This is a genomic window from Sinomonas albida (assembly GCF_004919045.1).
Taxonomy (GTDB): domain Bacteria; phylum Actinomycetota; class Actinomycetes; order Actinomycetales; family Micrococcaceae; genus Sinomonas; species Sinomonas albida.
In genome coordinates this window covers 343,147-427,450 of the sequence record NZ_SWDW01000001.1, presented here as the reverse complement: position 1 = coordinate 427,450, position 84,304 = coordinate 343,147, and the positions used below count along the sequence as shown (strand labels likewise).

At 70.2% G+C, this 84,304-nt stretch carries 74 protein-coding genes and 1 tRNA gene (1 of these 75 cut by a window edge); 30 read left to right on the top strand and 45 right to left on the bottom strand.

Annotated features, from left to right (window positions below):
* Positions 1–311 precede the first annotated feature (311 nt).
* From E6A26_RS01885 to E6A26_RS01875, 3 genes are read left to right on the top strand one after another with little or no spacing between them, the layout of a single operon-like run.
* Positions 312–1,349, top strand: coding sequence for an AAA family ATPase (locus tag E6A26_RS01885; RefSeq protein ID WP_136609466.1), 1,038 nt, complete (start codon positions 312–314; stop codon positions 1,347–1,349).
* A gap of 5 nt (positions 1,350–1,354) precedes the next feature.
* Positions 1,355–2,710, top strand: a complete 1,356-nt coding sequence (locus E6A26_RS01880; RefSeq protein ID WP_136609465.1) for a DUF58 domain-containing protein — start codon at positions 1,355–1,357, stop codon at positions 2,708–2,710.
* The gene (locus E6A26_RS01875; protein ID WP_136609464.1) at positions 2,704–5,160 is read left to right on the top strand and encodes a DUF3488 and transglutaminase-like domain-containing protein; all 2,457 of its coding nucleotides are present in this window, start codon (positions 2,704–2,706) and stop codon (positions 5,158–5,160) included. Before E6A26_RS01880 ends, E6A26_RS01875 begins: the two co-directional genes overlap by 7 nt.
* A gap of 81 nt (positions 5,161–5,241) precedes the next feature.
* Here the strand turns inward: E6A26_RS01875 and E6A26_RS01870 are convergent, their stop codons facing one another.
* Together E6A26_RS01870 and rsmI are read right to left on the bottom strand one after the other, a co-directional pair.
* Positions 5,242–6,744 (bottom strand): NAD-dependent succinate-semialdehyde dehydrogenase, encoded by a 1,503-nt coding sequence (locus tag E6A26_RS01870; RefSeq protein WP_136609463.1) that lies wholly within the window; start codon positions 6,742–6,744, stop codon positions 5,242–5,244.
* A gap of 178 nt (positions 6,745–6,922) precedes the next feature.
* The gene (rsmI, locus tag E6A26_RS01865; RefSeq protein ID WP_234864885.1) at positions 6,923–7,774 is read right to left on the bottom strand and encodes a 16S rRNA (cytidine(1402)-2'-O)-methyltransferase; all 852 of its coding nucleotides are present in this window, start codon (positions 7,772–7,774) and stop codon (positions 6,923–6,925) included.
* A 32-nt stretch (positions 7,775–7,806) separates the two neighbouring features.
* Here rsmI and E6A26_RS01860 point away from each other — a divergent pair, with 32 nt between their 5' ends.
* Together E6A26_RS01860 and E6A26_RS01855 are read left to right on the top strand one after the other, a co-directional pair.
* Positions 7,807–9,462, top strand: a complete 1,656-nt coding sequence (locus E6A26_RS01860; RefSeq protein ID WP_136609462.1) for a dolichyl-phosphate-mannose--protein mannosyltransferase — start codon at positions 7,807–7,809, stop codon at positions 9,460–9,462.
* Between the two features lie 85 nt (positions 9,463–9,547).
* On the top strand, positions 9,548–11,368 hold the full coding sequence (locus tag E6A26_RS01855; protein WP_234864897.1) for an AMP-dependent synthetase/ligase: 1,821 nt from the start codon (positions 9,548–9,550) through the stop codon (positions 11,366–11,368).
* 37 nt (positions 11,369–11,405) lie between these two features.
* Here the strand turns inward: E6A26_RS01855 and E6A26_RS01850 are convergent, their stop codons facing one another.
* From E6A26_RS01850 to E6A26_RS01830, 5 genes are all read right to left on the bottom strand, one after another.
* Complete coding sequence (locus E6A26_RS01850) at positions 11,406–12,509, bottom strand: TIGR01906 family membrane protein (protein ID WP_407695349.1); 1,104 nt, start codon at positions 12,507–12,509, stop codon at positions 11,406–11,408.
* 153 nt (positions 12,510–12,662) lie between these two features.
* Positions 12,663–13,949, bottom strand: coding sequence for a L,D-transpeptidase (locus E6A26_RS01845; RefSeq protein ID WP_234864881.1), 1,287 nt, complete (start codon positions 13,947–13,949; stop codon positions 12,663–12,665).
* A 15-nt stretch (positions 13,950–13,964) separates the two neighbouring features.
* Positions 13,965–15,476, bottom strand: a complete 1,512-nt coding sequence (gene ahcY / locus E6A26_RS01840; RefSeq protein WP_136609459.1) for an adenosylhomocysteinase — start codon at positions 15,474–15,476, stop codon at positions 13,965–13,967.
* 9 nt (positions 15,477–15,485) lie between these two features.
* Positions 15,486–15,674 (bottom strand): Trm112 family protein, encoded by a 189-nt coding sequence (locus E6A26_RS01835; RefSeq protein ID WP_136609458.1) that lies wholly within the window; start codon positions 15,672–15,674, stop codon positions 15,486–15,488.
* 98 nt (positions 15,675–15,772) lie between these two features.
* On the bottom strand, positions 15,773–16,165 hold the full coding sequence (locus tag E6A26_RS01830) for a DUF3499 domain-containing protein (protein ID WP_136609457.1): 393 nt from the start codon (positions 16,163–16,165) through the stop codon (positions 15,773–15,775).
* 228 nt (positions 16,166–16,393) lie between these two features.
* Between E6A26_RS01830 and E6A26_RS01825 the strand changes: the two genes are divergently transcribed.
* Complete coding sequence (locus tag E6A26_RS01825; protein ID WP_234864879.1) at positions 16,394–16,762, top strand: metallopeptidase family protein; 369 nt, start codon at positions 16,394–16,396, stop codon at positions 16,760–16,762.
* Between the two features lie 7 nt (positions 16,763–16,769).
* Here E6A26_RS01825 and E6A26_RS01820 read toward each other — a convergent pair whose 3' ends face one another.
* Genes E6A26_RS01820 through E6A26_RS01810 form a run of 3 tightly spaced genes read right to left on the bottom strand, consistent with a single transcriptional unit; the run spans position 16,770 to position 22,370 of the window.
* On the bottom strand, positions 16,770–18,359 hold the full coding sequence (locus E6A26_RS01820) for a DUF5719 family protein (RefSeq protein ID WP_136609456.1): 1,590 nt from the start codon (positions 18,357–18,359) through the stop codon (positions 16,770–16,772).
* Entirely contained in the window at positions 18,343–21,807 is a 3,465-nt protein-coding gene (locus tag E6A26_RS01815) for a glycosyltransferase family 2 protein (RefSeq protein WP_234864877.1), read from the bottom strand. Before E6A26_RS01815 ends, E6A26_RS01820 begins: the two co-directional genes overlap by 17 nt.
* 11 nt (positions 21,808–21,818) lie before the next feature.
* Positions 21,819–22,370: a WhiB family transcriptional regulator gene (locus E6A26_RS01810; protein ID WP_136609454.1), complete on the bottom strand. Its 552-nt coding sequence runs from the start codon at positions 22,368–22,370 to the stop codon at positions 21,819–21,821.
* Positions 22,371–22,633: 263 nt separating this feature from the next.
* On the opposite strand from E6A26_RS01810, the gene E6A26_RS01805 reads away from it, so the two are divergent.
* On the top strand, positions 22,634–23,365 hold the full coding sequence (locus tag E6A26_RS01805; protein ID WP_136609453.1) for a TIGR03089 family protein: 732 nt from the start codon (positions 22,634–22,636) through the stop codon (positions 23,363–23,365).
* Positions 23,366–23,368: 3 nt separating this feature from the next.
* On the opposite strand, the gene E6A26_RS01800 is transcribed toward E6A26_RS01805, so the two are convergent.
* Positions 23,369–23,932 carry a GtrA family protein gene (locus E6A26_RS01800; RefSeq protein ID WP_136609452.1) on the bottom strand — a complete coding sequence of 188 codons (564 nt, stop codon included), beginning with the start codon at positions 23,930–23,932 and terminating at the stop codon, positions 23,369–23,371.
* Positions 23,933–24,120: 188 nt separating this feature from the next.
* Here E6A26_RS01800 and E6A26_RS01795 point away from each other — a divergent pair, with 188 nt between their 5' ends.
* Genes E6A26_RS01795 through manA form a run of 3 tightly spaced genes read left to right on the top strand, consistent with a single transcriptional unit; the run spans position 24,121 to position 27,145 of the window.
* Positions 24,121–25,311 carry a 5-(carboxyamino)imidazole ribonucleotide synthase gene (locus E6A26_RS01795; protein ID WP_136609451.1) on the top strand — a complete coding sequence of 397 codons (1,191 nt, stop codon included), beginning with the start codon at positions 24,121–24,123 and terminating at the stop codon, positions 25,309–25,311.
* Entirely contained in the window at positions 25,308–25,880 is a 573-nt protein-coding gene (gene purE, locus E6A26_RS01790; RefSeq protein WP_136609450.1) for a 5-(carboxyamino)imidazole ribonucleotide mutase, read from the top strand. The genes E6A26_RS01795 and purE overlap by 4 nt, the downstream gene beginning before the upstream one ends.
* Entirely contained in the window at positions 25,880–27,145 is a 1,266-nt protein-coding gene (manA, locus tag E6A26_RS01785; RefSeq protein WP_136609449.1) for a mannose-6-phosphate isomerase, class I, read from the top strand. The genes purE and manA overlap by 1 nt, the downstream gene beginning before the upstream one ends.
* A gap of 15 nt (positions 27,146–27,160) precedes the next feature.
* On the opposite strand, the gene E6A26_RS01780 is transcribed toward manA, so the two are convergent.
* Together E6A26_RS01780 and glpX are read right to left on the bottom strand one after the other, a co-directional pair.
* On the bottom strand, positions 27,161–28,249 hold the full coding sequence (locus E6A26_RS01780; protein ID WP_136609448.1) for a lipid II:glycine glycyltransferase FemX: 1,089 nt from the start codon (positions 28,247–28,249) through the stop codon (positions 27,161–27,163).
* Between the two features lie 84 nt (positions 28,250–28,333).
* Positions 28,334–29,371 carry a class II fructose-bisphosphatase gene (gene glpX / locus E6A26_RS01775; RefSeq protein ID WP_136609447.1) on the bottom strand — a complete coding sequence of 346 codons (1,038 nt, stop codon included), beginning with the start codon at positions 29,369–29,371 and terminating at the stop codon, positions 28,334–28,336.
* Between the two features lie 144 nt (positions 29,372–29,515).
* On the opposite strand from glpX, the gene E6A26_RS01770 reads away from it, so the two are divergent.
* The 4 genes from E6A26_RS01770 to E6A26_RS01755 all read left to right on the top strand — a co-directional run bounded on the left by E6A26_RS01770 (position 29,516) and on the right by E6A26_RS01755 (position 32,882).
* Complete coding sequence (locus E6A26_RS01770; protein ID WP_136609446.1) at positions 29,516–30,106, top strand: DUF4245 domain-containing protein; 591 nt, start codon at positions 29,516–29,518, stop codon at positions 30,104–30,106.
* Positions 30,107–30,196: 90 nt separating this feature from the next.
* On the top strand, positions 30,197–30,799 hold the full coding sequence (locus tag E6A26_RS01765) for a carbonic anhydrase (RefSeq protein ID WP_211128899.1): 603 nt from the start codon (positions 30,197–30,199) through the stop codon (positions 30,797–30,799).
* A gap of 63 nt (positions 30,800–30,862) precedes the next feature.
* Entirely contained in the window at positions 30,863–32,293 is a 1,431-nt protein-coding gene (locus E6A26_RS01760) for a class II fumarate hydratase (protein WP_136609444.1), read from the top strand.
* Between the two features lie 103 nt (positions 32,294–32,396).
* Complete coding sequence (locus E6A26_RS01755) at positions 32,397–32,882, top strand: NUDIX hydrolase (RefSeq protein WP_136609443.1); 486 nt, start codon at positions 32,397–32,399, stop codon at positions 32,880–32,882.
* 10 nt (positions 32,883–32,892) lie between these two features.
* Here E6A26_RS01755 and E6A26_RS01750 read toward each other — a convergent pair whose 3' ends face one another.
* Complete coding sequence (locus tag E6A26_RS01750; protein ID WP_136609442.1) at positions 32,893–33,405, bottom strand: prepilin peptidase; 513 nt, start codon at positions 33,403–33,405, stop codon at positions 32,893–32,895.
* Positions 33,406–33,672: 267 nt separating this feature from the next.
* Positions 33,673–35,010 (bottom strand): PhoH family protein, encoded by a 1,338-nt coding sequence (locus E6A26_RS01745; RefSeq protein ID WP_136609441.1) that lies wholly within the window; start codon positions 35,008–35,010, stop codon positions 33,673–33,675.
* 365 nt (positions 35,011–35,375) lie between these two features.
* On the opposite strand from E6A26_RS01745, the gene E6A26_RS01740 reads away from it, so the two are divergent.
* The 4 genes from E6A26_RS01740 (at position 35,376) to E6A26_RS01725 (ending at position 39,745) form a co-directional block, all read left to right on the top strand.
* Positions 35,376–36,254: a zinc ribbon domain-containing protein gene (locus tag E6A26_RS01740; protein ID WP_136609440.1), complete on the top strand. Its 879-nt coding sequence runs from the start codon at positions 35,376–35,378 to the stop codon at positions 36,252–36,254.
* A 63-nt stretch (positions 36,255–36,317) separates the two neighbouring features.
* Positions 36,318–37,622, top strand: a complete 1,305-nt coding sequence (locus tag E6A26_RS01735; RefSeq protein ID WP_168928648.1) for a type IV secretory system conjugative DNA transfer family protein — start codon at positions 36,318–36,320, stop codon at positions 37,620–37,622.
* 18 nt (positions 37,623–37,640) lie between these two features.
* Entirely contained in the window at positions 37,641–38,603 is a 963-nt protein-coding gene (locus E6A26_RS01730) for a hypothetical protein (RefSeq protein WP_136609438.1), read from the top strand.
* 26 nt (positions 38,604–38,629) lie between these two features.
* A complete protein-coding gene (locus tag E6A26_RS01725; RefSeq protein ID WP_136609437.1) occupies positions 38,630–39,745 on the top strand; it encodes an LppP/LprE family lipoprotein in 1,116 nt (371 codons plus the stop codon).
* 28 nt (positions 39,746–39,773) lie between these two features.
* Here the strand turns inward: E6A26_RS01725 and E6A26_RS01720 are convergent, their stop codons facing one another.
* The 3 genes from E6A26_RS01720 to E6A26_RS01710 are packed head-to-tail and all read right to left on the bottom strand — an operon-like array spanning position 39,774 to position 43,814.
* A complete protein-coding gene (locus E6A26_RS01720) occupies positions 39,774–40,535 on the bottom strand; it encodes an isoprenyl transferase (protein WP_136609504.1) in 762 nt (253 codons plus the stop codon).
* 28 nt (positions 40,536–40,563) lie between these two features.
* Positions 40,564–41,943 (bottom strand): putative bifunctional diguanylate cyclase/phosphodiesterase, encoded by a 1,380-nt coding sequence (locus tag E6A26_RS01715; RefSeq protein WP_136609436.1) that lies wholly within the window; start codon positions 41,941–41,943, stop codon positions 40,564–40,566.
* A 59-nt stretch (positions 41,944–42,002) separates the two neighbouring features.
* On the bottom strand, positions 42,003–43,814 hold the full coding sequence (locus E6A26_RS01710; RefSeq protein WP_136609435.1) for a putative bifunctional diguanylate cyclase/phosphodiesterase: 1,812 nt from the start codon (positions 43,812–43,814) through the stop codon (positions 42,003–42,005).
* A 327-nt stretch (positions 43,815–44,141) separates the two neighbouring features.
* Here E6A26_RS01710 and E6A26_RS01705 point away from each other — a divergent pair, with 327 nt between their 5' ends.
* Genes E6A26_RS01705 through trhA form a run of 3 tightly spaced genes read left to right on the top strand, consistent with a single transcriptional unit; the run spans position 44,142 to position 46,547 of the window.
* The gene (locus E6A26_RS01705; RefSeq protein WP_136609434.1) at positions 44,142–45,593 is read left to right on the top strand and encodes a glycosyltransferase family 2 protein; all 1,452 of its coding nucleotides are present in this window, start codon (positions 44,142–44,144) and stop codon (positions 45,591–45,593) included.
* Entirely contained in the window at positions 45,590–45,820 is a 231-nt protein-coding gene (locus E6A26_RS01700; protein ID WP_211128880.1) for a hypothetical protein, read from the top strand. Before E6A26_RS01705 ends, E6A26_RS01700 begins: the two co-directional genes overlap by 4 nt.
* Positions 45,821–45,869: 49 nt before the next feature.
* Entirely contained in the window at positions 45,870–46,547 is a 678-nt protein-coding gene (trhA, locus tag E6A26_RS01695) for a PAQR family membrane homeostasis protein TrhA (protein ID WP_136609433.1), read from the top strand.
* A gap of 8 nt (positions 46,548–46,555) precedes the next feature.
* Here trhA and E6A26_RS01690 read toward each other — a convergent pair whose 3' ends face one another.
* The 5 genes from E6A26_RS01690 to mca all read right to left on the bottom strand — a co-directional run bounded on the left by E6A26_RS01690 (position 46,556) and on the right by mca (position 50,532).
* A complete protein-coding gene (locus tag E6A26_RS01690) occupies positions 46,556–47,929 on the bottom strand; it encodes a thioredoxin domain-containing protein (protein WP_234864875.1) in 1,374 nt (457 codons plus the stop codon).
* Positions 47,872–48,600 carry a thioredoxin domain-containing protein gene (locus E6A26_RS17815; RefSeq protein ID WP_234864874.1) on the bottom strand — a complete coding sequence of 243 codons (729 nt, stop codon included), beginning with the start codon at positions 48,598–48,600 and terminating at the stop codon, positions 47,872–47,874. The genes E6A26_RS01690 and E6A26_RS17815 overlap by 58 nt, the downstream gene beginning before the upstream one ends.
* Positions 48,601–48,972: 372 nt before the next feature.
* The gene (locus E6A26_RS01685) at positions 48,973–49,173 is read right to left on the bottom strand and encodes a hypothetical protein (protein ID WP_234864872.1); all 201 of its coding nucleotides are present in this window, start codon (positions 49,171–49,173) and stop codon (positions 48,973–48,975) included.
* A gap of 83 nt (positions 49,174–49,256) precedes the next feature.
* The gene (locus tag E6A26_RS01680; protein WP_211128878.1) at positions 49,257–49,604 is read right to left on the bottom strand and encodes a hypothetical protein; all 348 of its coding nucleotides are present in this window, start codon (positions 49,602–49,604) and stop codon (positions 49,257–49,259) included.
* A 4-nt stretch (positions 49,605–49,608) separates the two neighbouring features.
* Complete coding sequence (gene mca / locus E6A26_RS01675; RefSeq protein WP_234864870.1) at positions 49,609–50,532, bottom strand: mycothiol conjugate amidase Mca; 924 nt, start codon at positions 50,530–50,532, stop codon at positions 49,609–49,611.
* An 18-nt stretch (positions 50,533–50,550) separates the two neighbouring features.
* Here mca and E6A26_RS01670 point away from each other — a divergent pair, with 18 nt between their 5' ends.
* Positions 50,551–50,979, top strand: coding sequence for a DUF4307 domain-containing protein (locus E6A26_RS01670; RefSeq protein ID WP_136609432.1), 429 nt, complete (start codon positions 50,551–50,553; stop codon positions 50,977–50,979).
* 219 nt (positions 50,980–51,198) lie between these two features.
* A complete protein-coding gene (gene greA / locus E6A26_RS01665) occupies positions 51,199–51,690 on the top strand; it encodes a transcription elongation factor GreA (RefSeq protein WP_136609431.1) in 492 nt (163 codons plus the stop codon).
* A 136-nt stretch (positions 51,691–51,826) separates the two neighbouring features.
* Here the strand turns inward: greA and ilvA are convergent, their stop codons facing one another.
* Together ilvA and E6A26_RS01655 are read right to left on the bottom strand one after the other, a co-directional pair.
* Entirely contained in the window at positions 51,827–53,080 is a 1,254-nt protein-coding gene (gene ilvA / locus E6A26_RS01660) for a threonine ammonia-lyase (RefSeq protein WP_136609430.1), read from the bottom strand.
* 151 nt (positions 53,081–53,231) lie between these two features.
* Positions 53,232–54,164, bottom strand: a complete 933-nt coding sequence (locus E6A26_RS01655) for an aldose 1-epimerase family protein (RefSeq protein WP_136609429.1) — start codon at positions 54,162–54,164, stop codon at positions 53,232–53,234.
* A gap of 178 nt (positions 54,165–54,342) precedes the next feature.
* Here E6A26_RS01655 and E6A26_RS01650 point away from each other — a divergent pair, with 178 nt between their 5' ends.
* Genes E6A26_RS01650 through galK form a run of 3 tightly spaced genes read left to right on the top strand, consistent with a single transcriptional unit; the run spans position 54,343 to position 57,406 of the window.
* Complete coding sequence (locus tag E6A26_RS01650; RefSeq protein WP_136609428.1) at positions 54,343–55,125, top strand: DeoR/GlpR family DNA-binding transcription regulator; 783 nt, start codon at positions 54,343–54,345, stop codon at positions 55,123–55,125.
* Positions 55,122–56,252: a galactose-1-phosphate uridylyltransferase gene (gene galT, locus E6A26_RS01645; protein ID WP_136609427.1), complete on the top strand. Its 1,131-nt coding sequence runs from the start codon at positions 55,122–55,124 to the stop codon at positions 56,250–56,252. Before E6A26_RS01650 ends, galT begins: the two co-directional genes overlap by 4 nt.
* Entirely contained in the window at positions 56,249–57,406 is a 1,158-nt protein-coding gene (gene galK, locus E6A26_RS01640; RefSeq protein ID WP_136609426.1) for a galactokinase, read from the top strand. Before galT ends, galK begins: the two co-directional genes overlap by 4 nt.
* A gap of 114 nt (positions 57,407–57,520) precedes the next feature.
* On the opposite strand, the gene E6A26_RS01635 is transcribed toward galK, so the two are convergent.
* Positions 57,521–58,384, bottom strand: coding sequence for a Bax inhibitor-1/YccA family protein (locus E6A26_RS01635; RefSeq protein WP_136609425.1), 864 nt, complete (start codon positions 58,382–58,384; stop codon positions 57,521–57,523).
* Between the two features lie 382 nt (positions 58,385–58,766).
* On the opposite strand from E6A26_RS01635, the gene E6A26_RS01630 reads away from it, so the two are divergent.
* The 4 genes from E6A26_RS01630 to E6A26_RS01615 are packed head-to-tail and all read left to right on the top strand — an operon-like array spanning position 58,767 to position 62,961.
* A complete protein-coding gene (locus E6A26_RS01630) occupies positions 58,767–60,044 on the top strand; it encodes a branched-chain amino acid ABC transporter permease (protein WP_407695347.1) in 1,278 nt (425 codons plus the stop codon).
* A gap of 9 nt (positions 60,045–60,053) precedes the next feature.
* On the top strand, positions 60,054–61,022 hold the full coding sequence (locus E6A26_RS01625; RefSeq protein ID WP_136609423.1) for a branched-chain amino acid ABC transporter permease: 969 nt from the start codon (positions 60,054–60,056) through the stop codon (positions 61,020–61,022).
* The gene (locus E6A26_RS01620) at positions 61,019–62,191 is read left to right on the top strand and encodes an ABC transporter ATP-binding protein (protein WP_234864866.1); all 1,173 of its coding nucleotides are present in this window, start codon (positions 61,019–61,021) and stop codon (positions 62,189–62,191) included. Before E6A26_RS01625 ends, E6A26_RS01620 begins: the two co-directional genes overlap by 4 nt.
* Positions 62,188–62,961: an ABC transporter ATP-binding protein gene (locus E6A26_RS01615; protein WP_136609422.1), complete on the top strand. Its 774-nt coding sequence runs from the start codon at positions 62,188–62,190 to the stop codon at positions 62,959–62,961. Before E6A26_RS01620 ends, E6A26_RS01615 begins: the two co-directional genes overlap by 4 nt.
* Positions 62,962–63,069: 108 nt before the next feature.
* Here E6A26_RS01615 and E6A26_RS01610 read toward each other — a convergent pair whose 3' ends face one another.
* The 19 genes from E6A26_RS01610 to E6A26_RS01520 form a co-directional block, all read right to left on the bottom strand.
* The gene (locus tag E6A26_RS01610) at positions 63,070–64,437 is read right to left on the bottom strand and encodes an ABC transporter substrate-binding protein (RefSeq protein WP_136609421.1); all 1,368 of its coding nucleotides are present in this window, start codon (positions 64,435–64,437) and stop codon (positions 63,070–63,072) included.
* A 219-nt stretch (positions 64,438–64,656) separates the two neighbouring features.
* Positions 64,657–64,730: transfer RNA gene (locus tag E6A26_RS01605), tRNA-Leu, on the bottom strand.
* Between the two features lie 353 nt (positions 64,731–65,083).
* Positions 65,084–66,502, bottom strand: coding sequence for an NAD(P)/FAD-dependent oxidoreductase (locus E6A26_RS01600; protein ID WP_136609420.1), 1,419 nt, complete (start codon positions 66,500–66,502; stop codon positions 65,084–65,086).
* A gap of 4 nt (positions 66,503–66,506) precedes the next feature.
* A complete protein-coding gene (locus E6A26_RS01595; RefSeq protein WP_136609419.1) occupies positions 66,507–67,850 on the bottom strand; it encodes a S8 family serine peptidase in 1,344 nt (447 codons plus the stop codon).
* A gap of 3 nt (positions 67,851–67,853) precedes the next feature.
* Positions 67,854–68,822, bottom strand: coding sequence for a Ppx/GppA phosphatase family protein (locus E6A26_RS01590; RefSeq protein WP_136609418.1), 969 nt, complete (start codon positions 68,820–68,822; stop codon positions 67,854–67,856).
* Positions 68,819–69,499 (bottom strand): DUF501 domain-containing protein, encoded by a 681-nt coding sequence (locus E6A26_RS01585; RefSeq protein ID WP_211128875.1) that lies wholly within the window; start codon positions 69,497–69,499, stop codon positions 68,819–68,821. Before E6A26_RS01585 ends, E6A26_RS01590 begins: the two co-directional genes overlap by 4 nt.
* 31 nt (positions 69,500–69,530) lie before the next feature.
* On the bottom strand, positions 69,531–70,151 hold the full coding sequence (locus E6A26_RS01580) for an FtsB family cell division protein (RefSeq protein WP_136609417.1): 621 nt from the start codon (positions 70,149–70,151) through the stop codon (positions 69,531–69,533).
* A 121-nt stretch (positions 70,152–70,272) separates the two neighbouring features.
* Positions 70,273–71,553: a phosphopyruvate hydratase gene (gene eno / locus E6A26_RS01575; protein ID WP_136609416.1), complete on the bottom strand. Its 1,281-nt coding sequence runs from the start codon at positions 71,551–71,553 to the stop codon at positions 70,273–70,275.
* A 149-nt stretch (positions 71,554–71,702) separates the two neighbouring features.
* Complete coding sequence (locus E6A26_RS01570; RefSeq protein ID WP_136609415.1) at positions 71,703–72,413, bottom strand: MazG nucleotide pyrophosphohydrolase domain-containing protein; 711 nt, start codon at positions 72,411–72,413, stop codon at positions 71,703–71,705.
* A gap of 26 nt (positions 72,414–72,439) precedes the next feature.
* Positions 72,440–73,582 carry an adenosine deaminase gene (locus tag E6A26_RS01565; RefSeq protein ID WP_136609414.1) on the bottom strand — a complete coding sequence of 381 codons (1,143 nt, stop codon included), beginning with the start codon at positions 73,580–73,582 and terminating at the stop codon, positions 72,440–72,442.
* On the bottom strand, positions 73,575–74,348 hold the full coding sequence (locus E6A26_RS01560) for a DedA family protein (protein WP_136609413.1): 774 nt from the start codon (positions 74,346–74,348) through the stop codon (positions 73,575–73,577). Before E6A26_RS01560 ends, E6A26_RS01565 begins: the two co-directional genes overlap by 8 nt.
* A 241-nt stretch (positions 74,349–74,589) precedes the next feature.
* Positions 74,590–75,912, bottom strand: a complete 1,323-nt coding sequence (locus E6A26_RS01555) for a thymidine phosphorylase (RefSeq protein ID WP_136609412.1) — start codon at positions 75,910–75,912, stop codon at positions 74,590–74,592.
* Positions 75,909–76,379 (bottom strand): cytidine deaminase, encoded by a 471-nt coding sequence (locus E6A26_RS01550; RefSeq protein ID WP_136609411.1) that lies wholly within the window; start codon positions 76,377–76,379, stop codon positions 75,909–75,911. Before E6A26_RS01550 ends, E6A26_RS01555 begins: the two co-directional genes overlap by 4 nt.
* Positions 76,366–77,832, bottom strand: a complete 1,467-nt coding sequence (locus E6A26_RS01545; protein WP_136609410.1) for an ABC transporter permease — start codon at positions 77,830–77,832, stop codon at positions 76,366–76,368. Before E6A26_RS01545 ends, E6A26_RS01550 begins: the two co-directional genes overlap by 14 nt.
* A 19-nt stretch (positions 77,833–77,851) precedes the next feature.
* Positions 77,852–79,111, bottom strand: coding sequence for an ABC transporter permease (locus tag E6A26_RS01540; protein ID WP_136609409.1), 1,260 nt, complete (start codon positions 79,109–79,111; stop codon positions 77,852–77,854).
* A complete protein-coding gene (locus tag E6A26_RS01535; RefSeq protein ID WP_136609408.1) occupies positions 79,104–80,771 on the bottom strand; it encodes an ABC transporter ATP-binding protein in 1,668 nt (555 codons plus the stop codon). The genes E6A26_RS01540 and E6A26_RS01535 overlap by 8 nt, the downstream gene beginning before the upstream one ends.
* Before the next feature lie 120 nt (positions 80,772–80,891).
* Positions 80,892–82,010, bottom strand: a complete 1,119-nt coding sequence (locus E6A26_RS01530) for a BMP family lipoprotein (protein WP_234864864.1) — start codon at positions 82,008–82,010, stop codon at positions 80,892–80,894.
* Positions 82,011–82,190: 180 nt separating this feature from the next.
* On the bottom strand, positions 82,191–83,390 hold the full coding sequence (locus tag E6A26_RS01525) for an amidohydrolase (RefSeq protein WP_136609406.1): 1,200 nt from the start codon (positions 83,388–83,390) through the stop codon (positions 82,191–82,193).
* A 62-nt stretch (positions 83,391–83,452) separates the two neighbouring features.
* Positions 83,453–84,304: the 3' portion of a mannose-1-phosphate guanylyltransferase gene (locus E6A26_RS01520; RefSeq protein WP_136609405.1), read on the bottom strand. 303 nt of this gene lie beyond the right edge of the window; only the last 852 of its 1,155 coding nucleotides appear in the window; the start codon falls outside the window, past its right edge — the gene reads right to left on this strand; it ends in the stop codon at positions 83,453–83,455.

Here is an 84,304-nt window from a genome sequence, read left to right as displayed (position 1 = left end):
CCCGCAGATCAGGTTCGTGAACACTCATGCACCCGATCAGACGGCCCGAAGCGTCTACAACGTCCTGAGACACACTGTCTACGAGGTCCCGAGACAGAAGTGTCTATTAGGTCCCGAGACTTCACACCCCACCCCAATCCCTCTCGGGTACAGACAGCACGGGCCGGTCACAGTTCGGTCACAGGATCGGGGGCGCATCAGGGTCCGGGTTGCGGGTAACGTAATGAGCAAAAGGTGTGACGAAGGTCTCCTCTCCGGATCTGACAGAGGCCTCCTCCGGGTCACTCCTCCACTGGCCCCGAGGGGGACGCATGGATGTGCACCGCATTGGCGCGACCGCTCTCACGCCGCTGAGACAGAGCCCGCCGCCCAAGCCCCTGCCGGCCACGTCGTTCCGCGCGACGTGCGAATCGATCCTCGCCGCGGTCGACCGCGTGATCGACGGCAAGGCCGAGGCGTCCCGCGTGGCACTCACGGTGCTCCTCGCCCAAGGCCACCTCCTCGTCGAGGACGTCCCCGGCGTCGGCAAGACCATGCTCGCCAAGACCCTCGCGCGAACCATCGACTGCTCCGTGAGCCGCATCCAGTTCACGCCGGACCTGCTCCCCAGCGACGTCACGGGCGTCTCGATCTACAACCAGGCCACGCGCCAGTTCGAGTTCCGCCCAGGCGCCGTCTTCGCGAACATCGTGATCGGCGACGAGATCAACCGCGCCTCGGCCAAGACGCAGTCGGCTCTCCTCGAATGCATGGAGGAGCACCAGGTCACGGTCGACGGCACCTCCTACGGCCTGAGCGAGCCGTTCATGGTGATCGCGACCCAGAACCCCATCGAGATGGAGGGCACCTACCCGCTCCCTGAGGCCCAGCGCGACCGCTTCATGGCGCGCATCTCGATGGGCTACCCGGACGAGGCCGCCGAGATCGAGATGCTCGAGAGCCATCAGTCGGAGTCACCGCTGCTCTCGGTCGAGCCGGTCGCCGAGGCATCGGACCTGCTCGCGATGATCGAAACGGTCAAGGACGTCTTCGTCTCCGACCCGGTCAAGGAGTTCACGGTCGCGCTGGGCCGGGCCACCCGGACCAGCGAGAAGATCCGCCTCGGCTCGAGCCCGCGCGCAGTGCTCCAACTGCTGCGGGCGGCAAAGGCGCGCGCGGCGCTCGACGGGCGCGACTTCGTGCTGCCCGACGACATTGCCGCGATGGCACCGGCCGTCCTCACCCATCGGCTCATCCTGGACCGGCGAGCCGCGAGCGCAGGGCTCACGGCCGCCGGGATCCTCGAGGCGATCGTCGCGTCCGTGCCGCTCCCGTCCGACGGCGCGGCCCGCCTCCGCAGACAGGGCTGAGTCCCATGGCGTCCCCCACTTCGCGCTGGCGCGGCGCGCCGTGGCAGGGCTCGCTCACGGCCGCGGGGTGGGGATTCGTGGGCACCGGCGCCGTGGTGCTCATCGCGGCGCAGCTCATGGGCCGCCGCGACCTCCTGCACCTGTCCGTCTTCCTCCTCCTCGTGCCGGGGGTCGCGTGGCTCGCGAACCGGCTCTTCCGGCCCGGCCTCTCCGTGGACCGCGCGAGCGATCCGCCGGTGGTCGAGGCGGGCCGCACCGCGGAGGTCCGCCTCGCGGTGGGCCACACGGGCGTGCTCGTGGGCCGGCTCTCGATGGCGGAGCACCTCCCCGCGTCACTCGGCGAGGGCCCGGACTTCGCCTATCCCGGGCACACCGTCGGGTCCGACGGCGTGAGCCGCTACCGCTACCAGCTTGCGTGCGCCCACCGCGGCCTATACGTGCTTGGGCCCGTCGAGGCGCGCTCGACCGACGTCTTCGGACTCGCTGAGCAGCGCACGAGGATTGACTACGGAACGCGGCTCACCGTCACGCCGGCCGCCGTGCCGCTCGCGGCGTCCGTCCTGTCGGGGCTGCGCGGGATCGACGGCGTGATCGCCACCCGCATGCAGGCGAACCCTTCCGAGGACGACGTCATGACCCGCGAGTACCGCCACGGCGATCCGATGCGCCGGGTGCACTGGGCCGCGACGGCCCGCCACGGGCAGCTCATGGTGCGGCAGGAGGAGTCGGCGACCTCACCCGAGGCCACGATCGTGCTCGACCTCCGACGCGACGCGTTCCCCGCGGCGACCGGCCGCCCCGCTCCCCCCGGCGAATGGGCGCCGGGCTCGCCCGAGTTCGAGTGGGCCGTCACGGCCACGATGTCCGTCGCGGCGCACCTCGCCGAGCTCGACTACACTCTCCGCCTCCTCGACGCGGACGGAGCCCTCGCGCTGTCCCACTCGCCGTCGTCGTCCGTCCCCGATGCGCCGGACTTCTCGGGTCGCGAGGGCCTCGCGCAGGTCGCCGAGGGACTCGCCGCCATCCTCCCGCGCGGCGGGGAGAACGGGACGGCGGCGCTCGCACCGCACCCGGACGAGGGCTTCGGGGACCTGCTGCTCGACCGCATCGAGGCGCACCGGCAGCGTGGCCCGCTCGTGGCGATCCTCGGGCGCACGACCGCCCAGGACGCGCGCATCCTCGCGCCCGCCGCGGCTTCTGCGGAGCGCGCGCTCGCGCTCGTGGTCACGGATCATCCGGGCGCCTGCCGCGGTGCCGTCCAGACGCTCCGCGCCGCGGGCTGGCTTGCGATCGAGGCGACGGCGCACACCCGCCTCGAGGCCGCGTGGCTCGCACTCACCGCCGGGACGCAGTCATGGTGACGCAAGCCCCCACCCGGCCGGGCCCGGCGACGCCGCCGCCGAGCGGACCGCGGCCGCGCTGGCCCGCCCGCCCGCTCCCGTGGCGGCGCGCCGCCTTCGGCCTCTGCCTCGGGGTCTCGGTCGCCGGGGCGTCGCTGTCGTACGACGGCGTGCTCCGCTCGTGGGCCTGGCTGTACCCCGTGCTCGTGGTCGTCTTGGCGACCTCGGCCGCCACTGCCGCCGCCCGGCTCGTGCGCGCCCCGGTCGTGGTCCCCTCGCTCGCGGGGCTCGTCGTATGGGCGCTCTCGATGACGTTCATCTTCCTGCGCGACACCGCGGTCCTGGGCTTCATCCCGACGGCGCAGACCATCGAGGCGGCCCGCGAGGCGTTCGACGAGGCGTGGAACACGATCTCCTTCGAGGCCGTCCCCGCCGCACCCAACGTAGGCGTCGTCGCGCTCCTGACCGGCGCGCTCGGGCTCACGGCCCTCATCGGCGAGGCGATTGGCGTCGCGTGCCGCATGCCTGCCATCGCCGGCGTCGCACCGCTTTCCGTCCTCGTGGTTCCAGCGCTGCTCAAGCCGTCGGGACCGGGCGCGTGGGGTTTCGCGATCTCGGCCGCAGCGTACCTCGCGGCGCTGGCCCTCGCGCGCGCCGAGGCCGCGTCCGGTGCCGGCGGCGCCGCGCGGAGTTCGGGCGCGGCCGTCTCCCCGTCCCGCGTCGTGGCCATCGTCGCCGCGATCGTCGTGGGCGCACTGGTGGTCCCGGCCCTGGTCCCCGGGTTCGATCGCGGAAGCTTCCCCGAAGGCTCGCGGCTCAAGTACTTCGGCCAGAACGTGGGCCTCAACCCGTTCATCAGCCTGGGAAGCGACCTCCGCAGCGCCCAGGGCCTCGGAATCATCCACTACGCGACCGACTCGACCCAGTCCGTCTACCTCCAGACCGTCACGGTCGATTCGTTCGACGGCAGCACCTGGGGCCCCGACAACCGCGACGACCAGCGCCACTACGCCCTCAACTCGATCACGCAGAACACCGCGCAGACGGCCCCGCTCGCCACGACCACGACCGTCATCCAGACCGGGAACTTCACGAGCCCCTACCTTCCCGTCCCGTACGCGCCCGCCTCGGTGACGGGAGTCCAGGGGCGTTTCGGCTGGGACCCGTTCAACCTGAGCATCAAGGGCGAACCCGGGGGCAGCCTCGAGCAGAGCTACCTGGTCCACTCAGTCATGCCGAACGTGACCGCGGCGCAGCTCGACGCCGCGCGCTCAGGGCCGCGCGGGATCGGGCGGGAGACCTCGAGCATCCCAGGCGACGTGCCGGCCCTGGTGCGGACGACGGCGGATAGCATCACCAAAGGCGCGGCGTCGCAGTACGCCAAGGCGCTCGCGATCCAGGCGTACCTCCGCACGTTCACGTACTCGGAGCAGGCGCCCGTCCAGGACGGCTACGACGGAACCGGCATGGACGTCCTCGAGAAATTCCTCGAGAAGAAGTCCGGCTACTGCATCCACTTCTCCGCCGCCATGGCGGTCATGGCGAGGCTCGTTGGCATCCCGAGCCGGATCGCCGTGGGCTTCGCTCCGGGCCACCCCACGGGCGGGACGATCGCGGTCGCGGGCGTCGGTTCCCTCCCCGAGTACGAGGTCGACGCGCGCGACGCCCACGCGTGGCCCGAGCTCTACTTCGAGGGACTCGGCTGGATCCCGTTCGAACCCACCCCGTCCCGCGGCGTGCTCCCCGCCTATGCCCAGACGGACGCGCCCACCGGGGCGAGCACGAACCTCGAGAACCCCAACGACGGGCTCAAGGCAAGCGCGGGGCCCGCCGCCCCCGTTCCCTCGGCGACCCCGCATCCCACCGCGAGCGCGGCTCCGAGCGACGCGGAATGGGAGCCGATCGGCGCTATCGCCGTGGGCGCGCTCGTGCTGGTCGTTCTGCTCATCCTCCCCGCCGCGGTCCGCGCCGGGCAGCGGAGGCGACGGCTCACGCGCGGGATCGACGGCGCGTGGGAGGAGCTCGAGGCGCTCGGCTTCGATCACGGCGTCCCCGCGCACCCCTCGGACACCCCGCGGGCGTACGCGCGTCGCCTCGAGACCTGGGAGGCGGACGACGGCGGGGCCGTCGCCCAGGCGCTCGCGACCCTCACGCGCGAGTACGAGCGGTACGAGTACGGGCGCCCCGGCTACGAGACCGACCCCGCCGCCGCGCGCGAGGCGGTGGACGCGGTCGCCCGCGCGGGAAAGGCGAGCAGCTCGGCGCTCACTCGCGCCCGCATCGCCGCGCTCCCGCCGTCGGCCTTTGCCCGCCCGACCCACGCGATGGGGCGCGCCGCACAGCGGTCCAAGGGCGCCGCATCCCGCGCGCTGCGCCGTGTGTTCGGGCGGCTCCTGACGCCGCTGGCCCCCGCCGCCAAGGCGGCAGGGGCCAGCATCACGCGCCTGATCCGAGAGGTACGGCGGCGCTGAACGCACCGGCGCTGATTAGCCTTGGTACGGATCCGCAATGCTGTCGCTGTCCCTCCGCCCGTGGCGGGTCACCGGCGCTGGTTAGCCAGCGTACGGATCCGCAATGCCGATGTACTGCGTCGTCGTGTACTCCCCGATCCCCTCGGCGCCGCCCTCGCGGCCCAGGCCGGACTGCTTGACGCCGCCGAACGGGGCGGCCGCGTTGGAGATGACGCCCGCGTTGAAGCCGACCATGCCGTACTCGATCTGCTCGGCGACGCGGAACATGCGCGCGTAGTCGCGGGTGTAGAGGTAGGAGGCGAGGCCGTACTCGGTCGCGTTCGCGAGCCGGATGGCGTCCTCCTCCGTCGCGAAGGTCGTGATCGGGGCGACGGGGCCGAAGATCTCGTTCTTGAGGATCTCGGCGTCGTTCGGCACGTTCGCGAGGACGGTCGGCGCGTAGAAGTAGCCGTCGCCATCGAGGGGCCCGCCGCCGGTGGCGACCGTCGCGCCAGCTCCGACCGCTTCGGTCACGAGCGCGTGGACGTCCTTGCGGGCGCCGCCGTCGATGAGTGGCCCGACCTTGGAGTCCGCCTCGGTGCCGCGCCCCAGCTTGAGCGCGCCCATCGCCGCGGCGAACTTGGCGGTGAACTCCTCAGCGACCGATTCCTGCACGAGGAAGCGGTTCGCGGCCGTGCACGCCTCGCCCATGTTGCGCATCTTGGCGGCCATGGCCCCCTCGACGGCCTTGTCCAGGTCCGCGTCCTCGAACACGATGAACGGGGCGTTGCCGCCGAGCTCCATCGACGTCCGGAGGATGTTCTGGGACGCGTCCGCGAGGAGGCGGCGACCCACGGGGGTCGAGCCCGTGAACGAAATCTTGCGGAGGCGGTGGTCCTTCATGAGCGGGCCGGAGATGCCCGAGGCCGAGGACGAGGAGACGACGTTCAGCACGCCGGCCGGCAGCCCGGCCTCCTGCATGACGGCGGCGAAGAGCTGAGTGGTGAGCGGCGTGAACTTGGCCGGCTTGACGATCATCGTGCAGCCCGCAGCCACGGCCGGGGCGATCTTGCGCGTGGCCATCGCGAGCGGGAAATTCCACGGGGTGATGAGCAGGCAGGGGCCAAGCGGCTTCCGCTGGACCAGAATCTTGTTCTTGCCCTCCGGGGTCGTGACGTAGCGGCCGTAGTCGCGAACGGCCTCCTCCGAGAACCAGCGCAGGAACTCGGCGCCGTACGTGACCTCGGCGCGCGACTCGGCGAGCGGCTTGCCCATCTCGAGGGTCATGAGGAGGGCGAAGTCGTCGGCCCGCGCGGTCACGAGCTCGAAGGCGCGGCGGAGGATCTCGCCCCGCTCGCGGGGAGCGGTCCGTGCCCACGCGGCCTGAGCGGCGTCGGCGGCGTCGAGCGCGGCCACAGCGTCCTCGCTCGTCGCGTCCGCGATCTCGAGGAGGGACCTCCCTGTGGCGGGATCCTCGATCGCGAACGTCTTCCCGCCGGTGGCGTCGCGCCACTCGCCGTTGATGAGAAGGCCCGTGGGAACGCGGGCCAGCAGCTCCGCCTCGCGCTCGGGGGTGACAGATCCTGTGGTGGCAACGTCAGACATCTCGGCTCCTTCCGCCGTGCGGGGACTCAGCATCGGGTCCCTGGTTCCTTCGTCAACGCTAGGCTCTCGGCGGCGGGGGTGTCTACGCACGCCTGCATCACTGATCCGAGCCATCCCTGTGCGATTGCACAGAGAAGAACCGCGGAATCCCGGGGTTCCCGCCCCAGACACCGGCTCGTCACCGCGCCGCGAGCACCGCCGCGTACAGCTCGCGCTTGCTCGCCCCGGCGTCGCCCGCGACGGCGGCGACCGCGTCCTTGAGGCGCGCCCCGCCGTTCACGAGGGCGTTGACCTCGGCCACGAGATCCTCGGCGCTCGTGGGCTCGGCCTCGGGCGCACCCTCGACCACGACCGCGATCTCTCCGCGCACTTCGTGACCCTCGGCCCACGCGGCGATCTCGCCGGCCGTGCCGCGCAGCACCTCCTCGTAGGTCTTGGTGAGCTCGCGGCACACGGCCACGCGCCGGCCGGGCCCGAAGCCGTCCGCGAGCGCGCGGAGCATCGCGGGCAGGCGGTGCGGGGCCTCGAAGAAGACCATCGTGCGGCGCTCCCCCGAGAGCTCGGAGAGCCGGCCAGCGCGCTCGCCTGCTTTGCGCGGGAGGAAGCCGTCGAAGCAGAAGCGGTCAGTGGGAAGGCCAGACAGGGCGAGCGCCGTGAGAACGGCCGACGGCCCAGGAACGGCCGTCACCGTGAGGCCCTCGGCCACTGCGGCCTCGACGAGGCGGTACCCCGGATCGGAGACGCTCGGCATGCCCGCGTCGGTCACCAGGAGAACGGTCCGACCCGCGCGCACCTCCTCGAGCAGCTCGGGAGTCTTCGCGGCCTCGTTGTGCTCGTGGTAGCTCAGGACGCGTCCGGCCGGCTGGACGCCGAGGCCCTGGACGAGGCGATGCAGCCGGCGCGTGTCCTCGGCCGCGATGACGTCCGCCTCCGCGAGCAGTTCGACGAGGCGACGGCTCGCGTCGCCGAGGTTGCCGATCGGGGTCGCCGCGAGCACCACGCGACCGGGTCCGGGCTCAGATTCACGCACCCGCCCAGCCTACGCCGGTAGCATGGGCCGGGATGAGCGCCGCCACCGACACCCGCGAGCCCCGGCTCGGCTGGAACACCCGCCGGCGGTGGGTCGTCGCTCCGCCGGCTCCGCCGCGCGTCGTCGACGAGCTGCGTGAGCGGCTCCTCGGGCCGCTCGACCGGTGGCGCGATTGGCCGGCCCTCCAACGGACCCTGTACTGGGCCATCCCGCTCGTCACCGCCGTCATCGCGGGCCTCCTGCGCTTCACGGACCTCTCCCGCCCGCACAGCCTCATTTTCGACGAGACCTATTACGTCAAGGACGCTTACTCGTATCTCCAGTTCGGGTACGAGCGGAACTGGGGCGAGGACGCCAACGCGAAGTTCATCGTCGGCGATTTCAGCAGCATCCAGTCGACCCCCGAGTACGTGGTCCACCCGCCCGTCGGAAAGTGGATGATCGCGTTCGGCATGTGGCTCTTCGGGCCGTCGAGCTCGTTCGGCTGGCGCTTCTCCGCGGCCCTCGTCGGCACCCTGTCCGTGGCGCTCACAGCGTGGGCGGCGTACAAGCTCTTCCGTTCGCCCGTCGTCGCGGCCGCAGCGGGCGTGCTCCTCGCGGTCGACGGACACCACATCACGATGTCCCGCATCGGCATCCTCGACGTCTTCCTCTCGTTCTGGCTTCTGGTCGCGTTCTGCCTGCTGCTCAAGGACCGCGACGACGGACGACGGCGGCTCGCGGCTCGGCTGGGCAGGCTCGCCAGGCCGGACGGGAGAATCCCCGCGACGGCGCTCACCACCGGGCCGTGGCTTGGCGTGCGCTGGTGGCGCATCGCCGCTGGCGTCTCCCTCGGCCTCGCGGTCGGCGTGAAGTGGTCCGCCCTCGCGTTCGTCGCGGGCTTCGGGCTTCTCACCGTGCTGTGGGATGCGAGCGCGCGGCGCAGGGCGGGCATCCGCGCCTGGCTGCCCGCCGCCGTCGTCCGCGATGCCCCGCTCGCGGTGGTGAGCATCATCGTGGTGGGCGGCGCGGTCTACCTCTCGACGTGGACCGGCTGGCTCCTCTCCTCGGACGGCTACTTCCGCCATTGGGCCGACACCCACCCCGACCCCGTGTGGCAGTGGGTTCCGGGCGCGCTCCGCTCGCTCGCGCACTACCATCTCGAGGCGTACTCGTTCCACACGACCCTCACGACGACGCATCCCTACGCCGCGAGCCCGTGGAGCTGGCTCGTGCAGGGCCGGCCCACGTCGTTCTACTATGCCGAGCCGAGCACGGGCTGCGCGGCCGACCGCTGCAGCTCGGCCGTGCTCGCGCTCGGCAATCCGCTCATCTGGTGGGCCGGGACGATCGCCCTGGCGATCGCCGTCCTCCTGTGGGCGGGACGCCGCGACTGGCGCCTCGGCGGCCCGCTCTGCGGCATCGCTGCGGGGTACCTCCCATGGTTCCTGTACCCCGAGCGGACCATGTTCGCGTTCTACGAGGTCTCCTTCGAGCCGTTCTTCATCCTCATCCTCGCGTACATGATCGGCCACGTCCTCGGCCGGCCCACGGACCCACCGTGGCGGCGGCAGGCGGGACTGCTCGGGGTGGGGCTCTACATCGTGCTCGTCCTCATCGTCTCGGCCTACTTCATGCCCATCTGGACGGCGCAGACCATCACGTACGTCGACTGGCGGCTCCACATGTGGATGCCGAGCTGGGTGTGAGATTGGCAGAATGGGACCTGTGAGCAGCGGCACTTCGGAGAACGTCCGCCCCGATGGGGAAGGCCAGGATTCGGCCGACGGTGCCCTGCGCGAGGCGCACACCGACCGGCTCGGGCCTCGCAGGCCCGAGGGCGCGAACGCGACAGATCTGCTGCTCGAACGGGCCTCCGCCACCCCGGAGCGGGCCGTCTACGCGCTCCGCGACGGCACGTCGTGGCGCGACGTCGCGGCGGCCGACTTCCTCGAGCAGGTCCAATGGCTCGCGCGCGGCCTCATCGCCGGCGGCCTGAGCGCGGGCGACCGCGTCGCGATCCTCTCCCCCAGCTGCTACGAGTGGTCCCTCGTGGACTTCGCGATCTGGTACGCGGGCGGGGTGAGCGTGCCCATCTACGAAACCGATTCGCCCGCGCAGATCGAGTGGATTCTCCGCGACTCCGGCGCGAGCCGCGTCTTCGTCGCGCCGGCTCTCGGCGCCACCGTCACGGGGGTCCTCGAGGCCTCCCCCGACCTCGCCGAGCGGTTCATCCGGGTCACGTCGCTCGAGTTCGACGGCGAGGGCCCGACGCTCAGCAGCCTCGCGGGGCCGGGCCACGGCGTGAGCGACGCGGAGCTCGAGCGGCACCGGGCCGCGGCGGGGCTGAGCTCGCCCGCGACGATCGTCTACACGTCCGGCACCACCGGGAGGCCCAAGGGCTGCGTGGTCACGCATGGGAACCTCGTGCTGCTCACCGACAACCTGATCCCCCATCTCCCGGATCCGCTCGGGGCACCCGATCCGCGCACCCTCATGTTCCTGCCGCTCGCGCACGTGCTCGCGCATGCCGTCCAGGTCGTGTGCCTCGCCGCCGGCGCGACCGTCGCGTACAGCAGCCCGAACGAGCTCCTCTCGGCCCTGCGCAGCTTCCGTCCCACGTTCCTCCTCGGCGTGCCGCGCATCTTCGAGAAGGTCTACGCCGCCGCGCTCGACCAGGCGGCGCGCGCCGGCCGCTCCGGCGTCTTCGCACGTGCCGCAGCCGTGGCGCGCGACTACTCCGCCGCCGTCGACAATGCGGCCGCCGGTCGCGGCGAGGGCCCGGGCCGTCGCCTGCGGCTCGCGCATGCTGTGTTCGATCGCCTCGTCTACGGGCGCCTGCGCGCCGTGTTCGGCGGCGCGTTCACCACGGCGGTCTGCGGCGGCGGTCCGCTGAGCCCACAGCTGACACACTTCTTCCGCGGCGTCGGCGTCCCGGTCCTCGAGGGCTACGGCCTCACGGAGACCACGGGCCCGTGCACAGTCAACACCGCAGGTCACGTCCGGGTGGGCAGCGTGGGGCGCCCGGTGCCCGGAACCTCGGTGCGCATCGCGGACGACGGCGAAATCCTAGTACGCGGCATCGGCGTCTTTGCGGGCTACCACGGAGCGACGGAGGCCACCGCCTTCGACGCGGACGGCTACTTCGCGACGGGCGACCTGGGCCGTCTCGACGCCGACGGGTTCCTGACGGTCACCGGGCGGAAGAAAGACCTCATCGTCACGGCGGGCGGAAAGAACGTGGCCCCCGAGCCACTCGAGGAGGTCCTTCGCGCGAGCCCGCTCGTGGAGCACGCGCTCGTGGTGGGCGAGGGCCGACCGTTCGTCTCCGCCCTCATCGTCCTGGACCGGGACGGCCTCGCCATGTGGTGCCGCGAGCACGGCCGCAAGCTCGACGTCCACGCCGCGGCGACGGACCCCGCGGTGCTCGGCGAGGTCCAAGCAGCCGTCGACGCCGCGAACGCGCTCGTCTCGCGGGCCGAGAGCATTCGCAAGTTCGCCGTCGTCGGCCTCGAGCCGAGCATCGAAGCGGGGCAGCTCACGCCGTCGCTCAAGCTGCGCCGCGCGGCGGTCGTCGCCGACTGCCGCGACGAGATCGAGGCGATCTACTCCTGAGTCCCGCAGCTCGCGGGACCGGCTGTTCCTGCGGGGACTATTCCCGGGTCCTGGCCAGTTCGGCGTCCGCGGCCTCGGACTTCTTCTTGGTGGGCCACGCGAAGATGATCGTGAGCGAGCTGACCACGAGGACGAGCACGCCGATCACGATCGCCGAGTCCATCCAGAACTGGGACGGGAAGAGCCGGATGAGCGTGTCGGAGAGCTGGAACGTCCACGTGCCGTTCGCGAAGAACAGGTGGTGGAAGTCGGTGAAGAACGTCTGCCAGCCCATGATCGCGAACACCGCGAGAGCCACCACGAGGACGAACGTCACGATCGCGCCCGCGAACAGGCCCCTCGCGAAGGCCCCGCGGCGCTTGCGCAGCACGAAGTACACGATCACGAAGAACGCGAGCAGTACGGCCCCGGCCGCGTAGGCGAGGAGGAAGACGAGCTTGACGTCGGCCATGTGGCTCACCTCGCCGTCCGTGAACAGCGGGCTGCCGGACGGGAGCTGAAGGTCGCCGAGGTAGCGACGGCCGGCGAAGTTGGCGAGATAGTCGAGAGCGTATGAGCCGTAGGTGAGGCGGTCGTCGACCGAGAATCCGTAGCCGTCCCCGGGGAAGCCCGGGCGGAAGTACTCGAGCCACAGGAACGCGGGCGTCGCCACGAGGCGCACGGCCCCGATGAGGAGGAGGAACGGCATGAAGATCGCCATGAGCACCTGGAGGACCCGAGGGGCAACCGGCTTGGCCTTCGCGGCCGCCTCGCGCTGGGCGGTCCTGCGGCGGACCTCGTCCTCCGGCGGACGCATCTGGAGCGCGGACGTGGGCGACGGCTCACGGAGGTCGGTGGTCGCGCTGTGGCGGGATTCGTAGGCAGTCCCGGCTCCCGCGCCCTCGGCTAGGTCGGCGTGCTCGGAACCTTCGCCCTCGGCCTCGGCGCCGTGCCGCCCTGTGTCTTCGCCCTCTGCGGAGGATTCAGTGCGGTCGTGGTCGGCTCCGGAGGCTCCGGCGCCGTCGGGTGCTCCGTTGGAACGGTTCCGGAGCGCCGCGGCGTTGGAGGTCCGCATCCATTCGAAGGCGGGCTGGTCTGTGTCCTGAGAGTCGTCCAAGTCCACCTCCGGCTTCAGCTCGTGCCTGTCTTCCGTCACGTCCATCATCCACTCACGCCTCTGGCGGGTGCGCACACGGCGAACCCATATTCGATCTGTCCCTCCTCCCCACGGTAACGGGTCACCCGCCCGCACGTGGGCACGAGGCCGCGCTGTGGCCGAAGCGTTATCGGCGTGCCAGACGCGGAGAGTCGGCAATCAGGCGTTCGCGTACTGGGCCCACGGGATGTTCCAATCCCCGAAGCCGTCGTCGAAGTTGGCGAAGTCACCCTGCGTGTTGAGGATCTGCACGACGTCGCCCGTGGTCATGTTGTTGAACACCCAGGAGGCGCCGTCGGGCCCGAGCCCGATGCAGCCGTGGGACACGTTCGCGTTCCCCAGATACGGGATAGCGGTGTCGGTGGCCTGGTGGATGAACTCGCCGCTCGGCGTGAGGCGCGTGGCATATTCGACGTCGAGCTCGCCGTAGTTCGCAGGGTCGCCGGGCTTGAGGCCGATCGATGCCGCGACGAAGTGCGCCTTGCGCTGCTTCTCCATGAGCACGAGGAAGCCCTTCGCCGACGGGAACCGCGTGTCGCCCAGCGTGGCGGGCCACGTCTGCACGGGCTTGTCGTTGATGTAGGCCGTGAAGGTGTGGGCCTGGGCGTCCGCCACAGCGGTGCGCTTGTCGCCGATATGGACGGTGTTCGTCTTCGAGAAGTTCCCGATCTGCCCGTTTCCGAGATCGACCCCGAACAGGTCCATCTTCACGGTAATGGTGCTGCGCGCGGCCCAGTACTGCTCCGGCCGGTAGCGCACCACGGTGTCGCTGTACCAGTGGAACGCCCCCGCCTGGCCGGAGCTCGACGTGATCGTGATGGCCTTCTCGACGGCCTTCTTGTTCTTCACGGGCTCGCTGAACGTGAGCTGGATCGGCTGCGCGACGCCCACATTCATGCCGTCCAGCGGGTACATCGCGGCGTCGGCCTCGTTGGCCGTGGAGACGGTGGCGAACGTCGACGTCGCGGTCGCGGTCCGCCCCGCCCCGTCGAGCGTCGTGTAGCTCAGCGTGTACCTCGCGTTGAAGGAGAGCGAACCGGAGGAAGTCCACACCGAGCGGGCGGTGTCGAGGGTGCCCTCGACGTCCTGACCGGTGGACGAGCGCAGGCTCACGTTGTCGAGGGTGCCCCCGGCCGCCGTGACCGTGACGGGAGCGGAGGGATTGACCTCCTTCGCACCAGTCACCGGGACCGTCTGGGCCGAGGCAGGCGCGACGACGGGGAAGGCCGTGCCCGGCTGGGTGCGGACCGCGGTCGCGGCCTCCGAACCGATAGGGGACGCCTGGAGAGGGCCGACGGCGGCAAACGCCCCGCCGAGCGCCGCGACGACGAGCACCGCGACGAGGCTGATGATCTTGCCGCTCCGAGTCCCGATCCAGCCGGATCCGAGCCAACGCTGGCTCGGCTTCAGACGCCCGCCCTCGCGACGGTCCCCCATGATTCGCATGGAGACAATGCTAAGTCAGTAGCGGTAATGCGCTGGCTTATACGGGCCCGCCACGTCGAGGTCGAGGTAGTCTGCCTGGTCCTTCGACAGCTCCGTGAGCTCGACGCCCAGCGCGTCGAGGTGGAGACGCGCGACCTTTTCGTCGAGGATCTTTGGGAGCACGTAGACCTGCTTTTCGTACTCGCGCGCGGCGTGCTGCCCTGCGCCAGACTGATCGCGCTTCGTCCAGAGCTCGATCTGCGCGATCGTCTGGTTCGCGAACGAGTTGCTCATGACGAACGACGGGTGCCCGGTCGCATTGCCGAGGTTGAGCAGACGCCCCTCGGACAGCACGATGATCGAGTGCTCGCCGCGCCCCGCCTCGCCGTCCTGCCCGGCCTGGGCGGGGAAGACCCATTCGTGGACCTGCGGCTTGATCTCGACCTTGCGGATTCCCGGCAGCTTGGAAAGCCCGGCCATGTCGATCTCATTGTCGAAGTGGCCGACATTGCCCACGATCGCCTTGTCCTTCATCGCGGCCATGTGCTCGGCGCGGATGATGTCCTTGCCGCCCGTGGTCGTGATGAAGAGGTCGCCCTGGCCCACGACGGTCTCGAGCCGGGCCACCTGGTAGCCGTCCATCGCGGCCTGGAGGGCGCAGATCGGGTCAATCTCGGTGACCACAACGCGCGCGCCCTGGCCGCGCAGCGCCTCGGCAGCGCCCTTGCCCACGTCGCCGTAGCCGCACACGACCGCGACCTTGCCGCCGATCAGGACGTCCGTCGCGCGATTGATCCCGTCGGGAAGCGAGTGGCGGATGCCGTACTTGTTGTCGAACTTGCTCTTCGTCACGGAGTCGTTGACGTTGATGGCCGGGAACAGGAGCTTGCCCTGGTCCGCGAGCTGGTAGAGCCGGTGGACGCCGGTCGTGGTCTCCTCGGTCACGCCGTGAATGCGCTCGGCGGTCCGGGTCCACTTCTGGGGGTCGGCGGCCTGGCCAGCGCGGAGCACGTCGAGGATGATCCGATACTCCTCCGAGTCCTCCTCCGTGGGCTGCGGGACTGCCCCGGCGGCCTCGAACTCGACACCCTTGTGGACCAGCAGCGTCGCGTCGCCGCCGTCGTCGAGGATCATGTTGGGGCCCAGCTCGGGGTTCTCCGCGGCGCCGGGCCACGTGAGGATCTGCTCGGCGGTCCACCAGTACTCCTCGAGGGATTCGCCCTTCCAGGCGAAGACCGGCACGCCCTGCGGGTCCTCGGGAGTCCCGGTCCCCACGACGATTGCGGCGGCTGCCTCGTCCTGCGTCGAGAAGATGTTGCAGGAGGCCCAGCGGACGTCGGCGCCGAGCGCGACGAGCGTCTCGATGAGCACGGCGGTCTGCACGGTCATGTGCAGAGAACCGGCGATGCGCGCACCCTTGAGCGGCTGGGACTCCCCGTACTCCTCGCGCAGGGCCATGAGCCCCGGCATCTCGTGCTCGGCGAGGCGGATCTGGTGGCGGCCGGCCTCGTGGAGGGAGATGTCGGCGACGCGGTAGTCGAAGCTCACTGAGGACTCCTAGTGCTGGACCGGCGGAAGCAGCACCGGGATGCCGTCCTCGATCGGGTAACGCGGAACTGTGCCGTCCGGCGCCTGGGCGCTCGCCACGAGCTCATCGCCCTTCTGGACCAGAGCGGAGCCAGTTACGGGGCACCGCAGCAGGGCGAGGATGTCGGAGCGCAGCACCGGAGAGCTGAAAGACGGCATGAATCCCAGACTACATGGCCCTTGGGCCTGAGCCGCCCGGGGCCCGACGCATCCACCGGGCGCCGCCGGAGAACGAGGGCCGGAGAACGAGGACTGGCCTAGAACGGCTCTCGGAGGGCCCTGAGGTGACGGCCGCTCGCGATGTCGACGCCCGGCGGCGGGGCCAGCGACGGCTGCGGCTCGCGGACGGCGCGATGCGCCGGCTCAGCGGGGGCGTCGTCGTCGTCCTCTGCTCCGCCTCGCACCGCATCGGCGAGCGCGAGGAGATCATCCGGGCTCGTCTGGCGGGCGGGCAGCGCGAGCCGCAGGACCTCCCAGCCCCGCGGGACCGTGAGCTTGTCGGCGTGCTTCGCGCACAGGTCGTAGGTATGCGGCTCCGCAAACGTCGCAAGGGGACCCAAGACCGCGGTCGAGTCCGCGTAGACATAGGTCAGCGTCGCCACCGCAGGCTCGCGGCAGGCCGATCGGGAGCAATGGCGGACTTCTCGCACAGCCAGTACCCTACTCTGCTCGCCGCACCCGGCGGGCGAGCGACTCGGTTAGCGCGCCGCCGGGGGCCGGACTACAGTCGATACATGCAGGACCGTTCCACCTCGGGTTCCGTTCCGGGGATCAGCATTCGTCCCCTCCCGCCAGCCGGAGAGCCAGGCGAAGGCCGCCGCCGCAGTTTCCGTGATCGCCGCCGGAATCGTCACGGGCGGGGGCTGCGCGGAGAAATCGTGCCGGCGATCCTGCCGGGGAGCCGCACGCGCGGAGAGCGCTTCGAGGACTGGGTCCTTGATTCGGCCGACCGCCTCCAGGAGATCCGCGGCAACGAGCTCGAGGGCGTCGAGTACGTCGTCGAGGAGATCCCGCCCGGCCTCGAGCAGATCCTGCGCGAGGGGGGCCGCCCGCCCCAGGGCAGCGTGACCCGCCCCACGCGGGAGGAACCTGCCCGCATCACCGTCTACCGGCGTGTCGTCGAGACGGAGGCGCCCTCAGCCTCGGAGGCGCAGGACCTCGTCCACGACGTCGTCGTCGAGTACACCGCCGCGCTCCTCAACGTGGCGCCCGAGACGCTCGATCCGTACTACCGCGGCTACCGCTGAGCGGCGCTCAGTAGCCGAGCGTCACCGAGACCGCCTGCCGGCCGCCCGCCGCCGGGAGGATCGAGGCCACAGCGATCCCGTTGCCCTGCGCGGCCTCGAGGAGCACCGCGCCGTACGCGGGGTCCCCGGAGGCGGAGACCGAGTAGGCGACCGGCTTCGCGCCGTCGACTTTGTCCGGCACGGCAAGGGTCGCGGTGGTCCCGCCCGCGACGTCGAGCGCCACCGGCGCGTGGAACGCGCCGTCGGCCGTGATCGGCACGGCGCTGATCTTGGCGTGGCCGTCGGGCACGCCGAAGACCAGGGTCGGCGACGCGCCGTCGCCCACCGGCACGACATGCCCGTCGCCGAGTCGCGGCTGCGCCCCCGAGACGGCGAAGTCGAGCGCCTCGGTGCTCTTGAGGCCCTTGACCGAGCGGACGCTCGCCGTGAGCGAGACGTCCGACGACGCTGATACCGTGTACTTCCCAGCCGGAAGGCCCGCGAGGGGGATCTCGGTGACCGATCCGGCCTTCGCCGTGAAGACCGCACCCACCGGAAGGGTCACCGGACCGTTCGGACCGAAGACCCGCACCTGGACGACCGCGTCCGTGGCACCCGGAACCGTCACTTGGAGGGCAGCGGTCGCATCGTCGAAGCCCGAACCGGTCGCGAGATTCCGCGCGGCCGCCGGATCCTGGAGCTCGATGCCGGAGACCACCTGACGCGTGCCGGGCGTCGCGACGGGGGTCAGGAAGTCCACCCCGCCGGGTGTCAGGCCACGCAGCGTGCTCTGCTGGACCACACCCGCCACGGGGCCGCCCGAACTGCGAACGTGGACGGACAGGTTTCTCTGCCCGGGCACGAAGCCGCCGAGCACGAAGGACTTCGTGGTGCCGGGCGGAATCTGTATGCCGCGGCTTCCCGCGGGCGCCTGCGGGACCGCCTGATCGCCGTAGAAGTCGAGGTTCACGGAGGACGGGGTGCTGCTCGCGTTCGTGAGGTAGAGGACCGAGGTCCGGCCCACGAGCGTGCTCGCTCCGGCAATCCAGAGATCGTTGGCCGGGGCGGCGCAGGAGCCCGCCGCGAGGCCGCGCAGGTCGCCGTCTGCCGCGCTGTACTGGAACATCGCCGCCGCGGAGGCGGGGCGGCCCTCGAGCGCGGACGCGGTCAGCAGAGACGGGGCGGCCGTGGAGCGGCTCGCGATCGCCGCTGGCCGTGACGCCGGCGGCGCAGCGGGGGCGTTCTGGCCTTCGGAGACCTTCTGGAGCACCGAGCCGTTCACCTCGGCGATCGAGCTCGCGGGCATGGCGCCCGAGGGCTCCCCGATGACCGCCGCCGTGAGCCGGTTCGAAGCCGTCTTGCTGGCGGGGCTGAACTGCGGGTCGCCCTGCACCGGGGTGCTCTGCAGAAGCTGCGCGGGACCGGGGCAGACTCCGGTGGTCTGCCCGACCGGCACGTCCACGGCAGGAGGCGAGCCAGGCGAGAGGGCCCCGACGGAGGGATTGGCCCCCGCCGAGACGGCCAGGATGGCTCCCGCTCCCAGGACGACGACGCCGCTCGCCGCACCGAGCGTGCGGCGGAGTCGCGTCGTGGGTCGCGGCTTAGACGCGCGCGTCATCGGTGCTCCTTGCGGTCTCGGTGGCGGCGGTCTTGCTGTCGATTCTCGTGAGCGCGGGCCCTTCCGCGCCGACCTTCGGCGCCCGAGCGGGCGGCTCGGGCACGCTGACCGGAACGGCCGGGCCGGACGCGGGTGGCCCGGACAGTGCCCTAGCGGACGCGCGGCGCGCCCGGGACCTGGAGTTCCCCCGGCTCCGGCGCGGCTCGAGGCGGGCCCGCGTCGGAATCGCCGTGAGCACCGCGAGGAGGAGCACGACGGCGGCGAGGAGCCCGAGCGGGAGCGCCGCAGGCTGGTCGTAGCGGATCTCGAGCTTGCCGCCGCCCGCTGGGAGCGTGAAGGCCTGGGACCAGCCCTGCGTCGTGGACGTGAGGCGTTGGCCGTTGATCCACGCCGTCCAGTGCGGATCGCTCCGCTCGGCGAGGACCAGTAGCCGCCCCTCGGGGCCAGCCGGAATCGACGCGTCGACGGTCTCCGCTCCGGATCCGACGTAGCCGAGCACGGCGCCCTTCGTATCGACGATGCTCGCGCGGTGCGCTATCTCGAGCGCCTTCGCGGCGTCCTGGCTGCGCGGCGTGACGCGCCAGAGCCAGCCGACATCGGTTTGGCCGACCGCCACAAGGCCCGGAACCGCATCCATCTGCGAGGCGATGACCGAGTCGCCACCGTCGCGCTGCTGGAGGACGACGAAACCCGCGCCGAGGGCGTCGAGGTCGGCCCGCGGGTCGACGCCCGAGGAGGTCGAGACTGCGGCGACGGCTCGCCGCATTGCCGATGATGCGGCGTCGTCCGCGGCGATGACCTCGGACCCGACGGGTCCGGTCACCCGGCTTGCCGAGGCTACCGCGGAAAGGGAGTCCAGCGTCGTGCCCGAGCCGCGCATGAGCGCGGCCGTGAAGCCGCCCTGCGGGGTGCTGCGCAGCACGAGCGTCTTGGTCTGCTGGCTGCCGAGGCCCAGGTCGCTCGCGGTCGCGGGAAGCGTGCGCGCCTTGCTGGGCTTCACGGCGATGGGGCTCCCCACGCTGCCCGCCGGCGCGCCCACGGGGACAAGCCCCGCGGCGGCCCAGCGGGCCAGTCCGACGGCCGGGCCGCCCACCGCGAGAACGAGGGCGACCGCGATCCCCGCCGTCCCCAGCATGAACATCCGGTCGCGCCGATCGGCCGGCCGCTGCGCGGCGGCCTCGCGACGGTCGAAGAGCTGGTCTGCGCCGAGCACCGCCGCGGCGACGAGGCCCAGGACGCCCGCCGCGACGCTCGGCCCGGCGAAGGGCGCCACGAGGCTGTCCCCCGTCACGGCGACCGGGATGCGGGTCAGCACCCAGGCGAACGCGAGGGCGACGACCGCGAACGCGCCCGCGAGCCGCGCCGCGAAACCGCGCCGCCCGGTCGTCAGCACCATGGATGCGCCGGCGGCCGCAAGAAGCGGGAGCCCGAGGAGGAGCGCGTAGAGGAGTGCCCACGGAACGCCCGCCGGGAGCCATCCGACGCCGCCCACGCCCGCGGAGGCATCGAACGCCACGGGCTGGCCCAGCATGATCTGCCAGGGCGAGGCAGCGGTGTACGCGGCGGGCACGCCGGGATCGGCAAGCCACGCGCGCGGGTTGTCCGGCGCGGACATCCACAGTGGGAGGAACAGCACCACGGACGGCGCCAGCGTGAACCACAGCGAGCGCGCACGGCCCCGCAGGGTGAGGCTCGCGACAAGGACGACGACGGCGGCGAGCCCGAGGAGGCTCGGCGAGCCGGCGGTGGCGACGGCCAGCGCGAGGCCGCCCGCGGCCGCGGCCGTCCAGGAGGGGACGCCGCCCGAGCCCGACCGGGGCCGGCGGTCGACGCCGACCGTGCCGCGGATGCGGGCACCGCCCACGGCGCGGAGCATGCCGAGCGCGGCCCAGGGAAGCGCGACCTGGGCCACGACGGCGCCGAGGCGGCCCTGCGCGGCCGCCTCCTGGAGCGCCGGGGCCGCGGCCCACGCGATGGCCGCGACGATCCGCGGCCAACGGTGCGCGGTAAGGGCGGAGGCGAAGGCCCACGCGCCCACGGCCGCGAGGGCCGGTGCGAGGATGAGGGCCCACGCGACGGCGGGATTCGGGTTGCCGACGCTCACGACGCCGAGCAGCCACAGCACGAAGTCGAAGGGGTCGCCGTGCCCGGGCTGCCCCGCGCCGAGCTCGACCCACCAGGACGTCGCGTGCTGCCAGATGCTTCCAAGGCTCGAGGCCACGGGGAGGAGGCCGCCGCCCGCAACCGCGTCGGCGCCCAGGAACGGCAGGAGAGCGAGGATCGAGCACACGAGGGCAAGGCCCGCGACGACGACCGCGCCCGTCCCGGACCAGCCGCGCACGGCGACCGCGAGGGAGGCGAAGTCGTAGTCGGAGTCGCCCGTCGGCTCGGCGGGGGCGTCGTCGCTTCCGGCGCCGTCCCCGATGACGCCGTCGCCGTCCGAGTACTCCGACTCGAGGTGGGCGCGGCGGTAGTTCCAGATGTCTTCGCGCGGCGCGCGGACGCCGCGTACGGTGCCTCGCGCAACGGTCCGGGTCCGGGCGGCCCTCCGTCTGCCCCTCGCGAGCGAGGGTAGCGCCGTGAGCCCCGCCAGCGCCCCACCGAAGCGCGCCGTCCCGGTCGCGGGCTCCTTGGTGATGAAACCGGCCGCGAGGCTCCACAGGCCACCGAACAATGCGGCGATCCACTGGAGCGGCAGTCCGAGCGGGGAGGCGTGCTTGAGGCGCAGGTACACCTCGGCGCGGCGCTCCGCGAACGGCGTCGGATCGTTCTCGGTTCGGTCGGCGGCCGTGAGCATGCGGGCCGCCGGGACCACGACGACCCGGTGTCCCGCGAGCCGCGCCCGCCAGCAGAAGTCGATGTCGCCGCCGGTCGTGGGCAGCGCGCCGTCGAAGCCGCGGAGGGCGTCCCACACGTCGCGGCGCACGAGCATGCCGGCCGCGCTCACGGCGAACATGTCGCTGCGGTCGTCGTACTGGCCCTGGTCCTGCTCGTCGTCGTCGATAAGCGCGAGCCGCTCGGCCCAGCGGCTCGAGAAGAGCCCTACGTCGACGAGCCTGCGCGGCTCGTCCCACGCGACCTGCTTGCAGCCCGCCACAGCAACGGCGGGAGCGCGCTCGACTGCGAGCAGCAGCTCCGCGAGGGCGTCGGGATCGGGGGCGGCGTCTGCCCGCAGGAGCCAGAGCCACTCCCCCGTACGTCCTGACGGCTCCCGGGATGCGGACACGAGCTCAAGGGCGGTTGCGACCGCAGCGCCGAACGCCTCAGGCGCCTCGGCCACGGCACCGGCGCCCAACGCCTCGCGCAGGATCTTGCCGGAGCCGTCCCGCGAGCGGGCATCTGCTCCGAGCACCACGTCGGGACGCCGCCGTTGGGCGGCGACCGCGGCGAGGGTACGCGGAAGGTGGGCTGCGCCGTCGTGGGTGACGACGACTGCGGTGACGTGCACGCTGTCCAGGATCAGACCGCCCGCTTGCGGAGCCGACGGCGCTCCCGCTCGGAGAGCCCGCCCCAGATGCCGAACCGCTCGTCGTTCTCGAGCGCGTAGTCGAGGCATTCAGACCGGACGTTGCACGAGCTGCACACCTTCTTGGCGTCCCGGGTTGAACCGCCCTTCTCGGGGAAGAACGCCTCCGGATCCGTCTGGGCGCACAGCGCGTCGACCTGCCAGGCGAGCTCGCCCTCGACCGGCGGCGCCGGGCGCAGGAGGGTCAGCCAGACCGGGTCTGCCGGGCGTGCCGACGGCTTCCGGTCAAGAAGGGAGACGACTTCGGCCTCGCGCTCCTCCTCGTCCGGCTCCTCGGCCTCATCGTCGTTGTCATACGCTGCATGCTCAGCCAGAAACGCGGTTGCAGCGTCCTCGAGCGCGGCCGCCGACATCTCGCGGTAGCGCTCACCCGCCTGCGGGTCCGCCGGGTCCACGTACCAGTCGGCGGGGATGTCCCGCGACTGGTGGCCCAGCGCCTGTGAGGTCGCTGCTGTATCGTTCTGGAAACGCTCCGCCTGTCCCACGGTGCTCCTCCTTGGTGGTCGTTCTGCACCGGCCTCCCAGTTGAGGCCACGTATTCCGGAAGGCTTCCGGAACCGGCCCCCAAATGCCGGTGCAGTTACTGTCCGGTTCTAATTACACGCGTGTAAGTCGATCGGCGTCAAGCGGGGGATGGGATTGTATACGTACAAATTTCGATGGGACGTGTACGCCACGCCCGAGCGCGGGTCCGGCCCGCGGCCCCGCGCCCGCTCCTGCACCACGTCGGCGCGGGCACAATGGACCCATGGAATCCACGGTGACCGCCCTCCTCCACAGCCTCCGCAGCGGCAACTCGTCCGCACCGAGGCTCACGTGGTACGGCCCTGACGGAGAACGCGTCGAGCTTTCGGGGCGGGTCCTCGACAACTGGGCCGCAAAGTCATCGAACCTCCTCGTCGAGGAGCTCGACGCCGAACCGGGCACGCGCTTCCGCCTGGACCTTCCGGCGCACTGGAAGAGCGCGGTGCTGGCCCTCGCGGGCTGGCAGGCTGGTGGGGTCCTCGTGGACGGGGACGCGGATATCGTCTTCACGACGGAACCGGGCCAGGAGTCGGCAGGCCAGGCCTCAGCGGGACAGGCCTCAGCGGGACAGGTTTCACCCGGCGCGACCCACGTCGCTGTGGCGCTCGGCGCGCTCGAACTTGCCTTCCCCGGCGCGCTGGAGCCCGGGCAGGTTGACTACGTAGCGCTCGTGCGGCAGTTTGCAGACTCGTTCGACCCGCTCGATCCGCCGTCAGCGGACGACGGCGCGGCGCGTCTCGGCGGGGAAGAATTCAGCCAGGCTGGGCTGCTCGAGCGCTTCGCGGCCCCCTACGAGCCGGGCGCGCGAGTTCTCGTGGACGCCTCCCGGCCGCTGCGCGAGGTGCTCGCGGCGCTTCTGGGAGCTTGGGCGGCAGGCGGCTCCGCCGTGCTGCGACACGGCTCGGTCGCCGACACCGCGCGGCTGCGCGAAGCCGAGAAGATCACTGCCGAGTGACCCCTAGGGGGTCTGGCGTTCGGACTCGTCCCGCTGGCTCGGGGCGGGGTCCGCCGCGACAGACACGTGCTCGTGGTGGGTCTCGATGAGCTCGTGGTCGCCCTCGTAGCCGGGCTCGGCGTCGAGCTCCTCGTTGAAGACCCAGAACCGGTACGCGAAGAACCGGAAGACGGTGCCGAGGATGAGGCCCACGATGCTGCCGGCAACGAAGATCGAGACCTTGTCGGTCATGAGCAGCACGTACTTGGTGAAGGCAACGCAGCCGGCCGCGATGAGCAGGCCCACGCCGTTCATGAGCGCGAACAGGACAGCCTCGCGGATCACGTTGGCCTGCTTGCGGTGACGGAACGTCCAGTAGCGGTTTGCGACCCAGGAGAAGATGCTCGCCACGATCGTCGCGATCGACTTCGCCCAGACCTCGCCGCTGTGCAGCGGACCGTTGAGGAGCCAGATGAAGATCGCGGAGTCCACTACGAAAGCAAGGCCGCCGACCGTGCCGAACTTCGCGACCTCCCGCCAGAACAGCGAGACGAGACCGCTCAAGCGATCCGAAATGGCGTTGATCATGTTCCTCCGGGGCCGTTCTGTCACCGCCGCCCGCGTGAAGTGAGCCCTCCCCCAAGGGCGTACCGGCCCCTAGCGAGGGCCCCGGCACCGGGGACGCTCAAAGTCCTATTCTACGCGGCTGTCCTGACGCCCTCAGGTTGTCCACAGCATTCACAGGTCGGGCTGCTCCCGTTCGGTAGGCTTGGCGGGTGAGTTTCCCTGTGATCGGAGTCGTCGGCGGCGGGCAGCTGGCCCGCATGATGGCCCCACCCGCCACTGCCCTCGGGCTTGAGCTGCGCGTCCTCGCCGAGGCCGAAGACGTCTCCGCCGTCCCCGCCGTGCCGAGCGCCCCCGTGGGCGACTACCGGAGCCTCGAGGCCCTCCGGGAGTTCGCGCGCGGCGTGGACGTCCTGACGTTCGACCACGAGCACGTGCCCACCGAGCACCTCCTCGCCCTCATGGCGGAAGGCGTCAACGTGCAGCCGGGTCCCGCCGCCCTCGTGCACGCCCAGGACAAGCTGCGCATGCGCGCCGCCGTCGACCGCCTCGGTCTCCCCAACCCGCGCTGGGCCGCGGTCCACCATGTCCAGGACCTCGTTTCGTTCGGCGACGAGATCGGCTGGCCGATCGTGCTCAAGACCCCACGCGGCGGCTACGACGGGAAGGGCGTCCGCGTGCTCGGGTCCGCGGCCGATGCCGCTGCCTCCATCGACTGGTTCGGCGCCATGTCGCCGCTGCTGGCCGAGGAGATGGTCCCGTTCTCGCGCGAGCTCTCCGCGCTCATCGCCCGGACCCCGAGCGGCGTCGCGCAAGCATGGCCCGTGGTCCACACCATCCAGGTCGACGGCGTGTGCGATGAGGTCATCACGCCCGCGCCCGGGCTCGACCCGGCGGTCGCCGAGGCCGCGCAGGCCGCCGCACTCGCCATCGCGAACGATCTGGGCGTGACCGGAGTCATGGCGGCCGAGCTGTTCGAGACGCCCGGCCGCGGCCCCGGCTTCCTCGTCAACGAGCTCGCGATGCGCCCGCACAACACAGGCCACTGGACCCAGGACGGGTGCGTCACGAGTCAGTTCGAACAGCATCTCCGCGCGGTCCTCGACCTGCCGCTCGGCGGCACGCGCGTCTTGGGCGAGTGGGCCGTCATGAAGAACATCCTGGGCGGACCGAACACCGACCTGTACTCGGCATACCCCGCCGCTCTCGCCGCGGACGCCGAAGCGAAGGTGCACACCTACGGCAAGTCCGTCCGGCAGGGGCGCAAGATCGGCCACGTCAACCTCGTCGGTGCGCCGGGCTCGGCACCCGAGGAGCTCCGGGCGCGCGCGAGCCGCGTCGCCGCCGTCGTCCGCGACGGGGCCGAATCGAAGCCGAACGATCCCGCGAAGGAGAGCGCATGACCAGCTCAGCCGCTGACCGCCCGACCCAGGCTGGCCAGCCCGGCCCGGGCGGCCACAGCCCCGTTGTCGGCCTCGTCATGGGTTCCGATTCCGATTGGAACGTCATGGAGGCCGCAGGCGAGGCACTCGCCGAGTTCGGGGTGCCGTTCGAGGCGGACGTCGTCTCGGCCCACCGCATGCCGCACGAGATGATCGCGTACGGCGCCTCGGCCCGAGAGCGTGGGCTCCGCGTCATCATCGCCGGCGCGGGCGGCGCTGCCCACCTTCCGGGCATGCTCGCGTCGGTCACGACGCTGCCCGTGATCGGCGTTCCCGTGCCGCTCAAGACCCTCGACGGCATGGACTCGCTCCTCTCGATCGTCCAGATGCCGGCAGGCGTCCCGGTCGCGACCGTCTCGATCGGCGGGGCGCGCAACGCCGGGCTGCTCGCGGTCCGCCTCCTGGCGTCCGGCACGGATGAGCTCGCGGAACGGCTCTCTGGCCAGCTCGCGCAGTTCGCGGACGAGCTCAAGGCGACCGCGACCCGCAAGGGCGAGGCGCTGCGGCGCAAGGTGTCGGAGGTGTTCTGATGCACCTCCTGCTGAACACGCTCCGCCCCTACGCGTGGGGCTCGCGCACCGCCATCGCTGAGCTCCTCGGTCGCGAGCCCAGCGGCGGTCCCGAGGCCGAGCTGTGGATCGGCGCGCACCCCGACTCGCCCTCGCGTGTCGCCGGGCAGCACGACGCGAGCTCGGAGCAGGCCGAGGCGGGCCTCGACGAGCTCATCGCCCGCGATCCGGAGGCCGCCCTCGGCTCCCAAAGCGTCGAAGCTTTCGGACCCCGGCTCCCGTTCCTGCTCAAGGTCCTTGCCGCCGCCCACCCCCTCTCGCTCCAGGTCCACCCGACCCTCGAGCAGGCTCGGGCGGGCTTCGCGGCAGAGGAGGCGGCCGGCGTCGACCGTTCAGCCGCGGACCGCAACTACAAGGACGACAACCACAAGCCGGAGATGATCTTCGCGCTCACGCCGTTCGAGGCGCTGTGCGGCTTCCGCTCCCCCGCGGACGCGGCCGCACGCTTCGAGGAGCTCACCGCGCTCCTCGCGGGCCACGAGGCGTCTGAGGTCACCGAGCAGGTCGCCGAGCTGCTGCGCGGGCCGGACGAGGAAGAGGCGCTCCGGAGCGCGTTCGCCCGGCTCATCGCCGGCGGCGAGCAGGTGCGCGGGGCCGTAGCGGCCGCCGCCGCTGCGGTCGCGGACTCCGAAACCGACGACGCCGGGCTCCGCACCGTCGCGGCGCTCGCCGCGGAATACCCCGACGATCCGGGCGTGCTCGTCTCGCTCCTGCTCAATCGCGTAAGCCTCGTGGCGGGCCAGGCCCTCGCGCTCGGCGCGGGCAACGTCCACGCGTATCTCTCGGGCCTCGGCATCGAGGTCATGGCTTCCTCGGACAACGTGCTGCGCGGCGGGCTCACCCCCAAGCATGTCGACGTGGCCGAGCTTCTCTCCACCGTCACGTTCGCCGCTCTGCCGCTCCCGCTTCTCACCGCGACCGAGTCCCCGCTCGGGCAGGAACTCTACGTTCCCCCGTTCGCAGAGTTCCAGATGCAGCGGATCGAGGTTCCCGCGAGCGAGGACGGGACGCATGCCGAGCCTGTGCCGGTCGCCCAGGCGGGGGCCGCCGTGGTCTTTGTCGTCTCGGGTTCGCTCACGCTCGACACCCCCAAGGGCGACCTCGCGCTGGGCCGCGGCGACGCCGCCTTCGTGCCCGAGGTCGAGGCTCCGGCACTCGCCCACGCGGGCGCGGGCGGGGTGCTGGCCTTCGCGGTCACGACGGGGCTCGGTTCCGGACTGGGCTAAGCCGCTCCGCGCGCGTCAGCGGCGCACGAGCTGCCGCGCCCGTCCCGCAGCGCCCTTCGCCTGCCGGAGGACAGTCTTCGCCGCCTTGCGGCCCTCTTGGAGCACCCGGCGCGCGAGCGGCATGCCTCTCGCATAGACGGGGTAGAGCGGCGAGAGTGGGCGCTCCCACGTGCCGGTCAGCAGGTCCTCGTGCTGGGCGAACTGCTTCTTGAAGTCGGAGATGCCGTCGTTGAGCAGGCCGTTGAGGTCGTACCGCGTGCAGCCGTCCGCCTTCATGGCGGTGAACGCCGCCCACTTGACGCCGTAGTTCGCGCGCGCCTTCTGGCCGGCGGCGTTGACGCCGCCGTAGAGCTCGAAGGCCGTCCCCGCGCTCCTGGCGATCCAGACGAACGCGACGACCTCGCCGCCGTCGAACGCCGCGACGATCGGCGAGTCCTCGCCCAGGTAGCGCCAGATGTCCCGGTAGTACCGATCCTCGTGGATCCCGAAGCCCGCTCGCTCCGCGGTCTCGCGGTAGATCGCAAGCACCTGCTCGAGCTCGGCCTCGCTGGCGACCTTGCGGAATTCGAGGTCGCCCTTGAGGTTCTTCCGGACGTTGGCGCGGGTGGTCCGGGACATGGCGGCCATCAGGTCGTCCTCGGACTGCGTGAGGTCGAGGATGAGGGTGCGCGGAATGAGGATCGTGCCGTCCGTATGCACGAATCCTGCGGCGGCGAGCCCCTGCTCCCCCGCCGACCCCGCGTCCCAGTCGGGCTCGGCGACGAGGGCCACGGAACCTCGCGTCCTGCTCACGTGGCGGGCGACGGCGTCGAGCACTACCGGGGCGTCTTGCTGCTCGCAGACGGGGCCGCGCGAGAGATAGGCGAGCGACTTGAGCGGCCACGGCAGCGCCCGGTACAGGATCTGGGCGCCGCCGAGCCGGCGATCGCCGTCCACGACGACCACGCGCTCGGTCTGCCAGTGGTGCGCCGCCTTGAGCTGCCCCCAACCCCACAGCTGGAGGGGGTGCCCGCCGTGGGCGTTGACGAGCCCGTCCCACTCGACGGGGTCGGTGCACGCTCGGACGGTGAGCTCGCGGGTAGGCAGGGGGCTTGCCGGGGTCATGATCCTCCTGGGGCGTGGGGCGTCGCTGAAGCCGCGCGCCAGTCTAACCGCGAACGGTGAAGCGCGCTCGGCGGCCCTGCTCGATCACGCCTGGCGGGCCCAGGGCTCCCACTTGCTCGCGTGGTGCTCGGCGTCGACGAAGCGGACCGTTCCGGACTTGGACCGCATGACGATCGACTGGGTCTTGACCCGGTCCTTCTCGTAGCGCACGCCGCGGAGCAGGTCGCCGTCGGTGATGCCCGTGGCCGCGAAGTAGCAGTTGTCGCTCTTCACGAGGTCGTCGGTGCCGAGGACGCGGTCGAGGTCGTGGCCGGCGTCGAGGGCCTTCTGCTTCTCCTCGTCGCTCGTGGGCCACAGGCGGCCCTGGATCACGCCGCCGAGCGACTTGATCGCGCACGCGGCCACGATGCCCTCCGGGGTGCCGCCGATGCCCATGAGTGCGTCGACCCCGGTGCCCGTGCGGGCCGCGGCGATCGCGCCGGCGACGTCGCCGTCCATGATGAACTTCGTGCGCGCCCCGGCCGCGCGGATCTCCTCGACGAGCGGCTTGTGCCGGTCCCGGTCCAGGATGCACACGTTGATCTGGTTGACCTTGACGCCCTTGGCCTTCGCGATGAGGTGCAGGTTCTGCTTGACGGGAAGGCGCAGGTCGACGAGGTCGGCGGCCTCGGGGCCGGTCACGAGCTTCTCCATGTAGAACACGGCCGAGGGGTCGAACATCGTGCCGCGCTCGGCGACTGCGAGGACCGCGAGCGCGTTGTTGATGCCGAGCGCCGTGAGGCGGGTGCCGTCGATCGGGTCCACCGCGACGTCAACCTCGGGACCCGTGCCGTCGCCCACGCGCTCGCCGTTGTAGAGCATCGGCGCCTCGTCCTTCTCGCCCTCGCCGATCACCACGACACCGTTGAAGTGGACCGTGTGGAGGAACGAGCGCATGGCGTCGACAGCGGCGCCGTCGGCACGGTTCTTGTCGCCGAAGCCGACCCAGTGGCCGCCCGCGATCGCGGCGGCCTCGGTGACGCGCACGAGCTCGAGCGCGAGGTTGCGGTCCGGCTCGTCGGCTCCGAGAGTGAGGGAGCTGGAAAGGGTCGAGTACTGGCTGTCAATCGGCGCAGGGGACACGGTGACCTCATCTTCGAGTCGGATTTGTTTTGATCATAGTCTGCGGGGTGGCCGGGCAGGCCTGCGATGACGGCGGTCACATGGGTCGTTGTGTGACTCTCCGGGGCGTCGCGAGCGGCCCCCGGTGTACGGGACAATGGAGCAGTGAGCAGCACCCACGAAGAGACCCACGAACAGCCCGTCAAGCCCGTCCTGACGCCGGCCGCCGCGAAGCGCGCGAACGCCTCCGTGATCGGCATGATCATGGCGCTCGCGGTCTCGCTCCTCGCCGTGATCCCCGTCCTGCTGCTCGCCGCCAACCCGCAGACTCCGGTCCAGCGCCCGGCCATCGACGTCGCGGCGATCGCCGCGCAGGCGAAGGGCACGGCCGGGTTCTCGCCGGCCGCGCCCCAGCTCCCGGCCGGATACTCGGCCAACTACGCGCGCTGGGAGACCGGAGCGTCCGACGGCATCTCGCATTGGGACGTGGGATGGGTCACGCCGAAGCAGCAGTTCGTCTCCATCGTGCAGACCGCAAGCGCCAACCCGACCTGGATCTCTCAGGAGGTCAAGCAGGCGCCCAAGACCGGCACGCGCATGGCGGGCGGCGTCGAGTGGACGCTCTACGACAAGCCGGGCGTGGAGAAGAGCTACGTCGGGACCGTGGCGGGCACCACCGTCGTGGTGAGCGGCTCCGCGGCCTTCGACGAATTCGACGTCGTGGCATCCGCCGTTGTCGCGGCCGAGGGCCACTGACGCCTTGCCTGCCCCGAATGTGACGCGTCCAAGCGCCCGGCTCGGTAGGGGTAGACCGATGGGTCTACAGTGGAGGGCGTGTCTGCATCCATGACCCCGGCCGAGGCTTGGCGCACTCTGCGCGAGGGCAACCAGCGATTCGTCGACGGCACGTCCGTCCACCCCAATCAGGACTCGTTGCGGCGCAACGAACTCGTGGGCGCGCAGAATCCGTTCTGCGTGATCTTCGGCTGTTCGGACTCCCGCCTGGCCGCGGAGATCATCTTCGATCTGGGCCTCGGCGACGCCTTCGTGGTCCGCTCCGCTGGGCAGGTCATCGACGCGGCGGTGCTCGGCTCCCTCGAGTACGCGATCGATCCGCTCGGCGTCCCGCTCATCGTGATCTTGGGCCATGACAGCTGCGGCGCGGTCACCGCCACCGTCGACGCCTACTCGACCGGCTCGATGCCCCAGGGCTTCGTCCGCGACCTCGTCGAGCGCATCATGCCCTCGGTCATCACGGCCCAGCGCAACGGCGTGACAGAGGTCAATGACACCGTGGTCGAGCACGTGAAGCAGACCGGAAATCGCCTCGTGGAGACGTCCCAGGTCATCGCGAAGGCCGTCGAAGAGGGCCGCACGGCGGTCCTCGGCGTGTGCTACCGCCTCGGCGAGGGCCGGGCCGAGCTCGTCTCGGGCCTCGGCAACGTGTAACGGCCCGGTTCGGGGCCTCTCAACGGTTCGGATGCGCCCCGCGCGGGGTCTAGTCTGGGTGCCATGACTGACTCTGCCGTGCAGGATTCTGCCGCATTCCGAATCGAACACGACACGATGGGCGAGGTGCGCGTGCCGGCCGCCGCCCTCTACCGCGCCCAGACCCAGCGGGCCGTCGAGAACTTCCCGATCTCGGGCAAGACCCTCGAGCGCAAGCACATCGAGGCCCTCGCGCGCGTCAAGAAGGCCGCCGCACGGGCCAACGAAGAGCTCGGCGTGATCGACGGGGATCTCGCCGACGCGATCGCGGACGCCGCCGAGCGCGTGGCAGCCGGCGAATTCGACGAGCACTTCCCCATCGACGTCTTCCAGACCGGTTCCGGCACGTCCTCGAACATGAACATGAACGAGGTCATCGCGGAACTCGCGAGCCGGGCGCTCGCCGAGAACGGCGTCGACAAGGTGGTCCACCCCAACGACCACGTCAACGCCTCGCAGTCCTCGAACGACGTCTTCCCGACGTCCGTCCATGTCGCCGCCACCAACGCGCTCCTCAACGACCTCGTCCCGGCGCTCACGCACCTGGCGGCCGCGTTCAGCCGCAAGGCGGACGAGTTCAAGGACGTCGTGAAGTCCGGCCGCACGCACCTCATGGACGCGACGCCCGTCACGCTCGGCCAGGAATTCTCCGGCTACGAGGCACAGATGCGCTACGGCATCGAGCGCATCGAGGCCTCGCTCCCCCGCGTCGCTGAGGTCCCGCTCGGCGGGACGGCCGTCGGGACGGGCATCAACACCCCGGCCGGCTTCCCGCAGCGCGTCATCGCGTTCCTCGCGGCGGACACGGCTCTCCCGATCACGGAGGCCCGCAACCACTTCGAGGCCCAGGCGAACCGCGACGGGCTCATCGAGGCCTCGGGCCAGCTGCGCAACATCGCGTACTCGCTCATGAAGGTCTGCAACGACCTCCGCTGGATGGGTTCGGGCCCGAACACGGGCCTCGGCGAGATCGCGATCCCCGACCTGCAGCCGGGCTCGTCGATCATGCCGGGCAAGGTCAACCCCGTGATCTGCGAGGCCGCGATCATGGTCGCGGCCCAGGTGATCGGCAACGACACGACCATCGCACTCTCCTCGACGAACGGCGCGTTCGAGCTCAACGTCGGCATTCCCGTCATGGCGGCCAACCTCCTCGAGTCGATCCGCCTCCTGTCCAACACGGCGCGCGTCGTCGCGGACAAGATGGTGGACGGCATCTCGGCCAACGTCGAGCGCGCGCGCTTCCTGGCCGAGGCGTCGCCGTCGATCGTCACGCCGCTCAACAAGTTCATCGGCTACGAGAACGCGGCCAAGATCGCGAAGAAGGCCGTCAAGGAGGGCCTCACGATCCGTGAGGCGACCCTCGCGCTTGGCTTCGTCGAGCGCGGCGAGCTCACACTCGAGCAGCTCGACGCAGCCCTCGACGTCACGACGATGACCGGCCCGAAGGCCTAGTCCTCGCCTGGCCAGGAACGACGGCGGGTGTCCCCGGCTGGGGGGGCGCCCGCCGTCGTCGTCCGTTGAGCGGTGACCCCGCAGGGCCGGTAGCCTTGAATCCGTGCCCACCCCAGACTTCATCGTGACCCTTCGCGACATGATCGGCGTCCACCCGCTGTGGCTCCCCGGCGTCAAGGCGGTGGTGACGGACGACGGCGGGCGGCTGCTTCTCGTCCGGCGCGCCGACAACGGCCGCTGGACGGTGCCTGCGGGCATCGTCGAGCCGGGCGAGGAGCCGGCCGAGACGGCCGTCCGCGAGGTGCTCGAGGAGACGGGCGTCCACGTCACGCCGACGCACGTCGCGGGCATCGGGACCACGGCGCCCGTCGTGTACCCGAACGGCGACCACGCGCAGTACCTCGACGTCGTCATGGCGTGCACGTACGTGAGCGGCGATGCGCGCGTCAACGATGACGAGAACCTCGAGGTCGCATGGTTCGATGGCGACTCGCTGCCGGACCTCCCGCCCCTGCATCGCCGCGCGATCGAGTGGGCCGGCGACCCGGAGCGCCGGGCGCACTTCGTGCCGCCGGCCCCCGGGGTCTGACGGGACGGGCTCAGGCGGGGAGCAAGAACGCGAGCGCCGCGCCCGCGAGCATAAAGGGCCCGAACGGGATCGCGGTCTTCCCGTTCCCGCGCCGGAGCACGATGAGCGCCAGCCCGAAAACCCCACCGAGCATGAACGCCGCGGCCGTCCCCCACAGGAGGTGCTCCCAGCTGAGGTAGCCGAGGTACAGGCCTAGGACCCCCGCGAGCTTGACGTCGCCGAAGCCCATCCCCGCCGGGTACACGACCCGCAGCACGAAGTAGACGCACCACAGGACCGCGCCGCCGCCGAGCACGCGGATCATGGCGGGGACGTCGAACGCCGCTCCGCCGAACACGGCCGCGACGCAGAGGGGAACGGCGGCCCAGTAGCTGGGCAGCACGATGCGGTTCGGGAGCAGGTGGCTCCGGATGTCGATCACCGCGAGCCGCGCGGCCATCCAGACGTAGTAGCCCAGGCATGCCACAACGAGCCAGAACGCGAGGGGGCTTTCCTGCCACAGCTCGGGAAGTCGGTGGGTCACAGCTTGGACACTAGCCCACGGGCCGCGACGCCGGCGGACGTGCGTTAGCGTGGCGGCATGATGACGCTCGAGGACGCCGCAAACGGCGAGACCCGGATCCCAGGCCCGGCCCGGCGTCGTCGAACGCGAGCTCCGGTTCCGCCTCGCGCGCGACGACTTCAAGCGGCCCGACTGGGAGCTCACGGTCGATGGCGCGGAAGCGGCCGCCGCCTTCCTCGGGCTGACCGGGGACGACGGCGGCCGCGCGCCTTCCGCTGAGACCGGCGCCTAGATCTCCGCTCGCTCGAGCAACTCGGTGACGAGCGCCGCGATGGGCGAGCGCTCCGACCGCGTGAGGGTCACGTGCCCGAAGAGCGGGTGGCCCTTGAGTGTCTCGACCACCGCGGCGATGCCGTCGTGGCGGCCGACGCGGAGGTTGTCGCGCTGGGCGACGTCGTGCGTGAGGACGATCTTCGAGTTCTGGCCCATGCGGCTCATGACGGTCAGCAGCACGTTCTTCTCGAGGGACTGCGCCTCGTCCACGATGACGAACGAATCGTGCAGCGAGCGCCCGCGGATGTGCGTGAGGGGCAGGACCTCGAGCATGCCTCGATCCATGACCTCGTCGATCACGTCCGTGCTCGTCACCGCGCCGAGCGTGTCGAAGACCGCCTGGCCCCACGGGTTCATCTTCTCCGCCTCGGTGCCCGGCAGGTAGCCGAGCTCCTGGCCGCCCACGGCGTAGAGGGGGCGGAACACGACGACCTTCTTGTGCTCGCGCCGCTCCATGACGGCCTCGAGGCCGGCGCACAGGGCGAGGGCGCTCTTGCCGGTGCCGGCCTTGCCGCCAAGCGAGACGATGCCCACGGTCGGGTCCATGAGGAGGTCGATCGCGAGGCGCTGCTCCGCCGACCGGCCGTGGAGGCCGAAGACCTCGCGGTCGCCGCGGACCAGCCGCACCTGCTTGTCCGCGCCCACGCGGCCCAGCGCGGAGCCGCGCGGCGAGATGATCACAAGGCCGGTGTTGACCGGAAGCTCGGCGGCCTCGGGCAAGAACACAGGCTCGTGACCGTACAGCGCGGACACCTCCTCCTCGCCCGTCTCGAGCTCCGCGACGCCGGTCCAGCCCGAGTCGACGATCTGCTCGTTGCGGTACTCGTCCGCGGCGAGCCCCATCGCCGAGGCCTTGACGCGCATCGGGAGGTCCTTCGAGACAACCGTGACGGAGCGCCCCTCGTTGGCGAGGTTCTTCGCGACGGCGAGGATCCGCGCGTCGTTGTCGCCGCTGCGGAAGCCGGCAGGCAGCACCTCCGCCGAAATGTGGTTGAGCTCGACGGCGAGCGTTCCGCCCGGCGTCTCGAGCGGAATCGGCGTTCCCAGGCTCCCATGCTGGATGCGCAGGTCATCGAGGAGTCGCAGCGCCTTGCGCGCAAAGTAGCCCAGCTCCGGATCGTGGCGTTTGGACTCGAGCTCCGTGATCACGACGACGGGGATCACGACCTCATGCTCGGCGAAACGCAGCACAGCCCGTGGATCGGAGAGGAGGACCGAGGTGTCCAGCACGTAGGTGCGGCGGCCCTCTTCCGCGGTGATGAGCTCTTCGGGCAGTACTCCAGTGGTCGTCACGTCGACTCCAGCCCCCGGGTGTCCCCGGCGTTCTCCAGTTCCGTCCGGTTCGGCCGCAAGGCCGGAACCGGCCTCCTGGAGCGGTGCAACGCAACGCCCATACTCGGCCTCCCCGAATCGGGTGGCGGGTGCCTCCCGATGGCGCCAATGTACGCCGCGCAAGGTTGCTGTTCGGTGAACTCGCAAGGCGAGTTGCGTGAATCACACCGCGGCTCACGCCGTGGATCCCGGCGCCGCGAACTGGGCCGGGGCGGGCCGTCGCGCGGATGTCCGCCGGCGGGCCATACGGCCCTACCGGGCCCTTGTGGCCGGACTTAGCCTGTGGCTCTGGGGGACCATGCCGTCGCGGACGGGAGGGGTCCAACATGAAGTGCGAAGTGTGCGGTACCGAAGCCGAGCCCGGCGCGGCGTTCTGCGACAACTGCGGCGCAGTTCTCACAGCGCGCAAGGCGGACGGCGCGCGCGACGCTGCGGATCCGCCCGAGGCTCTCGACGCCCCCGTGGCGCGCTTCGATCCACACCCGCCCGGGGGCGTCGCGCCGGCACCGCGGACGACGGCGCAGCTCGCCTCCCCAGCGCAGCTCGCCACGCTGCCGGGGACCCCGCTCGTGCTCGGCGACGGGGAGAAGATCTGGCGGACGTATCGCGTGGTTCGGCTCCGCCGCCCCGAGCTGGGCGAAGGGCTCCTCTTCGTGACCGACGCGCGAGTGGTCTTCTACGCGCGGGCTCGTGGCCGGGGGACTCAGCGTCCGAGCGCTCTCGTCCAACAGACCAGGCTGGACAGCGTGACGGGCGTGTCCGCGTATGTGACGCACCGCATCAGCCTGGGCTGGTTCGTGCTGGCGGTGATCACGGGCCTTTTCGTCGTGGGATCCATCCTCACGCTCGCGATCCCGTTGGTGATCTTCTGGGGGCTGCTGTTCGCCGGGACGGTGTGGATGCTCGTGCAGGGTGCAGCGAAGAAGGGCAGCGTGGGAGTCCAGATCCAAGGCTCGTCCTCTGACCAGTCGTCGCTCTCGTTCGGCCAGTTCGGCGAACAGCGCGGCTACTTCGGCACTATCGTGCACTCCCTGATCTCCCCCGTCCTGGGCCTCCTCGGGGTCTACACCGCGTTCGACGTCCTGCTCGGGTTCCCCGGCCAGGACGCCGAGAGGGTGGTGTCCGAGATCGGCGCGCTCGTCTTCGACATGCAGTCCCGCGGCAGCCTCGCAGCCGGGCGTTGGGGCGTTCCGACCGATGGATAGGCAGACACGATGACTGACGCGGTCGGGGCTCTCCTCGGGACGCCGAGCAGGTCCAGGGTCCGCGTGGACATCCTCGAGGGCGAATCCGTGCGCGAGACGCCCCCCGTGGCGGGCGCGGAGCCCGCCGCGGGCAAGGCCATGCGGGCAATCCTTCGGGGGACCCGCGGCGTGATGCGGTTCGACGATGAACTGCTCAGCAGGCACACGCTCTTTCTGGGCGGAATCGGCACGGGCAAGACGAATGCCATGATGCAGCTCCTGGCCGAGCTCCGGCGCAGAAGTGACGAAAACGACGTGTTCATCGTCTTCGACAGCAAGCGGGACTTTCTGGCCGAATTCTTCGAGCCGGGCGACGCGGTGATCTCCAACGATCCCGACGAACCGCGCCCCGCGGCCAGCTGGAATGCCTTCGCCGACGTCGCGGCGGGAGACCCGCGCGCGGTCGGAGATGACGTCTACGAAATCGCCTCGACGATCTTTGCGGACGAACTCGCCGCTTCCGGCGAGAACCTGTTCTTTGCCGCTGGCGCCCGGGACGTCTTCGCGGCGGCCTTCGAAGCAATCCTCCGGACGGCACAAGCCCCCTCGAATCACGACCTCCGGCGATCACTCGATGGGTCAACGCGCGAGCTCTGGGACCTCATCACCGCCCATTCGGACCTCGTCGGCGGCGCACGCTATCTGTCCGGCTCGGGAACCACGCCCGATTCCATCCGGGCGTTTCTCCAGCAGGGCGTGAACGCTGCCTTCTCGGGGAGCTTCCAGCACGCCGGCGACTATTCCATTCGCCGCTTCGTGCGGGCCAAGGGTGGCCATGCGCTCTTCATTGAGTACGACATCGCAACCGGAAGTCGCCTGACACCCGTCTATCGGGTCCTGATCGATCTGGCCATCAAGGAGGCCCTGACGCTGGGCAGGGCCCGGAAACCCGGAAGCGTCTATTTCGTCATGGACGAGTTCGCGCTGGTCCCCCATCTCCAGCACATGAGTGACGGCATCAATTTCGGCAGGAGCCTGGGGCTCAAGTTCCTCGTGGGGACGCAGAACGTCGAGCAGGTGCTTTTCGGCTACGGACCGGAATTGGGGCGCACCATCCTCTCGGGTTTCGGATCGCTATTCGGTTTCAGGCTGATGGACGACGTGAGCCGGACACTCATTCGAGACCGCTTCGGAGCAAACCGCAAGCAGCTCAGCATCGAATCGACCGTTCGCGCACAGGGAGTCAGGCAAGAGACAGTGCTCGGCAATGTCATCGAGGACTGGGATCTTTCGGCGCTTGGACTCGGGGAGTGCATCGCGCTGCTCCCCGGCGATTCTCCCTTCCGCTTCCAGTTCCAGCCCTACATGCGGCCCTCCGAGCGGACCTAGCGAGGAGGAGGGCGAGACATGGACAGAGGACGAAAAGTCGGAGCGGCACTTGCGATGACCGTCATAAGTGGGTGGACTCAGGCGACGGCTGACGGCATAAATCAGCGGATCGAATTCCAGAACGCCGAAATCCAAGGTCGCCAAGCACAGATCGTTTCCGGCCCCGCCATTTCGAAACCTGCAGATTCAGGTCCGGCGCAGTTCACCGTCGACGCGGACGGAAACACCGTCAGCACCGAAAAAGAGATCACCACGCAGGAGGATCCTCCACCGGGCTTAAAATGGGCGCCCGATCCCCCCGACAAGTCCGTGAACGAAGACATATACGCCAAAGAGGCGCTGGACAGACTCCGAGAACAGCTCGAGGGCGACGGGTTCGAGGACAACGCCTTCGACGAAAGGCTTCAGGGCTTCATCAATGGTCTCGACGAAAAGCCCGAGTTCGATGACACTGACAAGCTCCAGGCGGTCAAGGATTTCCTTGACGATGACCTCGCCAACGCAGTTGAGGAACAACGAGCCGAGCTCAAGGAGTCCCTCGACGCGGACCTCGCCGACGCCGTGGCGGAGCAACAGCTGGCCCGCGAGGATGAGGGCCAGGTTGAAGCCGGGTTGGAGATCGAAATTGACGAGATGGAGATCGTCGAGGAAGCCGAGTACGTGGAGATTACGGATGGTGGAGTCGACGAATCGAACATCAGCGAAACCGACGAACTGGAAGTCGGGCCCGTCGAAGAGATGGAATTCGGCGAAGCCGAAGAAATCGACTTAGAAGTCGAGGCCATCGAGGAGCCCGATGTCGAGGGCGCGGACGGCGGCAGCCACAGTGCTCCCCCGGACGAGCTGGCTGCACCGCCGGAGGGCGCAAAGCCACCTGAAGAGGCGGCCACGCCCGCCGGGCCCCCTCCCCCGGAAAGCTCCGCGGCCCCGCCCGCGGAGGCCCCGCCGTCGGACGTTCCGCCCGAGCCCCAGCCACACTAGGAGGCGATCATGCCGCGGAGGAGCACGTGACAACCTGCGCGTCGTGCGGGCAGGAACTGCGCGAAGGCGCGCGCTTCTGCCCCAACTGCGGCGCGCGCGTCCAGCAACCCGAGGCTCAAGACGCTCCACGGGCTTCGGAGCCGGAGGCTCCCCTAATCACGCTCCCTGACGAGCCAGAGGCGCAGCGCGAGCCCCGCGCGTCGGCGCGCCGCTGGATCTGGATCGCTGGTGCCGCGCTCGTGGCGATCGCAGCGGTCGCCGCCGGTCTGTACCTCGTGCCGAAGTACTTCTCGCCCGCGTCCAGCGCGTCCCAGCCGCTCGCCGGGCCGAGCTCGACGCTGCCCGCCTCCGCATCGCCTCCCGCATCGTCTCCCACGGCGACGTCGACGCCGTCGACCGTCTCATCACCGAGCACCAGCTCCCAGTCGACCGCCTCCACGCCCGCCCCACCGGTCGCGCAGCCCGCCACGCCCGCCGACGTCGTGGCCGCGTACTACGCCGCCGTCTCGACCCACGACTACGGCAAGGCCTGGGACCTGGGCGGCAAGAACTTCGGCTCGACGTTCGCCGACTTCAGCGCCGGCTACGCCTCGACCGCGCGCCAGATCCTGACGATCGGCCACGCTCCCCCGAGCGCAGGGCAGGTCGAGATCCGCCTGCTCGCGTTCACCACCCAAGGCGACGCGCAGCTCTTCACGGGCACCTACACGGTCGACGGCGGAACGATCGTGAGCGGTCGCCTCGCCGAATCGTTCGAGGAGCCCGCGGCGCAGTTCGCGGGAACGCCCGTGGTCCAGCAGCTCGCCGACCTCGGCTACACGGCGGGCAAGCCGATCCCGCCGCAGCCCAACGACGACCTCGACGCCGTGCCGGCCGTGTGCTCGGACAGCGGCGACGGCCACTGCCAGATCGTCTTCTTCTTCCACCGCGGGCAGATGGTCGGCGTCGACCGCCCGCAGGGCGAGACGTCCGTTTCCATCGCGTGGCAGAACGGGCAGGTCGCCGCGGCCGTCTATCCGCAGTACGGGGCGAATGATCCTATGTGCTGCGCGTCGGGAAACCCCATCACGGTGCAGTTCGGCTGGAACGGTTCGGATGCCGTTCCGCTCACGCCGCTGCCCGCACCGATCAACGGACGCTAGCCGCGACCGGCACGGCACGGTCCAAGAATCACGCCCCGAATCGGCGCTGGCGGCCCTCGTAGTCGCGGAGCGCCCGGAGGAAATCGACGCGGCGGAAGTCCGGCCACAGCGCCTCGCAGAAGTAGAACTCGCTGTACGCGCTCTGCCACATGAGGAAGCCCGAGAGACGCTGCTCCCCGGAGGTGCGGATCACGAGGTCGGGATCGGGCTGGCCCGCCGTGTAGAGGAAGCGCGAGATGTCGTCGACGTCGAGCCTGTCTGCCAGCGCGGCGATGTCTTCGCCGCGGGCCAGGGCGTCGCGCAGTAGCTCCCGGACGGCGTCGACAATCTCCCGCCGCCCGCCGTAGCCCACGGCGACGTTGACATGGAGCGGCTCCGAGGGGCTCGGCTTGTCCGTGAGGCGGGCGAGTCGCTCCGCAAGGTGGTCCGGGAGGAGCTCGGGGGCGCCCATTGCGTGGACCGACACGTTGGGATCCTCATCGAGCCGGTCGAGCGTCTCCGCGATGATCTCGGTGAGTTCGGCGAGCTCCTCGCTCGAGCGGTTCATGTTGTCGGTCGAGAGCATGTAGAGCGTCACCACCCGCACACCGAGCTCTCGGGACCAGCCGAGGAACTCGTGGATCTTGTCCGCGCCCGCTCGGTGGCCCTGGCTCGTCGGCGCGTTGAACTGGCGGGCCCAGCGGCGATTGCCGTCCACCATGACGCCGATGTGCCGCGGGATGCTCTCAGGCCTGAGCGCGCGCGCCAGGCGCCGCTCGTAGTACCCGTACAGGAATCCGGGCAACTCCATGGTTCTCTCCCGCTTCACGGAAGACAGCCTATCGTCGCGCGGAAGGCCCTCGCCCCTCGGCGAACGCGGAAGTCCCTGGCCCTCCGGCGAACGGGGCGAGCGGACGCTCAAGGGTCTCCTCGAGGAACGCAGTCATCTGCTCCGCCGGCATCGGGCGGCTGAAGTAGTAGCCCTGACCGTACGCTGCGCCGAGCTCCGCGACGGCGAGCGCCTGCTCCGCCGTCTCGATGCCTTCGATGACAACGGTGAGGCCGCACGCCTCCACGAGGCGCAGGATCGCTCCGAGGAACCGACGCTGGTCCGGGTCCGTCGCCACGTTTCCAAGGAGCGATCGGTCGATCTTCGCGCGGCTCACGGGAAGCCTCTGGAGGTAGCTGATCGAGGAGTACCCGGTCCCGAAGTCGTCGATGTCGAGGCCCACCCCGAGGCGGCGCAGGCCCTGGAGTGAATATGTGTCCACGTCGTCGCCTGCCACGAAGGAGGCCTCGGTGATCTCGAGGACGAGCGAGCTGGGGGCCACCCCGGCCTCTCCGAGCGCGTGCCGGACCCGGTCGATGTATTCGAGGTGCTGGAGCTGAGACGCCGTGATGTTCACGCTGACGCTGAAGTCCGGCGCGAGCGGAAGGTCGCTCGTCCACGCATTGGTCTGGGCCAGCGCCGTCGTGAGGATGTGGTGGTCGAGCTCGGCGGCGATCCCGAGTTCCTCGGCGAGCGGCAGGAATTCGTCAGGCCGGATGATTCCCAGAGCGGGGTGAGTCCAACGGGCCAGCGCTTCGACCCCTTGGACCCGACCGGTCTGCAGGGACACGATCGGCTGGTAGGCAACGGTCAGCGCACCATCCCTCACCGCGGCAGCGAGATCGCTGCTGAGGCGGTGACGGACCTCGATGGCGTCGAGCATGAAGGGCTCGAAGACCTTCATCTTCCCGCGGCCGCCGGCCTTGGCGGCCTCGAGTGCCACGCCCGCCGCAGCGAGGACATCCTCGGCGCCCTCGCCCGCGCTCGCCGTCCGCACGCCCACGCTCACGCTCAGGAGCGGCCGCGTGAGCCCACACTCGACGCGGCGCGCACGGGCCTGGATCGTCTGTGCCACACGCCGGGCCTCGTTTGCGTCGGCGCGGCGGAGCAGGACGGCGAACTCGTCCCGCGCGGACCGCACGACGAGCCCGTTCTCCCCGACGAAGTCCGTGAGCATGAGCTCCACCTCGTCCAGGACAAGGTTCGCCTGCGCCTGACCGAGGTTGAAGGTGATCCGGTTGTAGGCGTCCAGGCTCACGAGGAGCAGCGCGCGGCCTTCCGGACCGGCGTGGCCCGGGCCCGGACCCTGCCCCCGATCGGGCTGGAGGAGGCGCTCGACTTCGAGAGTCAGCCCCCGCCGGTGTTCAGGCCAAATGAGCGGAGTCGCCAAGATCCAGTACTTCCCATTCCTCGCGTCACTAGCCCGGACGGAGGTGCCCGGAAGTTCACTTAGGAAACGTTAGGGGCCGAGTCGCCCGCGAGGCAAACCTCCCCCACCGCGTCGGGTTCTGATGGGACTGGACTGAAGCGGCGGACGAGCTCGTCGGGGGCCATCGGGTCGCCGATCAAGGCCCCGCGGGCGGCGTCGCAGCCGAGCTCGCGCAGGACGCCGATCTGCGAGGGGCGCGTCACCCCGGACGCCAAGACCTCGAGTCCCAGCGCGTGGCCGGTATTGACGATGCCGGCGACGATCGCGGCGTCGGTCTGGCTCGAGTCGATCTGGTCAATGAGCGTCGAGGTGATCTTGAGCATGGTGAACGGCAGGGCCCTCAGTACGGCGATGGTGCCGTGCTCGTTCCCATAGGAATCGAGACCCACCTCCACTCCGGCTGCGCGCAACTCGGTCACCTGCGCCTTGGCGTTGGCAATGTCCGCGAGCGCGAAGCGACCGCCGACATCGATCCGGACGCCGTCCCCGCCCAGCCCGTGGGCGGCGAGCGCGGCCTTGACGTCCCGCGCGAGCTGGCCGCCGGTGAGCCATCCCGGAACGACCCTGAGCCCCACGCGCCACCCGTGCCCGGCCCGCCGCCACTCCGCGACCTGCGCACACACCTTGTCGAGCACGTGCGAGGCGATCTGCGCGAGCAGACCGCTGCGCTCGGCGGCTTGAAGGAATTCGTCCGGTTCGACGCCCCCGAGCTCCGGGTCGTCCCAGTGCAGCACGGCTTGGACGCTCGTGCACCGGCTGCTCGCGAGGTCGAGGATCGGCTCGTACCTCACGGTGAGGGTCCCGTCCTCCAAGGCGCCGAGGAGGCGGCGGCGGATCTGCGCGAGGCGCGCGAATGGATCGCCGGCACGGCCGTCGAGGCGCTGGACGCGGTGCTTCCCGAGTTGCTTGCCCGTAAGCATCGCTCCGTCCGCGTGGCGAAGTAGGGCGTCGAGGGGGCCGAGCTCTTCGTCCCACGCGATGTCCCGGGCCATCACGAGCCCGATGGTCGCAGAGAGCTGGAGGGCGTGCCCGCCATGGTTCATCGGCGCGAGCGCGGCAGCGAGAACCCGATCGGCGACGTTCTCGGCGTCGGCCTCATCGATGTCGGCGAGCAGCGCCACGAATTCGTCGCCGCCGAGTCTCACAGCGGCGTCCTCGACCCGGACGCACTCGCGCAGCCGTCGGGCGAACTCGACGAGCACGGCGTTGCCCACGTCGTGGCCATGCGTGTCGTTGACAGCCTTGAAGTGGTCGAGGTCGACATAGAGGATGGCGGTCCGGTCGGGGTTGGACCGGGCAAGCAGCGCAGGGCCCTGCTCGTCGAACCAGCGGCGGTTGGGAAGCCCCGTGAGGTCGTCGTGCCAGGCGGCGTGCCGGAACGAGCGCGCGAGCTCCTCGAAGATCTCCGAGACGGACACGACCTTGGGCCCCTCGTCGCCGAGCATGAGCAGATCGTCGTAGCGCACCTCCTCGGGACGTCCGAGCGCGAGGTCCGCGGCGTCGTCGAGGCTCATGCCTGGGCGGCACACCACCCGGTGCTCGGGCAGAAGCTGGCCGGCCGTGCGGCGGGCATTGAGAGCGCGCCCATACCCGAGCCGCCCGGAAAGGTGGATCTCGACGAGCCGCCGGGTCAGGAGGACGAGCTGGCGCGGCCCATCCTGGACCGCGACGGCGCGCAGCGCAGGATCCATCCGGAACATGCCGTCCACGGTGCCCACCGGAGTATCTGCAGGAACAGTCGGGATCTCCGTCCCGAGCCGGTCGACGGTCGCGGCCATGGTCGGGAAACGTCGCTGGGCGAGGCTGTCCCGCACTCGGCTACTTGCGTCCACCGGGGCCCCCTAAAAGGCCGCCGACAGGAGACAGCTCCCGGGCATGGCCCATGCCACCGCGCAGCGGGATGTCCCAGGGCTGGGTGCGCCTTCGAGCCAATCGACACGCTCCTGTAGTCGGGCTCACGCTGCGGTCCCCAGGCGCACACAAGACGCCCAGCGACGAGGCGCGCACGCCGTCGGCAATGCCATCCATGGGTTCGGTACCGAGGGAGCTGCCCCTCGGCCGGCGCGTCCCAGCGCCAGCTCTAGCGGACAGTGTACCGAAAAATCCAGTCAACATTTTACATGTCAAATCAGACCCGGGAATCACGGTAACCTTAGTCTGTGCGAACGCACTGGTTCCAACGCCTGGTTGGACTCCTCATCTTCCTCACTGTGGGCGGGGCCGCGACCCTGCTCTGGTGGGCCGTATCCGCTAGCCATCCGCCAAGGTTCTGGTCGCCGGTCGAGGTGACCGTCGCCGGGATCTGGCGTGTCCTGTACGACGCGGATGCGCCGAGCACCCAGGTCATCCTCATGGCCGCGGCCGCGTCCGCGCTGCTCGGCGCGGGCGTCGCGCTCCTCGAGCGCTTCGTGGCCGACCGCTACCGCCGCTCACGCGTGCATATCCCTGCGCGCCCTCTTGCGCCGAAGGCCATCATGGCGGCAACCCGTGGGATCTTCGCGGGCGAGGTCAGCGTGACGGTCCTCATCCCCGCGCACAACGAGCAGGCCTCCCTGCCCCAGACCCTCGCCTCGCTCTCCCGCCAGACCCGCAGGCCGGACCGCGTCATCGTCGTCGCGGACAACTGCACCGACCGCACGGTGGACGTGGCTCGCAGCGCCGGGGCGGAGGTCTTCGAGACGGTGGGCAACACCGAGAAGAAGGGCGGCGCGCTCAACCAGATCCTTCGCGACATCCTCCCGCATCAGGGCGACAACGACGTGGTCATGGTCATGGACGCGGACACGATGCTGGGCATCCGCTTCGTCGAGGCGGCCGTGGGCCGCTTCACCGACGACCGCGCGCTCATGGCAGTGGGCGGCCTCTTCTTCGGCGAGCCCGGCCCCACCCTCGTCAGGCAGTTCCAGCGCAGCGAGTACGTCCGCTACACGCGCGACATCCGCCGTCGAAACGGCCGCGTCTTCGTCCTCACGGGCACCGCCTCGATCTTCAGGCCGGCCGCCCTCCGCGCGATTGCGAGCAGCCGAGGCACGGACCTCCCGGGCCGCCCCGGCGACGTGTACGACACCGCGGCCCTCACTGAGGACAACGAGCTCACGATCGCCATCAAGTCTCTCGGCGGGCTCACCATCTCACCCCCCGAGTGTACGGTCGTGACCGAGCTCATGCCCTCGTGGCGCATGCTCTGGGCGCAGCGCCTCCGCTGGCAGCGCGGCGCGCTCGAAAACCTCGGCGCCTACGGCGTGACGCCGCAGACCCTCCGCTACTGGGCGCAGCAGATCGGCATCGGCTACAGCGTGATCGCACTCGGCGCCTACCTCCTGCTCATGGTCCTCATGGCCCTCTCGCTCGACACCTGGGTGTGGTTCCCCTTCTGGCTGAGCGTCGGAACCCTCTTCGCGATCGAGCGCGTGGTCACGGCGTGGTCCGGCGGGTGGGCCGCGCGCCTCCTCGCGGTGCTGATCCTTCCCGAGCTGCTCTACGACATGTTCCTCAACGTCGTCTACGTCAAGGGGATCGTGGACATCACGCGCGGCAGCAAGGCCACGTGGACGCACCTTTCGCCGACGCCCTCGCAGGCCGTTCCCGAGAAGGATCCGGTGGCCGGATGATCGCCGCGACAGCTCCGCTCCACGGCCTAGCCGCCCAGGGCATCCTGTTCCCTCAAGAGCTCCTGCAGAGCGAGGCGTTCGACGTCCTGGCGACCTTCGTGGCGATCAACACGCTCCTCTACGGGACGCTCGCCATGGCCAAGATCCTCCCGAAGCTCCGCCTGCCGCGGCGGCGCCGCTACATCCGGCGCGAGACCCGCAGCATCTACCCCGACGGCCCTCTGTGAGTTAACCTACCCTCTGGTAACCTACCGAACCGTAAGTTAGACTTTCGGCATGCAGCAGACCGGGGCCTCCCTCACCCGCGCCGATCTCCTGGCCCTCAAGCCGTCCTGGCGAGGCTGGATCCATGCGGTCGCGTCGCCGATCGCGCTCGCCGCGGGCATCGTCCTCGTGGCGGTCGCGCCGGGCGCGGACCGAAAGATCGCGTGCGCCGTGTACGCACTCACCGGGCTCACCCTGTTCGTCGTCTCCGCCGTCTATCACCGCGGAAACTGGTCGCCCAAGGTCAAGGCAGTCCTCAAGCGCATCGACCACACCAACATCATGTTGGTCATCGCGGGGACCTACACGCCCCTGTCCTGGGTGCTCCTGCCCCGCGGGGAAAGTGCCATCCTCCTCTCCGCCGTCTGGAGCGGGGCCATTCTGGGGGTACTCTTCCGAGTCCTGTGGGTGGGCGCCCCCCGTTGGCTGTATGTGCCCCTCTACGTGGTCCTCGGGTGCGCGGCCTTCTTCTTCCTCCCGCAGTTCTTCGCCGCGAGCATGCCTGCCGCAATCCTCGTCTGCGTGGGCGGGGCCCTCTACATCGCCGGTGCCGTGTTCTACGGGATCCGCCGCCCCAACTTCAACTGGCATCACTTCGGCTTCCACGAGCTGTTCCATGCCTTCACGGTGGGCGGGTTCACCGTCCACTTCGTGGGGATCATGATCGCCGTGCTGGCCACCCCCCGCTAGCCGGGCCCTCAGCCGCCCGCCGCGATCAGGTCCCGCAGGGCCTCGGGCGTCCCGACCGGGAGGCGGCACGCGAAGTCCCGGCACACATAGGCGAGGGCCCCGCCGTCGTCCGCGGCCTGGCGGAAGGCGAGGAGCGGCACCCGCGCCTCGCCCTCCGAAGGGGCGCCAACCGCAACCACTAGTCCCGGCCTCGGCGACGCGAGAGCCTCGGCGAGCAGACGACGGCGGCCCTCACCCTGGGCTCCGACGATCGCCACTTCGAGGGGGCCAGCAAGCGCTCCCTGCGCCACCGCGAGCAGCCACCCCGCGACCCGAGGGCTCTGGGCCACGAGCCGTGGGAGCCCGCCGAGGATCGAGGCCGCGAGCTGGCGGTGCTCCGCCGAACCGCTGTATGCCGCATGGGTGAGCAGCGCGCCCGCGAGGAGCGAGGCTCCGCTGGGAGCTTCGGCGTCGTACGGGTCGAGCGCCCGCGCGCCGGCGAGCGCCGCCCGGACGCCCGCGGTATCTGGGACCTCGGCCGCTGGGCCGTCGGAGAGGAGCCCGTCCGCGACGAAGCGATCGGTCGCGACCGCCAGGAGGTCCTCGGCCCACGTGTACCAGCGCTCCTCCCCCGTTGCCGAGTACAGCGCGAACGCCCCCTCGGCGCACCCGGCATAGTCGGCGAGAAGGCCCTCGATCCCGGCCGCGCTCCCGCCATGCGAGACGCGCAGGAGCCGCGCTCCGTCCCAATGGACGGTCCGAACCAGCTCGGCGGCCCCGCGTGCCGCCTCGAGGAGCTCAGGGCGGTCGAGCGCCCACGCCGCGTCCGCGAGCGCCGCCACGGCGAGCCCGTTCCACCCGGCCACGGCCTTGTCATCGCGCGCGGGCGGCGTGCGGCGAGACCGCTCGGCGAGCAGACGGCCACGCCACCGCTCGACAAGCTCGCGTTCGGCCGGCCCCAGCACGCGCCCCGCATGCAGCGGCGCGGCCTTCCCCGCGTGTTCTCCGCCGGGGAGACCGAAGAGCGAAGCCAGGCGGGCGGCGTCGTCCGCTCCCCCGGCGGCCCGCGCTGCGGCGTCGAGCTCCGCGCGGGTCCACACGTAGTAGCCGCCTTCGACCGTGCGGCCGTCGCGCTCCGAGTCCGCGTCGAGGGAAGACGCGAACCCGCCCTCGGGCAGGCCGAGCTCGCGGACCATCCAGTCGGCCGTGAGCGCTGCGGCGGCGCGCGCCTCCTCGGCGGGGAACTCGTCCGACCCGCCCAGCCGCACCCAGTGGGCGAGGATCCGCAGGAGCTGGGCGTTGTCGTAGAGCATCTTCTCGTAGTGGGGGAGCGACCAGTCGGCGGTCACCGAGTAGCGCGCGAAGCCGCCTCCCAGAGCGTCGAAGAGCGCCGAACGGCACATCGCGGCGAGCGTCCGCCCGGCGAGCCCGCGGGCGACGGCGGGAACTTGGGCGCGCGCCCGAGCCCACCGTGCTCGGGGTCCTCGAGGCGCACCAGCGCCGACACCGCCTCGGACAGGAGCCCTGGCTCCACGGGCGCCGCCCCGCCGTCCAGGTCTAGGAGTTGCGAGGAGAAGACTCCGCCGAGCCCCTCAGCCAGCGCAGCGGCCTGGCCCTCGAGGCCGTCGCGGCGCTCCGTCCATGCCTCCCACACGGCATCGAGCACCTGGCGGAAGCTCGGGCGGCCCGGGAGCGGTCTGGGCGGAAAATAGGTTCCGGCGTAGAAGGCGCGCCCGTCTGGGAGCGCGAACACGCTCAGGGGCCACCCGCCCTGCTCGCCGAGCGTCTGGCATGCCGCCATGTAGACCGAGTCGACGTCGGGACGCTCCTCGCGGTCCACCTTGACGCTCACGAAGCGATCGTTGAGCTCGCGGGCGGTCAGCGCGTCCTCGAACGACTCGTGGGCCATGACGTGGCACCAGTGGCAGGCCGCGTAGCCGATCGAGATGAAGACCGGGACGTCGCGGCGCGCGGCCTCGGCGAACGCGTCGTCCCCATAGGGCTGCCAGTCGACCGGGTTCTCGGCGTGCTGGCGGAGATACGCAGAGGCTTGGCCGGCAAGGCGATTCGTCATACCCCGAGTCTGCCGCACCGGTGTTTCCGAGCGGAACCGGCGGCCTCTGTCGGCTACACGACCCTGCGGCCGTAACGTATTAGTCGGCGGTCGGCTTCGGCTCGACGACTATGAGCGGGTATTTTCGCCTCCGGCCGCAACTCTTGGCAAGGTTTCGCAGACTTGCGGACGCCAATATCTCATCGACACAGCGAAATCTACTAACACATCGTTAGCGCACTTATGGCGATCCAGACCAGTTCTTCGTCGAGACAACACGAAATTAGGTGGCAGCCGAACCGAATTTCAGTGGACCCTCAGGGGGATACTTAGAAAAGTCCTCAGGACGCAAGTCACTCGCGGAGGGTCGTCTGATCCGCGACCTTGATCTGGCTACGAAGTTGGGCCGTAAGCAGCGTGTCCTGTTCCTCGGTCGAACCTATATCCGACCTTGAATCTGGAATAGATGACGCCGCGGAGGAACTGACCCTTCACTTCGTTCGAGAATTCTTCGGCTTCCCGCTCTGTGGCAAAGACGCCGAGAACAGTGCTGACAGGAGAATCTTCATGCAGGACGATCCACACAAACTCCATAACTGGAGCATACAAGAGCTCTCCGGGGACCGAAATGCCAGATAAAGCGACGCCCTCGGCTCACAATCGGAACCGTGTAGCTGCTACGCCCGGGAGCCGTGCTCTTTAGACTCGGCCACATTCTGAACGGGCGCGTCCATCAGATCTTCGTCCTGATTGACTGGCTCGACGTCATCGACTGACTGCTCCCCCGGCTCGCGGGCTGCGGCATCCTTGGCCTCGCGCGCCTCCTCGACCTCGCCGCGATACCGGACGCGGCGCAGACGGCGCACCATGTCGACGATCAGGAAGATGCTCAGCAGCACGACGAACGCCGTCGCCAGGAAGCCCCAGAGCCCCGGGGACACCTGATCCTCTGTGAGACCCGGCTTCAGGGTCCCGGCAGGGGTCGGATCGGGGGTCGCCGCGAGGGCCAGGAACAGGAAATGCACCCCTCTATCGTAGCCCGGCGAACAGGTCGCTTTCGGTCTCGCCGTCGCCTGGGAACCCCACGCTCGACTTGACGAGCGAATAGTCCTCCCACGGCCACACCTTCTGGCGCAGCGCGAGGGAGACCGCGAAGAACGTCCCGTTGGGGTCTACTTGCGTCGCGTGGGCCGCGAGGGCGCGGTCCCTGATCTCGAAGTATTCGCCGCACTCGACCTGCGTCGTCACGGGGTGGCGAGCCGCCCAGGGATGGTGCCCTTCGGCGTCGTCCTCGGTCGCCGAGGCGATCCAGCGCGCGTAGGGCGATTCGAGCCCTGCCTCGAGCAGCGCCCGGTGGAAGGCACCGAACTTGCGGACGTTGAACGGGACGTCGTAGTAGAGCTTTGCGGGCTCCCACGGCTCGCCGGCGTCGGGATACTCGTCCGCGAGCGGGGACGCTCGGAACGCCTCGACGGCCACGCGGTGCGCCATGATGTGATCCGGATGCGGGTAGCCGCCGTTCTCGTCGTACGAGACGATCACGTGCGGGCGGAACTCCCGCACGAGCCGCACGAGCGGCGCCGCCGCCTGCCGCAGCGGAAGCGAGGCGAACGCACCCCACGGCAGCGGGGGCATCGGATCGCCCTCGGGCAGGCCGGAATCCGTGAAGCCGAGCCAGCGGTGGTCCATGCCGATGATGCGCCGCGCCTCCGCCATCTCGAGCCGGCGTGCGCCAGCCATGTCCCGCGCAGCGTGCGCGTTCCCGAGCAGGGCGGGGTTCTGGATGTCGCCGCGCGAGCCATCGGTACAGCTCACGACCATGACCTCGTGGCCCTCGGCGAGGTACTTGGCCATCATCGGGGCGCCCTTGCTCGACTCGTCGTCGGGATGGGCGTGGACTGCCAGCAGGCGCAGTGGGCTGTGGTTCACAGAATCGCCTTGGTACTCAGACACGCCTCCTAGAATAGTCGGGTGACCCAATCCCCCGGTGCAGCCGCATCGCGATACACCCAGCGCTACGGAGCCCAGCGCGGCCGGCTCAGCCGCCGCGCCGTGGCGCTCATCGTCGCCGCGACCCTCGTGGTGGTCGTGGCTGGCGTTGCGCTGTTCGCGTGGAGCGGAAATGCGAAGACCGTGACGTTCCGGGATGTGGGCTTCACGACGCCGGACGCTTGGCACGCGACCGAGAACTTCGAGGTCACGAAGGAGGCCTCGCAGACCGCCTACTGCACGGTCAAGGCTCTCGACGACTCGTTCGGCGTGGTCGGCTGGAAGCAGCTGACTTTCGGCCCCAGCTCGGGGTCGTCGGGCACGGTGACCCAGACGGGGCACGTCGACCTCCGGACCGAGAGCCAGGCCGTCTCCGTGGCCATCGACTCGTGCTGGATCGCGGGTAGCTGAGCCGGGATTTCCAGGGCTCGGATGCGGCTCGGGGTGTGACACGCGCCGCACGGAAACTTGGGATCGCCTGTCACGCTCACTACAATGTACTAATACCCATTGCCCCGTCGGTGGCAGCAGGCGGATCGGGACACAGCCCCAACTCCGCAGCCGCACCCCCGGCGGGGTCTTTGTATGGATAGCCGTGCGGACCCTGCACGGAATGAATGAGGAGACGAGATGACCACCACCCACCATGGCGGCGCCTGGCTCACGCAGGAGGCGTACGACCGCCTGAAGGCCGAGCTGGACCACCTCTCCGGTGCCGGCCGTCACGAGATCGTCGAGAGGATCGAGGCGGCCCGCCAGGAGGGCGACCTCAAGGAGAACGGCGGCTACCACGCCGCCAAGGAGGAGCAGGGCAAGATCGAGGCCCGCATCCGCCAGCTCCAGGAACTGCTGCGCAACGCCCAGGTGGGCGAGAAGCCCGCCGACGACGGCGTCGTGGAACCCGGCATGCTCGTCGTGGCGAAGATCGCCGGCGAGGAGGAGCGCTTCCTGCTCGGCTCGCGTGAGATCGCGGGCGACGCGGAGATCGACGTGTTCAGCGAGAAGTCCCCGCTCGGTGCCGCGATCATCGGGCACAAGCAGGGCGACAAGCTCTCCTACACCGCGCCGAACGGCAAGGAGATCAAGGTCGAGATCATCTCGGCCACCCCGTACGCGGGCTGATCAGCTTCACCTGCTGACGACGGCAGACGGCGCCGCTCCCCTTGCGAGGGGACGGCGCCGTCGTCGTCTGGTCCAAGCAGCCGGGTCTGGTCGAGGCGGCCGCCCGCCGCTGGTCGGCCCTGCCCCGGCGGACTCGCTAGACGTGCATGACGACCGGCTGGAAGCCCTCGGCGCGCAGGGCCTCCAGGACCTGCTCCGAGTGCTCGTGGCCCTTCGTCTCCATGTCGATCGTGATCGCGACGTCTCCCATCGCGATCGAGCCGCCGACGCGGGTGTGGTCGACGCCCGTCACGTTCGCGTCGTTCTCGGCGATGATGCGGGAGATCGTCGCGAGGGACCCGGGGCGATCGTCGAGCATCATTCGGACCGTCAGGAAGCGCCCGGCAGCCGAGAGGCCGCGCTGGATGACCTTGAGCATGAGCATCGGGTCGACGTTGCCGCCGGAGAGGATCACGGCGGTCTTCTTCGCATCAATGCCCAGCTCGGCGAGCTTACCGTCCATGAGCGCCGCCACGCCGACCGCGCCCGCGGGCTCGACGACGAGCTTGGCGCGCTCGAGGAGGAAGATGAGCGCCCGCGCGAGCGAGTCCTCGCTCACCGTGACGACGTCGTCGACGAGCTCGCGGATGATGCTGAACGGGATCTGGCCGGGCAGGCCGACCGCAATGCCGTCGGCCATCGTGGCGACCTTCTGGAGCGGCACCACCGCGTCCGCGGCGAGCGACGGCGGGTAGGCGGCGGCGTTCTCGGCCTGGACGCCGATCACCCGGATCTCCCGCCCTAGCTGGGCGGCCCTGGCCTTCGCGGCCACCGCCACGCCGGCAAGCAGGCCGCCTCCCCCCACGCCCATGAGGATCGTGTCGACGTCCGGGATCTGCTCGATGACCTCGAGCCCCACCGTGCCCTGGCCCGCAACGACGTCGACGTTGTCGAACGGGTGCACGAAGACGGCGCCCGTCTCCTCGGCGAAGCGCTTCGCCTCGGCAAGCGCCTCGTCCACGTTGTGGCCGTGGAGCACCACGTGCGCGCCGTGGCTGCGCGTGGCCTGGAGCTTCGGGAGCGCGACGCCGAGCGGCATGTAGATGCGTGCCCGGATCCCGAGGCGCTTGGCCGCGACGGCGACGCCTTGGGCGTGGTTGCCCGCGGACGCCGCGACCACGCCCAGGGCCTTCTCCTCGTCGCTCAGCCGCGCCATGCGCACGTATGCGCCGCGCACCTTGAAGGAGCCCGCGCGCTGGAGGTTCTCGCACTTGAGGAAGGCTTCGCCGCCCACCATCTGTCCGAGCGCCCTCGACGTCTCAATGGGCGTCCTCGCAATAATGCCCCCGAGCAGCTCCCGCGCAGCCAGGACATCGTCCAGCGTCACAGCGAGGGTCGAGAGGGCAGTCATGGTTGCGTGCTCCTAGGGGTCCGAGCGAATCCTGTCGCGCCCGGGAAGCCTGAGGAAGCCCCGGGAGATCCTCCGGACGCAGTTTCAGTTTCCCACGCCCTCGCGGATATGAAGCGAAGGGCCGAGTTTGCGACGGCAGGCACGGGGAGGCTCAGAGCGCCGTGCCGATCCCCCACTCCATCGAGAACTCCGCGCCGGGCTCGAGCCAGCGGAGATCCTGCCCGCTGTTGAACGCGTTGGCCGGCCCGGTCTGCGGCTCGAGGGCCACGGCCACGGCCCGCCCGGGGAACGTGCGGGTCACGAACACGTGGGTGTACCGGCAGCTCTCGTCCTGCCAGAGCCACACCGAGCGCCCGTCCGCCGCCGAGAGTGTGGCGCGGGCGGCGCCGTCCGCGAAATGCAGGTCCGTATAGGAGGCGTCGACGTCGAGCTCCCCGACCACGCGCCCGCCCGACAGGTCCGACTCGCCCTCGGCCGGCACACTCGAGCGCGGGATGAGCCGTTCGTCCGCGACGAGTCTCGTCCGGCCGGAGACGGTGAGCGTGAGCTCGGCCGTATCGACGTCGCCGAGACGCAGGTAGGGATGCGCGCCGAGCACGAAGGGCGCGGCCCGGGAGGAGTCGTTGGCGAGGCTCTGGCGCACCCGGAGGCCGCCGTCGTCGTCAATCCGGTAGTCGACCCGGTGCCGCACGAGGAACGGGTAGCCGTGCTGGGGGAAGACGGCAGCCTCGAGGCTCACACTCTCCGCCTCGGCCTCGAGCACCGCGTAGCCCGTGTTGCGCAGGAGCCCGTGGCTCGCGTTGCCGCGCGACGGCTCGGTGAGGTCGAGCTGCTGCGTCTTCCCGTCGAGGGTCCAGCGGCCGGCCTCAATTCTGTTCGCCCACGGGGCGAGCGTGATGCCGGCCGCACCGGGCGAGATCTCTCCGTCGCCATACGTCTCGGTGACGAGCACGCCGTCGACCTCGAACGAACGCAGCCCCGCCGCCAATTCGGTGACGACGGCGGTGCTGCCGCCCCGCTCGATCCGGAACTGGCGGCCGGTTGCGGCGGGCCGGCGGGTGGCAGCAGTGCTCGGGGCGCTCATGGTCCCCCACGTTAGCGCGGCCCGACACAGCGTAAAAGACGGCCGTGGGGGCTTCCCATCGGGCGCCGGGAATGTTATGTTTTGTGAGAAAAGTTGAGTTGCTGTGAGGATAGTGGCTGTGGGATTCAGCCGGCCCTCCGCGGGGATCGACTGGCGGAAAGAGCAGGGGGGATTGACTGTGCTGGCAGCTGAGCGCCACGCGCGCATCATGGCGGAGTTGGACAAGCGGGAGGCGGTCCGCGTGGCCGAACTCGCGGCGTCGCTTGCGGTGTCCGAGATGACGATCCGCCGCGACATCGAGCAGCTTGAGAGTCAAGGCCTCGCGCGGCGCGTGCACGGCGGGGCGGCCCGCGTGGCGGACTTCGCGTTCGCCGAGCCGGGCTTCGAGGTCAAGTTCGGCCATCACGCCGACGCGAAATCAGCGATCGCTCGCGAGGCCCTGGCACTCATCCGGCCCGGATCGACGCTCTTCGTCACGGCTGGCACCACGACGTTCGCCCTCGCGAAGCTCCTCCCCGCCGTCGCGGACCTCACGGTCGCCACGAATTCGATCAAGGTGGCCGAGGCCCTGGGCCCTTCGGTCCGCACGATCCTCACGGGCGGCGAGCGCACACCGTCGGAGGCGCTCGTCGGACCGCTCGCCACGTCCTCGCTCGCCCAGCTCCACGTCGAGCTCTGCTTCATGGGCGTCCATGGGGTGCATGCGCGGGGCGGGTACACGACGCCGAACCTGCTCGAGGCCGAGACGAACCGCGCCGCCGCGAACGCGGCCGCCCGCCTCGTGGTGCTTGCCGACAGCTCGAAGTACGGGCTCCTGAGCCTTGCCCAGATCGCCCCGATCGAGCGCGCGGACACCCTCATCTCTGACGTCGGGCTCTCGGCGTCCGCCCGCCGCGAGCTCGACGACCGCGTACCCCACGTGATCCTTGCCGACACCGCCATCCAAGGGAGCCAAGCATGACCGCGACCACGGGGCTCTCGCCCTCTGTGACCCGAAGCTCGCTCACCGACGGACGGGACCTCATCTACTTCGACGATCCCGGCAAGGCCCCCCGCGTGCCGGTGGCCGACGCGCGGGACCTCCCTGCGCGGCCCGAGCCCGGCGAGCTCCGCTTCGACGGGCTGAGCGGCGACTGGGTCGCCGTCGCGGCACACCGCCAGACGCGCACCCACCTCCCGCCGGCCGATGCCTGCCCGCTGTGCCCCACGTCGCCGTCGTTCGCCTCCGAGATCCCCGATCCGGATTACGACGTCGTCGTGTTCGAGAACCGCTTCCCGTCCCTAGGCCCGGTCCTCGCGGAACTCCCCGGCTCGCTCCCGTGGGGCGAGAGCGTCCCGGCCGCGGGGCGGTGCGAGGTCGTCTCGTTCACTGCCGACCACACGGGATCGTTCGGCGGGCTGCCGTACACCCGCGCGCGCACGGTCGTGGAGGCCTGGGCCCACCGGACCGCGGAGCTGAGCGCGCTCCCCGGCATCCGTCAGGTGTTCCCGTTCGAGAACCGCGGCGCGCAGATCGGCGTCACGCTGCACCACCCGCACGGACAGATCTACGCGTACCCGTATCTGACACCGCGCGGGGCCCAGCTCGCGGCCGCGGCGGCGCGCCACTTCGAGTCGAACGGAGGGTCCGAGACCCTGCTCGGCTCGCTCCTCGACCGCGAGCGCACCGACGGTGGGCGAATGGTCCTCGAGGGGGACCACTTCAGCGCGTTCGTTCCGTTCGCTGCCCGCTGGCCCATCGAGGTCCACCTCGTCCCCCATCGGGATGTGCGCGACTTCGCGGGGCTCACGGGAGAGGAGAAGGACGAGCTCGCGCACGTCTACCTCCGACTCCTCGCCGGCGTCGACGCCCTGTACGACACCCCGACGCCGTACATCGCCGCGTGGCACCAGGCCCCGTTGGATTCCGCCCTGCGGCCGGCCTCCCGGTTCCATCTCCAGCTCACCTCGCCGCGCCGTGCGGCGGACAAGCTCAAGTTCCTCGCCGGATCGGAGGCTGCCATGGGCGCTTTCATCAACGACACTCGCGCGGAGGACGTCGCCGCCCAGCTGCGCGCGGCCCTCGAATCCTCGGGGGCGGCCCGGTGACGGCCGAGGGTGCCGAGCGCGCCGCGCGCGCGTTCCGGGACGCCTTCGGCGCCGAGGCCGACGGCGTGTGGACTGCGCCGGGGCGCGTCAACCTCATCGGCGAGCACACGGACTACAACGAGGGCTTCGTGCTGCCGTTCGCGATCGACCTCGCGGCGCGCGTCGCCTTCCGCGCGAGGCCGGACGGCGCGATCCGCCTGCTTTCGACGTCGGGCGGCGACGGGGTAGCCGAGCTCGCCGTGTCGGGCCTGGACCGCGGGAGCGCCGCAGGCTGGAGTGTCTACCCGGCGGGCGTCGTGTGGGCGTTCCAGGAGCGCGGCATCGAGGTGCCGGGATTCGACCTCGTGCTCGACTCCGACGTGCCGCTGGGCGCAGGCCTCTCGTCCTCCCACGCGATCGAGTGTGCGGTCGCGACGGCGCTCAACGAGGTGACGGGGGCCGGCCTCGACGCCGAGCAACTGGTGCTCGCGACGCAGCGCGCGGAGAACGCGTTCGTCGGGGCACCGACGGGGATCATGGACCAGTCCGCGTCGCTGCGCGGCAGGTCCGGCCACGCGGTGTTCCTGGACTGCCGCGACCAGCACGCCGAACTCGTCCCGTTCGACGCCGCGGGCGCGGGGCTCGTGACGCTCGTGGTCGACACACGCGTGGCGCATTCGCACGCCGACGGGGGCTACGCGAGCCGGCGCGCGGCGTGCGAGCTCGGAGCCGAGGTGCTGGGCGTCAAGGCCCTGCGCGACGTGTCTGTCGAGGATCTCGAGGAGGCTCGGGCGCTCATGGACGCCGTCACGTTCCGGCGCGTGCGGCACGTGGTCACGGAGGACCAGCGCGTGCTCGACACCGTGGCCGCCCTCCGCGCCTCGGGCCCCGCGGCCATCGCAGGGTTCCTCGACGCGAGCCATGCCTCGATGCGCGACGACTTCGAGATCTCCTGCCCCGAGCTCGACTGTGCCGTCGAGGCGAGCAGGGCCGCGGGCGCGATCGGCGCACGGATGACGGGCGGCGGCTTCGGCGGCTCGGCGATCGCCCTCGTGCCGTCCGACGACGAGGCTCGCGTCCGCGACGCGATCACCGAGGCCTTCGCGGAGCGGGGCTTCCGAGCGCCGCGGCTCTTCACGGTCGCACCTGCCGACGGCGCGCGGCGGCTCGCGTAGCCTCCGTGGAGGGGGTGCCCAACCCGTGGCGGAAGCCCCACACACGCCGAAGGCGGACCAGGAAGCATCCGTGGTCCGCCTTCGCGTGAGCAGCCCGACAAGCGGGCAGCGGTCTCAGTCGTTGCTATTGAAAATGGCGAGTATCCGCAGGATCTCGGTGTAGAGCCACACGAGCGTGACAGTGAGCCCGAACGCGGCCGTCCACGAGACGCTCCGCGGAGCGCCGGCCCGGATGGCCTTCTCGACGCTGTCGAAGTCGAAGATGAGCGAGATCGCCGCGAGGACCACGGCCACGAGTCCTACGAGGACGCCGAGCGGGATGCCGAAGACGTGCACGCTGCTACGGAGCCCCCAGGCCCCGAGACCCGGGTTGAAGATCATGACGAACAGGTTGACGACGCTGAACGCGAGATAGCCCAGGACCGCGATGAGGAAGAACCTCATGAGGCCCGGCGTCGCGCGGACGCGCCCGCTCTTGTAGAGGAAGAGCGTCACGCCGGCGACCGCGAACGTCCCGAGGACGGCTTGGAGGCCGATGCCCGGCGAGACCGCATCGAGCATGCGCGTGAGGCCTCCGAGGAACAGCCCCTCAAGCGCGGCGTATCCAAGGATGAGCGCTGGAACGGGCTGTCGCTTGAACGTGTTCACGAGCCCGAGGGCGAAGCCCCCGAGCGCTCCCAGGACCATGAGGCCGAGGGCGGCACTGGCGGGCACTGCGAGCGTGACGGCCGCCCCCACGACCACGGCGCCGAGGCACACCAGCGTCTTGACGATGACGTCGTCATACGTGACGCGTCCGGTCTGCGCGGGGCCCGCAGAGGGCGCCCGGTACAGCTCGTCGAGCTGCTGGGCCGTCATGGGCTGCTGGCCGTACGGGGATTGGCCGTATGGGGATTGGCCGTAGGCCGACTGCGGGGCGGTCGAGACAGCCCCTCTGAAGTTCTTGCCCCGGAAGACGGGGTTACCACCGAAGGCCATGGATGACTCCTGTACTCATAGGGTGCGGGTGCTGAGAGTGCGCGAGTGGCGGTTCGTGAGAAACGCTATCAAGAGCACGAGCACTGAGGCACGGGAGTTCCCCGCACTGGGGGCTCTCCCGCGCAGGTGAGGAAGTCGTTACCGGATCTCAACCTGATGCGAGTTCTCCGCCGACTTCCGCGTGCGTTCTCGCGGGTAACATGACCTTCCAGCAGGTGAGATGCGTCACAGTCGCACCGTGCATCCTGCCTGCGGTCACCCGCATCGCTGGCACAACCGCCAGCCTGGCCCCGGAACCACGGAGGTCTACATCGTGTATAGACGAGCATTAGCCGCACATCCCCCGCGGCTGGCCCGGACGCTCTCGGCAGTAGGGGCCCTCGTGGCCCTTTTGGTGGGGCTGCTTCTGGCGTTCGCGCCTGCAGCTGAGGCGACAACCTCACCCCCGCCATCGCCGAGCAGCAGCGCGTCCCCATCGCAATTCCAGAACACCGTCTCGGGGTTCCTCCGCAACAACGGCCAGCCCCTTTCGGGCGTCAAGATCACGGCCAAGGGCAACGGCTTCGAGGGCAGCGCAACATCTTCCGCGAACGGCGCGTGGAGCATTTCAGTCCCCTCGCAGGGCAGCTACCAGCTCACCCTCGACGAGTCGACGCTCCCCTCGGGCGTGAAGCTCGCCGAGGGCCAAGAGAATCCGCGCACGGTCACGTTCAACCAGACCTCCAATGTGAGCACGATCTTCGCCTTCGGCGCGGGCATCACCGTGCATCAGCAGAGCTTCATCGGGAACCTGCTCAACCGGCTCGTCGCAGGGCTGAGCTTCGGGCTCCTGCTCGCTCTCTCCGCCGTCGGCCTCTCGCTGATCTTTGGCACCACGGGCCTCACGAACTTCGCCCACGGCGAAATGGTGACGCTCGGGGCCATCGTCGTGTTCTCGCTCAGCAGCATCGGCGCTCCCTTCTGGCTCGCGATCATCGGCGGCCTCCTCTCGGGGGCGGCCTTCGGCTACGTCCAGGACGCCTTCCTCTGGAAGCCGCTCCGTCGCCGCGGGACCGCACTCGTGCCGATGATGATCGTGAGCATCGGGCTCGCCCTCGCCGCCCGCTACGTCATGCTGTTCTTCTTCGGCGGCGCAACGCAGCAGCTCCCCGGCGCGCAGACCACGGACATCGACCTCGGCCCCGTCTCCGTGTCGCCGAACAATCTCGTCTCGCTCCTGATCTCCGCGGTCGTCATCGCGCTCATCGGCTTCCTCCTCCTGCGGACCCGCATCGGGAAGGCCACACGAGCCGTCGCAGACAACCCGGCACTCGCCGCGGCGAGCGGCATCGACGTCGACCGCGTGGTGCGCGTCGTCTGGGTGACGGGCGGCCTCCTTGCCGCTCTGGGCGGCATCCTGTGGGCCTACTACCGCCCTGGTGTGACGTTCAACATGGGGCAGCAAATCCTGCTCATGATCTTCGCCGGCGTCACGCTTGGCGGCCTGGGCACCGTGTTCGGTGCGCTGGTCGGCTCGGTCGTCGTCGGCATCTTCGTGGAGCTCACGACCGTCTTCGGTCTGACCTCCGACCTCAAGTACGTCGGAGCGCTGGTCGTGATGATCCTCGTGCTCCTGTTCCGGCCGCAGGGCATCCTGGGCCGCCGCGAGCGAGTGGGCTAGGAGGCACCCATGGATTTCGGAGAGATCTTCAACGAGGCCATCGGCGAGATGGTCAGCCCGACGACGGCGGCGTACGCCCTTGCCGCGCTCGGCCTCGCCGTGCATTTCGGCTACTCGGGCCTGCTCAACTTCGGTCAGGCGGGCTTCATGGCCGTCGGCTCCTACGCTTTCGCGATGTCGACGATCCACTTCGGCGCTCCGTGGTGGCTTGGGCTCCTCATCGCCTTGGCGAGCTCGTCCGTCTTCGCGCTCATCCTCGGCATACCCACCCTGAGGCTGCGCGCCGACTACCTCGCGATCGTGACCATCGCCGCCGCCGAAATCATTCGCTACGTCGTCACCACGAACAGCCTCACAGACGTCACGGGCTCGGCGAACGGCCTCGCGGGCTTCCGCCAGGACTTCCTGCACCTCAACCCGTTCCCGCAGGGCACGTACCTCGGCTACAGCAGCAACGACTTCTTCTACCGCTTCGTCGCGTGGGCCCTCGTCATTGTCCTCGGCGTTGCGGTCTGGCTGCTCATGCGCAGCCCGTGGGGACGCGTCCTCAAGGGGATCCGTGAGGACGAGCATGCCGTGCGCTCGCTCGGCAAGAACGTGTACGCGTACAAGATGCAGGCACTCGTGATCGGCGGCGCGTTCGGCGCCCTTGCCGGGCTCGTGTTCACGCTTCCGCGCGACGTCGTCCAGCCGGCCAACTACGGGACCGAGCTGACGTTCTTCCTGTGGACCTGCCTCCTCCTCGGCGGCATGTCGACCGTGCTGGGCCCGGTGATCGGAGCCATGCTCTTCTGGGTGGTCCTCTCGCTCACGCAGAACATCCTGTTCGGGCTCATCCAGCTCGGCGCGCTCCCGTGGCTCAACCCGTCGCAGGCAGGGCAGCTGCGCTACATCCTCGTGGGTGTGGCCCTCATGCTGCTCATGATCTTCAGGCCCCAGGGCGTGCTCGGCAACAAGAAGGAGCTTGCGTTCTCATGAGCGAATCGGAGAAGACGGCAGGGACCGTCGACTACATGACGGATGATCGGCCCATCGCCGAGGGTCCGGCCGGTCCTGGCTGCAAGAAGCGGGATCCCATCGTCGTCGCGGACAACGTGAGCCGCCGCTTCGGCGGCATCAGCGCCGTCGACGTCGAACATCTCGAGATCCCGCGCCACAAGATCACGGCCCTCATCGGGCCCAACGGCGCAGGGAAGACGACCCTGTTCAACCTGCTCACGGGCTTCGACACCCCCAACTCGGGCAGGTGGCAGTTCGAGGGAACGAACCTCGCCGGGATGTCCTCGTACAAGGTGGCCCGGCTCGGCATGGTCCGGACGTTCCAGCTCACGAAGGTCATGGGCAAGCTCACCGTCCTCGAGAACATGCGCCTCGGCGCCACGGAACAGCCAGGCGAGAAGCTCCGCAACGCGCTGTTCCGCGGCGTGTGGGGCCGCCGCGAGAAGGACATCACGGCCCAGGCCGACGGTCTCCTCGAGAAGTTCAAGCTCGACACGAAGCGCGAGGACTATGCCGCGTCCCTCTCGGGCGGCCAGCGCAAGCTCCTCGAGATGGCGCGCTCGCTCATGGCCAATCCCAAGCTCGTGATGCTCGACGAGCCCATGGCCGGCGTCAACCCCGCGCTCTCGCAGAGCCTCCTCGACCACATCAAGAACCTCAAGTCCGAGGGCATGACCGTGCTGTTCGTCGAGCACGACATGCACATGGTGCGGCACATCGCGGACTGGGTCATCGTCATGGCGGAGGGCAAGGTCGTCGCTGAGGGGCCGCCCGCCGAGGTCATGCGGGACCAGGCCGTCATCGACGCTTATCTCGGCGCGCACCACGACGTGGACCTCGGCGCCGCCGGGGGCGTCAAGGAGCTCGAGGCGGAGCTCGCCGCGGATGACGAGTCCGTGGTCGGAACCTCCGACGCCGGAATACTCTCCGAGGACCACCTCGCCGAGGAGACGGAGACGCTCGCGGTCCGGCGCCCCGAGGCGGATCCGACGGACGACGACGGCCGCCCCCGCTCCGGGCGACGCGCGGCGGAGGTACCGCCGGACCACGCGCCCGGCAATCACGGCAACGGCGAGCACGCCGCCGGCGAGCACGCCGCCGGCGAGCAGGCGCCCGGCAAGGACGGCACAGAGGAGCAGGACGCATGAGCGAGCAGACGGCATCCCCAGCCGCCGGTACGGGGACGGAAGACGGCCAGGCGGTGGTCACCGTAACGAAACTCGTGGCGGGCTACCTCCCGGGCGTCAACATCCTCAACGGCTGCAGCATCGAGGCACGCCAGGGCGAGCTCATCGGGATCATCGGGCCCAACGGCGCCGGCAAGTCGACCCTGCTCAAGGCCATGTTCGGCCTCGTCAAGGTCCACTCGGGCTCGGTCGTGGTCCATGGCAAGGACCTCACCGGCCTCAAGGCCAACAAGCTCGTGAGCCGCGGGATCGGCTTCGTGCCACAGACGAACAACGTCTTCACGACGCTCACCATCGAGGAGAACATGCAGATGGGCCTCTTCCAGCGGCCCAAGGTGTTCAAGGAGCGCTGGGACTTCGTGACCGAGCTCTTCCCCGAGCTCGGCAAGCGCCGCACCCAGCGCGCGGGCTCGCTCTCGGGCGGCGAGCGGCAGATGGTCGCCATGGGCCGCGCACTCATGATGAACCCGGCCGTCCTCCTGCTCGATGAGCCGTCCGCCGGCCTCTCCCCCGTCAAGCAGGACGAGACGTTCCTCCGGGTGCACGAGATCAACCGCGCGGGCGTCTCCGTGATCATGGTCGAGCAGAATGCGCGCCGCTGCCTGCAGATCTGCGATCGCGGCTACGTCCTAGACCAGGGCCGAGACGCCTACACGGGCACGGGGCGCGAGCTGCTCCACGACCCGAAGGTGATCCAGCTCTACCTCGGGACTCTCGCAGACGGCGAGTAGCCCGGGCGAGGCATCGCGCTCAGGCGAGCGGCGCGGGCCCACGGAAATGGCCCCGGCCCCCTTTCGGGGAGCCGGGGCCATTTCGCGTCGGGCCGGATTACAGCAGGCTCACGAGAGCTTGCCGTATTCCTCGCTCACAGGCTGCGGCACGTTCTTGTCATCGAACTTGTAAATGCCGATGTAGGCCTCCTGCGGGTCGCCGTTCTTGGCGAACGAGACGGGGCCGGACTTGCCGTAGTAGTGGATCTGCTTGCCCTGCCGGATAAGCGTCACGCAGCTCGCGAAGTCGGAGCACTTCTCAGACCCTGCCGTGATGTCCTGGAGGTGCGCCGCGATGTCGGTGCCCTTCGTGCTCTTGGCCTCCTCGGCCGCGAGCGAGATGAGGTTCACCGCATCCCAGGACTCGCCAGCGTAGCTGTAGTCCTTGAGGCTGGGATCGATCGTCTTGAGCGCGGTCTTGAAGTCATCCTTCGCGAACGTGCCCGGGATCGTTCCGCGGGCGCCGGACAGAGTCCCGGCCGAGAGGTCCTTGCTGTAGTCGGACGTGTTGCCGTCCACGAAGAACATCTGCGTCGGCTTGACGCCCTTGCCAGTCAGGAGCGGAATGATCTGCTTGGCCTGGTCGAACGAGATGACCGCGATCGCGTCAGGCTTGGCAGCCACGACCTTGTCCACCTGCGAGCTGAACTGCGAATCGCCCTCGTTGAACAGCTCCTCGTCCACGACCTTGCCGCCGGCAGACTCGAACGCCTTCTTGACGTTGTCGCGGAGGCCCGTCCCGTACGAGTCGTTCAGCACGATCATGCCGAGCGTCTGAGCGCCGCACGAGGCCATGTAGTTGCCGAGAACGCGACCTTGGAGGACGTCGGACGGAGCAGTGCGCCAGTACAGCCCATGGGCCGGCCACGTGCTGAAGTCAGGCGACGTGTTGGCCGGAGAGAACTGCACCACGCCAGCGCCCGTGATCTGGTTGATCACGGTCTTGGTCACGCCGGACGAGGCGGCGCCGACAATTGCGCTGACCCCCTGCCCGAGGAGGTTAGTGACCGACTGGGTCGCGATGTCCGTCGTGGTGTCACCCGAGTCGCGGTGGACCACATCGATCGGATGCCCGAGCACGCCGCCCGCATCGTTGACCTGCTTGACGGCGAGGTTGACGCCCGCGATCTCGGGCGGCCCGAGGAACGCGAGCGCACCGGTCTGCGGCAGGAGCGAGCCGATCTTGAGCGGAGCGGGCGAGACCGTGGTGGCCTTGGGAACGTTGGCCGGAGCGACTGTCGTGCCCACCGGGGACGCTCCGGCACCGGCGCCGGACGACGGGGCCGGACACGAAATGCCACCAGCCGCCGCAGAGGAGCTGCCACTGCTGGTCGGCGTTCCCGAGGTGCCCGAGCACGCGGTGGCGAGCAGGGCGACCCCGACGCCAAGCACTGTCAGCTTGGCTATCCGGGGCAATGCCTCATGACGTGAAATCATTCGATTTTCTCCTCCATCGAAGGGCGCACGGCACCCCGATGCGACGAATCAGGTGTTCCTGATCACACCGTCAGGCTAATCGAACGATTTTGGTCGCAGAAGTGGTCTAGGTCACAGCCTTGTAACAGCTTTTGCACAGGATGGTCTCAAAAACCTCATCGGGGCAAAATCGGGGCGAAAAGAGGAAATCGGAAGCCGTGAATTTCGCTTCGAAGTGTGTGCCCCAGCAGGGACTCGAACCCTGACTTTGCGGATTTTAAGTCCGCTGCCTCTGCCGATTGGGCTACTGGGGCGCCGCTCTAGCCTACCGCCCGGCGAACCTTCCCCAGCCCAGGACCGACGCCGACAGATCCGCCACGAACGAGCAGCACCGTAGGGTACGAGAGCTCGGAACCCACGCGTGCTGCTCACTCAGTAAGGCAGCGTCGGCGACGAGGGGCGGCCACGCGTCGTCGTCCGCCGAACGACGACGGCGGGCGACTCCCGTGGTCCGACGAACGACGACGGCGGCCGCCTCCCGTGGTCCGACGGACGACGGCGGGCGCGTCCCGTGGTCCGACGAACGACGACGGCGGCCGCCTCCCGTGGGAGACGGCCGCCGCTTGCGCCGTGCGTTGCTCGCTGTGCGTTGGCTCGGGGCGCGAGACTACTGCGCGGGCGCCTTGGCGGGCTCGGCCGGCGGCGCGATCGTCTTCGGCTTCGGGCTCGCCGCGGCGACAAACGAGGCGCGCGGGTTGTCGAGGTTCTCGAGCGGCGTGTTGTCGCGACCCGCGAACAGGGCGGAGAGCCAGTCGAGGCCCACGCGGAACTTGCGCTCCACGGTCGGGATCGCGAGGCCGTGGTAGCCGCGGTGGGCGAGCCACGCGAGGGGCCCACGCAGGCCGATGTGGCCCACGAGGTTGATGTTCGCAACGCCCTTCCACGGACCGAAGCCCGCGACGGCGCCGAGGTTCTTGTGCTTGTAGTCCTCGAGCGGGCGGTCCCAGCGGGAGGCCCAGAGGTTCTTCGCGAGCACCTTGGCCTGGCGCAGGGCGTGCTGGGCGTTCGGGACGCACGTGCCGTCCGGGAGGCCCTTGCCCGTGAGGTCCGGCACGGCGGCGACGTCGCCCGCGGCCCAAGCGTTCTCGACGATGCCCTCGTCGCCCGCGACCCGGAGGTCCGGGAGGACGCGGACGCGGCCGCGCGGCTCGAGCGGGAACTCGGTCTGCTTGACCACCGGGTTTGCCTGGACGCCAGCGGTCCAGATCAGGGTGTCCGCGCCGAACTCCTGCGCCGGGCTCTTGTCGGGCATGTTGATGAGCTTGAGCGTGCCCTCGGCGCTGGCGAGGGACGTGTTGAGGAGGACCTCGATGCCGCGGCTCCGGAGGTGCTCGACCACCCAGTCAGCCTGCTCGGGGGTGACCTCGGGCATGATGCGGCCCATGGCCTCGACGAGGACGAAGCGGACTTCGCTCTGCTTCACGCGGTCGTTCGTCGCGACGGTCGAGCGCGCGAGATCCTCGAGCTCGGTGATCGTCTCGATGCCCGCGAAGCCGCCGCCGACCACAACGAATGTGAGGGCCGCCTGGCGCTCCGCCGGATCCGACGCGGTCGAGGCGAACTCGATGCGCTCGAGGACCTGGTTGCGGAGGGCGATGGCCTCCTCGATCGTCTTGTTGCCGATGCCCTTCTCGGCGAGGCCGGGGATCGGGAACGTGCGCGTGATGGCGCCAGCGGCCATGACGATGTCGACGTAGGGGATCTCTACCGTGCCCTCGTTGCCCGGAAGCTGCACGACGGCCTTGCGGTTCGCGTGGTCGACCGAGACGACCGAGCCCTGGATGACCTCGGAGTCGCGCAGCGTGCGGCGCAGCGGGATGACGACGTGGCGGGCCTCGATGTTGCCGCCGGCCACCTCGGGGAGGAACGGCTGGTACGTCATGTAGGGCATGGGATCCACGACGGTGACGATGCCACCGGCGTTGGCGATCTTCTTCTGCAGCCCGAGGGCTACGTAGAGACCAACGTAACCACCGCCGGCGACAAGAACGCGCGGGCGGTCGACAAGCTCAATGGTGGAAGGCATATCTCTACTGTAGCAACTTGTGAAAACTTTCACTATCTGTTTCGGAGCCCTTTTTCCTCACTCTCTGGACGTGCCAGATCCCACCGGCGAGGAGGGCCAGGATAAGTGCCCCGAAGCCGAGCACGACGACGGCGGGCCAGGGCGAGACATCCGCCGAGGCGACGGGCTTCGGCGCGCTCGCCTCGGGCAGAGCGGGTTCGCTCGCGGGAGCCCCCTGCACGGGAGGGGCCGCCGTGGCCGGCGCCGGAGCCGACTTGCGATGCACGCGGATCCAGTCCGCGATCGAGCCGAGCGGATTCGTGGTGGTCTCGGGAACGTCGGCCGTGAGCGCCGCCCCCGCGTTGAGAATTCCGTAGCCGTAGATGGGGTCGTGGCCCGGCGCCCCCGCGTCTTTGGCGGTGGAGATGATCCGGTTGATGACCTGCTTGGCACTCATCTGCGGCCACTTCGACCGGATGAGCGCGGCGACGCCGGCCACGATCGGCGTGGCGCCGGACGAGCCGGCCCACGAGGCATACGTGCCGTCCGGCATCCCGCCCACGAGCTGCTCGGCCGGCGCGGCGACGCCGATGCTCACGCCCTGCGAGGAGGCGTCGACGCTCGCGTGCTCCTGGCGGTCCAGGCCCGCGACCGTCAGGACGCCCGGAATTGTGGCCGGGGCGCCGACCTCGACGTTGCCTGCGGCGCGGTTGCCCGCCGCCGCCACAATGACGACGTCCTTCTGCTCGGCGTATAGGAACGCGTCGTCCCAGCTCGTGGGCCAGTCCGGAGACGAGCTGCCGAGCGACATGTTGATGACCTTGGCGCCATGGTCCACCGCCCACCGGACGGCGGCCGGGATCTGCTCCATGTCGGTGGGCCCTGCGGGGTTCGGCGAGCCCAGCCAGGTCGACACCGTGAGGAGCTGCGACTTCGGTGCGACGCCCACAACTCCGTCGGGGCCGGGCGAACCGTCCGGCGACGGTGTTGCCCCGTGCCCGCGGCCTGCAAGGAGCGTCGCGACGAGGGTGCCGTGCTCGGACTCGGCGCCGATCGGCTTCTGACCGTCCGGCTGCCCCGCGCCCGAGACGTCCGTTCCGCCCACCACGGAACCCTTGAGGTCGGGGATGCCGCCGCTCACCCCGCTGTCGATGACAGCGACCGTGGTCCCCGCCCCCTGCGACACGGACCACGCCTTGTCGATCCCGTACTCGGAGAGCCAGTATTCGGCGTCGCGCATGCCGTCGGCCCGCGCGGGCGCAAGCGGCGCGAGCAGGCCGAGCCCTACGAGTCCCAGCACCGTGAAGGCGGAGACGAGGGCGGCGAGGATCCGCGGCGCGCGGCGGGCGTGGCCGATAGGGAGCCCCATGCGTCAGCCTGCGGAGCGCCCGAGCGTGCTCAGCGCGATGCCGTCGAGGATGTCGTGCTCGCTCGTGATCGCCGTGGCGATCCGACCGTCCGTCAGCTGGGCCAGGCGCTCGAGCACCCCCCGCCAGACGAGTGCACCGGCGCCGATGACGTCGGCGCGCCCGGGGTGCATGTAGGGGAGCGCCACGCGCTCCTCGTGGCTCAGCCCGAGGAGCGAGCCGCACGCGGCCTCGATCTCGGCGAGCGAGAGCTCGGAGCCGTGGATGCGCTCGGGCTGGTAGGACGGAAGTGCGAGGGCGTGGGCCGTGATCGTCGTGATCGAGCCCGCAACGCCGATAACCGCCGTCGCCTGGGCGAGCGGCACCTCGGCGAGGGCCTCCTCGATCCCGCGGTCGACGTCGTCCTCCGCCTCCGCGACCTCCGCCGGCGTCGGCGGGTCGGAATGGAGGTGACGCTCGGTGAGGCGCACGCAGCCCATGTCGATCGACCGCGCAGCGATGACGCCGTCGGCATCTCCGAGCACGAACTCGGTAGAGCCGCCGCCGAGGTCCACGACCACCACCGGACGGCCCGACTCGAGCGGGAGCACGCTCGCCGCGCCGGAGAAGCTCAGCGACGCCTCCTCGAGGCCCGGGACGACCTCGGGCGCGACGCCGAGCCGCGCGCGGATGCCCTCGGTGAACTCGTCCCGGTTGCGCGCGTCCCGCGTGGCGCTCGTCGCGACGAAGCGCACGCGTTCGGCGCCGAGGCTCCGGATCGTCTCTGCGTAGTCGTCGACCGCGGCGAACGTCCGCTCGAGCGCCTCGGGCGCGAGCACGCCGGTCGCGTCGACGCCCTGCCCGAGGCGGACGATCCTCATCTCCCGGTGGACATCCGCGAGACGGGTCGCGCCGCCGTCGCCCGCCTCGTCCTGAGTGTCCGCGACGAGCAGGCGGATCGAGTTGGTTCCGCAGTCAATCCCGGCGACCCTCATGCGCCGTCCCCCTCCGATGTCGTGGTTGGTGCTTCGCCGGCCCGCCGGCGAACCGGCGCGGGCCGCCCCGTGAGCGACGGGAGGCCCTGCGGCCCGTGGCGGCTCAGCTCCCTGTTCGGCGTCGGGGCGTCGGTGTCCCAGGCGCCCGCGCAGTAGCAGCGATCGCGGGTCCACCACTCGGAGATGCGCTCGATCGCGTCGTCGCCAAGGGGGTTGATGCCCGGACCCATCGCGAGCGCCTGGCCCACCAGGACGTGGAGGCACTTGACCCGCTCGGGCATCCCGCCCGCTGAGACGCCGTCGATCTCCGGGACCGGGCCCACGCCCGAGAGCTCGCCGATGCGGCGCCGCGCCGCGAGGTATGCCTCGTGGGCGGCGCGGTAGGCGGAGGCCAGTTCGGGGTCGGCAGCGAGCTGCTCGTTCATCTCCGCCATGACCCCTGCCGCTTCGAGCCGCGAGACGGCCGAGGTCACGACGGGGTGGGTGAGGTAGAACGTCGTGGGGAACGGCGTGCCGTTCGAGAGGCGCGGCGCCGTGGCCGCTACGAGCGGGTTGCCGCACACGCACCGGGCGGGGATCTCGACGATGTCCCGCGCGGGGCGTCCCAGCTGACGGCTGATCACGTCGTAGTCGTGGGCCGTCGGTGCTACGTTCGATTCCGGGCTCGGGGAGGTCACAGTGTCCTTTCTCGGCGCGCCGAGGGCGCGGTCATTCCGTCGCAGCGCGGCGCACGGAATCCCACAGGGCCTGCGTCCAGGGGACGTCCTGAGGCGAGGATCCCGCCGTCGAGCTGCTCTGCGCGGAGGAGCTCCCGGCGTCACCGAAGACCCAGTAGGAGGTCTCCCCCGGCATGACCATGTTAATCCGATCGCGGGCCTGCTGCTGGACGTAGGACGGATCCTGCCAGCGGGAGATCTCCTGCTTGAGGTTCGTCTGGTCGCTCTGCTTGGCCGCGATGTCCGCCTGGATCGACTGGATCTCGGCGCGCTGGCTGAAGAACACCCGCACCGTGGGCGCGAGCATGATGGTGACGGCGATCAGGACGAGCGCGAGCGCGACAATCCGACCGGAGAACGCGCGGGCGGGGACTGGGGCACCCTCGCCGAGGCCACGGGACGCGTCGCGGACGGAGTCGCGCTCGGCCTTGCGCGCAGCGACTCCCCCGGACGACGGCGCGGGCTTGCGTGCCGTCTCCGCCGTCACGTGCTGAGAGCTCGACCCCGCACCCCGAGCCGGCGAGGACACCGTGGCGGAGGCGGCGGCCGCAGACCGCGTGGACGCGGCCGTGCCACGGCTCGTCCGGGGTACCTGCGGGCGTCGCGTCGCCATGGAATCCTCTCCTCCGGCGCAAAAGCAGCGGCGGCTATGGTCTCGTTCAACCATAGCCGCCGGGGCTGGGAATCTTTCAAAGGCTCACCCGCGGGGGTGGCCCCTCACGACGATGCGCCGCTCAGGCCTTGAAGCGCGGGAAGGCGCTGCGCCCGGCGTAGCGGGCGGCGTCGTCGAGCTCCTCCTCGATGCGCAGGAGCTGGTTGTACTTGGCCACGCGCTCGGAGCGCGCGGGGGCACCCGTCTTGATCTGGCCAGCGTTGGTCGCGACCGCGATGTCCGCGATCGTGGTGTCCTCGGTCTCTCCCGAGCGGTGCGACGTGATCGTCGTGTAGCCGGAGCGCTGGGCGAGGGACACGGCGTCGAGCGTCTCGGTGAGGGAGCCGATCTGGTTGACCTTCACGAGCAGCGAGTTCGCGGTCTTGGCGTCGATGCCCTGCTGGAGGCGCTTCGGGTTCGTGACGAACAGGTCGTCGCCCACGAGCTGGACCTTGTCGCCGATCTCGTCGGTGAGCGTCCGCCAGCCGTCCCAGTCGTTCTCGTCGAGCGGGTCCTCGATCGAGACGAGCGGGAAGTCGCGGACGAGCTCGGCGTAGTACGTGCTCATCTCGGCGGCCGTGTGCGGCTTGCCCTCGAACTGGTACGCGCCATCCGTGAAGAACTCCGACGACGCCACGTCGAGGGCCAGTGCGATGTCCCTGCCCGGCTCGTAGCCGGCCTTCTTGATCGCCTCGGTGATGAGCTCGAGCGCCGCGCGGTTCGACGGGAGGTTCGGCGCGAAGCCGCCCTCGTCGCCGAGCCCGGTCGCGAGGCCCTTGGCCTTGAGGACGCCCTTGAGTGCGTGGTAGACCTCGACGCCCCAGCGGAGGCCCTCCGAGAACGTCTCGGCACCGAGCGGGACGACCATGAACTCCTGGATGTCCACGTCGGAGTCGGCGTGCGAGCCGCCGTTGAGGATGTTCATGAGCGGCACCGGGAGCACGTGCGCGTTCGGACCGCCCAGGTACTTGTAGAGCGGGAGGTTCGAGGAATCCGCAGCGGCGTTCGCGACCGCGAGGGAGACGCCGAGGATGGCGTTGGCGCCGAGGTTCGACTTGTTCGGGGTGCCGTCGAGGTCGATCATCGCCTGGTCGATCGCGCGCTGATCGGTCGCGTCGAAGCCCTGGAGGGCCGGGGCGATCTGGTCCACCACGGCGTCAACGGCCTGCTGCACGCCCTTGCCGAGGTAACGGCCCTTGTCACCGTCGCGGCGCTCCACGGCCTCGAACTCGCCGGTCGACGCCCCGGACGGGACGGCCGCGCGGCCGAGCGAGCCATCGCTCAGGAGGACCTCGACCTCGACCGTGGGGTTGCCGCGGGAATCGAGGATCTCGCGGGCGTGAATGGCATCGATAAGGGCCATGAATGAACTCCTAGCAAAGGTGAGCACTGATCACGGTGGAGCGATCTGGGGACGTTACTCGGGGATGACCTCAATGTCACCCACAGCCTAGTAGCCACGGCGCACGGGCGCGACACTGTGACTCCTTGACGCGTTTCGGGGCCTGGACCTCACACCGCCAGGCGTCGCACCGCGGCGCGCAGCGCGCGTTCGGGGTCGAGGCCGCGATCCCGGGCGGCGCGGACGACGTCGAGGAGCAGCTCCCCGAGCTCGTCCTCGCTCGCGAACTCCCCCACCCCAGCGGGGATAGCTCCGGTTGTCCCGCCCGCCGCGGCCGGCTCGCCGGCGTCGAGCGCACGACGGCGCTCGGCCCGCCCGAGTGCCTTGTCGGCGAGCGCCAGCGCCGGAAGGTGCCGCGGGAGGCCCTCGAGGGCGCCCTCCGCCGCCGCCAGCGCCGGCAGCACGTCGTCGCGCTCGGCCGCGGCTGCCCGTTCGAGCCTCTCTTCGCGCTTCGCCGCGTCCCACGAGGCGATGATCTCCTCGACCGTCGCGGGGAAGCTCGGCTGCAGGCCGCCGTCGGCCGTGAAGACGTGGCGGTTGCGGCGGACCATCTTCGCGGTCAGCGCCTCGGCGACCGCGTCGAGATCGAACGCCCCGCGTTCGCGCGCGATCTCGGAATGCAGCACGACCTGAAGCAGCACGTCCGCGAGTTCACCCCGGAGCTCCTCGTCGGGCTGGCCGTCCTCGATGGCCTCGACGAGCTCGTAGGACTCCTCGACGAGGTACTCGACGAGGGAGGCGTGGGTGAGCGCCGCCGTCCACAGGCAGTGCTCCCGCAGGAGGCGCACCACCTCGACGAGGCGGTCGACGGCGACGCTCACGGTGTCCTTCCGAGGTGCCTAGGGCGTCACTCGCCGAGGCTCGCGTACGCCTCGTTGATGTACTCGACGAGGTCCTCGCGGTCTTCGAGGGGCAGGAATGCCGCCTCGGCCGCGTTGAGCGTCAGCTCCAGAAGGTCGTCGAGATCGTAGTCGAACGCCTCGACGAGCAGCTCGAACTCGTCCGTGAGCGTCACGCCGCTCATGAGCCGGTTGTCCGTGTTGACGGTCACCGCGAAGCCGAGCTCGTTGAGCATGTCGATCGGGTGGTCCAGGATGTCCTCGCCCCACTGCGAGATCGCGCCGGTCTGGAGGTTCGAGGACGGGCAGAGCTCGAGCGGAATCCCACGGTCGCGCACCCACGCGGCGAGCTCGCCGAGGGAGACATCGAGGATCGGCACGCCGTCCTCGTCGACCTCGCCGGAGTCCTCGACCGTGATGTCCTCGGCGATGCGGACGCCGTGGCCGAGGCGCAGCGCGCGGCCGTCGACGAGGGCGGACTGGATGCTCTCGAGCCCCGCGGCCTCCCCCGCGTGGACGGTCGCGGGGAAGTTGTTGCGGGCCAGGAACGTGAACGCGTCGGCGAAGCGCGAGGCGGGGAAGCCGTCCTCGGCGCCCGCGATGTCGAAGCCCACGGCGCCGCGGTCGCGATGCCGGACCGCGAGCTCTGCGATCTCCTGCGCGCGGTCCGCGTGCCGCATGGCCGTGATGAGCTGCCCGACCGCGATGACGCGGCCCGACTCCTCAACCTTCGCGATGCCCTCCTCGAGTCCCGCCTGGACGGCCTCGACGGCCTGGTCGAGGCTGAGCCCCCTGGTGAGGTGCTGCTCGGGTGCCCAGCGCACCTCGCCGTACACCACGCCGTCCTCCGCGAGGTCCTCGACGAACTCGCGGGCGACCCGCCGCAGCGCGGGCTCGGTCTGCATGACAGCGATCGTGTGGTCGAAAGTCTCGAGATAGCGCGGGAGCGAGCCCGAATCGGCCGACTCGCGGAACCACTCGCCGAGGGCCACCGGGTCGTTCGAGGGAAGCTCATGGCCCACCTCGGACGCGAGCTCGATGATCGTGGCGGGCCGGAGTCCGCCGTCGAGGTGGTCGTGCAGTGAGACCTTGGGCAGGGTCCGGAGATCGAAGGTGAGGTCGGGCGCGGCGTCGATGATCGGCTCAGTCACGGTCCAACTCTAGGGAAGGGCCGCGGCGCGCACCAGCCGACCCGTCCGAAGAGTGGGGGTGCGGCGCGTAGTCGTCCGGCTCCGCGTCCCTGGGGTGCTGGCTGCGATGCGTGCGATGGGCGACGGCGGCGCGCGTCGCGACCTGCTCCGCCTCCTTCGCGTCGCGCCAGCGATGGAGCACGGTGATCGCGTGGTCGAGGATCACGCCGAGCACGAGGGCGAAGGCGACCGCGACCACGACGCTCAGGAGCGGATTGTGGTGCAGCCACGGGAACGAGCTCGTCAGGAGGCCGACGCCGAGCGAATATCCCACCCATGTGAGGCATGCGAACGCGTCGAGCCAGAAGAACGTGCGGTGCCGGAAGCGCGTCGAACCTGCCACGTAGTTGACGGCGACGCGTCCCCAGGGGATGTAGCGCGCCGTGAAGATGAGCACGGCTCCGCGCTTGTCGAGCTCATGCCGGGCCCACGAGAAGACCTTCTGTACTCGGGGTCGTCGCATCCAGCGCCACCGGTCGGTGCCGATCTTCCGGCCGAATAGGTACGCCACGTTGTCCCCGGCCATCGCGCCGAGCAGGGCCGTGGCCCCGAGGATCCACAAGTTGGGCTCGCCCGTATGCCGCCAGTAGGCTGCGAGAGCCACGATCAGCGTCTCGCTCGGGGCGATCATCGCGAATCCGTCGACGAAGAAGAAGACGAAAAGGATCGGATAGATCCACCACTGCCCGGCAGCATGCAGAATCGCGTGGTCGATAACGTCCAGCATGCGGCGGTGCTCCTTGCGAATATAGGCCTTATTCAGTGTCGCACGCCCGGCTGGGTGCTGCCATCCGTCGCAAGACGCAAGGCCCAGAACTCGGTAGTCCGCCCCGAGGACTAAGTAGAAACCGAGTACTCGGGGCGGATTTCCTCAGGGGCGGGCGCGCGACGTGCCGGAACGGCTCAGTGGCACGGGGCGGCTCAGTTCTTGCCGGGACGGCTCAGTTCCCGGACTGCTAGTGCCGGGCTCAGGCGATGCGGTCGATCACGAGCTGCTGCGCGGGCCGCGAGCCGGCTGGCGCCACGACGACCGCTCCCTCGAGGGCCTCCTTGGCCCGGTCGAAGCGCTCAGGCGTGTCCGTCAGGAGCGTCATGATCGGCTCGCCCGCGCGGACGAGGGCGCCCGGCTTGGCATGCAGGCGCACCCCGGCGCCGGCCTGGACCGGGTCCTCCTTGCGGGCGCGGCCGGCACCGAGCCGCCACGCGGCGGTGCCCACCTTGAGCGCGTCGAGCTCGACGAGCACGCCGTCCGCAGGCGCGTACACCGTCTCCGACTCCTTCGCGACAGGCAGCGTGGCGTGCGGGTCCCCGCCTTGGGCCTCGATCATGCGCCTCCAGACGTCCATCGCGCGGCCGTCCCGGAGCGCCTGGGCGGGATCGGCGTCGTGCACCCCCGCGCACGCGAGCATCTCCTCGGCGAGCCGCACCGTGAGCTCCACGACGTCCTCGGGGCCCCCTCCGGCAAGCACCTCGACGGACTCCTCGACCTCGATGGCGTTCCCGGCGGTGAGGCCGAGCGGCGTCGCCATGTTCGTCAGGAGCGCAACCGTCGTGACACCCGCGTCAGTGCCGAGCGCCACCATCGTCTCGGCGAGCGTCCTCGCCGTCGCCTCGTCCTTCATGAACGCGCCCGAGCCGACCTTGACGTCGAGCACGAGGGAGCCAGTGCCCTCCGCGATCTTCTTGCTCATGATCGAGGACGCGATGAGCGGGATCGCCTCGACGGTTCCTGTCACGTCGCGCAGCGCATAGAGCTTCTTGTCCGCAGGCGCGAGCCCGCTGCCGGCCGCGCAGATGACGGCGCCGACGTCCCTGAGCTGGCCCATCATCTGCTCGTTCGTGAGCCCGGCGCGCCAGCCGGGGATGGACTCGAGCTTGTCGAGAGTCCCGCCCGTGTGGCCCAGGCCGCGCCCGGAGAGCTGCGGCACCGCGACCCCGAAGACGGCGACGAGCGGGGCGAGCGGAAGCGTGATCTTGTCCCCCACGCCGCCCGTCGAATGCTTGTCCGCGGTGGCGCGCGGGCGCCCGTCCGGGCCGCGGAGCCCCGAGAAGTCGAGCCGCTCGCCCGAGGCGATCATCGCCGCCGTCCAGCGCGCCGTCTCGCGGTGGGTCATGCCGTTGAGCAGGATCGCCATGGCCAGGGCGGACATCTGTTCGTCCGCGACGACGCCGCGCGTGTAGGCGTCCACCACCCAGTCGATCTGGGCGTCGCTCAGGTCTCGCCGGTCGCGCTTCGTCCGGATGACGTCGACGGCGTCGAGCGGCTCGGCCGCGGGGGCAGTCTGGCTCACGGTGCTTCCTCTCGCGGGGCCTTGGCCCCAGTATCCTCAAGCGTCTCGGGTCCGAAGGCGTCCGGCAGGACCTCGTCCATGCTCCGGACTCCGCGCGTCGTCATGAGCTCCATGCCCGGCGCGCGGAATTCGTACAGGAGCTGGCGGCAGCGGCCGCAGGGCATCAGGGCGTCGCCGTGCTGGTCGACGCACGCGAAGGCCCGGATCCGGCCGCCCCCGCCCAGCTGGATCTGGCCCACGAGCGTGCACTCGGCGCACAGCGTGAGGCCGTACGACGCGTTCTCAACGTTGCAGCCGACCACGGTGCGACCGTCCTCGAGGAGGGCGGCCGCGCCGACGGGAAACCTCGAATACGGTGCGTACGCGTGCCGCATCGCGCCACGGGCGAGGTCCGCGAGCGCGTCCCAGTCCACTGCGGCGGCCGCCGGGCGGACGGCGGTCCCCGAAGGCCCGTCAGCCCTTGACATACGGGATGCCCTCCATGGCAGGCGGGCGGGAGCGCCCCACGAGACCGGCCACGGCAAAGACCGTCACGACGTACGGGAGCATCGCCATGAACTGGCTCGGCACCGGGGAGCCGATGATCGTGATGACGCTCTGCAGGTTGTCGGCGAAGCCGAACAGGAGGGACGCGAGGAACGCGCCGATCGGGTTCCACCGGCCGAAGATGAGCGCCGCGAGCGCGATGTAGCCGCGGCCCGCGGACATCTCCTTGCTGAACGCGTCCACGGCGACCAGCGTGAAGAACGAACCGCCGATGCCGGCCACCGCCCCGCCGAGGATCGTGTTCCAGAAGCGCGTGCGGTTGACGTTGACGCCGAGCGTGTCCGCCGCCTGCGGGTGCTCGCCCACGGCCCGCACGCGAAGGCCCCAGCGCGTGTGGAACAGGCCCACGTACACGACGATCACCGCGACGTACATGAGATAGCCCACGAGCGACTGCCGGAACAGGATCGGTCCGATGAGCGGGACGTCGGCGAGCACCGGGATCTCGATGCTCCCGAGGTGCGGCGGCTTGTTGAGCCCGTCCGGGTTGGCCGTGAGGAGCGTCGAGAAGAGGAAGTTGGTCAGGCCCACGACGAGGACGTTGAGCACCACCCCGACGATGATCTGGTTCACGAGGTACTTGATGCTGACCACCGCGAGCACGAGCGAGACGAGCGCGCCCGCGACCGCGGCCGCGATGAGCCCCGCGTAGACGCTGCCGGTGACGGTGGCGCCCACGGCCGCGCTGAACGCGCCCATGAGGAGCTGGCCCTCGATCGCGATGTTGACGATGCCGGAGCGCTCGCACAGCACACCCGAGAGCGAGCCGAACACGAGCGGCACCGCGAGTGTCACGGCTCCGGCCAGGAGGCCCGCGAGCGAGATGTACGGCGTCGCGTCCCGGCCGCCGGCGACGATCCAGACAAGGAAGCCCACGAGGAAGGCGACGGCGAACACCGCGACCGCCCAGCGCGGGAGCTTGCGGCCGCGCGGCGCGAGCCACACGGACCATCCCGCGACCGCGAGCATCGCGATGCTCGCGAGCCAGCCGATGACGGGCGCGCTGAGGGTGATGACCGTGACCCCGGCGACGCCCAGGATCGCGAGCAGGAAGACGACGACGGCGGCCGCGAGGGCGGGAGGAACCCATCGGGCGGCGGATCCGCCGGCGCGGCTCTCGCGGTACCACGTGTAGCCGAGCCACGCCGCCGCCACGAGGGCCACCGCGAACGCGAGCCATGCCGCGAGCGCCGAGGCCTCGCGGCCGGTGTCGACGAGGCCGAACGCGGCGTTCTTCGTGCCAGAGAAGACCCCAAACGTGATGGTGCCGAGGACGGCGAGGATGCCGAGTCCGATCGGGGCCGTCCAGCTCACGATCGGCGCGACGGACTGGGCCTCCTCGGGCGCCACCGGCGCTGTGGTTGCCGTGCTCATAAGGACGCTCCGCTCGTGCTCATGCTGCTGCTCCGCTCTGGGCCGAACGCTTCGTGGCCTTGCTCTTGGGCTTGCGGGGATTGAGGCCGAACACTGCCCTGACGAGCGGCGGCGCCGCGATGAACAGGACGATGAGCGACTGGATGACGAGGACGATGTCGATCGGGGTCTGCGTCACGGCCTGCATCGCCACGCCGCCCGCGCGGAACGCGCCGAACAGGAGACCCGCGAAGAACGTGCCCCACGGCGTCGAGCGCCCGAGGAGGGCCACCGTGATCGCGTCGAAGCCGATCGAGGCCGCGACGCCCGCGGAGAGGTATTTCTCGGTGCCGGAGACCTGGGCGATGCCCGAGAGGCCCGCCAGGGCCCCCGCCAGCGCCATGACGAGCACCGTCGCGCGTCCCACGTTGACGCCCGCGGTCCGCGCCGCGTTCGGGTTCGCCCCGACGGCCCGGAACTCGAAGCCGACGGTCGAACGGTTGACGATCCACCAGACGCCCCACGTCACGAGGATGGCGAGGATGAAGCCCGCATGGAGGCGGAACTGCGGGCCGAGCAGCTCGGGGAACAGTGCGTTCTGGTCGAGGAACGGCGAGATCGGGTTCGTGGAACCCTTGCGCTGGAACGCCGGGGTCGTGAGCAGGAACAGGAGCAGGAAGCTCGCGACGTAGTTGAACATGATCGTCACGATGACCTCGTGCGCCCCGGTGCGGGCCTTGAGGAAGCCCACGATCCCGCCCCAGATCCCGCCGCCGACGATCCCCGCGAGGATCACGACTAGCAGGTGCAGCCCGATCGGCAGGTGCCATGTGAAGCCCACGTACGCGCCGAACAGCGCGCCGAAGATGAGCTGGCCCTGGGCACCGATGTTGAAGAGGCCTGCCCGGAACGCGAGGGCCACGCCGAGGCCCGCGAAGATGAGCGGCGTCGAGACCGTGAGCGTCTCTGCGAGGGGGTAGAGCTGGGCCGCGAGGTCCGCGCCCTGCCAGTTGTAGATCGAGCCCTGCACAAGCGCCGCGTACGGCCGGAAGATCTCGGTGATCGCGTCCGAGGGGCGCGCGAGGAAGTACCCCATGGCGGTCGCGACCTTGGGATTCGTGACCGCCATGAGGATCCCACCGATCACGATGGCGAGCACGACCGAGAGGAGCGAGACCATCGGCGTGCCCGTCGCGATCCGGCGGAGAAGCGTCTGTCCCCGACCCTCCGGCGTGGGCAAGGCCGGCCCCGTCGGGAGCGGTGCCTGGGCGGTCTCCGGGACCTGCTGGGCCTCAGTCATGGTTCTCTCCTGTGCTGCCGTCCTGGGGCTCCACGTCGGCGCCGAAGCTGCTCGCCACACGGCGAGTCCCGCCGTCGTCCGTGTTTTCTGCGACCGCACCGGGACCCGCGGCCGCGGCGTCCGCGGCACCTGGGGCAGCGCCCGCGTGGACCGCCGCCTCCTCCGCGGTCATGCCCGCCATCATGAGTCCGAGAGTGTCGCGGGGTGTACCGCCGGGCACGATCCCCATGAGCCGGCCCCGGTAGAGGACCGCAATGCGGTCCGCGAGCTCCATGATCTCGTCGAGCTCGGTCGAGACGATCATCACGGGCGTCCCGTGGTCGCGCTCGGCGATGATGCGCCGGTGCAGGAACTCGATGGACCCGACGTCCACGCCGCGCGTCGGCTGGGACGCGATGAAAAGACGCAGCGGTCGCGAAAGCTCGCGTGCCATGACGACCTTCTGCTGGTTTCCGCCCGACAGGGTCGACGCCGGGACGTCGGCGGAGGGCGTGCGGATGTCGAACTCCGCGATCTTCTCGGCGGCCTGCGCGGCGACGCGGGCGGGCCGCATGCCGAGGCCGCGCGCGAACGGCGCGCGGTCGTAGAGGTCGAGGACGAGGTTCTCGGCGACCGTGAACGCGCCGACGAGCCCGTCATGGGTGCGGTCCTCGGGCACGAACCCGACGCCCGCGCCCAGAACCTCCTTGACTGGGCGGCCGAGCAGCTCCTTGCCGTCGAGCGTCACGGAGCCGGTCGCGTGGCGGTGGAGGCCGAGGACAGCCTCGGTGAGCTCGGTCTGGCCGTTGCCCTGGACGCCCGCGACGGCCAGGATCTCGCCCTGCGCGATGTCGAACGTCACGCCGTCCACGAGCTTCTGGCCGCTGGGCGCCGCGACCGTGAGCTCGCGTACGGAGAACGTGGTCTCCCGGGGCTGCGCGGCCGCCTTGTCGAGGCTCAGGCTCACCGGGCGGCCCACCATCATCGAGGCGAGTTCGGCGGGGGCGGCCGACGGCGGCGCGTCGCCGACGACCTTGCCGCGGCGGATCACGGTGATGACGTCCGCGACGGCCTTGACCTCGCGCAGCTTGTGCGAGATGAAGATGATCGACGTCCCCGAGGCCTTGAGCTCGGCGATGATGTCGAGGAGCTCGTCCGTCTCCTGTGGCGTCAGGACGGCAGTGGGCTCGTCGAGGATGAGGACCTTCGCGTTGCGGACCAGCGCCTTGATGATCTCGACGCGCTGCTGCACGCCGACGGGGAGGTCTTCGACGAGGGCGTCCGGATCGACGTCGAAGCCGTAGCGCTTCGAGATCTCGCGGATTCTGGCGCGCGTGGTGTCGAGGTCGAGGAAGCCTGCGGCCTTGGTCGACTCGGCGCCGAGGGCCACGTTCTCGGCGACGGTGAACACCGGCACGAGCATGAAGTGCTGGTGCACCATGCCGATTCCGGCGGCCATCGCGTCGGAGGGCCCGCGGAAGACGACGGGTTTGTCGTCGACGAGGATCTCCCCCGCGCTCGGTTCGTAGAGGCCGTAGAGGACGTTCATGAGCGTCGACTTGCCGGCGCCGTTCTCCCCGAGGAGGCAGTGCACCTGGGAGTCTTCGACGACGAGGTCGATGTGGTCGTTGGCGACGAGCGATCCAAAACGCTTCGTGATGCCGCGCAGTTCGAGTTTCACGGTGAGGATCCGATCCCTGTAGCTGGGCTGGTCCGGGCTTGGCGCAAGGCCTGCGCCGTCCGCCCCTGCGGGCGGACGGCGCGTTGGCATTGCCCGAAGGCAGGCTAGCGAATGGGTGGGCTACTGCGACACAGGGCTCGACTTGGAGCTGACCTTGACCTTGCCCGAGACGATGTCGCTCTTGAGCTGGTCGACCTCGCTCTTGAGGTCCGCGGGGACCGCGGAATCAAGGTCGTGGTACGGGGCCAGCGCGACGCCGCCGTTCGCGAGCGTCCCGACGTACGGGGTCGCGTCGAACTTGCCGTTCGCGTCGTCCTTGAGGACGGTCTCGACCGCGGTCGCCATGGTCTTCTGGACCGAGGAGAGCAGCACCGACTTGTAGTCCGGGGCGGTGAGGTAGCCGTCGGAGTCGACCCAGAGGAGCTTCGCGTCCGTGCCCGACTTCTTCGCGTCGAGGATTGCGGAGCCCGCACCCGCGCCGACGGGACCGGCGACCGGGAGGACGATGTCCGCGCCCTGCTGCAGGAAGCCCTGCGTGAGGACCTTGCCCTTGTCGATCGACTTGAAGTCGCCGACGAACACGCCGTCCTGCTTGTCCTTGTCCCAGCCGAGGACCTGGACGTTCTTGCCCTTCTTCTGGTTGTAGTACTTCACGCCGTCCGCGAAACCGTCCATGAAGATGGTGACCGTGGGGATGTTGAGGCCGCCGAACGTCGCGACCTTGCCGGTCTTCGAGACGCCCGCGGCGAGGTAGCCTGCCAGGAACGCGGCCTGGGCCGTGTCATACACGATCGGCTTGACGTTCTTCGGGAACGTCGGGTCCGAGTAGTCGATGATCGCGAAGTGGCTGTTCGGGTTCGCGGTCGCGATGTTCTTCGTCGCGTCGCCGAGCAGGAACCCGACCGTGACGGTGAGCTTGCAGCCGGCCTGGACCATCGAACGGAGGTTCGGATCGTAGTCGGTGTCCGCCTTGGACTGGACGTGCTTCTCCTGGATGCCGAGATCCTTGACCGCCTGCTGGAGGCCCTGGAAGCCGGACTGGTTGAACGACTTGTCGTCGAAGCCGCCCGAGTCGGAGACCATGCAGCCCAGGTAGTTCGAATTGGTCGCCGACGCGCCGCCGGAAGCGCCGCTCGACGAAGGGGCGGCCCCGCAGCCGCTCAGAACGAGAACCGATGCACCGATCGCGGCAACACCTGCAAGGCTGCGCTGTGCCAGCCGATGACGAAGTGAGGTCACGTGTTCCTCCACAGAATGCGAATGACACCCGGGAATGATCTGGTCCGGGCGGTACCGCAGGCCGTACGGTACAGAAGAACGATAGTGGGAAAGATCACCTTCAGACAGTGAACAGCGCCCCCGACCGCCCATTGTTCGCTATTCGTTACCGGCGAGTACGTATCATTCGCCGCCGGCGCTTCAGAGGTCGCGGATGCTTCGGAGCGCGGCGGCCGCGAGAACGCGCACGCCGCAGCTGATCGCGCCCTCGTCGACCACGAGGTCGCCGCGGTGCAGATCGTATTCCTCTCCGCCGGGAACGTGGGTCCCGAGGCGGAACATCGAGCCGGGGACCTCGGCGAGGAACCAGGCGAAGTCCTCGCCGCCCATGGACTGCGGCGTGAGCACCACGGCGTCCTCGCCGAGCTCGGCCCGCGCGGCGGCCTCGATGAGCGCCGTCTCGTGCTCGGAGTTGACCACGGGCGGGACCCCCCGCGTGTGCTCGAGCCGGACGTCGACGCCGTAGGGGGCCGCGACCTGCTCGACGACCTCGTCGAGGAGCTCCCCCGCGCTGTGCCAGGCCTCGCGGTCGAGGCACCGCATGGTTCCGGAGAGCTGGCCGATCGCCGGGATCGCGTTGGGCGCCGAGCCCGCCGAGATGTGGCCCCACACCATCGAGACGCCGCTGCGCACGTCGACGCGGCGCGAGAGGACGGCGGGGACGTTGATGGCGATCTGGGACAGGGCGAACACGAGGTCCTCGGTCAGGTGGGGGCGCGACGTGTGGCCGCCCCGGCCTTGGAGCTCGATCCTGATCGTGTCGGACGCGGACGTGATCGAGCCGATGCGCGTGCCGATCCGGCCGACCTCGATCCGAGGGTCGCAGTGCAGCGCCATGATGCGGGGAACCCCGGACAGCACGCCCTGGTCGATGCACGCGAGCGCTCCGCCGGGCATGGTCTCCTCCGCAGGCTGGAACACGACGCGCACGGTCGCGCCGAGTGGCTCCTCGCGGTGCTGCTCGGCGAGCACGAGGGCGGCTCCGAGGGCGCAGGTCGTGTGGACGTCGTGGCCGCACGCGTGCGTGACGCCGTGGTTGAGGGACGCGAACGGGAGGCCCGACTCCTCGATGATGGGGAGCGCGTCGATGTCCCCGCGGAGGGCCGTGGCGATGGGCCCGTCGCCGATGTCGACGACGACGCCGGTCCCATCGAGCCGCTTCGGGGCGAGCCCAGCCGCCTCGAGCCGCTCGACGATCTTGTCGGTGGTGCGGAACTCCTGGAAGCTCAGCTCGGGGTGCGCGTGGAGGTCGCGACGGAAGGCGATGAGATCCGGCAGGAGCGTCTCGAGCCGGGGGCCGACGAGAGGCGTTGGATCCGCTTCCGTGGTGTAGTTGCGCACGCGTTCACTCTAACGCCACGGGTTTTACCGGACGTTTACCGGGTCGTCGCGTTACAGGAGGCTCAGAGGACGTCCGTGTCGCCGCTCGCCTTGAGGGCGGCGACGGCCCCCTTGACCTTCTGCGCGTGCTCCTTCGTGGTCACGAGCAGCGCGTCCGGAGTGTCGACGATCACGACATCCTCGATGCCGATGAGCGCGATGACCCGCTTCGTGTCGGAGACGACGATCCCGCTCGCGTCCTCGGTGAACACGCGGGCCCCCTCGCCGAGCACCGTGACGGCGTCGACCTCGCGGGCGCTGTTGAGGCGGCCGATCGCGGCGAAGTCACCGACATCGTCCCAGCGGAACGCACCGGGGACGACGGCGACGTCCCCGGCCGCCGCTGCCGGCTCGGCGACCGCGTAGTCGATCGCGATCTTCGGGAGCGTGGGCCAGACTCTGGCGGTCACCGCGTCGCGCTCCGGGGTGTCCCAGGCCGCGGCGATCTCCACGAGGCCCGCGTACAGCTCGGGCTGGTTCGCCTCGAGGTGCTCGAGCATGAGCGAGACGGGGGCAACGAACATGCCCGCGTTCCAGAGGTATTCGCCCGACGCGAGGTACTTCTCCGCAACCTCGAGGCTCGGCTTCTCGACGAATTCGACGACCTCGCGCGCGCTCGGTGCGCCGTCGACGTCGAGCGCGTCGCCGCCCCGGATGTAGCCGAAGCCCGTCGACGGGTGGGTGGGCTCGATCCCGATGGTCACGATCTTGCCGCGCTCCCCCGAGGCGGCCGTGTGGATGGCCTCGAGGACGGCCGCCTGGAAAACGGAGTCCGGGCTGATGACCTGGTCCGCGGCGAACGAACCCATGATGGTCGCGGGATCGCGCCGGTGCAGGATCGCGGCGGCGAGGCCGATCGCCGCGCCCGAATCCTT

What these genes read in the sequence shown, in the direction of transcription:
- E6A26_RS01720 (WP_136609504.1), bottom strand. Translation starts at nt 40,535, where the DNA reads ATGGAGTTGCCCGGATTCCTGTACGGGTACTACGAGCGGCGCCTGGCG.
- eno (WP_136609416.1), bottom strand. Translation starts at nt 71,553, where the DNA reads ATGGCCCTTATCGATGCCATTCACGCCCGCGAGATCCTCGATTCCCGC.
- E6A26_RS01885 (WP_136609466.1), top strand. Translation starts at nt 312, where the DNA reads ATGGATGTGCACCGCATTGGCGCGACCGCTCTCACGCCGCTGAGACAG.
- purE (WP_136609450.1), top strand. Translation starts at nt 25,308, where the DNA reads ATGACCAGCTCAGCCGCTGACCGCCCGACCCAGGCTGGCCAGCCCGGC.
- E6A26_RS01700 (WP_211128880.1), top strand. Translation starts at nt 45,590, where the DNA reads ATGATCGCCGCGACAGCTCCGCTCCACGGCCTAGCCGCCCAGGGCATC.
- trhA (WP_136609433.1), top strand. Translation starts at nt 45,870, where the DNA reads ATGCAGCAGACCGGGGCCTCCCTCACCCGCGCCGATCTCCTGGCCCTC.
- E6A26_RS01800 (WP_136609452.1), bottom strand. Translation starts at nt 23,932, where the DNA reads ATGATCAACGCCATTTCGGATCGCTTGAGCGGTCTCGTCTCGCTGTTC.
- E6A26_RS01635 (WP_136609425.1), bottom strand. Translation starts at nt 58,384, where the DNA reads ATGGCCTTCGGTGGTAACCCCGTCTTCCGGGGCAAGAACTTCAGAGGG.
- E6A26_RS01545 (WP_136609410.1), bottom strand. Translation starts at nt 77,832, where the DNA reads ATGAGCACGGCAACCACAGCGCCGGTGGCGCCCGAGGAGGCCCAGTCC.
- E6A26_RS01685 (WP_234864872.1), bottom strand. Translation starts at nt 49,173, where the DNA reads ATGGAGTTTGTGTGGATCGTCCTGCATGAAGATTCTCCTGTCAGCACT.
- E6A26_RS01615 (WP_136609422.1), top strand. Translation starts at nt 62,188, where the DNA reads ATGAGCGAGCAGACGGCATCCCCAGCCGCCGGTACGGGGACGGAAGAC.
- E6A26_RS01690 (WP_234864875.1), bottom strand. Translation starts at nt 47,929, where the DNA reads ATGTGCCGTTCGGCGCTCTTCGACGCTCTGGGAGGCGGCTTCGCGCGC.
- greA (WP_136609431.1), top strand. Translation starts at nt 51,199, where the DNA reads ATGACCACCACCCACCATGGCGGCGCCTGGCTCACGCAGGAGGCGTAC.
- E6A26_RS01730 (WP_136609438.1), top strand. Translation starts at nt 37,641, where the DNA reads ATGGACAGAGGACGAAAAGTCGGAGCGGCACTTGCGATGACCGTCATA.
- E6A26_RS01580 (WP_136609417.1), bottom strand. Translation starts at nt 70,151, where the DNA reads ATGGCGACGCGACGCCCGCAGGTACCCCGGACGAGCCGTGGCACGGCC.
- ilvA (WP_136609430.1), bottom strand. Translation starts at nt 53,080, where the DNA reads ATGACTGCCCTCTCGACCCTCGCTGTGACGCTGGACGATGTCCTGGCT.
- E6A26_RS01590 (WP_136609418.1), bottom strand. Translation starts at nt 68,822, where the DNA reads ATGAGGGTCGCCGGGATTGACTGCGGAACCAACTCGATCCGCCTGCTC.
- E6A26_RS01540 (WP_136609409.1), bottom strand. Translation starts at nt 79,111, where the DNA reads ATGACTGAGGCCCAGCAGGTCCCGGAGACCGCCCAGGCACCGCTCCCG.
- E6A26_RS01655 (WP_136609429.1), bottom strand. Translation starts at nt 54,164, where the DNA reads ATGAGCGCCCCGAGCACTGCTGCCACCCGCCGGCCCGCCGCAACCGGC.
- E6A26_RS01560 (WP_136609413.1), bottom strand. Translation starts at nt 74,348, where the DNA reads ATGCTGGACGTTATCGACCACGCGATTCTGCATGCTGCCGGGCAGTGG.
- E6A26_RS01875 (WP_136609464.1), top strand. Translation starts at nt 2,704, where the DNA reads ATGGTGACGCAAGCCCCCACCCGGCCGGGCCCGGCGACGCCGCCGCCG.
- E6A26_RS01740 (WP_136609440.1), top strand. Translation starts at nt 35,376, where the DNA reads ATGAAGTGCGAAGTGTGCGGTACCGAAGCCGAGCCCGGCGCGGCGTTC.
- E6A26_RS01620 (WP_234864866.1), top strand. Translation starts at nt 61,019, where the DNA reads ATGAGCGAATCGGAGAAGACGGCAGGGACCGTCGACTACATGACGGAT.
- E6A26_RS17815 (WP_234864874.1), bottom strand. Translation starts at nt 48,600, where the DNA reads ATGACGAATCGCCTTGCCGGCCAAGCCTCTGCGTATCTCCGCCAGCAC.
- E6A26_RS01835 (WP_136609458.1), bottom strand. Translation starts at nt 15,674, where the DNA reads ATGCCGTCTTTCAGCTCTCCGGTGCTGCGCTCCGACATCCTCGCCCTG.
- galT (WP_136609427.1), top strand. Translation starts at nt 55,122, where the DNA reads ATGACCGCGACCACGGGGCTCTCGCCCTCTGTGACCCGAAGCTCGCTC.
- E6A26_RS01820 (WP_136609456.1), bottom strand. Translation starts at nt 18,359, where the DNA reads ATGACGCGCGCGTCTAAGCCGCGACCCACGACGCGACTCCGCCGCACG.
- E6A26_RS01805 (WP_136609453.1), top strand. Translation starts at nt 22,634, where the DNA reads ATGGAATCCACGGTGACCGCCCTCCTCCACAGCCTCCGCAGCGGCAAC.
- E6A26_RS01880 (WP_136609465.1), top strand. Translation starts at nt 1,355, where the DNA reads ATGGCGTCCCCCACTTCGCGCTGGCGCGGCGCGCCGTGGCAGGGCTCG.
- E6A26_RS01600 (WP_136609420.1), bottom strand. Translation starts at nt 66,502, where the DNA reads ATGCCTTCCACCATTGAGCTTGTCGACCGCCCGCGCGTTCTTGTCGCC.
- E6A26_RS01595 (WP_136609419.1), bottom strand. Translation starts at nt 67,850, where the DNA reads ATGGGGCTCCCTATCGGCCACGCCCGCCGCGCGCCGCGGATCCTCGCC.
- E6A26_RS01860 (WP_136609462.1), top strand. Translation starts at nt 7,807, where the DNA reads ATGAGCGCCGCCACCGACACCCGCGAGCCCCGGCTCGGCTGGAACACC.
- E6A26_RS01625 (WP_136609423.1), top strand. Translation starts at nt 60,054, where the DNA reads ATGGATTTCGGAGAGATCTTCAACGAGGCCATCGGCGAGATGGTCAGC.
- E6A26_RS01610 (WP_136609421.1), bottom strand. Translation starts at nt 64,437, where the DNA reads ATGATTTCACGTCATGAGGCATTGCCCCGGATAGCCAAGCTGACAGTG.
- E6A26_RS01870 (WP_136609463.1), bottom strand. Translation starts at nt 6,744, where the DNA reads ATGTCTGACGTTGCCACCACAGGATCTGTCACCCCCGAGCGCGAGGCG.
- E6A26_RS01760 (WP_136609444.1), top strand. Translation starts at nt 30,863, where the DNA reads ATGACTGACTCTGCCGTGCAGGATTCTGCCGCATTCCGAATCGAACAC.
- E6A26_RS01850 (WP_407695349.1), bottom strand. Translation starts at nt 12,509, where the DNA reads ATGGACGTGACGGAAGACAGGCACGAGCTGAAGCCGGAGGTGGACTTG.
- E6A26_RS01780 (WP_136609448.1), bottom strand. Translation starts at nt 28,249, where the DNA reads ATGACCCCGGCAAGCCCCCTGCCTACCCGCGAGCTCACCGTCCGAGCG.
- E6A26_RS01765 (WP_211128899.1), top strand. Translation starts at nt 30,197, where the DNA reads ATGACCCCGGCCGAGGCTTGGCGCACTCTGCGCGAGGGCAACCAGCGA.
- E6A26_RS01550 (WP_136609411.1), bottom strand. Translation starts at nt 76,379, where the DNA reads ATGTCAAGGGCTGACGGGCCTTCGGGGACCGCCGTCCGCCCGGCGGCC.
- manA (WP_136609449.1), top strand. Translation starts at nt 25,880, where the DNA reads ATGCACCTCCTGCTGAACACGCTCCGCCCCTACGCGTGGGGCTCGCGC.
- E6A26_RS01845 (WP_234864881.1), bottom strand. Translation starts at nt 13,949, where the DNA reads ATGCGAATCATGGGGGACCGTCGCGAGGGCGGGCGTCTGAAGCCGAGC.